At 59.4% G+C, this 114,417-nt stretch carries 98 protein-coding genes and 8 pseudogenes (1 of these 106 only partly in view); 68 read left to right on the forward strand and 38 right to left on the reverse strand.

Annotation, left to right across the window (positions count from 1 at the left end):
• Positions 1–445: 445 nt before the first annotated feature.
• Positions 446–1,336 (forward strand): aromatic amino acid DMT transporter YddG, encoded by an 891-nt coding sequence (gene yddG, locus JFT44_RS10780; RefSeq protein ID WP_057438397.1) that lies wholly within the window; start codon positions 446–448, stop codon positions 1,334–1,336.
• On the opposite strand, the gene JFT44_RS10785 is transcribed toward yddG, so the two are convergent.
• The 3 genes from JFT44_RS10785 to JFT44_RS10795 all read right to left on the reverse strand — a co-directional run bounded on the left by JFT44_RS10785 (position 1,333) and on the right by JFT44_RS10795 (position 3,635).
• Entirely contained in the window at positions 1,333–2,295 is a 963-nt protein-coding gene (locus JFT44_RS10785; protein ID WP_198817402.1) for an arsenic resistance protein, read from the reverse strand. The two genes, yddG and JFT44_RS10785, sit on opposite strands and share 4 nt — an antisense overlap.
• A gap of 161 nt (positions 2,296–2,456) precedes the next feature.
• On the reverse strand, positions 2,457–3,083 hold the full coding sequence (locus JFT44_RS10790; protein ID WP_057438400.1) for a LysE family translocator: 627 nt from the start codon (positions 3,081–3,083) through the stop codon (positions 2,457–2,459).
• Between the two features lie 156 nt (positions 3,084–3,239).
• On the reverse strand, positions 3,240–3,635 hold the full coding sequence (locus JFT44_RS10795) for a hypothetical protein (RefSeq protein ID WP_057959733.1): 396 nt from the start codon (positions 3,633–3,635) through the stop codon (positions 3,240–3,242).
• 392 nt (positions 3,636–4,027) lie between these two features.
• Here JFT44_RS10795 and JFT44_RS10800 point away from each other — a divergent pair, with 392 nt between their 5' ends.
• Positions 4,028–4,417 carry a MerR family transcriptional regulator gene (locus JFT44_RS10800; protein ID WP_120732971.1) on the forward strand — a complete coding sequence of 130 codons (390 nt, stop codon included), beginning with the start codon at positions 4,028–4,030 and terminating at the stop codon, positions 4,415–4,417.
• On the opposite strand, the gene JFT44_RS10805 is transcribed toward JFT44_RS10800, so the two are convergent.
• Positions 4,383–5,363 carry an NAD-dependent epimerase/dehydratase family protein gene (locus tag JFT44_RS10805; RefSeq protein WP_169990097.1) on the reverse strand — a complete coding sequence of 327 codons (981 nt, stop codon included), beginning with the start codon at positions 5,361–5,363 and terminating at the stop codon, positions 4,383–4,385. The two genes, JFT44_RS10800 and JFT44_RS10805, sit on opposite strands and share 35 nt — an antisense overlap.
• A gap of 172 nt (positions 5,364–5,535) precedes the next feature.
• On the opposite strand from JFT44_RS10805, the gene JFT44_RS10810 reads away from it, so the two are divergent.
• The 5 genes and pseudogenes from JFT44_RS10810 (at position 5,536) to JFT44_RS10825 (ending at position 9,270) form a co-directional block, all read left to right on the forward strand.
• Positions 5,536–6,075: an adenylate kinase gene (locus tag JFT44_RS10810; RefSeq protein WP_128593670.1), complete on the forward strand. Its 540-nt coding sequence runs from the start codon at positions 5,536–5,538 to the stop codon at positions 6,073–6,075.
• 648 nt (positions 6,076–6,723) lie between these two features.
• Positions 6,724–7,008: pseudogene (locus tag JFT44_RS29115) on the forward strand (HAMP domain-containing protein); the annotation flags it as partial.
• 132 nt (positions 7,009–7,140) lie between these two features.
• Positions 7,141–7,866, forward strand: coding sequence for a methyl-accepting chemotaxis protein (locus JFT44_RS29120; protein ID WP_374068045.1), 726 nt, complete (start codon positions 7,141–7,143; stop codon positions 7,864–7,866).
• 157 nt (positions 7,867–8,023) lie between these two features.
• Positions 8,024–8,581: a helix-turn-helix transcriptional regulator gene (locus JFT44_RS10820; RefSeq protein WP_057959728.1), complete on the forward strand. Its 558-nt coding sequence runs from the start codon at positions 8,024–8,026 to the stop codon at positions 8,579–8,581.
• Between the two features lie 107 nt (positions 8,582–8,688).
• On the forward strand, positions 8,689–9,270 hold the full coding sequence (locus JFT44_RS10825; protein WP_198799236.1) for an HD family hydrolase: 582 nt from the start codon (positions 8,689–8,691) through the stop codon (positions 9,268–9,270).
• On the opposite strand, the gene JFT44_RS10830 is transcribed toward JFT44_RS10825, so the two are convergent.
• The gene (locus tag JFT44_RS10830) at positions 9,267–9,461 is read right to left on the reverse strand and encodes a helix-turn-helix domain-containing protein (protein ID WP_233098329.1); all 195 of its coding nucleotides are present in this window, start codon (positions 9,459–9,461) and stop codon (positions 9,267–9,269) included. The two genes, JFT44_RS10825 and JFT44_RS10830, sit on opposite strands and share 4 nt — an antisense overlap.
• Positions 9,462–9,673: 212 nt before the next feature.
• Here JFT44_RS10830 and JFT44_RS10835 point away from each other — a divergent pair, with 212 nt between their 5' ends.
• From JFT44_RS10835 to JFT44_RS10845, 3 genes and pseudogenes are all read left to right on the forward strand, one after another.
• Positions 9,674–9,856, forward strand: coding sequence for a hypothetical protein (locus JFT44_RS10835; RefSeq protein ID WP_198830627.1), 183 nt, complete (start codon positions 9,674–9,676; stop codon positions 9,854–9,856).
• 62 nt (positions 9,857–9,918) lie between these two features.
• Positions 9,919–10,773, forward strand: coding sequence for an EamA family transporter (locus JFT44_RS10840; RefSeq protein ID WP_128593695.1), 855 nt, complete (start codon positions 9,919–9,921; stop codon positions 10,771–10,773).
• A 269-nt stretch (positions 10,774–11,042) separates the two neighbouring features.
• A pseudogene (locus JFT44_RS10845) lies at positions 11,043–11,531 on the forward strand (AAA family ATPase); the annotation flags it as partial.
• A 51-nt stretch (positions 11,532–11,582) separates the two neighbouring features.
• On the opposite strand, the gene JFT44_RS10850 reads toward JFT44_RS10845, so the two are convergent.
• On the reverse strand, positions 11,583–12,749 hold the full coding sequence (locus tag JFT44_RS10850; protein WP_198799238.1) for an MFS transporter: 1,167 nt from the start codon (positions 12,747–12,749) through the stop codon (positions 11,583–11,585).
• Positions 12,750–12,843: 94 nt separating this feature from the next.
• On the opposite strand from JFT44_RS10850, the gene JFT44_RS10855 reads away from it, so the two are divergent.
• The 4 genes and pseudogenes from JFT44_RS10855 to JFT44_RS10870 form a co-directional block, all read left to right on the forward strand.
• The gene (locus JFT44_RS10855) at positions 12,844–13,737 is read left to right on the forward strand and encodes a LysR substrate-binding domain-containing protein (protein WP_057959722.1); all 894 of its coding nucleotides are present in this window, start codon (positions 12,844–12,846) and stop codon (positions 13,735–13,737) included.
• A gap of 412 nt (positions 13,738–14,149) precedes the next feature.
• Positions 14,150–14,593, forward strand: a complete 444-nt coding sequence (locus tag JFT44_RS10860; protein ID WP_198830628.1) for a GNAT family N-acetyltransferase — start codon at positions 14,150–14,152, stop codon at positions 14,591–14,593.
• A gap of 124 nt (positions 14,594–14,717) precedes the next feature.
• Positions 14,718–15,128 (forward strand): VOC family protein, encoded by a 411-nt coding sequence (locus JFT44_RS10865; RefSeq protein WP_198830629.1) that lies wholly within the window; start codon positions 14,718–14,720, stop codon positions 15,126–15,128.
• An 87-nt stretch (positions 15,129–15,215) separates the two neighbouring features.
• Positions 15,216–15,448: pseudogene (locus JFT44_RS10870) on the forward strand (transposase); the annotation flags it as partial.
• Between the two features lie 4 nt (positions 15,449–15,452).
• On the opposite strand, the gene JFT44_RS10875 reads toward JFT44_RS10870, so the two are convergent.
• Complete coding sequence (locus JFT44_RS10875; protein WP_198830630.1) at positions 15,453–16,385, reverse strand: LysR family transcriptional regulator; 933 nt, start codon at positions 16,383–16,385, stop codon at positions 15,453–15,455.
• Between the two features lie 109 nt (positions 16,386–16,494).
• Between JFT44_RS10875 and JFT44_RS10880 the strand changes: the two genes are divergently transcribed.
• Genes JFT44_RS10880 through JFT44_RS10890 form a run of 3 tightly spaced genes read left to right on the forward strand, consistent with a single transcriptional unit; the run spans position 16,495 to position 18,838 of the window.
• Positions 16,495–17,580, forward strand: coding sequence for a TauD/TfdA family dioxygenase (locus JFT44_RS10880; RefSeq protein ID WP_198830631.1), 1,086 nt, complete (start codon positions 16,495–16,497; stop codon positions 17,578–17,580).
• A 4-nt stretch (positions 17,581–17,584) separates the two neighbouring features.
• A complete protein-coding gene (locus JFT44_RS10885) occupies positions 17,585–18,343 on the forward strand; it encodes a TSUP family transporter (RefSeq protein WP_032859412.1) in 759 nt (252 codons plus the stop codon).
• Positions 18,344–18,358: 15 nt separating this feature from the next.
• Positions 18,359–18,838 (forward strand): YbaK/prolyl-tRNA synthetase associated domain-containing protein, encoded by a 480-nt coding sequence (locus JFT44_RS10890; protein WP_081044254.1) that lies wholly within the window; start codon positions 18,359–18,361, stop codon positions 18,836–18,838.
• Positions 18,839–18,886: 48 nt separating this feature from the next.
• Here the strand turns inward: JFT44_RS10890 and JFT44_RS28980 are convergent.
• Positions 18,887–19,014, reverse strand: a pseudogene (locus JFT44_RS28980) (integrase); the annotation flags it as partial.
• A 99-nt stretch (positions 19,015–19,113) separates the two neighbouring features.
• Between JFT44_RS28980 and JFT44_RS10895 the strand changes: the two are divergent.
• Positions 19,114–20,327 (forward strand): annotated as a pseudogene (locus JFT44_RS10895) (aldose 1-epimerase family protein).
• Positions 20,328–20,348: 21 nt separating this feature from the next.
• Here the strand turns inward: JFT44_RS10895 and JFT44_RS10900 are convergent.
• A pseudogene (locus JFT44_RS10900) lies at positions 20,349–20,456 on the reverse strand (hypothetical protein); the annotation flags it as partial.
• A gap of 537 nt (positions 20,457–20,993) precedes the next feature.
• Between JFT44_RS10900 and JFT44_RS28640 the strand changes: the two are divergent.
• A complete protein-coding gene (locus JFT44_RS28640; protein ID WP_233098331.1) occupies positions 20,994–21,437 on the forward strand; it encodes a hypothetical protein in 444 nt (147 codons plus the stop codon).
• A 362-nt stretch (positions 21,438–21,799) separates the two neighbouring features.
• Entirely contained in the window at positions 21,800–23,044 is a 1,245-nt protein-coding gene (locus tag JFT44_RS10910) for a M20/M25/M40 family metallo-hydrolase (protein ID WP_198830632.1), read from the forward strand.
• A gap of 87 nt (positions 23,045–23,131) precedes the next feature.
• Here the strand turns inward: JFT44_RS10910 and JFT44_RS10915 are convergent, their stop codons facing one another.
• From JFT44_RS10915 to JFT44_RS10930, 4 genes are all read right to left on the reverse strand, one after another.
• Positions 23,132–24,385: an OprD family porin gene (locus JFT44_RS10915; RefSeq protein ID WP_198830633.1), complete on the reverse strand. Its 1,254-nt coding sequence runs from the start codon at positions 24,383–24,385 to the stop codon at positions 23,132–23,134.
• 86 nt (positions 24,386–24,471) lie between these two features.
• Positions 24,472–25,776 carry a CitMHS family transporter gene (locus tag JFT44_RS10920; protein WP_057959717.1) on the reverse strand — a complete coding sequence of 435 codons (1,305 nt, stop codon included), beginning with the start codon at positions 25,774–25,776 and terminating at the stop codon, positions 24,472–24,474.
• Positions 25,777–25,902: 126 nt separating this feature from the next.
• Entirely contained in the window at positions 25,903–27,210 is a 1,308-nt protein-coding gene (locus JFT44_RS10925; RefSeq protein WP_198830717.1) for a dicarboxylate/amino acid:cation symporter, read from the reverse strand.
• A gap of 43 nt (positions 27,211–27,253) precedes the next feature.
• Positions 27,254–28,336, reverse strand: coding sequence for a 4-oxalomesaconate tautomerase (locus JFT44_RS10930; RefSeq protein WP_128593676.1), 1,083 nt, complete (start codon positions 28,334–28,336; stop codon positions 27,254–27,256).
• A gap of 165 nt (positions 28,337–28,501) precedes the next feature.
• Here JFT44_RS10930 and JFT44_RS10935 point away from each other — a divergent pair, with 165 nt between their 5' ends.
• Positions 28,502–29,392: a LysR family transcriptional regulator gene (locus JFT44_RS10935; RefSeq protein ID WP_057438424.1), complete on the forward strand. Its 891-nt coding sequence runs from the start codon at positions 28,502–28,504 to the stop codon at positions 29,390–29,392.
• A 77-nt stretch (positions 29,393–29,469) separates the two neighbouring features.
• On the opposite strand, the gene JFT44_RS10940 is transcribed toward JFT44_RS10935, so the two are convergent.
• The 3 genes from JFT44_RS10940 to argC all read right to left on the reverse strand — a co-directional run bounded on the left by JFT44_RS10940 (position 29,470) and on the right by argC (position 32,127).
• Positions 29,470–29,925 carry an isoprenylcysteine carboxylmethyltransferase family protein gene (locus tag JFT44_RS10940; protein WP_198830634.1) on the reverse strand — a complete coding sequence of 152 codons (456 nt, stop codon included), beginning with the start codon at positions 29,923–29,925 and terminating at the stop codon, positions 29,470–29,472.
• 217 nt (positions 29,926–30,142) lie between these two features.
• Positions 30,143–30,595, reverse strand: coding sequence for a hypothetical protein (locus JFT44_RS10945; protein ID WP_198830635.1), 453 nt, complete (start codon positions 30,593–30,595; stop codon positions 30,143–30,145).
• Between the two features lie 575 nt (positions 30,596–31,170).
• Positions 31,171–32,127 (reverse strand): N-acetyl-gamma-glutamyl-phosphate reductase, encoded by a 957-nt coding sequence (gene argC, locus JFT44_RS10950; protein WP_198830636.1) that lies wholly within the window; start codon positions 32,125–32,127, stop codon positions 31,171–31,173.
• A 113-nt stretch (positions 32,128–32,240) separates the two neighbouring features.
• Here argC and JFT44_RS10955 point away from each other — a divergent pair, with 113 nt between their 5' ends.
• Together JFT44_RS10955 and JFT44_RS10960 are read left to right on the forward strand one after the other, a co-directional pair.
• Positions 32,241–33,125, forward strand: coding sequence for a LysR family transcriptional regulator (locus JFT44_RS10955; RefSeq protein WP_057438426.1), 885 nt, complete (start codon positions 32,241–32,243; stop codon positions 33,123–33,125).
• Between the two features lie 324 nt (positions 33,126–33,449).
• Entirely contained in the window at positions 33,450–35,105 is a 1,656-nt protein-coding gene (locus JFT44_RS10960; RefSeq protein WP_198830637.1) for a methyl-accepting chemotaxis protein, read from the forward strand.
• A gap of 141 nt (positions 35,106–35,246) precedes the next feature.
• On the opposite strand, the gene JFT44_RS10965 is transcribed toward JFT44_RS10960, so the two are convergent.
• Positions 35,247–37,013, reverse strand: a complete 1,767-nt coding sequence (locus JFT44_RS10965; protein ID WP_198830638.1) for a penicillin-binding protein 2 — start codon at positions 37,011–37,013, stop codon at positions 35,247–35,249.
• Positions 37,014–37,437: 424 nt separating this feature from the next.
• On the opposite strand from JFT44_RS10965, the gene JFT44_RS10970 reads away from it, so the two are divergent.
• From JFT44_RS10970 to JFT44_RS11005, 8 genes and pseudogenes are all read left to right on the forward strand, one after another.
• The gene (locus JFT44_RS10970; protein ID WP_198830639.1) at positions 37,438–38,892 is read left to right on the forward strand and encodes a TrkH family potassium uptake protein; all 1,455 of its coding nucleotides are present in this window, start codon (positions 37,438–37,440) and stop codon (positions 38,890–38,892) included.
• Between the two features lie 294 nt (positions 38,893–39,186).
• Positions 39,187–40,134, forward strand: coding sequence for an AraC family transcriptional regulator (locus JFT44_RS10975; RefSeq protein ID WP_057959707.1), 948 nt, complete (start codon positions 39,187–39,189; stop codon positions 40,132–40,134).
• A gap of 107 nt (positions 40,135–40,241) precedes the next feature.
• Entirely contained in the window at positions 40,242–41,618 is a 1,377-nt protein-coding gene (locus JFT44_RS10980) for a Rieske 2Fe-2S domain-containing protein (protein ID WP_057959706.1), read from the forward strand.
• On the forward strand, positions 41,615–42,103 hold the full coding sequence (gene benB / locus JFT44_RS10985) for a benzoate 1,2-dioxygenase small subunit (protein ID WP_057444779.1): 489 nt from the start codon (positions 41,615–41,617) through the stop codon (positions 42,101–42,103). The genes JFT44_RS10980 and benB overlap by 4 nt, the downstream gene beginning before the upstream one ends.
• Positions 42,104–42,113: 10 nt before the next feature.
• The gene (gene benC / locus JFT44_RS10990; RefSeq protein ID WP_198830640.1) at positions 42,114–43,136 is read left to right on the forward strand and encodes a benzoate 1,2-dioxygenase electron transfer component BenC; all 1,023 of its coding nucleotides are present in this window, start codon (positions 42,114–42,116) and stop codon (positions 43,134–43,136) included.
• Between the two features lie 10 nt (positions 43,137–43,146).
• Positions 43,147–43,908, forward strand: a complete 762-nt coding sequence (locus JFT44_RS10995; protein WP_169990109.1) for a 1,6-dihydroxycyclohexa-2,4-diene-1-carboxylate dehydrogenase — start codon at positions 43,147–43,149, stop codon at positions 43,906–43,908.
• Between the two features lie 58 nt (positions 43,909–43,966).
• Positions 43,967–45,028 (forward strand): annotated as a pseudogene (locus tag JFT44_RS11000) (MFS transporter); the annotation flags it as partial.
• A 39-nt stretch (positions 45,029–45,067) separates the two neighbouring features.
• The gene (locus JFT44_RS11005) at positions 45,068–46,315 is read left to right on the forward strand and encodes an OprD family porin (protein WP_186625720.1); all 1,248 of its coding nucleotides are present in this window, start codon (positions 45,068–45,070) and stop codon (positions 46,313–46,315) included.
• A gap of 66 nt (positions 46,316–46,381) precedes the next feature.
• Here the strand turns inward: JFT44_RS11005 and JFT44_RS11010 are convergent, their stop codons facing one another.
• The 3 genes from JFT44_RS11010 to JFT44_RS11020 all read right to left on the reverse strand — a co-directional run bounded on the left by JFT44_RS11010 (position 46,382) and on the right by JFT44_RS11020 (position 49,125).
• On the reverse strand, positions 46,382–47,449 hold the full coding sequence (locus JFT44_RS11010; protein WP_198830641.1) for a hypothetical protein: 1,068 nt from the start codon (positions 47,447–47,449) through the stop codon (positions 46,382–46,384).
• A 96-nt stretch (positions 47,450–47,545) separates the two neighbouring features.
• Complete coding sequence (locus tag JFT44_RS11015) at positions 47,546–47,926, reverse strand: RidA family protein (RefSeq protein WP_186625724.1); 381 nt, start codon at positions 47,924–47,926, stop codon at positions 47,546–47,548.
• Between the two features lie 26 nt (positions 47,927–47,952).
• Positions 47,953–49,125, reverse strand: a complete 1,173-nt coding sequence (locus JFT44_RS11020; protein WP_233098332.1) for an FAD-dependent oxidoreductase — start codon at positions 49,123–49,125, stop codon at positions 47,953–47,955.
• Positions 49,126–49,282: 157 nt separating this feature from the next.
• On the opposite strand from JFT44_RS11020, the gene JFT44_RS11025 reads away from it, so the two are divergent.
• Positions 49,283–49,897, forward strand: a complete 615-nt coding sequence (locus tag JFT44_RS11025; RefSeq protein WP_057959698.1) for a helix-turn-helix domain-containing protein — start codon at positions 49,283–49,285, stop codon at positions 49,895–49,897.
• Between the two features lie 29 nt (positions 49,898–49,926).
• Here JFT44_RS11025 and JFT44_RS11030 read toward each other — a convergent pair whose 3' ends face one another.
• Complete coding sequence (locus JFT44_RS11030) at positions 49,927–51,417, reverse strand: MFS transporter (protein ID WP_198830642.1); 1,491 nt, start codon at positions 51,415–51,417, stop codon at positions 49,927–49,929.
• Positions 51,418–51,558: 141 nt separating this feature from the next.
• Positions 51,559–51,810, reverse strand: a complete 252-nt coding sequence (locus JFT44_RS11035; protein ID WP_057959696.1) for a hypothetical protein — start codon at positions 51,808–51,810, stop codon at positions 51,559–51,561.
• Between the two features lie 98 nt (positions 51,811–51,908).
• On the opposite strand from JFT44_RS11035, the gene JFT44_RS11040 reads away from it, so the two are divergent.
• Both JFT44_RS11040 and JFT44_RS11045 read left to right on the forward strand, forming a co-directional pair.
• Positions 51,909–52,688, forward strand: coding sequence for a helix-turn-helix domain-containing protein (locus JFT44_RS11040; protein ID WP_169960295.1), 780 nt, complete (start codon positions 51,909–51,911; stop codon positions 52,686–52,688).
• A complete protein-coding gene (locus JFT44_RS11045) occupies positions 52,672–53,241 on the forward strand; it encodes a hypothetical protein (protein ID WP_233098333.1) in 570 nt (189 codons plus the stop codon). The genes JFT44_RS11040 and JFT44_RS11045 overlap by 17 nt, the downstream gene beginning before the upstream one ends.
• 465 nt (positions 53,242–53,706) lie before the next feature.
• Here JFT44_RS11045 and JFT44_RS11050 read toward each other — a convergent pair whose 3' ends face one another.
• The 4 genes from JFT44_RS11050 to JFT44_RS11065 all read right to left on the reverse strand — a co-directional run bounded on the left by JFT44_RS11050 (position 53,707) and on the right by JFT44_RS11065 (position 58,760).
• The gene (locus tag JFT44_RS11050) at positions 53,707–54,648 is read right to left on the reverse strand and encodes an AraC family transcriptional regulator (protein ID WP_057959773.1); all 942 of its coding nucleotides are present in this window, start codon (positions 54,646–54,648) and stop codon (positions 53,707–53,709) included.
• 26 nt (positions 54,649–54,674) lie between these two features.
• Entirely contained in the window at positions 54,675–55,508 is an 834-nt protein-coding gene (locus JFT44_RS11055) for an oxidoreductase (RefSeq protein WP_120733044.1), read from the reverse strand.
• A 933-nt stretch (positions 55,509–56,441) separates the two neighbouring features.
• Positions 56,442–57,707 carry a low temperature requirement protein A gene (locus tag JFT44_RS11060; RefSeq protein WP_198799250.1) on the reverse strand — a complete coding sequence of 422 codons (1,266 nt, stop codon included), beginning with the start codon at positions 57,705–57,707 and terminating at the stop codon, positions 56,442–56,444.
• Between the two features lie 126 nt (positions 57,708–57,833).
• Positions 57,834–58,760, reverse strand: coding sequence for an AraC family transcriptional regulator (locus tag JFT44_RS11065; protein ID WP_057959691.1), 927 nt, complete (start codon positions 58,758–58,760; stop codon positions 57,834–57,836).
• Positions 58,761–59,239: 479 nt separating this feature from the next.
• Between JFT44_RS11065 and JFT44_RS11070 the strand changes: the two genes are divergently transcribed.
• The 8 genes from JFT44_RS11070 to JFT44_RS11105 all read left to right on the forward strand — a co-directional run bounded on the left by JFT44_RS11070 (position 59,240) and on the right by JFT44_RS11105 (position 66,347).
• Positions 59,240–59,857: a hypothetical protein gene (locus tag JFT44_RS11070; protein ID WP_198830643.1), complete on the forward strand. Its 618-nt coding sequence runs from the start codon at positions 59,240–59,242 to the stop codon at positions 59,855–59,857.
• A gap of 144 nt (positions 59,858–60,001) precedes the next feature.
• The gene (locus JFT44_RS11075; protein WP_029290699.1) at positions 60,002–60,460 is read left to right on the forward strand and encodes a (2Fe-2S)-binding protein; all 459 of its coding nucleotides are present in this window, start codon (positions 60,002–60,004) and stop codon (positions 60,458–60,460) included.
• An 11-nt stretch (positions 60,461–60,471) separates the two neighbouring features.
• Positions 60,472–62,658, forward strand: coding sequence for a xanthine dehydrogenase family protein molybdopterin-binding subunit (locus tag JFT44_RS11080; RefSeq protein WP_198817441.1), 2,187 nt, complete (start codon positions 60,472–60,474; stop codon positions 62,656–62,658).
• A gap of 2 nt (positions 62,659–62,660) precedes the next feature.
• On the forward strand, positions 62,661–63,644 hold the full coding sequence (locus JFT44_RS11085; RefSeq protein WP_120733050.1) for an XdhC family protein: 984 nt from the start codon (positions 62,661–62,663) through the stop codon (positions 63,642–63,644).
• The gene (locus tag JFT44_RS11090; RefSeq protein ID WP_198830644.1) at positions 63,634–64,614 is read left to right on the forward strand and encodes a GTP 3',8-cyclase MoaA; all 981 of its coding nucleotides are present in this window, start codon (positions 63,634–63,636) and stop codon (positions 64,612–64,614) included. Before JFT44_RS11085 ends, JFT44_RS11090 begins: the two co-directional genes overlap by 11 nt.
• A 54-nt stretch (positions 64,615–64,668) precedes the next feature.
• Positions 64,669–65,025: an NTP transferase domain-containing protein gene (locus JFT44_RS29125; RefSeq protein WP_057959688.1), complete on the forward strand. Its 357-nt coding sequence runs from the start codon at positions 64,669–64,671 to the stop codon at positions 65,023–65,025.
• 468 nt (positions 65,026–65,493) lie between these two features.
• Entirely contained in the window at positions 65,494–65,664 is a 171-nt protein-coding gene (locus JFT44_RS11100; protein ID WP_120733054.1) for a ribbon-helix-helix protein, CopG family, read from the forward strand.
• Positions 65,665–65,759: 95 nt separating this feature from the next.
• Positions 65,760–66,347, forward strand: a complete 588-nt coding sequence (locus JFT44_RS11105; RefSeq protein WP_198830645.1) for a hypothetical protein — start codon at positions 65,760–65,762, stop codon at positions 66,345–66,347.
• Between the two features lie 41 nt (positions 66,348–66,388).
• Here the strand turns inward: JFT44_RS11105 and JFT44_RS28880 are convergent.
• From JFT44_RS28880 to JFT44_RS11120, 3 genes and pseudogenes are all read right to left on the reverse strand, one after another.
• Positions 66,389–66,571, reverse strand: a pseudogene (locus tag JFT44_RS28880) (transposase); the annotation flags it as partial.
• Between the two features lie 113 nt (positions 66,572–66,684).
• Positions 66,685–67,686: an aldo/keto reductase gene (locus JFT44_RS11115; protein WP_120733058.1), complete on the reverse strand. Its 1,002-nt coding sequence runs from the start codon at positions 67,684–67,686 to the stop codon at positions 66,685–66,687.
• A 94-nt stretch (positions 67,687–67,780) separates the two neighbouring features.
• A complete protein-coding gene (locus JFT44_RS11120; RefSeq protein WP_198830646.1) occupies positions 67,781–68,611 on the reverse strand; it encodes an oxidoreductase in 831 nt (276 codons plus the stop codon).
• A gap of 130 nt (positions 68,612–68,741) precedes the next feature.
• Here JFT44_RS11120 and JFT44_RS11125 point away from each other — a divergent pair, with 130 nt between their 5' ends.
• Complete coding sequence (locus tag JFT44_RS11125) at positions 68,742–69,647, forward strand: LysR family transcriptional regulator (RefSeq protein WP_120733062.1); 906 nt, start codon at positions 68,742–68,744, stop codon at positions 69,645–69,647.
• Between the two features lie 313 nt (positions 69,648–69,960).
• Here the strand turns inward: JFT44_RS11125 and JFT44_RS11130 are convergent, their stop codons facing one another.
• The gene (locus JFT44_RS11130) at positions 69,961–70,875 is read right to left on the reverse strand and encodes a LysR family transcriptional regulator (protein WP_057959684.1); all 915 of its coding nucleotides are present in this window, start codon (positions 70,873–70,875) and stop codon (positions 69,961–69,963) included.
• 247 nt (positions 70,876–71,122) lie between these two features.
• On the opposite strand from JFT44_RS11130, the gene JFT44_RS11135 reads away from it, so the two are divergent.
• From JFT44_RS11135 to pgm, 4 genes are all read left to right on the forward strand, one after another.
• Positions 71,123–72,145 (forward strand): zinc-dependent alcohol dehydrogenase family protein, encoded by a 1,023-nt coding sequence (locus JFT44_RS11135; RefSeq protein ID WP_120733064.1) that lies wholly within the window; start codon positions 71,123–71,125, stop codon positions 72,143–72,145.
• 701 nt (positions 72,146–72,846) lie between these two features.
• Positions 72,847–74,256 carry a hypothetical protein gene (locus JFT44_RS11140; RefSeq protein WP_169990191.1) on the forward strand — a complete coding sequence of 470 codons (1,410 nt, stop codon included), beginning with the start codon at positions 72,847–72,849 and terminating at the stop codon, positions 74,254–74,256.
• 37 nt (positions 74,257–74,293) lie between these two features.
• A complete protein-coding gene (locus tag JFT44_RS11145; RefSeq protein WP_120733068.1) occupies positions 74,294–75,700 on the forward strand; it encodes a PLP-dependent aminotransferase family protein in 1,407 nt (468 codons plus the stop codon).
• A 114-nt stretch (positions 75,701–75,814) separates the two neighbouring features.
• Positions 75,815–77,461 (forward strand): phosphoglucomutase (alpha-D-glucose-1,6-bisphosphate-dependent), encoded by a 1,647-nt coding sequence (gene pgm, locus JFT44_RS11150; RefSeq protein WP_057959681.1) that lies wholly within the window; start codon positions 75,815–75,817, stop codon positions 77,459–77,461.
• Positions 77,462–77,591: 130 nt separating this feature from the next.
• Here pgm and JFT44_RS11155 read toward each other — a convergent pair whose 3' ends face one another.
• A complete protein-coding gene (locus JFT44_RS11155) occupies positions 77,592–78,287 on the reverse strand; it encodes a pirin family protein (protein WP_057959680.1) in 696 nt (231 codons plus the stop codon).
• Positions 78,288–78,514: 227 nt separating this feature from the next.
• Between JFT44_RS11155 and JFT44_RS11160 the strand changes: the two genes are divergently transcribed.
• Positions 78,515–80,980 (forward strand): UvrD-helicase domain-containing protein, encoded by a 2,466-nt coding sequence (locus JFT44_RS11160; protein WP_169990192.1) that lies wholly within the window; start codon positions 78,515–78,517, stop codon positions 80,978–80,980.
• A 47-nt stretch (positions 80,981–81,027) separates the two neighbouring features.
• Here the strand turns inward: JFT44_RS11160 and JFT44_RS11165 are convergent, their stop codons facing one another.
• Positions 81,028–81,300 carry a DUF1652 domain-containing protein gene (locus JFT44_RS11165; RefSeq protein WP_057438448.1) on the reverse strand — a complete coding sequence of 91 codons (273 nt, stop codon included), beginning with the start codon at positions 81,298–81,300 and terminating at the stop codon, positions 81,028–81,030.
• A 257-nt stretch (positions 81,301–81,557) separates the two neighbouring features.
• Between JFT44_RS11165 and JFT44_RS11170 the strand changes: the two genes are divergently transcribed.
• From JFT44_RS11170 to JFT44_RS11185, 4 genes are read left to right on the forward strand one after another with little or no spacing between them, the layout of a single operon-like run.
• The gene (locus JFT44_RS11170; protein WP_186625746.1) at positions 81,558–82,382 is read left to right on the forward strand and encodes an AraC family transcriptional regulator; all 825 of its coding nucleotides are present in this window, start codon (positions 81,558–81,560) and stop codon (positions 82,380–82,382) included.
• A 48-nt stretch (positions 82,383–82,430) separates the two neighbouring features.
• Positions 82,431–83,837: an FAD-binding oxidoreductase gene (locus JFT44_RS11175; protein ID WP_169990194.1), complete on the forward strand. Its 1,407-nt coding sequence runs from the start codon at positions 82,431–82,433 to the stop codon at positions 83,835–83,837.
• 27 nt (positions 83,838–83,864) lie between these two features.
• Positions 83,865–84,206, forward strand: a complete 342-nt coding sequence (locus tag JFT44_RS11180; protein WP_057438450.1) for a cupin domain-containing protein — start codon at positions 83,865–83,867, stop codon at positions 84,204–84,206.
• Between the two features lie 60 nt (positions 84,207–84,266).
• Positions 84,267–85,346: a polyamine ABC transporter substrate-binding protein gene (locus tag JFT44_RS11185; protein ID WP_186625748.1), complete on the forward strand. Its 1,080-nt coding sequence runs from the start codon at positions 84,267–84,269 to the stop codon at positions 85,344–85,346.
• Between the two features lie 200 nt (positions 85,347–85,546).
• Here the strand turns inward: JFT44_RS11185 and JFT44_RS11190 are convergent, their stop codons facing one another.
• Positions 85,547–86,341 carry a helix-turn-helix transcriptional regulator gene (locus tag JFT44_RS11190; protein WP_057438452.1) on the reverse strand — a complete coding sequence of 265 codons (795 nt, stop codon included), beginning with the start codon at positions 86,339–86,341 and terminating at the stop codon, positions 85,547–85,549.
• Between the two features lie 212 nt (positions 86,342–86,553).
• Here JFT44_RS11190 and JFT44_RS11195 point away from each other — a divergent pair, with 212 nt between their 5' ends.
• The 10 genes from JFT44_RS11195 to JFT44_RS11240 all read left to right on the forward strand — a co-directional run bounded on the left by JFT44_RS11195 (position 86,554) and on the right by JFT44_RS11240 (position 104,011).
• Positions 86,554–87,918, forward strand: coding sequence for an APC family permease (locus JFT44_RS11195; RefSeq protein ID WP_198830647.1), 1,365 nt, complete (start codon positions 86,554–86,556; stop codon positions 87,916–87,918).
• A 9-nt stretch (positions 87,919–87,927) separates the two neighbouring features.
• Positions 87,928–89,025 (forward strand): P1 family peptidase, encoded by a 1,098-nt coding sequence (locus tag JFT44_RS11200; protein ID WP_057959674.1) that lies wholly within the window; start codon positions 87,928–87,930, stop codon positions 89,023–89,025.
• 426 nt (positions 89,026–89,451) lie between these two features.
• Complete coding sequence (locus JFT44_RS11205) at positions 89,452–90,900, forward strand: serralysin family metalloprotease (RefSeq protein WP_057438454.1); 1,449 nt, start codon at positions 89,452–89,454, stop codon at positions 90,898–90,900.
• 72 nt (positions 90,901–90,972) lie between these two features.
• Positions 90,973–91,341 (forward strand): AprI/Inh family metalloprotease inhibitor, encoded by a 369-nt coding sequence (locus JFT44_RS11210; protein ID WP_081044256.1) that lies wholly within the window; start codon positions 90,973–90,975, stop codon positions 91,339–91,341.
• A gap of 177 nt (positions 91,342–91,518) precedes the next feature.
• The gene (locus JFT44_RS11215; protein WP_057959672.1) at positions 91,519–93,270 is read left to right on the forward strand and encodes a type I secretion system permease/ATPase; all 1,752 of its coding nucleotides are present in this window, start codon (positions 91,519–91,521) and stop codon (positions 93,268–93,270) included.
• Entirely contained in the window at positions 93,267–94,589 is a 1,323-nt protein-coding gene (locus JFT44_RS11220; RefSeq protein ID WP_057959671.1) for an HlyD family type I secretion periplasmic adaptor subunit, read from the forward strand. Before JFT44_RS11215 ends, JFT44_RS11220 begins: the two co-directional genes overlap by 4 nt.
• A gap of 2 nt (positions 94,590–94,591) precedes the next feature.
• Positions 94,592–95,929 carry a TolC family outer membrane protein gene (locus tag JFT44_RS11225; protein WP_057959670.1) on the forward strand — a complete coding sequence of 446 codons (1,338 nt, stop codon included), beginning with the start codon at positions 94,592–94,594 and terminating at the stop codon, positions 95,927–95,929.
• A 66-nt stretch (positions 95,930–95,995) separates the two neighbouring features.
• On the forward strand, positions 95,996–98,920 hold the full coding sequence (locus tag JFT44_RS11230; protein WP_198830718.1) for an autotransporter serine protease: 2,925 nt from the start codon (positions 95,996–95,998) through the stop codon (positions 98,918–98,920).
• A 31-nt stretch (positions 98,921–98,951) separates the two neighbouring features.
• A complete protein-coding gene (locus tag JFT44_RS11235; protein ID WP_198830648.1) occupies positions 98,952–102,083 on the forward strand; it encodes an autotransporter domain-containing protein in 3,132 nt (1,043 codons plus the stop codon).
• A gap of 80 nt (positions 102,084–102,163) precedes the next feature.
• Entirely contained in the window at positions 102,164–104,011 is a 1,848-nt protein-coding gene (locus JFT44_RS11240) for a polyurethanase (protein WP_198830649.1), read from the forward strand.
• 44 nt (positions 104,012–104,055) lie between these two features.
• Here JFT44_RS11240 and JFT44_RS11245 read toward each other — a convergent pair whose 3' ends face one another.
• On the reverse strand, positions 104,056–104,280 hold the full coding sequence (locus tag JFT44_RS11245) for a YgdI/YgdR family lipoprotein (protein ID WP_057438460.1): 225 nt from the start codon (positions 104,278–104,280) through the stop codon (positions 104,056–104,058).
• A gap of 188 nt (positions 104,281–104,468) precedes the next feature.
• Between JFT44_RS11245 and JFT44_RS11250 the strand changes: the two genes are divergently transcribed.
• The 3 genes from JFT44_RS11250 (at position 104,469) to JFT44_RS11260 (ending at position 109,383) form a co-directional block, all read left to right on the forward strand.
• Positions 104,469–106,118: a VRR-NUC domain-containing protein gene (locus JFT44_RS11250; RefSeq protein WP_120733088.1), complete on the forward strand. Its 1,650-nt coding sequence runs from the start codon at positions 104,469–104,471 to the stop codon at positions 106,116–106,118.
• Positions 106,115–108,367, forward strand: coding sequence for an ATP-dependent DNA helicase (locus tag JFT44_RS11255; RefSeq protein WP_198830650.1), 2,253 nt, complete (start codon positions 106,115–106,117; stop codon positions 108,365–108,367). The genes JFT44_RS11250 and JFT44_RS11255 overlap by 4 nt, the downstream gene beginning before the upstream one ends.
• A gap of 80 nt (positions 108,368–108,447) precedes the next feature.
• Positions 108,448–109,383, forward strand: a complete 936-nt coding sequence (locus JFT44_RS11260) for an alpha/beta fold hydrolase (protein WP_198830651.1) — start codon at positions 108,448–108,450, stop codon at positions 109,381–109,383.
• 3 nt (positions 109,384–109,386) lie between these two features.
• Here the strand turns inward: JFT44_RS11260 and JFT44_RS11265 are convergent, their stop codons facing one another.
• From JFT44_RS11265 to JFT44_RS11275, 3 genes are all read right to left on the reverse strand, one after another.
• A complete protein-coding gene (locus tag JFT44_RS11265; RefSeq protein ID WP_057444786.1) occupies positions 109,387–109,818 on the reverse strand; it encodes a nuclear transport factor 2 family protein in 432 nt (143 codons plus the stop codon).
• 566 nt (positions 109,819–110,384) lie between these two features.
• Entirely contained in the window at positions 110,385–111,335 is a 951-nt protein-coding gene (locus JFT44_RS11270; RefSeq protein ID WP_029299950.1) for an alpha-E domain-containing protein, read from the reverse strand.
• A gap of 2 nt (positions 111,336–111,337) precedes the next feature.
• Positions 111,338–112,747 carry a circularly permuted type 2 ATP-grasp protein gene (locus JFT44_RS11275; RefSeq protein WP_057959664.1) on the reverse strand — a complete coding sequence of 470 codons (1,410 nt, stop codon included), beginning with the start codon at positions 112,745–112,747 and terminating at the stop codon, positions 111,338–111,340.
• 375 nt (positions 112,748–113,122) lie between these two features.
• On the opposite strand from JFT44_RS11275, the gene JFT44_RS11280 reads away from it, so the two are divergent.
• The 3 genes from JFT44_RS11280 (at position 113,123) to JFT44_RS28885 (ending at position 114,117) form a co-directional block, all read left to right on the forward strand.
• A complete protein-coding gene (locus JFT44_RS11280) occupies positions 113,123–113,668 on the forward strand; it encodes a hypothetical protein (protein ID WP_186626223.1) in 546 nt (181 codons plus the stop codon).
• Positions 113,669–113,753: 85 nt separating this feature from the next.
• Complete coding sequence (locus tag JFT44_RS11285; RefSeq protein WP_081044249.1) at positions 113,754–113,981, forward strand: hypothetical protein; 228 nt, start codon at positions 113,754–113,756, stop codon at positions 113,979–113,981.
• A 4-nt stretch (positions 113,982–113,985) separates the two neighbouring features.
• Positions 113,986–114,117 carry a hypothetical protein gene (locus tag JFT44_RS28885; protein ID WP_258571511.1) on the forward strand — a complete coding sequence of 44 codons (132 nt, stop codon included), beginning with the start codon at positions 113,986–113,988 and terminating at the stop codon, positions 114,115–114,117.
• A 71-nt stretch (positions 114,118–114,188) separates the two neighbouring features.
• Here JFT44_RS28885 and JFT44_RS11290 read toward each other — a convergent pair whose 3' ends face one another.
• A protein-coding gene (locus JFT44_RS11290) for an Lrp/AsnC family transcriptional regulator (protein ID WP_057438466.1) crosses the window boundary here: on the reverse strand, positions 114,189–114,417 show its 3' portion. 215 nt of this gene lie beyond the right edge of the window; 229 of the gene's 444 nt are visible here — the last part of the coding sequence; the start codon falls outside the window, past its right edge; the stop codon is at positions 114,189–114,191.

Raw genomic sequence — 114,417 nt, forward strand, 5'->3', positions numbered from 1 at the left:
TTATACGAGGGTTATCTGGCCAGGGGCCTGAAAACGACTCAAGCCCTGGTCATCATTGGCCGCAAGCTGGCGCGCATCGCCTTTTCGCTCATGAAAAACCTGAGCGAATACCAGTCAAAAGCGGTTTTGGGGGCTTCCCCAAAACCATAGAATCTCCCACATTTGAGGTGTGATGTGGCCACAATCTTCTGTTCGCTGAGTTCCCCCTGTGGGAGCGGGCTTGCCCGCGATGGCGGAGGGTCAAGTAAGGATGTGCCGACTGACCCACCGCCATCGCAGGCAAGCCAGCTCCCACATTTGAGGTGTGGTGTGGCCAAAATTTCTGCCCTCAATGAGATTCCTTTGTTGTGGTTCCCACAAGGAGACAAGCAATAGCCCAAGCGTGTACCGTTGCGGCCTTTGTGCCGCAGGCGCTGCGGTTGGGGACATTCACAGAGAGGCATCCATGCAGATCAGGGTTGAACGGGCCGCGACGGTGTGTGGTTTGGTCGCGATCATTTTATGGAGCACCGCCGCCGGGTTGATCCGCAGTGTCAGTGAGCTGTTCGGGCCACTGGGCGGTGCGGCGTTGATCTACACCTTGGGCGCCATCCTGCTGCTGGCCTGGTTGGGGCGGCCGCGCCTGCGTGCCACGTCCTGGCCTTATCTGATCATGGGCAGTGGTTTGTTTGTGGCCTACGAGGTTTGCCTGTCCCTGGCTCTGGGGTTTGCCAGCAACCGCAATCAGGCGATTGAGCTGGGGGTGGTGAACTACCTCTGGCCGTGCCTGACGGTGCTGCTGGCAATCGTCATGAATGGCCAAAGGGCGCGCTGGATCATCGTGCCAGGCTCGGCGCTGGCGCTGTTTGGCATTCTGTGGGTGGTCAGTGGCGATGGCCTGGCGCTCGCAACCATCGTCGCCAATGTGCAATCCAACCCCCTGAGTTACAGCCTGGCCCTGGGCTGCGCGATCACTTTCGCCTTGTATTGCAACGTCACGCGGCGCTATGCCGGCGGGCAAAACCTGGTGGTGCTGTTTTTCATCCTCACCGCCGCCGTGCTGTGGGTGAAATACGCCTTCAGTGCCGAAGTGCTGCCGGCCTTCAGCCTGGGCAACAGCCTGGAGTTGCTGGCCACCGGTGTGGCCATGGCGGGCGGCTATGCACTGTGGAACATCGGCATCCTGCGCGGCAACCTGACGTTACTGGCGACCGCGTCCTATGGCGCGCCGGTACTGTCCTCGGCCTTCGCCGCGCTGTGGCTGGGCGCCCACCTTACCCCGCAGTTCTGGCAAGGGGCGGTGCTGGTGACCGCCGGTTCGCTGGTGTGCTGGCACGCGACACGCGCGCAATCCTAGCGGCTGCGCCAGACCAGGGCCGGGATCACGCGGATATAGATCAGCTCACACACCAGTTCGATCAAGGTCTGGGTGATAACGGCAGCAGCGGCCAGGGCGCGGATATCTGCCGGCAGTGCCAGCGCCAGCGGCAGGACCACCAGTGAGTTGCGGGTTGCACTGCTGAACGTCACCGAACGCGCGGTGCTTGCCGGCAGACGAAAGACCCAGGCCGTGAGCGCCCCGACCATTGGCGCCAGTAGCATAAAGCCTAAGTAGACCGGCACCACCGGCAGCAACTGTTCGAGCTCCTGCGCGACAAACGCGATCTGCGAACCTATCACCACGATCAGCACCGCCGCCATGGCCGGCACCGGCATCCACGCCCAGGCGTCGTTCCAGCGTTCGACCAGGCGCGAGCGCCGGGCCCCGGCGCTGGTCAGTACCGCCAGCAGCAATGGCACCACGATCAGCAGCAAAAACGCCTCGACAAATGGGCCGATGGGGATTGCCACCGCCGCCTCTACGCCCGGCAGCAACGCCAGGTACAGCGGCAGCAGCGCCAACTGCAGCAACAGCAATACGGGGGTGGCGGCCAGCGTCAGCCGCGCATCGCCTTTGCCGATATGGGTAAACACCACTACGTAGTCGATGCACGGCGTGAGCAGCACCAGCAACGCGCCGATCAGCAGCGCCGGGCGCTCGCTCAAGCCACGGGTCAGGCCCCAGACCAGCAGGGGGATCAACACAAAGTTGGCAATCAGCAGTGCCGCCATAAAGCGTTTATTGGCGAGCCCCTGGCGCAACTGCAGAAACGGGATCTGCAGGAACATGGCGTACATCAGCACGGCAATTGTCGGGGTTACCAGGGCGCCAAGAGCCGGTGCGGCCTGTGGGGCGAGCAGACCGCCGAGCGCCGCGCCGATCACGGCGACGAGATAGACGGGGATCTGGTTGTGCTCAAGTTGTTCTCGGGTCACGGGGTGTCCTTGTCACGGGGGGCTGTTTGCGCCGTGCAGGGTAATCGAAACCACAGCCCGGCGCGCGGCCGCCATGTCCGCCCGCCGGATCGCCCCCGTGTAAGCCCAGCGCGCGCTGCAATGTCTGGCGCACAGGCAGGCCATCCAGTCTTTGGTCCGGTCTATTTTTGACTGAGTGCCGCTACCGAAAGCCCGGACGCGACGAAGGTCAGTCCGGCGCCCACATTCAGGCCATTGACCACTTTTGGCTTGCGCTGCAGCCATGTCGACAGGCGCGTCGCAAAAATCCCCATGAGCGCAAAGCCCAGGGCGGTCAATGCGGCGAACCAGGCGCCATAGACCATCATTTGCACGGTGACCGAACCCAATGACGGGTTGACGAATTGCGGAATGAACGCGAGCACAAACAGCCCAGGCTTAGGGTTCAGCGCCGCCGACAGGAAGCCGGTGAGGAAGATGTTTTTGAGCGGTTGCCGCGCCGCCGGTTTGAAGTTGATCAGGCTGCGCGAACGCAAGACCTTGATGCCCAGCCACAACAGGTAGCTGGCGCCGATGACTTTGACCACCCAGAAGGCCACGGCGGATGTCTGCATCAGCAGGGTCAAGCCCAGCGATGCGGTGGCCACGTGAAACAGAATCCCGGTACCCGACGCGATCCCCGAAATGGCGGCAGCCATACGCCCCTGGCTCAGGCCCCTGGCGATGGCCAGCAGATTGTCCGGCCCGGGGGAGAGCACCAGCAACAGGCAGGCGGCGGTATAGGTCAGCCAGATTTCCAGGGGGAACATAACGAGAGTCCTTTCGTCGAGGGGGGAGGGAGGCCATCGTGCTCCTGCGAGGCCTCCAAGATCAAGTCTGCTCCCACAGGTTTTTTGGAATTAGCGCCTTCTCAGGGCGTGGCGTAGTCGCCACGAATATGGTTCAACCCTCTCGACGCCGCGACATCACTGCGGCCCCAGATCTACGATTTTGTTTCGCTGCAGTTCTGCGTCAATCTGCTGATCAAACCGGTTCACTTTCTCCAATTGCACAGGGCTGAACTTTTCGTCGGGCAGGTCTGGCCTGAAATGAATGCTGACGGGCCACACATTTTTCGGTGGGGTTACATAGTCAGCGAAGTGAGGTGCGCCGATTGACACGCTGACGTTTTCAATACCCAGTGAATCGGCCAGTTTATGAAAGCTTTCGGCCGTCGGGAATACGTGTTCATTGGCTACGCTGACGCGCACAGTTTGCCTATTCGGCATACCTGGCTCGGGGGGCATGCGCAGCTCTTCAATCTGTGGTTGAGCATTGGCTGAGAGGGCCGCTGATGGCTGATATGGAGCGCTGTTGATCATGCTGGATTCCTAAGTGTTGTTGAGGGGATCAGGGGGTTGCCTGATCGCTCAACTCAGTGAGTGATTCAGCCATTTGGGTTCCGGTCAGAGAGTCATCAAGCAATACGGGGTGTTTAACGGGGAGGGGGCCTCAAGGGCGGCTTCCCCCAGACTCTTAGCCTGTACGAAATCATCTGATTGACGTCCCGGCCAGGCTTTCGGCGTGAGGGGCTGAAGGAGTGGATGGCGACGACACGAAAAGCCTCCGCGCAATAATTGGGTGCATTTGAACATTCACCGCATCTTGGTGGGGGGTGGTGATGTTCGGCCGTTTCCCCCAAAGCCGGTATTACCCACTGGAAGCCCAACCCAGTAAACTGCGGTCCGACGTCGCATCAGGGAGAAGACGGTATATGTACATTGGTGAACTGGCCAAGCTGACGGGATGCACGCCCAAAGCCATCCGTTTGTATGAACAACTGGGCCTGCTGACGCCGCAGCGCCGTGGCAGTTATCGGTTGTACACCGCCCATCACCTGAGGTTGGTGCAGATGATTCGCCGCGCCCAGGCGGTGGGGTTCAAACTGGCTGAATTGAGTGAGTTGCTGGCTGCCAAGCAACACCAGGCACCGTTCCCCCTGGCACTGGCCAATCAGGGCATCGAGGTCAAGCGCTTGGAGTTGCAGGCGCAGATCCTGGCCTTGCAGGATCGGCAGCAGCAGCTGACGCAGTTGCAACAACAGATCAACCAGCAATTCGCCCCCAGCCTCAGCGTGCCAACAAATGCGCAAATGCCTGGGTGAGGGCGTCATGCGGCGAGCGCGGCTGGTAGCCCAGTTCGTTGACCGCCTTGTCGATGCAGTAAACCTGACGCACGCCATAGAACATTTGCACCTGGCTGAGCAGCAAGTCAGCTGGCCGGCCGGTGTAGCGTGCCTGCTGCTCTTTCAGCCAGGCGATCAGCAATAGCAGGGGTTTGGGGGCGCGGCGCGGCAATGGGTAGCCTGGGCTAAGGGCGTTGAGGGCTTCGATCACCTGCGCCAGTGATGAGGCCTGCCGGTTGGCCAGTAGGTAGCGCTGGCCGGGCCTGCCGTTTTCCGCCGCGCGGATCAGCCCATCGGCCACGTCGCGCACATCGACAAAGTTGAAATGAAAATTCGGGTCCAGTACCAACTTGCGCGCCAGTACGGCTGCCAGAAACCCCATGGTGTCGGTAAGCCGCGTGGTATGCGGGCCGATGATTGCCGAGGGCAACACGCTGACCAGGGGCAGGTCATAGGCCCGGGCGGTTTCCCAGGCCGCGCGTTCAGAGAGGATTTTTGAGCGGTAGTAGGGGTTTTGCTGATCAGCGTTCCAGCTGGTTTCATCCAAAAACTGACCGTTGTGCCCGACGGCTGCCACGGAACTGACATACACCACCCGCCGAACCCCGGCCTCGGCGGCGGCACGCAGGACATTGCGTGAGCCTTGCACATTGACCTCGACGATCTCGGTCTGTGGATCCTTCGCCCAGTGCTTGAACACCGCCGCCACGTGGTACAGCACACCCACCCCTTGCAGGGCCTGGCGCAAGGATTGCGGATCTTGCAGCTCGGCGCGCACTAACTGGCAGTCGAGCCCTGCCAGGGCGGTGCTTCGCTCCGGGTCACGGACCCCGGCGCGCACCTGTTGCCCGCGGGCGAGCAGCGTCCGCACCAGGGTGTTGCCCAGATGCCCATTCGCACCGGTGACCAACGATAGCGTACTCATGGGTTGCCTTATCCGCTGACGGCGGAAACTGAAATAGATAAGGCAGGGTAGGGCTTGTCCCAAGGGACAGAGTCAAGCGCTGCCGTCAGCAAAAACCGCAATTTCGAGTGAACGGGTTCGCCCCTGGATTTCTTGTAGAATCCAACGCCGACTTATATTCATGGAGAGAACAGTGCGCATCTACATTACTGGCGCTTCGTGCGCAGGCGTCACGACGTTGGGGCAAGCCCTGGCTGCGTCGCTGGGCTTGATCCATGTGGATGTGGATGACTTTTACTGGCTGCCCACCCACCCACCGTTCACCACCAAGCGGCCACCCAATGAGCGCGTGTGTTTGATCAAGCAAGCGCTCGGTGACCAAGGCTGGGTGCTGACCGGCTCTTCTGATGGCTGGGGCGAAGCGCTTATGGTGCATGTGGACCTGATCGTGTTCGTGATAACGCCAACACCTGTGCGCCTCCAGCGGTTGGACCTGCGTGAAAAGCGCCTCTTTGGCGAGCGCATTGCCCCCGGGGGCGATATGCACGAGATACATGTCGCCTTTCGCGAATGGGCCTCGCAGTATGACGATCCGCGCTGTTCCGGGCGCAACCGCGCGCGGCATGAGGCGTGGATTTCCAGGCAGACGGTGCCGGTCTTGCGCATTGACGGGGAACACACTGCTGAGCAAATGGTTGCGCACGCCATGCAGGCGACGTTGCTATACCGATAAATCCCGTCTAGCACAGGAGTCGGCGGCGACGTCAGGCGTCACAGAGGACACCTAACCGCCATCACCAAGGCGAAAACCTGCAAGTAGGCTTAAATCAGTGGTAACGAACGCGTCGATGGGTTTTAAACGACAGCTATCAATACCTTGTTTTAGGCCATAACCGCAGAGGGCTTAGGGATGTCGATAAAACTTCGTCTGTTTTTGCTGATCGGCACCAGTGTGCTTACCGTGCTGGTCATCAGCCTGGTGAACTACCTGGGGAATGCGCGGATGGAGGCGGCGATGATTGACAGTGAGGTCAGCATGACCGCCCTGAGCAATCATCTGGAGGCCGACATGATGCACGACGCGCTGCGCGCCGATGTGCTGTCGGCAATGCTGGTGGGGCTGGGCAAAAGTGTCAGCAGTCGGGATGAAGTACTTGAAGCCGTCACCGACCATACCGCGCACTTTCGCGAGGCGCTGGGCAATAACGTGGCGCTGCCCCTCAACCCGACCCTCGAAGCCGCACTGAGTGACATCAAGCCCAGCCTCGACAATTACATCGCCCTGGGGGAGCGGATTGTCGGCGTGGCGATGAACGATCCGGTTGCGGCCCAACAAGAACTGGGCACCTTCAGCGACGCCTTCACCCAGTTGGAAGGCCGGATGGCCAGCCTCAGTGAACTGATCGAAAACAACTCCAAGGCCACTGGCGAGCAGACCCGTCAAACCGTGCGCAGCGCCAATTTTACCCTCGCGGTGGTGCTGGTGCTGTGCCTGCTGTTGCTGGTTGCCCAGGGCTACTGGGTCACCCGCAGCATCATGCGGCCGCTGCAACTGGCGCGGCAGATTGCCGAGAGCATTGCCCATGGCAACCTTAGCGAAGCGATTCCCGAACCCGCCAGCCGCGATGAGGCAAGCATGCTGATTCGCAGCCTTGCCGTTATGCAACATGACCTGCGCGGCATGATCGACGTGGTGCGCAGCAATGCCCAGGGCGTTACGCGCATGAGCCAACAACTGAGCAACGGATGCCATGAAGTGGCTGCCAGCAGTCAGCAGCAGAGTTCTGCAGCGGGGACCATGTCGGCCGCCACCAGCCAAATGACCGCCAGCATCGAAGAAATCACCCGGCATGCCGAGCACGCCCTGGAAATGGCCAACCAGGCGCAAACCCTGGCCAAAAACGGTGGGCAAGTTATTCACCAAGTCGTCAGCGACATGGACGCCATCGCTCGCTCGGCGCAACACTCGGCCCAGGTGATCCGCACCCTGGACAAGGAGTCCGAAGGCATCTACAGCATTATCCAGGTAATCAAGGGCATCGCCGACCAGACCAACCTGCTGGCCCTCAATGCCGCCATTGAAGCCGCCCGCGCCGGCGAGCAGGGGCGCGGCTTTGCCGTGGTGGCTGACGAAGTGCGCAGCCTGGCAGGGCGCACCAGCGCCTCCACCCAGGAAATCGCCAGCATGGTCACGCGTATCCAGCAAAGCACCCGCGAGGCTGTCACCAGCATGGAAGAAGGGGTGGCCCAGGTGGATAAAGGCATGGCCGTCACGGCCGATGTGGAGCGGGCGATCCGTGAGATTCTTGACGCGACGTTGAATACTACGCAGCTGGTTAACGACATTACCCGCACGATTGGTGAGCAGAGCCTGGCAAGTAATGAGATCGCGCATCAGGTCGAGATGATTGCCGGGATGTCGGAAGGCAATACACGGGTGATTGGCCAGACGGCCGGAACTACGGATGAGTTGTCGGCGCTGGCGGGGCAGTTGGCGCAGTCGGTGGGGCGGTTTCGACTTTGATGGGCTGAGACGCTCTGGGTCGGGGATTGGTGTCATGCGCCAGGAGTGGGCTGCAGAGCGGCTGTTTTCGAGGTGAAACGATCACTCTTTAGCCCATTTGCATGCAGGTCTCGCACAGAGCAAACTTGCGAGACCTTCCACTTTTCCGTAATACCAAATGTCTGACATGTTGCTAAGTCCTGTCTTACCCGGCGTTATGCTCAGGCGATGGCGCCTGTTACACCGGGTCAAACAATCCCATGCCGCGGAGCTGTTTAACGTCACTCAATCGACTATCTCTCGCTGGGAGAGTGGCGTACTCGAGTTGGATCCTCTCGCGCACAAAAAGCTTGAGCAATTGCTGGCCGCTCGTCTCACCACCGCGGCGGATAAAGCGCTGGGACGAATGGTGCGGGAAAGCTCGCGTCCTGTTCATCTCATGTGTGATTTGACGCACCGTCTGCTTGCTTGTTCTCCTTCGCGCGCCGCCCAGTTCACGAGTCCGGTCAGTGAACTGCTGGGTCGCTCGCTATGGCGCTTCGCTACGCCCAATATCATCAGCACCGAGCTCGCCCTGGATAAATTGGGCTGGCGGGAAGCCTTTGCACCCCCCGCGCTGGAGTTTCTGACGGGTGACAATAATTCGTCTATCGTTCCGATCAGCCAAAGCCTGTGTCGTTGGACGCGTATGCCCCTATGCGACGGAACAACAGCGCGCTTGGTCGAGTCGCTCTGACGGCATCGCCCTGCATATTTTATGCGTGGACGCTGAACATCTTGAGATTTAGTCTGGCGTGAACAAGGTGAGCGGTATTCGGTTCGCCGACTGAATCAGAGGTTTTCATGGACATCGAAAAAATCAAAGGGCGCCTCGAATTTCTACGCGAGGCGGAAAAGCTCAAAGACGTGCTTAGAAGCGCGCACACCTCTTGCGGGCGCACCGAAAGCACGGCGGAGCATAGCTGGCGCCTTTGCCTGATGGCCATTGTCTTTGGGGACTACCTGACTGATCTCGATCGGCTGAAAATGCTCAAGATGTGTGTTATCCACGACTTGGGGGAGGCCATTAACGGAGATGTTCCCGCCGTCAATCAAGATTCGTTTCCCAACAAGAGCGAGCAAGAGAGAAACGATCTCCTGCTCTTGACCAGTGCCCTGGATGAACCGTTAAAGGCCGAGATACTGGCGCTTTGGGATGACTATGAAAATGCTTCGTCGCCAGAGGCCGTAGCCGTCAAGGCGCTGGATAAGTTGGAGACGATGCTGCAGCACAACCAAGGCAAGAACCCAACGGGCTTCGATTACGAATTCAATCTTGCCTATGGCAAAAAATACACAGATGCCGCGCCGTTGTTTGAGGTGCTGCGCACTATCATCGACCAGGACACCAAAGAACACATACTGGCGAATTCTAAAAATCACTAAGTGGGTGCCGATTCGGGATGTGACTGAGGAGTCCCCTGAGTAGATCTCAAGTACCGATAAAGTGTCTGGCGACTGATTTCAAAGTCGCGCGCTAGTTTAGATTTACTATCTCCAGCGCCGGCGCGGTCAATTAAGCTTATTACCAGATTGTTGGACGGTTTTTTCTTGCGGCCTCTGTAAACCCCATGCATCTTTGCGCCAGCAATTCCTAAATCCCGAAAGCCGACAGGTGACGGTCATCACCATTGGGCGCACACCGCTAACAACGCCAAATATCAAGCATCCCACCAGGTTCAGTGATGCGTTGCAGGTGGCCATGTCACAAAGTGGTTGAAGCGGTGTAGAGAACAACAAAGCCTCGATCTTCGAAGTGGCCTCCGACGGGGCCGAGGCGAGGTATTTGATGAAAGGATTGGTAGAAATGTTTGCATTCGATTTTTTGGGGGGCTACGACGCCTATCGCTACTTACAACCTGAAGGCTATGATCTGTTGCTCAAAAGTAGGGCCAAGGGTCGAGGCGACAATATCTCGATGACCATCGGCATACTCTACAAGGCCATGAGGGCCCAACGCTGGAACACTTAGGAGTCTGAAGGACTCTCGATGTGCAAAGCGAGCATCTATAAGGACAAAACGTGGATGTACTGATGGGGTTGCTGGCTGCCTTGCTCTGGGGCGGTACAGATTTTTTAGTGGGCCTAAACGCTCGCGCAGTCGGCGTCAAACGCGCCGTGTTTTTCGGTCAGACGATGGGTTTTGCCATCATGAGCATGCTGCTGATCGTGTTCCCGACCTTCATTCTTAAATCCATGGCAGCACCATTCGATATTTGGCTCATCGGCATCGCCGCTGCCGTTTTGACTGTGTTCGGCGCCTTGGCCCTGTCCAAAGCGTTCGCACTTGGCAAAGCTTCTATCGTTGCGCCGCTGGTGACGTCCTACGGTGTGGTTACGACATTGCTGTCATGGGCTGGCGGTGAGCAGATCAGTCTAATCCAGTTGCTGTGCATCGCCTTGTGCGTGCTCGGAGTAATTCTCTCCAGCATTCACTCTGACTCGAAAGTGCCACACACCACGCAGGCCAGTAGTTCAATTTCCTTTGCGTTACTGGCGGCTGTGTTCTTCGGCACCAGTTTTTGGTTGCAGGGGCATTTCGTTCTCCCCGTCCTCGGACCAGTGACCATGCTTTGGCTGGCATATCTGGTCGGGCTGATTGTAATGTTCGTTATGGTTTTGAAGATCAAGGAAGGGTTGAAATTTCCGCCTTTAAAAAACTGCATGGCGCTAACGGGCGTGAGCCTGATGAACCTAGGTGGTTTTTCGGCGTTCGCTTATGGAGCGGTGTCGGGATCAGTTTCGGTGGTGACAGTAATCAGCACATTGTCGGGCGGTATCGCGGCAATTTTGGGTTATGTGTTTTTCAAGGAACGACTGGGAAAGGTGCAGGTGCTGGGCGTTGTTCTGGTACTGGGCGGTGCATTTGTGCTGCACCTGAAAACCTGATATCTGCGCTCAAAAAAAGTAAGCGTATATCCAACACACGTTCACATGACCGACGGTGTGTGGTTCAGCCCGTCGACGGCATCCTGTATTTGCCGTACCCGATCTGTAACGGATGGCCAAGAGATAAGCGCAGTGCGTCTTCGCCGCACCGAATACGGCAACCACTCTGGCCGATGCTGGCGACTAGCCGATTCGACCCGAAGTGAGGTATCTGTAGTTGCTTCGACGCTTTTGTATGAGCATCATCAGGGTTCGACAAGGAGACGTCCCCTATGCCCAAACCCGTGCTTCATCTGATCTCAGGCAAGATTGCATCCGGCAAATCAACGCTGGCCAAAAGTTTGGCAGCCGAACAGTCGGCGATTCTGCTGAGTGAGGATCATTGGCTGTCACGGCTTTACCCTAATCAGATCAAGTCAGTAACCGATTACGTGCGCCTGTCGCGCCAGATTAGAGAGGTGGTGGGCCCGCTCGTCGTCGATGTGCTGAATACTGGCGTGACAGTGGTCTTGGATTTTCCCGCCAACACCCCTGAAGATCGACAATGGTTGCGCGGCCTCGCTGACTCAGCCGGGGTTGCCCATTGTGTCCACTACCTTGAGGTGGACGATGAGACCTGTCGAGGCAGGTTGCATATCCGCAACCGCCGCGCCGACCATGAGTTTGCGGCGACAGATGCTGAGTTCGATCTGATCACTAGCTACTTTCGGGCCCCGGACGAGGATGAAGGACTCCAGATTAAAATCCACCGTCTTTGACGGGTAGCGGCGCCTAGGGACGGCATCCTCCGGGGATGGCTCACATCCTCCTCACACCGCCGCTGCCGCCACCGCCCTCGACCGCCAGGCAAACCCCAGCACCATCAACAACCCCAGGCCCGCCATTGCGGCTCCAGCCAGGGAAATCGCCGGATAACCCAACCCGGCGTTGATCACCGCGCCGCCCAGTGCCGCACCAATCGCGTTGCCGAAGTTGAAGGCGCCGATGTTCACCGCCGAGGCCAGGTTGGGGGCGTCCTTGGCGGCTTCCATCACGCGCATCTGCAGCGGCGGTACCAGGGCGAAGCTGGCGATGCCCCATATCAGGATGGCCACGGCAGCTGGCAACGGCCAGCGCATCAGTACGGTGAACGCCAGCAAGACGGCAATCAGCACGCTCAACGATACGATCAGGGTGCGATCTATCGAGCGGTCGGCAGCCTTGCCACCCCACATGTTGCCCAGTGTCAGCCCCACGCCGAACAGCACCAGCATCGCGGTGATGTAGGCGGTGGATGCGTGGGTCTCGCTGCTGAGGATCGGCGCGATGTAGGTGAAGACGGTAAACATGGCACCCGAGCCGACGACGGTGAGGGCCAACGCACCCAGCACCGGGCCACGGCCCAGTACGCGAATTTCGGCCATTACTCCCACGCTTGGCGGCGCCTTCAGGTTGGGCAGGGCGAACCACAACGCGGCCATGGCCACCACGCCGAGGCCGGTAATGCCCCAGAACGCGGTGCGCCAACCGAACAGTTCGCCAAACCAGGCAGCCAGCGGCACACCGCCGATGGTCGCCAGGGTGAGGCCCATAAACATTGCCGCCACCGCGCCGGCGCGTTTCTCTGGGGCGACCACGCTGGCGGCGACGATGGAGCCCACGCCAAAAAACGCGCCGTGGTTCAGTGAGGTCACCACCCTGGCGACCATAAGGCTGTAGTAATCGGTCGCCAGGGCTGACATCAGATTGCCCAGGGTGAAAATCGCCATAAGCCCTATCAGCAGGTAGCGCCGGGGAATCCTGCCGGTGGTCAGGGTCATCAGTGGCGCGCCGAGCAGTACGCCCAGGGCGTAAGCGCTCACCAACAGGCCCGCAGCAGGAATCGAAACGCCGAGGTCCGCCGCAATGCTCGGCAACATGCCCATGGGGGCGAACTCGGTAACGCCGATGCCAAAGGCACCCATGGCGAGTGCAACGAGGGGTGGATTGATACGCATGAAAGGCTCCTTATCTATGCCGCCAATGCTACGATCCAGCCTTCTGAGGCGGTAGATAGCATTTTTGGCAATCACCTTTGCGCAAGAGGCACAAATGGACTTCAACGGCAGATCCGGTGAAATGCTTGTGTTCGCCAGCGTGGCGCAGGAGGGCAGCCTCTCGGCGGCCGCCCGTGCATTGGGGCTGACACCCTCGGCGGTCAGCCGGATCATCGCGCGTACCGAACTACGCCTTGGCACCCGGCTGCTGTTGCGCACCACTCGCGCGATCATCTTCACCGCCGAGGGCGAGGCGTTCCTGCGCGGTGCCCGACGTATCCTGGCGGACATGAACGAGATGGAAGAGGCCATCGCCGACCAGGGCGTGCCCAGGGGCCGATTACGGGTCAGCGCCGCCCTTGGCCATGGGCGGCAGACCATCGTTCCCTTGGTGGCGGCATTCAGCGCGCAGTACCCGAACATCGTCGTCGACCTCAACCTTGGCGACGAAGTGGTCGACATTCTTGGCGGCCAAGCTGACGTAGCAATACGCTTTGGCCATCTGCCCGACAGCCCGCTGACCGCACGCAGGCTCGGCGACACCGGTGAGGTCGTGGTGGCATCGCCCGAGTATCTACAGCGCCACGGCACCCCCCAGGAACCGGAAGACCTGCTCCGGCACAACTGCCTGGGTTTCAACTTCCGGCGTGCCGAGCCCAACTGGCCGTTCATCCGCGACGGGAAAGAATTTTCCCTGAAGGTCAGCGGCAACATCGAATGCAGCAGCGGTGAAGCGCTGGCACAACTTGCGCGAGTCGGTGCCGGCATTGCGCGTATCGGCGAGTTCACCGTAAACGAGGATCTGCAGCGCGGCGACCTGATACCACTGCTGCAAGCCTGGAACCCCGGCGACCGGGAACCGATTCATGCGGTGTTCGTAGGCGGCTCGGCAATGCCTGCGCGGGTGCGGTTGTTTGTGGACTTTTTGCTGGAACATCATCGGATCTAGGCGGTGGTGGCAGATCAGCTTTCCGGGGGAGGGGGCGCGGAGGGCAAGTCGTGACAAACGCGGTAGTGTGGTCTGCCTGATGGGAGAGGGGCTGCTTGCGGCCGATTCTGTTGAAAAAATCGGTTTTCCTAAGACACTCGAATATTGATGGATGAAAACACGTCTGTTGCACGCCGCTACGTGAAATCCAAGTCCTGAGCCTTCTGCCAGAAATTCAGTTTCAATCTCAGGCGCGTACTTTTTTGCAGTGGAATTCGAAGCCGACTGTCTCAACAGAACCGGCCGATTGCGGCCTCTCATGATGGACTGCAACCGGCCGAAGCGGCCGATCACACCCAGACCGTTGACCGGGGTTGACCTCCTCGTCATATCATAGGGTGCATGTCCCAATTCATTCCCATGAGGTCCCAGGATGGCGCTCATATTAAGGCAAGCCTGCGTTGCCGATATTCCTTCGATATACAGGGGCGAGCAGGACTACATACGGCGTTGGGAACCTGATCACGAAGATGCATGGCGGCTACAGTTGGAGCGACACCTTACCCGTTGGGTAGAGAACTTTGATCGATTGACGGTAGCAATAAAAGATAACCAGTTCGCTGGGTACTCGTTATGGGTCCCAGAGCAGGATTGCGCGGAGCTTTGCACAATCAACGTCAGTCAGATCTGCAGGCGAAACGGTATTGGACGAACACTGCTGGACGCCTATGCAGCCACAGCAAAGCAAAGGGGTTTCACCCGTCTGAGCTTAAGCGTGCATCCTGATAACCCAGCTGGGCTCATGTATGAGCGAGCAGGTTTCATCTGTATGGGGACAGGTTCACATGGCTACCTTCGATACGAGCGGCCTAGCTGAATCATCGCAGACTTTCTGCTTCAATTCTAAAGCGGTTGAACGACTGCTTCTGGCTGATTGTGTTGAAAAAAGTCGACGTTGGTATGCTTAACCCCTCTCATCGACTTGTTCTGGATAGGGGCTCATGTTGACTGGCTTGAATCGCCTTACGTTGGCGACTGCGAACCTTCCTCACAGTATCGAATTTTATGTGGGGCTACTCGGCTTTAGGCTGGCTGCTCGCTGGGAAACGGGGGCCTATCTTACCCTTGGCGATCTCTGGCTTTGTTTGTCTTTCGATGAGAACTGTGCCTCAGAAAAGCATCCTGATTACACTCACTATGCGTTTTCGGTGGGGCAGGACGATTTTGAAAATTTAACTATTTGCTTGCGGTTACGGAACGTTATCGAGTGGAAAACCAATTCGAGCGAGGGTGACTCGTTTTATTTCTCAGACCCCGACGGGCACCGACTGGAAGTGCATGTCGGAAGTCTGGCTTCGCGGCTTGAGCAATGTCGGCGCTATCCATACGCAGGTATGCAGTTCTTTGACTGACAGTTTTCGATCGATTTATTGAACAAGTAGCTCTCCTACCGGGCTCGCAGCAAAACATTCGCATCGGCCAGCGGGAGAGTAAGCAGCATGATGGGACAGTTATTGAGTGGGCAGGATCGACTGTCTTACTCGTTCAACCTTGAAGATCACATCCCAGCAAATCATCTTCTGCGCAGCATTGATCGGTGTCTCGATCTGGGCGGCCAGCGCCATTATCTCACCGAGTTCTATAGCCCATTGGGCGCCCTTCAATTGATCCTGAACTGATGATCCGCATGCTGATCGTGGGTTACTGCTATGGCATTAGTGAATCGCCCCGTAACCTCATATTAGTGCTGAGCCGCGTTTACATTCGAGGCTTTCACCTAAGCCACGGATCATCTCCATCAAGGCCTTCACCCTCATTGGCAAATTTCCGGCCGGGTATACCGCGTGCATCTGTGGGCTCTCACCGCTGCTGGAGGTGAGCTTGTACTCAGGACAAACCCGAAACAGGCGTCCCGCATCCACTTCGGGCTCCGCCATCCAATCTGCCAAGCGGGCGATCCCGACGCCCGCCAGGGCTGCCTGGAATACCGCCAGGCCGGAGCTGAAACGAAATTTTGGATGCACCCGAAAGCTGATGGCCTGCTCTTCACTGCGAAAATTCCACTCCTTGAGAATCCGTGGCGCCGTATGCAGGATCAGCGAATGCGACTCCAGTGCCTCGATGGAGTCGGGCATGCCGTTGCGCTCCAGGTAGTCGGGGCTGGCATACAGATAACGTGAGTAACTCCAGAGCGCAAAGCCGATCAAGTCGCTGGATTGTGGGAAGGCACCGCGAATCGAGAAGTCCAGCTTGCTCTTGGCCGGGTCGATGATCTCATCGGTGAAAATCACATCGATGTTAACGTCCGGATAACGCTCGCAGTACTGTGCGATCAACCGGGGCAATACCCCGTGTCCGAGAACCTCGGGGGCGGAAAAACGGATCCAGCCAGAGGCCAGGCCGCTGAGACCGGCCAGGTCTTCATCCACCTCACGTTGCAGATCGAGCATTTTGTGCGCGTGGGGCAATAAGCATTCACCCGCTTCGGTCAAGGTCACGGCATTGGACGAGCGATGGAACAACTTGAGCCCCACACTTTCCTCCAGGGCTTGAACGGCACGGGTCAGTGCGCTGGGGGAGCGCCCCAGAGTCCGTGCCGCGGCGACGAAGCTGCGCTTGCGAGCCACGGTCGCGAAGGCTTCAAGTTCCCCCAACATATTCAACGCCACTCTCCACCTCATTGCATTTTTCACAACGCGACATTGCAACACAAAAAAGGTCCTTCCGTTAACCTTCCCGTTCAACCCACAAGGATGGGGCAAACAGGAGTGCAAGGACGTGTCGAAGCTGGAAGAAGTAATCGGGAAAGCCGCAGCGGGTGTTGATGAAGTAATTCATGAATGGCAGGAACAAAATTCAGTGACGTCGACCCGACGGGAGATACCGCAAATTCATCTGTCGCTCGAAGAACAACGCACACTTCAGGCCGGTCTGGCATCGCTGGACGTGACCGATAGCGCCTCGGGTATCCGCCACATGCCGGTCCTGGGGTTGTTGCTGGAAAGTGTCCTGTGCACCGAGAAAATCCAGCAGTTGCGCAATTTTCCACAGGCCCCTGAAGTGGCGATGATCATCAGGGGGCTGCCGCTGGACCCGCAACTGCCCGCCACGCCCTATGACCTGGAGCCGGGTATCGAGAACGTGCCGACGCTGGTCGGGGCTATTTTGTCCGTGCTGCAAACTCTGCAAACCCATCCGCTGGCGTACGACGGTGAGAGCAACGACACAGTGTTCCGTCACGTATCGCCCAAGCATAAGCGAGAGACCGAAAAGAGCTCCTATGGCTCGCGCGCGGATCTGGACATGCATGTCGACAACCCTCACTTGCCTTTGACCTGCGAGCCCGTCTCGCAGTTGTCGGCCTGTCCGGAGTACCTGTCCCTGACCGGCCTGCGCTGCGAGCTCGACGTGCCGACGCGCATCGTCGCAATTGACGAGGTGCTGGCCATTCTGCCGGCCTGCGTCGAAGAAGAATTGTCACGACCGAACTTCACCGTTCGCCGACCGGCCTCCTTCGGCAAGCAGGGGAATGTGCTGGAAAACGTCCCCTTGCTGTACAGAAGCGCAAACGATGGCCTGTATTGCCGCTACAACAAAGCGAGTGTCGAAACGACCTGCGCCAATGCGCAGTTTGCCCTCCAGCTGTTCGCCGCCGCCGCCAATCATCCCGATGTCGTGCACCACATACTGCTGCAACCAGGGGACATGCTGGTCTTCAAGAACCAGCAAACCCTGCATGCCCGGGATGGTTTTACACCCCGTTACGACGGCCGTGATCGCTGGATGTTGCGTGTCTTCGGGGTCAATGATCCGGCACGCGTGGTGCCGCTGGACCCTCATCAACCCTACATAGTCAGAGCCTGATTTCATGGTCGATATTGTCATTCTTTGCGTGTTCGCCTTCGCCGCCGGCCTGATCGACGCGGCGGTGGGCGGCGGCGGACTGATCCAGATTCCCGCGCTGTTCAACGTGCTACCCAGCGCTCAACCGGCGGCGTTGCTGGGTACCAATAAGGTTGCGGCCGCCTGCGGCACGGCATTCGCGGCTCGGTCCTTCGTGCGCAAGGTGGTGATTGACTGGGGGCTTGTGATCCCCGCGGCCTGCGCGGCTTTTGTCATGGCCTTCTTTGGAGCCGCCACGGTGTCGTTCGTACCCCAGTCGATGATCCGGCCGGCGGTGCTGGTGTTGATTGTACTGATGGCGATCTACACCTTCTGGAAAAAAGATTTCGGCGCCCTGCACAAACCCATGCGTATCGGTACCAAGGAAAAACTGCTGGCGATCGTCATCGGCGGTGCCATCGGTTTCTACGATGGTCTGTTCGGCCCCGGCACTGGCAGCTTCCTGATCTTCCTGTTTATCCGCTGCTTCGCCTTCGACTTTCTTCATGCCTCGGCATCGGCCAAGCTAGTGAACATCGCGACCAACGTAGCGGCACTGATGTTCTTCATTCCGACGGGTAACGTGCTCTACCTGATCGCAATCCCCATGGCGGCATTCAACATTCTGGGCGCGCTCACTGGCACCTGGCTGGCGGTTCATAAAGGCGTGCCCTTTGTCCGGGCTCTATTCCTGGTGTTGCTGGTGATTCTGATCAGCAAACTGTCCTACGACCTGCTCCTGTAAACCAGAGGAAACTCCATGCATCCCATGTTCGATCGCCTCGTGGCACTACTCGATGCCCGCTCAGCCTCCTACCGGGTGCTGATGCACGATGCCGAGGGCCAGTCGGCACGCGTCGCCGAAATCCGTGGCACCGAGCCCGGCCAGGGCGCGAAGGCCATGCTTTGCTCCCTCAAGGGGCAGGCCGGACCCTATGCACTGGTGATACTGCCGGGCGACCAGAAGCTGGACATGAAGAAAGTCGGAGCGGCCCTGGGTGGGAAAAAAGCCGAGCTGGTGAAGGCCGAAACCGCCATGGACCTGACCGGGTGCCGGATCGGCGCCATCCCTCCTTTTGTTTTCGATGAGCGGATTCAATTGATCGTCGATCCGGCCTTGACCACAGGCTACGCTGAAATAGCCTTCAACGCGGGGCGGCTGGATGCGTCGATGGTGCTCGATACGCAGGATTATCTGGCGATTGCCATGCCTCGATTGCTGGATATCAGCCAGGCCTGAGCAGACGTTTTCACAACGCCGCAAAAAAGAAAAAGGGGACGGATCTATATCAAGGCCTATGGCTTTCACCCAGCCTTTGCCGATACGAGTGTATTGAAGAGTGGATAGAGGGGCTGAGGTATGCAGGCCACGAGAGCTAACCGTGTTTGCTCAGTGATCTCAAACTGCACTGGCCGCTGCATTGCCAACTTCGTCGGCGTTGGGTCGATTTTTAGCTTGCTGAAGCGTTTCATCAAGTTTATAAAAATGGCACAACTCCAAGAAAGGCTGCCGCCATGACCCCGCTCAAACTCTTTGTTGCCCTCAGCGCACTGTCCGCTGCCTCCCACGCCATGGCTTGGGATTACGTTCTGCTCGACACCGACAAAGCTGCCCAGAACTGGCAGATCACCAGTCAGCAACTCGGACTAAAAACCGACAAACCCTTCAGCGTTACCCTGCGCACCTTGCACGGCGGTCGGCAGGAGGGCGTCAGCATCGTCGACATCGATAACGGCACGATGAAACTCTCGGTAGTGCCGACTCGCGGAATGAACGTCTTGCAGGCCTCGGTCGGCAATGTGCGCATGGGCTGGGATTCGCCGGTCAAGGAAGTGGTCAATCCGTCCTTCATCGAGCTCAATGGCCGCGGTGGTCTGGGCTGGTTGGAAGGTTTCAATGAGCTGGTCACCCGCTGCGGATACGAATGGGTCGGCCACCCAGGCATCGACAACGGCGAACTGCTGACCCTGCACGGTCGGGCCGCCAACATTCCTGCGAACAAAGTCACCCTGCATATCGATGAAAAACCACCGTACGCCATCACCCTACGTGGCGAACTGAAAGAGCAGGCGTTCAAGAAGGTCGATTTCTCGGTCGCGACCGAACTGGTCACCGAACCCGGCAGCGTCGTGTTCACCCTCAACGACACCCTGACTAACAACGGCGACTATCCGAAGGAATACCAGGCGCTGTATCACAGCAACTTCAGCACCCCGTTCCTGGAGCAGGGCGCTCGTTTTGCCGCGCCGGTGAAACAGGTGTCGCCGTTCAACGACAAGGCCAAGGGCGATCTGCCCGACTGGCAAACCTACCGCGCACCGACCAGGGACTACGACGAAACGGTTTACAACGTGGTGCCGTATGCCGATGCCAAGGGTGACACGTTGACCGTGTTGCACAACAAGGCCGGCAGCCTGGGCGTTTCGGTCGGCTTCAACACCCAGACACTGCCCGTGTTTCCCTGTGGAAAAACACCGATACCCAAGGCCAGGGCTATGTCACGGGGCTGGAGCCGGGGACAAGTTTTTCCTACAACCGCCGTTATCAGCGGCCACTGAACCTGGTACCGACAATTGGGCCCAAGGAACACAAGCAGTTCCGCATCAGCTACAGCTTGTTGGCGGATAAGGCGGCGGTGGATAAGGCCTTGAAGCAGGTGAGGGCGATTCAGGATGGGCGGGAGACTGAGGTGCGGCAGACGCCGTTGGTTGATCTGAGCAAGGGGTGAGACCGGCTGGAGCATTGTCGGCCGATATTGCAGCCCCTCGGCCAAGTGTTTGCGTCTGATCCCGTCGATTTGTTCAAGGTCCGTAAGCGAGCGCGCGACCTTGAGCAGTCGATGGGCTGCTCGTAACGATTTGGTCACTGTCGGCTCTTGGCCGAATGCTGCCCCTCATGACCGGCAGCGATCGGCCAAAAGCAGGCAGTCATAGACGACCGCTTTCGACCCAGAGTGTGTAAAAACGCTTCGCCAAAATTGAAGTGTGCGCGTCTACGTTAAATCTGAAATTTATCGGCACGTCTGCAGATGTGGATTTCGCGTAGAAACGCGATTTCCAGTCCGGTTTTGAGCACCTGGCGCGCTCAAAAACGTTTTTACACAGCCTCGGCCCAAAGCGGACGCTCGAAGCAATTCGACCACAGGGTAGGATTTGTATGCGGGCGCGGAACTCAGTAGCCAAACCCGCTAAACAGAACAATCAGCGTTTCCATGGCATGTCGTAATCGAGTGATTGTGAAGTTAGGACGACGTTCTGCTGATCTGCAGAAACCCTCAATCCGCTTCCGGAACTTTTTCTTCAAATAATGTCAATTTGATGGCGCACTCTGGTGTTTATTGAAACAGGATCACCCAGCGCCAGGCTGTTTCCTGGCAAGCCAAAGGAAGTGATAAATGAAACTGATTCTCGCGATGTTGTTGATGTTCAGCGGTTACGCGTTTGCCGGTTGCAACAGCATCAATGATATGGACAAGCGGGCCTATTGCAGTGCCAAACAGAGTGGTCGCGGCAGCGATTGCAATAGCATCAATAATATGGACTTGCGTGCGCAATGCAGCGGAGAGGTGGGAGGTGGTTCTTGCAATGGCATCAATGATATGGACCAGCGAGCTTATTGCGCTGCCAGGCAGAGCGGCCGCGGTAGCGATTGCAATAGCATCAATAATATGGACTTGCGTGCGCAGTGCAGCGGAGAGGTGGGAGGTGGTTCTTGCAATGGCATCAATGATATGGACCAGCGAGCCTATTGCAGTGCTAAGCAGAGCGGCCGCAGCAGCGATTGCAATGGAATCAATGATCTTGGTTTGCGCGCCCAGTGTCAGTCCGAAGGGCGCTGATTGGGTGTTTCGGTGACTGTCCCCTATTGGCCGATAGTTACCCATTACGAAGGACCGCAATCGTCCGATTTTGTTGAAAAAGTCGACCTCGTATTGGCACCGAAGTCGAATTGACCCAGTTCCCGAGATATTGCTGACCCGGTCTGACGCCTCGAAAACCATTGCCCTTAATGGATTTGTACCGATAAGGAGGTGGGTTAGTCATGCGTCAGCACATGGGTCAATTCTGTGTTGGCATTCATAGAGAAACTATTGCTGGTAACCAGCATTGTCTGCGTGAACGCCCGCAGCGATAGGTGGCGTTGACGAAATTTATGGGGTAAAGATGGGGCTTCAATTAGCAATGATCTGAAGGAGACAGCATGCTTATCCGACGTTCATCCATCGCCGCCGCGCTCGCGTGTTCATTCTTATCCTGTACCGCGTTTGCTACGGATTTGGCCCCCCAGTTGCTGAAAAAAGCCGAGGCCGAACAAAAATCCTATCTTGCCACCGTCAAAGAGCTGGTGGACATTGATACCGGAACCGGCCATGGGCTCGGCCTGAAAACTGTCAGCGCGATGTTAGTTGAGCGGCTCAAGGGGTTGGGTGCTGAAGTCACCACGACACCTGCGACCCCCTCCGCGGGCGATAACATCGTGGGCACGCTCAAAGGCACTGGCAGCAAGAACTTTCTGCTGATGGTCCACTACGACACGGTGTTCGGGCCAGGTACAGCGGCGAAACGCCCGTTCAAGCTCGACGGCGAGCGCGCCTATGGTCCCGGTGTTGCTGACGCCAAAGGTGGCGTCGCGATGATTCTGCATTCATTGCAGATACTGCAGGATCAGAAGTTCAAGGATTTCGGTACCCTAACAGTGCTGTTCAATCCCGATGAAGAAACCGGCTCTGCGGGTTCGAAAAAAATCATCGCCGAGCTCGCTCGCAAGCAGGACTATGTGTTCTCGTACGAGCCACCGGACAGGGACGCGGTAACCGTCGCTACCAACGGCATAAACGGCGTGTTTCTCGACGTGAAGGGCAAGTCTTCGCATGCTGGTTCTGCCCCTGAAGCCGGGCACAATGCGGCCATGGAGCTCGCGCACCAGATGTTGCAACTCAAGGACCTTGGCGATCCGGCCAAAGGCACCACGGTCAACTGGACGTTGATAAAAGGCGGAGAGAAACGCAACATCATTCCTTCCAGCGCCTCGGCCGAGGCAGATATGCGTTACGCCGATCTGAGTGAAACTGACCGCGTACTCGCCGACGCCCAACGCATCGCTGCGAATAAACTCATCGATGGCACTGAAGTGACATTGCGCCTGGAAAAGGGTCGCCCACCGCTGGCCAAGAATCCGGGCTCCGAACAACTGGCGAAAGCCGCACAAGCGCTTTACAAAAAAATAGGCCGCAACATTGAGCCTATCGCCATGCGCTTTGGCACCGATGCGGGCTACGCATATATGCCAGGGAGCGCGAAACCGGCTGTGCTGGAGACGATGGGTGTCGTCGGTGCCGGATTGCACGCCGATGACGAATACATCGAGCTGTCGAGCATTGCTCCGAGGCTTTACCTTACGGTGGCACTGATCACCCAGCTGTCCGGCACTGACGTAGCACCGTAACTACGACGGTTTCCGCAGCCACAGGCGACAAAATGCTTGTGGCCGGTCGGGAAGCTCCGTTTTTGGCAAAGACGAATGCCCAACGACCTACCAGAGTGCGATGTCGTAGGTGAGGTAGAGGCGGTTGCTGTCACGGCCCCGGGAGAACTCGGAGCGGTAGACGTAGTTGCGCATGCGCATGCCCAGGCCCTTGAACGTGCCGGTTTGCACAACATAGGCCAGCTCGGCGTCACGCTCCCATTCCTTGACCGTGCTCGTGGACTTGCCGTCATTGCCACTCAGGTAGCGCGTGGAGAAGGTCAGGCCCGGCACGCCAGCGGCGGCGAAGTTGTAGCCGTAGTTGAGCATCCAGGTGTTCTCATCTTCCTCGATGAACTTGCCGATACCGGCGTTGCTGAACGAGTACACGGTGGCGCCGCTGATGTAGGGCAAACCGGCATCGCCGCGCAGGGTCTGGTAGCCGCCGCCGAACGTATGGCCTGCGATCGCGTAGGACAATTGGCCGCTGAGCATGTCATTGTCGATTTTGCCGGCGTAGGCCGAGCCGCCATCAACGCTGTTGAAGTAACGCAGGTCGCCGGTCAGCACGCCTCCGGCCAACGGCAGGTCGTGCTGGATGCCGGCGAAATTCTGTCGGTAAAAGTTTTCCAGTTCACCGTAGAAATAGCTCAGCCGGGTGTTCTTGCCCCATTTGTATTCAGCACCGGCGTAGTTGAAATCCCCTGATTTTTCGCCGCTGTAGCCATCCGGCACAATCGGTACGCTGTCGCTGGAGTCGCGTAATTTGAAACGGTCCAGGAGCCCACCGGTGACGGTCAGGTTCTCGATGTCGTTGCTGCTGACCTGGGTGCCCTGGTAGGTCTGGGGCAGCAAGCGTGCGTCGTTGTAAATCAGCACCGGCGTCTTGGGCAGCAAGGTGCCGTACTTGACGATGGTTTTGGCGAACCTGGCTTTTGCGGTGGCACCGGCACTGGCAAATTCACCGGCTGCGCGGCCGTCATCGTGAACCGGCAGAAGCCCCGTGCCGCTGCGCCCGCGGCCTGAGTCGAGTTTCACGCCATAGAGCCCCAGGGCATCCATGCCCAGGCCGAAGGTGCCGGCGGTGAACCCGGACTGATAGTCCAGCAGGAATCCCTGGGCCCACTCGGTGCGCTCGCTTTTGGCCGTTCTCGCGGCGCGTGCGCTCATGCCGTGCTCATCGCGAAAGTTCTCGTTGAAATACACATTGCGCAGTTGCAGCTTGAGTTTGCTGTCGTCAATAAAGCCTTCGGCATTGGCACCGGCGAGGGGGACCAGGCCGAACGCGCAAAAAAGGGCCCGACGGGAATACATAGGGTTCATGGCAAACGTCTCGTTGTTGTTATTCGGGGTGCAGGGCAACACGCGCCCCGTGAGCGAGGCGCGTTGAACGGCAGCAGGAAGATGATTCAGGTAAACAGGCTGATGGCCCCAGTCAGCAAGGCCAGGGCGGTAACGACCAGGGAGGTCAGCACCGCCCATTTGACGGTGGCTTTCTGGAAGTCGCCGATGTCACGGTCGACCATGCCCACCAGCAACAGGGTCGAGGCGACCAGTGGGCTCATCAGGTGCACCGGTTGCCCGAGGATCGAGGCCCGCGCGATTTCCACCGGGTCGATGCCGTATGCCGCGGCGGCATTGGCCAGGATCGGTACCACGCCAAAGTAGTAGGCGTCGTTGGACAGCACGAAGGTCAGCGGCATGCTGGTGATCGCAACCACCAGCGGGAACAGGTGGCCCCAGGAGGGTGGGATCCAGTCGACCAGGGTCTGCGCCAGGGCGTCGACCATCTTGGTGCCGGAAAAAATCCCGGCAAAGATCCCTGCGGCAAATACCAGCAGCACCACCGTCATGGCATTGCCCGAGTGCGCCAGGATGCGTTCTTTCTGAATGTCCAATTGCGGATAGTTGATCATCAGCGCGAGCACAAAGCCGATCAGGAACAGGATCGCCGAATGCATCAGGCCCAGCACCAGGGCGACCATCACCGCAATCACCAGCACCAGGTTGACGTAGGCCAGCTTCGGACGCTTGTGAGGGGTGTCCTCAAGAATCGCGTTGATGTAGCAATCGCCGCCGCCGCTTTGCAGTTGCACGTTGCCGATACGCTTGCGCTCGGCTCGCCCCAGTAGGAAGGCGGTGAAGACCACCCACATGGCGCCGCCGATCATGGTCGGCAGCAACGGCACGAAGTATTCCCCGGCATCCAGGCCCAGCGCGGCGATGGCCCGTGTCGCGGGGCCGCCCCAAGGGGTCATGCCGCTCATGATGCTCAACGACAGCATGGCGATGGTCGCCAGGATCATCGGGTTCATGCCGATGCGTTTATACAGCGGCAACATCGCCGCGCAGGTAATCATGTAGGTGGTGGTGCCGTCGCCGTCGAGCGCGACCAGCAAGGACAGCAGGGCCGTGCCCACCGCGATTTTCATCGGGTCGCCATTGACGCGCTTGAGGATCTTGCGGATCAGCGGGTCGAACAACCCCGCGTCGATCATCAGGCCAAAGAACAGGATGGCAAACAGCAGCAACGCGGCAGACGGTGCAACCATTTTCAGGCCGTCGAGCATCATTTTGCCGGTGGTGCCGCCGAAACCGCCAATCACGGCGAAGACGATAGGCACCACGGTGAGCGCGACGATTGGCGACAAGCGCTTGGTCATGATGAGGAAGGTGAATACGACCACCATGGCCAAGCCAAGGAAAGCGAGCATAGGACGATTCTCTTGTTGTTATCGTAAGAATGGCTGACGCCGAGGCGCACGAGCCCTGACCCGCCGGGCGGCACAATGGCGCCTGGCGGGGAGGGGGGCAGTCAAGTCAGGTGTTTGCGGTTTGCGCTAGACGCGTTTGGCGACCTTCAGGTCTTCCCAGGCTGTTGCCTCATCGGGTTTTGCGTCGAGCATCCGCGTCAGCGTTTCGCGGTGGCAGGCATTTTCAGACATCGAAATCACCACGGTCGCGACCGCGTTACTGGCCAGGCTGGTCAGGGCCCGCGCTTCAGACATGAAGCGGTCAACGCCGATCAGCAACGCCAGGCCGGCCAACGGGATGTCGTGAATGACCGTCAGGGTCGAAGCCAGTGCCACGAACCCGCTGCCGGTCACGCCGGCCGCGCCTTTGGAGGACAGCAGCATGATCGCCAGCATGGTGATGATTTGCGTAAAGCTCAGGTCAATGTTGCAGGCCTGGGCAATGAAAATCGCCGCCAATGACAGGTAGATGGCCGTGCCGTCCAAGTTGAACGAGTAGCCTGTGGGCAGTACCAGGCCCACGACGCCTTTTTTGCAACCCAGTGCTTCGAGTTTCTCCAACATGCGCGGCATGACGGGTTCCGTGGAAGAGGTGCCGAGTACCACCAGAAACTCTTCGCGCAAGTAGCGCAGCAGTTTCCACAGGCTGAAACCGTTGGCCCGGCAAATACTGCCCAATACGACGAACACGAAGAAGCCGCAGGCGATGTACAAGGTCATGATCAGTTTCGCCAGCGAACCCAGCGAAGTGATGCCGTACTGGCCGACGGTGAACGCCAAGGCGCCAAAGGCGCCGATCGGAGCAAAACGCATCAGGTAAGCGAAGATCTTGAACACCATCTGCGAAGCCGATTCGAGCACGTCGAGTACTGGCTTGCCACGCTCGCCCAGGGATGACAGGGCGAAGCCGGACAACACCGCGATAAACAGCACCGGCAGCACTTCCCCTTTACTGAAGGCACCGATAAAAGTGTCCGGGATGATGTGCATGAAAAACTCCACAACCCCAAGCTTCGCAGCCGACTCCGTGTACTGGGCCAGGCCCTTGGTGCTCAGTTGGCTGGGATCGATGTTCATGCCGGCACCCGGCTGGAACACGTACACCGCCACCAGGCCGATCACCAGGCTGATCACCGTGAGGCCGAAAAACAGCAGCATGGTTTTGCTGAGCAGGCGGCCGAGCGAGCGTTTGTCGCTCATCCCGGCGATGCCGGTGACGATGGTGCAGAACACCACGGGAGCAATCATCATTTTGATGAGCTTGATGAACGCATCACCCAGTGGTTTGAGCGCGATGGCCTGCTGAGCCCAGAAATACCCAACCATGATGCCCAGCACCACGGCGCAGAGAATCTGGAAGTAGAGCGATTTAACAACTTTCATGGCATCACCCATTTTTAGAATTGTGCGGATGCAAAAGCGCCAACGACCACCGGAATTACCCGGCCAGGCGTTGAGCGTTTGTGGCGTAGACATAACCAGAGAAAAGCCTGCGCGCAGTGCGTACGACGGACGCTTGAATTGTCTCATCGTTGACGCCGGTGTAGGACAATACGACATCAATCCCGCCGCTCGGATGTTCGATACGCACCGCTTCAAGGCGCGGCGTACTGATCCCGCCGAGCATCTGCGCGACGATGCTGCCCTCTATCACGCATGCGGTGGCCAACCCAATCGAGCCGGTAATGGCCAGGGCGCGGTGGCAGTTATGTGGCATGAAATAGCGAACCTGGATCGTACCGCCGGCTTTGGCGGGCGAAACCAGCACCGGCTTAGGAATCACTTTGTCGCTGACATCACCCAGGCCCATGGCCAGGCCTGCCTTAAGCCGCAATGACTCAAGGCGCCGCAGGAAGTCTTTATCGGCGTCCAGTGCTGCCGGGCTTTCATCGCCACGCTTGCCCAGTTGACTGGCCTCGATCAGCACCATGGGCATGGCCATATCGATGCAGGTCACTGCAATGCCGTCGATCACGTCTTGCCTATTGCCGGTAGGGAAAAGCTTGCCGGTCTTGCTGCCAGCCGCATCGAGGAACGTCAGTTGCACCGGCGCTGCCGTACCCGGCACACCATCGATGGCGGTGTCGCCCTCGTAACTGACCTTGGCATCCGGTGTGTACACGTCGGCGTTGATAAAAGTCCCTGTGTTTACGTTGCGAATGCGCACACGGGTGCGACCCGGTGTGCCTTTGACCAGGCCCTGTTCGATGGCGAACGGGCCGACGGCGCACAGCATGTTGCCGCAGTTGGGCGCGCTGTCGACCCGGCGTTGCGAAACCATCACTTGAACGAACAGGTAGTCAACGTCTGCGTCCGGGTGCAGCGAAGGGCTGACAATCGCTACCTTGCTGGTTTGCGGGCTGCCACCGCCGATTCCGTCGATCTCCAGCTCGTGGCCGGAGCCCATCAGGTTGAGCAGCAGTTCGTCACGGGCCTCAATGGCTGCCGGTAAGTCCCAGTCGAGAAAAACCGGGCCTTTAGAGGTGCCACCGCGCATAAGCACACAGGGAATTCTTTGCATGATACGGACTCTTGTTAATCAATCGACGCAATTGATGTTCTTGGGGCAAGAGTCTCAAGCTTTAAAAAATCTATCAAATGCAAAGATTGAAGAGATTATTGCGTTTTGCGAATGATAAATTTACGCTGGGTTTTCTTCTGGTGCCTTCTGCTGATGAGATAAGACATGGACTATGAGCTGAACGACATTCGATCTTTCGTTAAAATTGCCGAACTTGGCAGTTTTCACGAAGCAGCTGATGCCTTGCATCTGTCTCAACCTGCACTCAGTCGGCGGATAAAAAAACTGGAGGAGGGGTTGGGCACCTCTTTACTGGATCGCACCACACGCAAGGTCAGCCTCACGAGCGTCGGCCGCGACTTTCTTCCAAAGGCGCGTCGGTTGCTGGATGACTTCGATGAGTCGATTCTCAATATCCGTGAACTGGCCGAGCGCCAGATTGGCCGGGTAACCCTGGCGTGTATCCCAACTGCCGCATTCTATTTCTTGCCTTCAGTCATTCGGCTGTACAACGAGCGCTACCCAAAAATCCGCATCCGTCTGCTGGATTTGAGTGCCAATGAGGGGCTTGAAGCGGTACTGCGGGGGGAAGCCGACTTCGGTATCAACATGATGAGTGGGCAGCATCCGGACATTGAGTTCGTGCCATTGGTCAGCGAACCTTTTGTACTGGCGTGCCGGCGCGATCATGAATTGGCTGGGCGCAGTGCGGTCACCTGGTCTGAATTGAGCGATTACCGTCTTATTGGGGTAGGGCGCCTGAGCGGGAACCGCATGCTGCTCGATCACGCCCTTTCTGGGTTGAGTTGGCGGCCGCAATGGTTCTACGAAGTGCAGCATCTCTCCACTTCTCTGGGCCTGGTGGAGGCCGGTCTGGGGGTTTCGGCGATGCCGAGCCTGTCCATGCCGGCGGAAGATCATCCCACCTTGGTCAGCGTCCCGTTGATCGAACCGGTTGTGAACCGCTCTTTGGGCTTGGTCTACCGCCGCGGATCATCACTTTCGCCAGCGGCGGAAAAATTCGTCTCGATATTGCTTGAGCAATGGCCGCAATAGGCAGTGAACGGCTGAGTTTGGCCGATTGCTGCCCCTCATCACGGGCAGCAATCGGCCAAAAGCGGTCGCTTCCCTCGCTAGAGCCAACGTCTGACCTGGCTGCAGTATCGCGTGAATTCTTTCCCGAAAAGGCTGGTAAGGGCCCGCTCCTCCGGCCCGATCTGGAAGATGTTCATATACATCACGAAGCCCAGTACGCCTAGGAGTGCCGGTGGCCAGGCGAGCAAGATTGACCAGGCTATCAGGACTGTGGCGAAGCCTAAGTACATGGGGTTGCGTGTATATCTGTAGACGCCCGAGCTGACCAGAGCCGAAGCCGTTTCCGGCTTCAGAGGGTTGACCGTGGTACGGGCCCTGCGGAAGGACAGCACGCCGGCTAGACAAATAGCTAAGCCTGCTAGCAACACCACCAGCGCCAGGCTAGTGCGCCACTCGATCGTCAGCTGCATGGCGCCCGGTAAGTATCGAGCAGCGCACCACATCAATAAGCCGAACAGGGTAGCAACCAGCGGCGGAGGGATGCGGTTGTCCATCATGAATTCCTATTAGATACGGGCGTGCTACTAGAGTGAGGATTGTAGCCACTATAGGGTCAAGCACCAGGAGCACGATGGAGACTGCGGGGCAGGTAGCCCGTATCACCGAGATCAAGGCCGTGATCATCCGCTACTACAATCAGTGAATCGCTGCGGATAGTGAGCGACCGCCTCTGGCCGACAGACGTCTATCATGACAGGCAGAAACCGCTAGTTAGGAGCCATTTGGTGTGGCGTGTAAGAATTTACCGCCTTTAGCTTCAACTGCCGAGCGAACTGCCGCGGCATCTGATGTCGAGCCGATAAATGCAAGTTGCAACTTAGGGAGCATGCTTGATGTGTTACTTAAGGCTGCAATAGCTGAGTTGGCTGCAAAAGAACTATTGGTTCCTGAGATGGCGACACGAACATCAGCTTTGCTTGCAGGGGCAATTATTTGGTGGATGCTTGAAACAATTGGAGATTCTAAACCTGCACTTCCGATAAGCGCGGATGCCATAGCTCCGGAAATGCCGTTATCCGCTGCGGGAACCCAAACTAAATTGAATTTTTGTTGCTCAAATAAAATTGCCGCAGATTGTGCAGCTTGCTGTGGCGATTGGCTCCCAGTTGTAGCGCATCCTACTAGTGCAAATAACAAAATTGTGAATGCTGCGAAAAGTTTCATAATTGCTCCTGGATATTTATTAGGCGACGGTTCTGTCGAGAATCACTGAGTGTATGTTGTATAACTTTCCATCGCCATACATAACCTCTTGATCATCATAAAAGGTGATTTTGTAAGCGCGACAGTGATGGGTATATCATTGCTGATGCATTAGCAGACTGCCCACCGTCTGCTTTGGGCCCAGCCCACACGTCGCGCCAAGCCTTAGCTGTCGCCTTACTCCTGAGTTATGCGACGACTCATTCAGGCCTGATGGCAAAGGCATTTCGATGTCGCGTTAGTGCGGATTCGCTGGGCCGTTTGCTTTCCGTCGTGAGAGGCAGGAATCGGCCGATTCTGTTGAAAAAGTCGGCTATGGTTTCCACGGCAGAAAAGTACGCGCTTGAGATTGAAATCTTTACTTTGAGTAGAGGGATCTCGGGCTCGGATTTCGCGTAGCAGCGCGCAAGAAAGGCGTTTTCAGCGGTCAATATTACGGCAGGCTGGAAGAACCGACTTTTTCAACAGAATCTGACGATTAGTGCCGTTCGCGATTGACAGCTTTTGGCTGATTGCTGCCTGCCGTGGACGACCGTTTAACCCCAAGCCCGACTGGATTGCAAACGGCTTCCTGCAACCATCAAGTCCAGATTCTGCACCGCCGCTCCAGCGGCTCCCTTCCCAAGATTGTCAAACACCGCAGCCAACAAAACCTGACCCGTCTCATCATTTTCACACACCACCAAGCGCAAACTGTCCGTCCCGTTAAGCGCTTGAGGATCAAGGTGCGTCAACTCTTTAGACTCTTGCATCGACATCACCTGTACATGCTCCGCACCGATGTAGTGCTGCATAAGGCACGCATGCAACCGCAGCGCATCCACGCCCGGCGCCAACAACCGAAGTTGCAACGGTATGGTCAGCACGATCCCCTGACGAAAAGCCCCATAGGCCGGCACAAACATCGGCCGTTCCGTCAGACCGCTTTGCTGCTGAATTTCCGGAATATGTTTGTGTGCCAGCCCCAGGCCATAAACCTGAAACGACGGCGCCTGTGATGCGCCTTCTCCCTCATGCTCTTGCACGCCGACGCGGCCTTTTCCGGAATAGCCCGACACCGCATGAATGTTCGTCGGGAAGTCCCTGGGCAGCAACCCGGCCTCCAGCAATGGGCGCAGCAACCCTATCGCTCCCGTGGGATAGCAACCGGGGTTGCTGACCCGCCGCGCTAGGGCGATGTGCTGGGCCTGCTGTGAGTTCATCTCCGCAAAACCATAGGTCCAGTCTGGATGAGTGCGGTGCGCCGAACTCGCATCGATCACCCGAACGGCGGGGTTTTCGATGCTCGCTACGGCGTCGCGTGCGGCTTGGTCGGGCAAGCAGAGAATCGCGATGTCGCAGGCGTTGATGATTTCGGCGCGACGTTGCGGGTCCTTGCGGTGTTCGGGGCTGAGCGTGATGAGCCGCAGATCGGTCCGGTCGCGTAGACGTTGATGGATTTGCAACCCGGTGGTGCCTTGGTCGCCGTCGATGAATACAAGGGGGCTTGCCATGGAATGCTCTCGGACATAGGAAATCAGGAGTTCCAATCTTCAGCGCGGGGTTAAGATAGGAAAAGTTGAATTTCCAAACGACGAAATTCAGTTTTTCTGAAGGATGAGTGATCATGCGCGAAATCAGCCTGGACCGTCTGCGCACGTTGGTGGCCATTGCCGACCTGGGTTCGTTTGCCGAGGCGGCCCGTGCGTTACACCTGGCGCCCCCCACGGTGAGTTTGCATATCGCCGACCTGGAGTCGCGGGTTGGCGGCAAGCTGTTGTCGCGCACGCGTGGGCGCGTGCAGCCTACGGCGATAGGAGGAACCCTGGTGGACCGCGCGCGGCGGCTGTTGGCGGATGCCGAGCAGGCGCTTGAGGACGTGGAGCGTCAGGTGCAGGGCCTGGCCGGGCGTGTGCGGCTGGGTGCCTCCACAGGGGCTATCGCGCAATTGTTGCCGCAAGCGTTGGAGACCTTGAGCCAACGCCATCCCGCTATTGATGTGCAGGTCGCGGTCCTCACGTCGCAGGAAACCTTGAAGAAGCTTGCCGAGGGCTCTTTGGAGATCGGTCTGGTCGCGCTGCCACAGACCCCGGTGAAGGCATTGCGGATCGAACCATGGCGGCGGGACCCGGTCATGGCTTTCTTGCCGGCACGCTGGGAATGCCCGGATGTTGTGAGCCCCGGTTGGCTGGCCGCTCAGCCATTGATTCTGAATGACAACACTACTCGGCTTTCGCGCTTGACCTCGGAGTGGTTCGCCAGTGATGGACGCCAGCCCACGCCGCGTATTCAACTGAACTACAACGATGCGATCAAAAGCCTGGTGGCGGCCGGTTACGGTGCGACGTTGCTGCCCCATGAAGCCTCCACGCCATTGCCCGATACCCGGATCGTCATGCGGCCATTACAGCCTTTACTGTGGCGTCAACTGGGTATTGCCCACCGTGGTGGGGACGTCGAGCGGCCGACGCAGCATGTGCTGGATGTGTTGTGGGGGTTGAGTGCGGGCTAGGGCGATGTTGTCAGAGAAAGGAGCGCTTTCGAGCTATCGCTGACGTTGGCGACAGTCAGCCCGGCCTCTATTTCTCGCGCCTGTCAGAAACCGGAGGTGACTAACCGTTCATCGGGATTGGGTGATGTCATGACGACATCATCCAAATATATCTGTACAAGAGTTGTACAGGAATAAATTCTTGTACAAGTATCGCTGGCCAGGAAACAACGCCGCTACTCGTTGCCGATGAACAAAAGAATACCTGCGCAGGATGCGGACCAGGGGCGAATACATACCCTTGCAGGTGTCCCTTAATTGCTCCTCTCATTACGCAGGTACATCATGCCATCGCACACTCTCCGGTTCTCTACACGCACCAGTCTCTATGCCGGCTATGCCAGCCTGGTCGCGTTTATGTTGCTGATCGCCGCGATCTCGCTGTACGCCCTGGCTAACAGCAATAAGGATTTTTTTCTCTACGTTAATGGCGTTGATGCACGTACCCGCCTGGCCAACACACTGAACGACGCCGCCGCCCAGCGCGCGATTGCCCTGCGTAACATCGCCTTGAACAGCAATCTCACCGCGAGAGGACAGCAGCGGGGCGCGATTGCCCTTAACGAACAAACGGTGGCCAGCAGCCTCGCCGCGCTACGCCAGGCAATTGATAGCCATGATGATGTGTCGCCCAGATCACGTGAGCTGTTCTCAACCATCGAGCAGGTCGAGAGCCGCTACAAACCGGTAGCGCACACCATTGCCGAACACCTGTTCAAGGGTGAAAACGATGAGGCCATGCGCATGGTCAGCGAGCAGTGCACACCATTGCTGGCCGAGCTGACCCGGGCAATTGGCGAATACCTGCGCTACACCAACCAGAAGGCAGACCTGCAGGTCAGCGAAAATGACGCAAACTATCTGTCACAACGCAACCTGCTGCTCGCCATTACGGCGCTGGCCGTCTTGCTAGCTGCGGTACTGGGCTACGTCATCAGCCGCAACCTGCTGCGCGCGCTGGGTGCCGAACCGAGTGAACTCAACCAGCTCGCCCAACGGGTTGCCCAGGGCGATTTGCGCGCTAGCGAGCGCACGATTGAGCCACCACAAGCCAGCATCATGGCCGCCTTGCTGAGCATGCAGGAGAACCTGCGGGACATGACCAAGGGCATAAACCTGTCCTCACAGACCGTGGCCGAATCCAGCCAGGAGCTTAGCCAGTCGAGCCTGAGAAACGCCGAAAGCGTGGCCGTGGCACAGTGCGAGGTCGAGCAGATCGTCACCGCCGTTCACCAAATGGCCGCCACCGTGCAGGATGTCGCGCGCAATGCCGAATCCGCCGCCAGTGCCGCCAGCCAGGCCGATAGCGCGGCCCTGTACAGCCAGCAGAAGGCCAAAGATGCCGTGAACATGATCGGCGAACTGGCCGAGACAATCGAACAGTCCAATATGGCCATGGGTCGGCTGAAGAATGAAACCGGCAATATCGGCGGCGTGCTTGAAGTGATCAAGTCGGTGGCCGACCAGACCAACCTGCTGGCGCTCAACGCTGCCATCGAGGCTGCCCGTGCTGGCGAGGCCGGACGCGGCTTCGCGGTAGTCGCCGACGAGGTGCGCAGCCTGGCACAGCGTACCCAGAAGGCCACCTCAGAGATTGAGGGGCTGATCGCCAGTCTGCAGAAAATTGCCGATGAGACCTCGCAGCATATGCAACGCTGCAAGCACTCCAGTGCGCAGTCGGTGTCCGGCGTTTCCGAGGCCGGTGACGCGGTAAGCACGATCGTCACCATGATCGAGCGGATCAACGGCATGAACCACCAAATCGCCGCTGCCGCCGAGCAGCAGAGTACCGTTGCCGAGCAGATCAGCCGGGGCATCGTGACCGTCAGCCAAAGCGCCGAGCAATCCGCTGCAGCCTTCCGCAGCGCTCAGCAGGAGAGCGAAGGATTGGCACGCACCAGCGTGACATTGCGAGAGAACATCTCGCGCTTTCAGCTCTAGGGGCTGTTGCCGTTTCATCGCGAGCCGCGTTGCTGCGAGAAATGGCTCCCTAGCAATGATCATTGAGTTGCACTCTGAAAGCTGGCCCACATCCAACTCATCATTGGGAACCCAGCTTACTGCCCAGTTCAGACTGAGCGTTCAACCCGTTGCGGATATATGGGCTCGCAACGGTGGCTGCGAGTGCATAGGCGTCGTAAACATCGCGGGCGATGGGGCCCCCGCACGCCCAGGCGTGGCGCGAGTGGAACGACGCTCATCACTCGGAATATTTCTGATCCGAAGAGCGTCTTCAAGGACCTCCTTAAAAATCGGTGCTGCAATAGCTCCCCCGAAATAGCCTCCGGCAGTGGGTTCATCTACGATTACGGCCATTATGAATTCCGGCGCGTTGGCCGGAGCGATACCTACGAACATGGCTCTATATTTATTGTTTTGATATCCGCCGCTGGATGCCTTGCGTGACGTGCCGCTTTTGCCTGCAACTGTGTAACCGTCGATGGCTGCGCGCTTTCCACCTGCTCCAGGGCCATCCACGGCCTGCACCATCATGCTCAGAACACTGTTGGCGACCTCCGGACTTATGACGTTGCGTGCCGGCTTTGCCTCGCCTTTGATTATTGATAGTGGAACTAGATTCCCGTCATTCGCAAAGACGGTATAGGCCTGAGCCAGTTGTGCCAAGTTGACAGACAAGCTGTATCCGTATGAGAGACTCGCTGTAGCAATGTCGGACCACACCCGGTTGACTGGAACCGTCCCGACGCTTTCCCCGGGGAAGTAGATAGCTGTGTTGATTCCGAATCCCAACTCAGTAAGCAATTGCGAGATGACTGCGCCACCTGTCGGAATCGCGACCTTGCTCATGCCTACATTTGAAGAGCGGCGGATAATTCCCGCCAAATCCAACTGGCTGTCTCTGCCTACATCCCTGATGGTATATCCATTTATCTTTACGAATCCTGGTGCTATTTGAATAATGGCGTCTTTGTCAATTATTTTGGCCGTTAGAACGGCTGCCATACTGAATGGTTTTATCACTGAGCCGGGCTCATACACATCAGTGAAAACGCGATTTCGAATAAGCTCCGCGTTGAAGCTTTTGCGTGCATTGGGATTGAAGGAGGGCATTGTAGAGAGTGCCAATATCTCACCTGTTTTAGCGTGTATAAGGATCGCACTTGCAGACTTGGCTGCATTTTTTATGAGGGCTTTCAGTAGTGCTTTTTCAACGTAATGTTGAAGTGTGGAGTCAATCGTCAAATGCAGATTGTCTCCCGGAGTAAAGGGTTTGTGCACAACGATTTCACGAGTGGCTCGCTTGTGTAGGTTTAACGTGTGCTCTTCTATGCCAGGCAGGCCGGAAAGTTTATGGTTATACATTAACTCGATACCTTCAATACCTTTCTGGTCAATATTGGTGAAGCCTATTGACTGAGCAAGCATCGAGGATTGAGGGTAGTATCTCTTGTATTCCTGGCGTTCATAAACGCCAGGAATAGATAGTTCCATTATCGTGTTCGCCAGCTGGGGATCAATCCTTCTGGCCAAATAGGCAAAGGATTTGTTTTGAGTGTTTAGTGTTAGGTTTTTTGTTAGTGATTCATTGATGTCAAGATGTTCTTTGAGTAAGGCTGCTTGCTGATTTGTTGGGTCAAACTGTTTAGGGTTTACCCACAAGGTGCTCACCGGTGTGGAAACTGCCAGCGGCTGACTGAATCTGTCGAATATAGTCCCGCGAACGGGGATCGTTTCAATCATTCGCGTTGTTCGTTTGCGGCCTTCGCTGGCCAGGAATTCATGGGAGAAAATCATCAGGTAAGTTACTTTGGCCGCAAGAACCATTGATAGTGTATAAAAAACAGCTAAGACAATGGCGAATCTTGGGTTTGTCGCTAGGGGCTTCACACGGCACATCCTGTTGTATACGTTCAAAACAAGGCCAGCCTAACTAAATTATTCGTGCTTCGCTCTGTAATATTAAGAAATGTCTTTCCTCGATCTATTCGCCTCTAGCGAATTGGATGGTCGATTCTAGTTTTGAATGTTGGCAATACAGATAATTTTTTATCTTTACAACGAGCTTTCTCGTTATTAAATGGGGAAATAATAATGGCGACTGAAATGCAGACGCTTTAAGCGAATCGGGGACCCGGCTACGTGACGAGGTCATACCGGTTTGGCAGCATGCTGCTGGTTGAATTGCTCTGGGCCAAAAGCTGCCTTTGACGCACGCAGTCTGACGGCTTGCTCGTGAAAATTTTACGCAAAATTTACGGAGCTTCCAGGTTCGGCATCGAATACTGCGCGGTGATAATTTGGAACGCTCCTCATGTCCCTCGCAGCAATTCGGCTTATTGGATTTATCTTAGGCATTTTTCTGGTCACGCTGGCCATAAGCATGGTTATCCCCATGATCACGCTGGTGGTCTACGAGCGTAACGACGATCTGGCGGCATTTCTCTGGTCAAGTCTGATTACCCTCATCTGTGGCCTCCTGTTGGTTGTCCGGGGGCGTCCGGATGCTGGTCAGCTTCGCCCGAGAGATATGTACCTGCTGACGACGGGCAGTTGGGTGGTGGTGTGCACCTTCGCAGCGTTGCCAATGCTGTTCATCACTCACATCAGTTACACCGACGCGTTTTTTGAAACGATGTCTGGCATCACAACCACCGGCTCGACGGTACTCAGCGGCCTGGACACCTCATCTCCCGGCTTGTTGATCTGGCGCTCCATGCTGCATTGGTTGGGAGGCATAGGATTTATTGGCATGGCCGTGGCGATCCTTCCACTGTTACGAGTGGGTGGCATGCGGCTGTTCCAGACAGAGTCCTCAGACTGGTCAGAGAAAATAACGCCGCGTTCCCATGTGGGCGCCAAGTACATCCTGCTGCTCTATTGCGGGCTTACTGGCATCGGAGCCCTGGCGCTCTGGTTCGCTGGAATGACGCCATTTGACGCGATCAACCACGCAATGTCGTTGATCTCTACCGGGGGGTTCTCAACCTCCGATGCCTCACTTGGGCACTGGACACAACCAACGATTCACTGGGTGGCAGTGGCCATCATGATTCTGGGCAGTATGCCGTTCACCTTGTACGTCGCCACATTGCGGGGTAATCGGCGTGCGCTGATCAAGGATCACCAGGTACGCGGATTTATTGGATTCTTGCTTGTCACATCGCTGGCTGTGAGCACCTGGCTGCATTTTCACAGCGATTACGAGTGGTGGGATGCGTTTCGTATCGTGGCAGTCAACGTGACCTCAATCGTCACGACCACGGGTGTTGCTGTTGGCGACTACACCTTGTGGGGCAGCTTCGCGGTCTTGCTGTTTTTCTATTTGACGTTCGTGGGTGGTTGTTCCGGCTCCACTGCCGGCGGGCTTAAAATCTTCCGTTTTCAGGTGGCTGCCGCTCTACTGGTCAGTAGCTTGAAGCAGTTGATTCACCCCCGAGCCGTGATTCAGAAAAAATACAACGGCCATCCCATCGACGAAGAGATCGTGCGCTCGCTATTGACCTTCTCGTTTTTCTTCACCATCACCATTGCCGTCATCGCCTTGGGCCTGGCGCTCATCGGGCTTGATTGGACAACCGCGTTGAGCGGTGCCGCTACTGCGGTGTGTAACGTCGGGCCGGGGCTTGGCACAATCATTGGCCCGGCCGGTAACTTCTCATCATTACCGGATGCCGCAAAATGGCTACTGACCGTTGGCATGCTTCTGGGAAGGTTGGAAATCCTGACGGTGTTAGTACTCGTAACTCCGGTTTTCTGGAGATATTGACCCCGATTGTCGAGGGCCGAGACTAGCCCACCTCGAAGTCCGCAACCCGCGCCCGTTTATAAAAAGTGGCAGCACATCCCATGAGCGCACTTCTGATCTAAGGCGCTACGGAACACGTATCAAGACGTGTCGCCCCCCAAGCAGTCGTGCGCCGCATGATGCCCGGCCTAGTGCGGATTATCGCCCCACGCAAAGCCGACCATACCTCCAAGGTATCCCGTCAGACCTTATCCATATTGGACGGTTGCGGCATCACGCCTCAGCCTGAGGCCAATAACGATAAAGAGGCGCACCATGACCGTGCTATTGAGTGAGCGCAGCCAGATTTTCCAGGGCGCCGATGCCTATGCCGTGTCGGACTATGTCAACCAGCATGTGGGCAGCCACTGTATCCGCCTGCCGCCCAAGGGCCGGCCCATGGCGAGTATCAGTCACCGGACCTTTTCCAGCCTGGACTTGTGCCGTATCAGCTATGGCGCGCCGGTCAGGGTCACGTCGGTGGCGCTGGAAACCATTTATCACTTGCAGATCCTGCTGACAGGCCACTGCCGCTCCAACTCCCGGGGCGGGGAGCAGGTCTTCGGGCCAGGAGAGATCTTGCTGATCAACCCGGATGACCCGGTGGACCTGACCTATTCCGCCGACTGCGAGAAATTCATCATCAAGTTACCGGTGCGTCTGTTGGAAAACGCTTGCCTGGCGCAGCACTGGACGCTGCCGCAACCGGGTATTCGCTTTGCGGATGCACGCCGGGCGCTGAGTGAGATGGACGGTTTTCTGCAGTTACTGGGGCTGATCTGCCATGAGGCGGAAAACGCCGCCGAACCTGAGGTACAGGGCCTGTATGAGCGGATTGTGGCCAATAAGCTGCTGGCGCTGCTGGCCAGCAATGTGCTGCGGGTGGTTCCCCAGGCGGCGCAAGGCGGCGGTTTTGAGGCCGTGCGCGAGTTTATCGAGGGACATCTGGGCGAGGATATCAGCATCGAGCAACTGATGGCGGTGGCCAAGGTCAGTGAGCGTTCGCTGTATAGCCTGTTCGAACGCCAGGTGGGTCTGTCGCCCCGTGATTATGTGCGCCAGCGCAAGCTGGAGCGGGTGCATGCGCGTTTACAACTGACTACCGCGCGCAGTGTGACGGAGGTGGCACTGGACCATGGCTTTATGCACCTGGGGCGCTTCTCCGAGGCCTATCGCAAACGCTTCGGTGAGCTGCCTTCGCAGACCTGGAAGCGCCATCGCTAAGCGGCTTGCGCCAGCCGGATACTGATTTGCAGGAAGCGGATATTGAGGAACAGGACGAACACGTACGGTGAGGGCGCCTGATACAAGAACAACGGAGGGCCTGCCCCATGACCAGTACACTCGAGCGCCTCGCTGCACAACTGCGCGAGTCCGTTCAGGAAGATCCCGCTACCGGGGTGTTCCGCTGCCGCCGCGACATCTTTACCGACCCCGAGCTGTTTGCCCTGGAGATCAAGCACATCTTCGAAGGCGGGTGGCTGTACCTGGCCCATGAAAGCCAGGTGCCGGAAATCAATGACTACTACACCACCTGGATTGGCCGCCAGCCGGTGGTGATCACCCGCGACAAACAGGGCACCCTGCATGGCCTGGTCAACGCCTGTGCCCATCGCGGCGCCATGTTGTGCCGGCGCAAGCAGGGCAACAAGGGCTCATTCACCTGCCCATTCCACGGCTGGACCTTCAGCAACGCCGGCAAGCTGCTCAAGGTCAAGGATGGCAAGACCGGGGCCTACCCGGACAGCTTCGACTGTGACGGCTCCCATGACCTCAAGCGCCTGGCGCGCTTTGAAAACTACCGCGGTTTTCTGTTCGGCAGCCTCAGCGACGCGGTGCCGGAACTGAGTGATTACCTGGGCGAGACCCGCGTCATCATCGACCAGATGGTCGACCAGGCTCCCCAGGGCCTGGAGGTGCTGCGCGGCAGTTCATCCTATGTCTACGACGGCAACTGGAAGCTGCAGATCGAGAACGGTGCCGACGGTTACCACGTCAGTTCCGTGCACTGGAACTACTCGGCGACCATGGGCCGGCGCAATTACGAGGCCGAAGGCACGCGCACGGTCGATGCCAATGGCTGGTCGAAAAGCCTGGGCGGGGTCTACGCCTTCGATCACGGGCATATCCTGCTGTGGACGCGCCTGCTCAACCCTGAGGTGCGTCCGGTGCATGCCCATCGCGAAGCATTGGCCGAGCGCCTGGGCCAGGCGCGTGCGGACTTTATCGTCGACCAGACCCGCAACCTGTGCCTGTACCCCAATGTGTACCTGATGGACCAGTTCTCCACGCAGATCCGTGTGGTGCGGCCCCTCGCGGTGGACAAGACCGAAGTGACCATCTATTGCATGGCGCCGATCGGCGAAAGCGCCCAGGAGCGGGCGACGCGGATTCGCCAGTACGAAGACTTCTTTAACGTCAGCGGCATGGGTACCCCGGATGACCTGGAGGAGTTCCGCGCCTGCCAGACCGGCTATCAGGGGGCGACCACCCTGTGGAATGACCTGAGCCGTGGCGCCAAACAGTGGGTGGAGGGGGCCGACGACAACGCCAGGGCCATGGGCATGCACCCGCAACTGAGCGGGGTGAAGACCGAAGACGAAGGCTTGTTCGTGCGCCAGCATGCGCATTGGGCCGCCAGCCTGCAGCGCGCAATCGAGCGCGAACAGCAGGGCCTGATCGCCAGCGACCGGGAGGTGCAGCCATGAGCCTGTCCCGTGACCGCCTGCTGGATTTTCTCTACCGCGAAGCGCGTCTGCTGGATGACCGCCAGTGGGATGAATGGCTGGCGTGTTACTCGCCCAAAGTGGAGTTCTGGATGCCCGCCTGGGACGACTACGACACCCTCACCGAAGACCCGCACAGCGAAATTTCACTGATCTACTACCCCAGCCGCGATGGCCTGGAAGACCGGATCTTCCGGATCAAGACCGAGCGATCCAGCGCCAGCACGCCCGAGCCGCGCACGGTGCACCTGCTCGGCAACCTCGAAGTGCTGGCCGACGATGGCGCGCACGTAGAGCTGCGTTTCAACTGGCACACCCTCAGCCACCGCTACAAGACCACGGACAGCTATTTCGGGACGTCCTTCTATGGCCTGGATATCAGTGGCGAGCAGCCGCTGATCACGCGCAAGAAGGTGGTGCTGAAAAACGATTACATCCACCAGGTCATCGACATCTACCACATCTGAGGACACCGCCATGAGCTATGCCATTGCCCTGAACTTCGAAGATGGGGTGACCCGCTTCATCGACTGCAAGGTGGGGGAGAAGGTCCTCGACGCCGCCTTTCGCCAACGCATCAACCTGCCCATGGACTGCTCCGACGGGGTGTGCGGTACCTGCAAATGCCATTGTGAAACCGGCGCCTACGACTTGGGTGACGACTATATCGACGACGCACTGAGCGCCGACGAAGCCCGGGAACGCCAGGTGCTGACCTGCCAGATGGTGCCGCAATCCGATTGCGTGATTGCCGTGCCGCTGCCGTCCAGTGCGTGCAAGACCGGCACCACGCAGTTTGCCGCGACGCTGGCGAGCATTACCCGCCACGCCGATGCCGCGCTGGAGGTGAGCTTTGCATTGGACCAGGCGCCGGTATTTTTACCCGGCCAGTACGTGAATATCGGTGTGCCCGACAGTGGGCAGACGCGCTCCTATTCATTCAGCAGCCGCCCTGGCGATACGCACGCGAGTTTCCTGATCAAACATGTGCCGGGCGGCTTGATGAGCGGCTGGCTGGAGCGCGCCCGGCCGGGCGATCGCGTGCCGATGACCGGACCACTGGGCAGTTTTTACCTGCGCGAGGTGGTGCGGCCCCTGTTGTTACTGGCCGGCGGCACCGGTCTGGCGCCGTTTCTGTCGATGCTTGAGGTGTTGGCACAGCGCGGGGAAGCCCGGCCGATCACACTGATCTACGGGGTAACGCGGGATCAGGACCTGGTGCTGGTTGAGGCTCTGGAGGCCTTCGCCGCGCGCTTGCCCCAGCTCACGATTGTCACGTGCGTGGCCGACCCGCAGACCGCGCACCCGCGCCAGGGGTATGTCACCCAGCATATGGCCCGCGAGGCGCTCCACGACGGCGATGTCGATGTCTACCTGTGCGGGCCGCCGCCGATGGTCGATGCGGTGCGCCAACACTTCAAGCACCAAGGCGTGAGCCCGGCCAGCTTCCATTACGAGAAATTCACCGCCAATGCCGTCGCAAGTTCTGACGCCGCGTGAGGAGATCAGCATGAATCCACGTTTTGACACCAAGGTAGCGCTGGTTACCGGCGCCGCCCAGGGCATCGGCCGGCGCGTGGCCGAGCGGTTGCTGGCGGAGGGCGCCTGGGTGGTCGCGGTCGATCGCTCGGAGCTGGTGCATGAGTTGCAGCATGCACGGCTGCTGACCCTGACCGCTGACCTTGAGCAACATGCCGCGTGTGCCGAGGTCATGGCCGCCGCCAAGGTGCGGTTTGGGCGCATCGACATTCTGATCAACAACGTCGGCGGGACTATCTGGGCCAAGCCCTTTGAGTTCTACGCGGTAGCGCAAATCGAAGCCGAAGTGCGCCGCTCGCTGTTCCCCACGTTGTGGTGTTGCCATTGCGTGCTGCCCTACATGCTGGAGCAGGGCAGTGGGGCCATCGTCAATGTGTCTTCGGTCGCCACACGCGGGGTCAATCGGGTGCCCTATGGCGCGGCCAAGGGCGGGGTCAATGCCCTGACCGCGTGCCTGGCCCTGGAGACCGCCGGCAGCGGCATCCGTGTCAATGCCACCGCACCGGGCGGCACCGAGGCCCCACCGCGGCGCATCCCGCGCAACAGCCAGCCGCAAAGCGAGCAGGAGCGCGTGTGGTACCAGCAGATCGTCGACCAGACCCTCGACAGCAGCCCGATGAAACGCTACGGCAGCATCGACGAGCAAGCGGGCGCGATTCTATTCCTGGCCTCTGACGAGGCCTCCTATATCACTGGCGTGACCTTGCCGGTAGGAGGTGGCGACCTCGGCTGATTCACCGTTACCTGCAGACATTGACTCACAACAACAATAAAGAGAGCACTGCCATTTTTGCTTTGCGTTGTTCAGCATTGCCACGGTGATCAACGGCTTTGCCAGCAGCCCCACGGAGTTCGGCATCTGCCGGTTTATCGCCGGGCTTGGCTGTGGTGGGCTGATGCCCAACGCGGCGGCGCTGATCAACGAATATGCGCCGAAAAAAGTGCGCAGCACCTTGATGGCCTTCATGTTCAGCGGCTATTCCCTGGGTGGCATGCTCGCCGCCAGTGTGGGGATTTTCATGTTGCCGGCCTATGGCTGGTCGTCGATGTTTTTTGTCGCCGTCATCCCGCTGCTGCTGTTGCCGGTGATTGTGCTGTGGTTGCCCGAATCCATTGGCTTTCTGATCCGCCAGGGCCGTGTAGAGCAGGCCCGAGTGCTGCTTAATCGCCTGTCGCCAGACACCCCGATCAACGCCGGGGATGAACTGCTCATCGCGGACGTCAAGAGCAAGGGCGCGTCGGTGGTGGAGCTGTTCCGGCATGGCCTGGCCATGCGTACGGCGATGATCTGGACTGCGTTTTTCTGCTGCCTGTTGATGGTCTATGCCTTGAGTTCGTGGCTGCCCAAGCTGATGGCCGGGGCTGGCTACAGCCTCGGGTCGAGCTTGTCGTTCCTGATTGCCCTGAACCTGGGCGGTATGGCCGGGGCGTTGATTGGCGGGCGGTTGGGGGATCGGCTGAACCTGGTGAAAGTGGTGATCTGCTTCTTTGTTGCCGCCGTGGTCTCCATCAGCCTGCTGGGCATCAACAGCCCGATGCCGGTCTTGTACCTGCTGATCTTTATTGCAGGCGCCACCACCATCGGCACGCAAATCCTTCTGTATGCGGGGGCGGCGCAACTCTATGGCTTGTCGATTCGCGCCACTGGCCTGGGCTGGGCCTCCGGCATCGGGCGCAATGGCGCCATCGTCGGCCCACTGTTAGGCGGCGCGCTGATGGCGATCGAGCTGCCGCTGCAACTGAACTTCATGGCCTTTGCCGTGCCCGGTGCCATTGCGGCCCTGGCCATGACGATGTTCGCCTTGAATGAGCGGCGCACCGCTATCCGGTTGCCCGCCGTCCAGGCGCTGTAACTGTCCGACCTGTCGATAATAAAAACAAAGAGCAACGACATGCACACACAACGTATCTGGCTTTCCCTGCTAGGGCTGCCCCTTGCGGCAACGGCGGGCGAGGGTGGTTTTTTCGCGGGTTCCACGGCTACCTTGCAGGCCCGCAACTATTACTTCAGCCGCGACTTCTCCGATATTGTCGGCGCCAACCAACAGTCCCAGGCCCAGGAGTGGGGTCAGGGGTTTATCCTGACTTACAAATCCGGGTATACCCCCGGTCCCATTGGCTTTGGCCTGGATGCGCTGGGCACCCTGGGCCTCAAGCTCGACAGCAGCCCGGACCGGGTCAATAGCGGCTTGTTGCCGGTCAAGGACGACGGCCGCGCTGCCGACGACTACAGCCGCCTGGGCTTGACCTTCAAGGCGCGGTTGTCCAGTAGCGAACTGAAGGTTGGGGAGTTGCAGCCGAACCTGCCGGTGCTGGCCTTCAGTGACATACGCTTGCTGCCGCCGAGTTATCAGGGGCTCAGTCTCAGCTCCAATGAAATCACGGGGCTGACCCTGCAGGCGGGGCACCTGAGCACCACCAGCCTGCGCAACGAGGCCGGTGACGGCAAGATGATCGCCATGCTTGGCCATGTACCGCAGCGCGGGGCTCAGAGCGACGCCTTCAATTATGTCGGCGGCGACTACGCCTTTAATCGCGAACGCACCAGTGTCAGCCTCTGGCATGGCCAGTTGCAGGACATCTACGCCCAGGACTTTATCGGCCTCAAGCATAGCCAGCCGTTCGGGACGTGGGTGCTGGGCGCCAACCTGGGTTACTACACAGCGCGCGAGGAGGGCGAGCAGTTACTCGGCAAGATCGACAACCAGGCGTTTTTCTCGCTGCTGTCGGCCAGGCGCGGTGGCCATACCTTTTACGTGGGGTACCAGGCGATGTACGGCGACAGCGCCTTCCCCCGGGTATTTGCCAATGTCACGCCATTGGGCAACGAAGTCCCCACCTACGAGTTTGCGTATACCGACGAGCGCTCCTGGCAGGTGCGCTATGACTACAACTTCGCGGCATTCGGGGTGCCGGGGCTGACTACCACGGTGCGCTATATCACCGGCGACAACGTCAACACCGGCGGCGGCTACGAGGGCCGGGACCGCGAGCGTGACCTGGATATCGGGTATGCCGTGCAAAGCGGCGTGCTCAGTGGCCTGGGGATTCGGGTACGCAATGTGATGGCGCGCTCAAACTACCGCAGCGATATCAATGAGAACCGGTTGATCCTCAGTTACACCTGGACGCTGCTTTAGACCCTGACCGAGCAGGGCCCCAGGCCTTGCTCGGTTAGCTTTTGTGTGCGGCGCAGGTGTACCGAATCATCTACCGTTACTGGCCAGCCACAATCCCCCTACGCGCAGCCAACCCACGACCACTGCACCAATCAGCAAAAAGCCCAGGTAACCGAACAGTGGATAGACCTGGCCCACCAGGCTGACAAATCCCACCAGGCTGCCAGCGAATGCCAATGCACCGAAGGCTGCCGAGCCAATGCGGAATGTACGTGTGCCTGCCGGCAGCAATCGGGCCGAAAAGGAATACAAGGTACCCACGGCCGTATTGACGATCATCAGGAAAATGATCAACGCCATCAGCAGGCCGAGGGCCGGCGAAACCTCAGTGGCGATGGACAGCATGGGCATGGGCAGGTCCGCCACGCTGTCCAGGCGTGACAGCAGACCCAGGCTCATTACCAACATCAACAGCCCCAGTAATGCTCCGCCGAAAATACCACCCCAGATTGCCTGTTTCTCGGACTTTGCGGCACCGCCCATGATCGCCAGAAACGGCACCCCGGCCACGATGTTGTAGGACACATACAACAACGCGCCCAGCAGCCAATGGCTCGCGCCAGGGTCTTGCTGGCTGGCCAGTTGGTTGAGGTCGCCGAAACTCAGGCCCCGGGTGGCGACGCCATACAGGGCCACGCCTGCCGCTGTCAGGACCAGCAGCGGTGTGACGGCGCCGATCATGCCAATGACCTTCTTCACATCCAGGCACACGATGGCGACCACGATCAGCGTCACCCCAGCGCTGCCGAACAGGGCGGGAATGCCGAACTGCTGTTCCAGCAGGGCGCCACCCCCGGCCAGCATGACCACCGTTACCGCAAACATGAAAAAGGTGATCATCAGGTCGACAAAGGTCCCCAGGTAGCGTCCGCACAACGCATGCACTACGTCCTTGTGGGACTTTGCCCGCAGCCGGCTGCCCATGCCCGCCAACGCCATGCCGAGAAAGATGAAGAGCGCGGCGCTGACCACCGAACCCAGCAGCCCCCAGACGCCGAAATCCACGAACATCAGTAGCAGCTCCCGACCGGAGGCGAACCCTGCACCGACAATGACGCCGACAAATGCGCCGGCTATTTTCAGACTTTCTTTCATGACGACTTCCCTCAAATTATTGTTGTTATCGCTCAGGGGGGAAGGCCACTGCTCATGGCCTACCGGGGCATCGCTCTGGCAAACGGCAGGGGTGGATCAACGGGCGCCGACCCATGCCTGGACTTCGATCTCGACATCGACGCCCAAGGCCAATTGGGCGCCGCCGACCGTGGAGCGCACCGGGAAGCCACCGTCGAAGTGGCGCTTATACACGTCGTTGAAACCCGCGAAATGCTGCATGTCCGACAGCCACACGGTGGCCTTGATCACCTGCTCGAAACTTGCTCCGCATTCGGCCAGGGTTTCGCCGATGCGGGCCATGGCCGCCTCGGTCTGCTCGCGGATATCACCGAGCACCACTTCGCCCAGAGGGGTCATGGGGACTTGCCCGGAGAGGTACAGGAAATCACCGACCCGAATGGCCTTGGAGAACGGGTAGGGCAGGTGGCTGGGGTAACGCTGGAAAGTGTCAGACATGCTATGCACCTCGTTGGGGGGATGAATTAACGCAAGCGGCCAGGGGCTAGGCGTTGTGGCTCGACGCCCTGGTGGCGCAGGGTCTCGGGAAGGGGAAGATCGAGTAATTGGCTGCAGGCCAGTTGCGATACACCGGCTGCGGACTGAATGCCGTAACCGCCCTGTGCCGCCAGCCAGAAGAAGCCTTCGCAATGATTGTCCCAGCCGACCACCAGGTCACCGTCGCCGACGAATGAGCGCAGGCCGGCCCAGCTATGGCGTGGGCGGCGAATGGTCAAGGAGGTGGCGGCCTCGATGTGATAGATGCCGGTGGCGATATCCAGCTCTTCGGGCATTACATCCTGTGGCGGGACAGGATCGGCATTGGCCGGTGAGCCCAGCAATTGGCCAGCGTCGGGTTTGAAGTAGAAGCTTTCGTCGATACCGATCACCGCCGGCCAGCGGGAGAAGTCCGTGTTTTCGGGGCCGTCGAAGGTAAAGGCGGAGCGTCGGCACGGTTGCAACCCCACGGGCGGCACGCCGCACTGCTGTGCGACCTGATCGGCCCAGGCGCCTGCGGCATTGACCAGGTGGCGCGCGCGCAGTTGGCGGCCGTCGGCCAGTACCAGGTGCCATTGAAGGCCTTCGCGGGTGGCGCCATTCAGTTGGGCATCGCAGTGCAGCACCCCGCCGGCCCGCCGCATGGCCCGCAAAAAGCCCTGGTGCAGCGCATGCACGTCGAGGTCGCGGGCATCGGTCTCGAGCATCGCCCCGGCAACCGCCTCGGGGCGCAGGCACGGCACCAATGCCAGGGCCTGCTCGGTATCAATCAATGACACGTTGCCGGCCTGCGCCCGGCTGGTGGCGAAGGCTTGTTGCAGCAGGGATTGCTGCTCTTGGCCGGCGATGTACAGGCAGCCGCGCGGCTCTAGGAGTGCATGTTCGGTGAACGCGGCGGGCGGCTGCTCATAGAAGCCTCGGCTGGCGCGGGTCAGGGCCTGGATCTGTGGCGTGCCATAGCTCTCCATGAACATTGCGGCAGAGCGCCCGGTGGCGTGGTAACCCGGCTGGCTTTCACGTTCGAGCACCACGACACTGGCCTGGCCGGCCAGGCGATAAGCCAGGGAGGCCCCCGCAATACCACCGCCGATGATGGCGAAATCGAAACATTCGCTGTTGGGCACTGCGAGTACCTCCTGTCTCTGGGGAAGGAACGACATGCCCTTTCCTGTGTTTTTATAATTCTCAGATAAGAGAAATGTAAGATATGAGAATTTTCCAGTCAACCCACAACCATGAGGTATTATTCCTGCCCATGCCCATGCCCATGCCCTGGCTCAGCTCCAGGCACCGTTTTTTGTACGACAGAGAGCCTGCATGAGTTCCGATTGCGCCTCGGGTTCCACAACCCATCCCTTGATAGATCGCGCCCAGGTTGGCGCCCGCCTGCGTGTGATCCGCAAGCACCAGAAGTTGACGCTCAAACAACTGTCCGAGCGCTCAGGCGTGGCTTTGTCGACCTTGTCGAAGATGGAACTGGCGCAGGTGTCGGTCAGTTATGAAAAACTGGCGGCTGCGGCGCGGGCCCTGAATATAGATATTGCCCAGCTGTTCAGCCCGACCAGACAAGGTGTCAGCGCCCAACAGCCTACGGTGGTCAGCACCGCCATCGACGGTGCGGCCGGCTACAGCACGGGCAATTATGACTATCACCCGATGGCCGGGGATTTCCCCGGGCGCAGCATGACGCCCATGTATGCGCGGATCTATGCGCGGGAACTGGGTCAATTCGAAGACTACATCCGGCACCCGGGGCAAGAGTTCGCGGTCGTCCTGTCAGGCCGCGTGCGCATTCAATTTGAAACCGGTGAATCCCTTAGCATCGGCTGTCGTGAGACGGCCTATTTCAATAGTGCAATCGGCCATATTTACCTGGCGGAAGGCGAGGATGGCACCGCCGCCGAAGTGATGGTGGTGATGTCGGAGTCCTGAGGCGCCAAGGCGTTTTTGGGCAGTGACCTCTACCGGTGCCCTGCAGTGATTGCCTGGTCTTTGGAGTAACACCGGATCACCCGCAGGGCGGTAAAAATGGCAACGCCGGGCGCGACCGCAAACACACCGAACAGCCAGCCGGCAGCATTGGCCGTGCCGGCGATGCCTGCGGGATGCGTAAGGCCGGCAAGGTTTGCCACCATGCCGGCGAGGGCCGCACCGAGGGCGGTGGCGAACAGTTGCACAGTAGTAATCGACGCGCCTGCCAAGTCCTGCTCGCTGGCAGGCGTCACCTGAAATACCCGGGTCAGCAAATGCGGCCACGCCAGCCCGACGCCAAACCCGACGGCGACGAGCGCCAGGCAGATCGGCGTGACCGTCAGCCAGCCACCGCTACTTTCGACGCGAATCAAAACGGCCAGTGCAGCCATGCCCGTCAAGCCAAGGATTGGGCCGGCAAGGATCGCGCGCCTGATGCCTTTGCCATGTGCCCCGGAACTTGCGATTGAGCCTAGCGTCCATCCGCCCGCCATAAGCGCCGCGAGGTAGCCGGCGGCGAGCGGCGATTGATGGTGCAGGACCTGGAGGAAAAGTGGCACGAAGATCTCGCCACTGGTAACGGCCACCGCCAGCAAGGACAGGGTTGCATACAGCACTCCCAGCGCGGAGGTGATCCTGAAGGCGCCCGTTGGCAGCAGTCGATGGCGGGCGCGGCTTTCTGTGACTATCAGCAGGCCAGTCAGGAGCGCGGCGGCACCCAGACCGGCGATGTTCCAGGCGAGTGTTGACGAGACGCTGGCGGCTGAAACCGCGAGCACGGCCGACGTCAGGAACACCAACTGGGCCAGAGGGAGCGGCAAGCGTTGTGATCTGATGGCGTTGCGTTTGGGCAACACCACGGTAGCCAACAGGGCGAACAACGCGGCGACAGGGATGAGCGACCAAAAAGCCGCGCGCCATACGCCGAGTTCAGCGAAGACGCCACCGACCGCCGGGCCGATCAGTGTGGCCACTCCCCACATGCCCGACACCAACGCCATCGCTCGCGGCCACAAGGTTTCATGGAACACCAGGCGGATCATCGCGTAAGAGAGCGCGAACAGAAAACCGCCACCCAACCCCTGGATCAGACGGCCGGCCAGCATCACGGGCATGGATGGGGCAAACGCACAGATCAGCGCACCGGCTGCAAACACCAGCGTGGCGAGGGTGTAGGCGCCGCGTGCCCCCAAGCCGACCAGGAGCCTGGCTGACAATGCTGAGCCAAGGATCGAGGCGGTGACGAACAGTGTGGTGTTCCACGCGTAGTAGTCGATACCGCCGATGTCCCGGACAACTGAGGGCAGGATCGTAGTCGCAATGTAGACGTTGATCGCGTGGAGCACGACGCCCCCTGCCAACGCCAGGGAGCGCACGCCATTGGCGCCAGAGAGGAGGGTGGCCCAACCTGCATTTGGAGGATCATCGACCTCTGGTACCGGTTGCGAACGTTGATCTGGTGAGGTGTGGTGGGTATTCATAGGGAGGCCACGTTGCGATTCAGGCACTCCTTATAAAACCTCAAGTAAGGTTAAGGTCAAGACCCAGGTCAGTCTCCATCTCCAAGTACAACTGGCCCTTCAAAAGACCTTGCAAGGGATAGCTCTCTGGGCAAAAGCCCATCAATGTGCATCCACCAGACGCTGCAAGGCGCCATCACGGATCGCAAGCACTTCAAATAGTCCCAGGGCACGCAGGGCCGGCAGGCTGTCGATAAGGTCCTGCTCGGCAGCGCTGCGCGCCGCGGGCGTGGAGGTAGGGGCGGTCCACACTCTGGCGTTGATCAGGAAGGCGCCAACGCTGCCTTTACGAATCATGACGCCGTTGCGTTGTACCTGGTTTTTGTCATCGGGCAGCAGATCTTCTGCACGCATGGTGTTTCCTCGCGAGGTCTTGAAGACCTTGACTATAAGGGCGTAGTGTTGGCTGATTTACGTTATTGAAGACAATCAATAACCCAATAAGGCCACTCATGCCAGCTGCCTTGATTTCCCCCGCCGAGGCCTCCTCGGCCGAGGATCCGTTGATTGTTGCAGTGATCCGCAAGGAGCTTGAACCACGGGTTACCGAGCGCCACGGCCATGCGCGGGGCCAGTTGCTTGGCGCAACGTCGGGCCTGCTTTCGGTGGATGCCGGTACCAGTCAGTGGGTGGTGCCTGCGACACATGCCGTGTGGATCCCGCCCAATATCCCCCACGGCGTGCGTTCCCATGGGCCGTTTGCCGGGTGGAGCGTTTACGTGCGCGAACTGGCGTGCATTGATTTACCTGAAACGCCATGCATCCTTGCAGTGTCCGGGCTTCTGCGAGAAGTAGTTGCCCGTGCTGCGGGGTGGGGAGCCAAGCCTCTGGACCAGGCGCAGTCGCGCTTGGCCGGTGTAGTGCTTGATGAAATACAGACTCTGCCCCGGGTGGCCCTGGGTTTGCCGATACCTCAGGACGCCCGGTTGCGCAAGATTGCCCAGGCGCTGTCGGATCACCCCGATGACGAGCGCGGCCTGCAGGCCTGGGCGACCTGGGTGGGGATGGCACCGCGCACGCTGACACGGCGCTTTGTGGTGGAGACCGGTTTCAGCTTTACCGAATGGCGTCAGCGGGTGCGCCTGCTAAGGGCCCTGGAAATGCTTGCGGCGGACATGTCGGTCACCCGTGTGGCCCTGGAATTGGGCTACGAAAACGTCAGCGCTTTTATTGCACTGTTTCGTCGCACGTTCGGTGTTACACCGGGTCGCTACTTTGCAAACTGCCTTTGAGGCCGGGCGCGCCCTAGCCGGGATCCGATCCAATACGAGCGACCTGTCAGATTCCGTCACGGCCTACGCGGCATGGGGGCCGCGCGATGGGAGTGACAACGCGCTGATCAACTCCAGCACCCTGATCAACAATGTGGGTGACATCAGTTCTTCGGCGATTCGCTCGACCCGCAGCGGCACCCAGCAATCCGGTGAAGTAGGCCTGAAGGGCAAATTCCAGACCGGGCCTGTGGGCCACGCCTGGACCCTCGCTACCACCCGTTTCACCTCCGACAACAGCTTCAAGGACGCCAGGGTCGGTATTCCCGGCACCACCCATTTCGACAACCTGGACTTTGGCGACACACCGACCTTTCCGGGTTATGGCGTGACCACCTCGCAGACCCGCGCGACCCTGGGCAGTTATGCACTGGCCGATACCCTGTCTTTCGCCGATGACCGCGTGCAATGGACCGTGGGCGCCCGCCGCCAGCGCGTGGAAAACACCACCGAGAACTTCGGTGACCGGGCGTCGAATGCGTGCGACGCTGCTGGCTATTTCGGGATGAGCTGAAGCGCCGACGTCATGAACCCACCCGGGCTCAAGGGCAATGGTTCACTCGGGTGGTAAGTGGTTACTTCAATTACCACGCGGTGCCAGGAAACTTGAAGCTATTGAGTGGCTTCAGGAAGGCCATATGCCGATATTGGCGTCAGGCTCTCGGGCGACGCAGCCAGCGAAATCGGCTGCAATGGTCTCGCTTCGGGTTGCTCACAGATCACTACATACCGAGCCCAAAGAATGCACACCCGTATCCTGAGGATCGCTTCGCGTCACGCACCCAAGGCAGGAGCCGTATGCGGTAGTTCCGCACGTACGGATCTGTGCGGGGGGTGGCAGGCAACTGCCATCCCTGCCGCGACCTGTTCATCTATGCGGCCGCAGATGTGAAACTTCACTCGTCCGCTGTGTCGGCAGTCACGCCATCCGCACGTTCCCAAGCCTACTGGCGACGGGCAAGACAGGATTGTTTGGAACTCAGTGTGATGACACGAAGGGCGACGGGATTGTCGGTGCCGGCAACGCATAAGCCTGCTTCATCCACGCCACCTCCGCTATCGGCGTGCGTCCGAAGAGGCGCTTGAAATCGCGGCTAAATTGCGAAGCACTTTCATACCCCACCAGAAATGCCGACTTGGCCGCTGTCAGGTCGTTACGCAGCATCAGTAATCGCGCTTGATGCAACCGCGTCGACTTGAGGTACTGCATAGGCGAGGAATCGGTCACCTTGCGAAAATGTAGATGAAAGTTAGGCACGCTCATCTGCGCTTCCTGGGCGAGTATTTCTACATCCAGATGCTCGTGGTAACAGCGGTGGATTTTGTGAATGGCGCGCGTCACCTTGCCGAACTGACCCTGCTGGGCGATAGCCGCGCGTAGGGTGCCGCCTTGTTCGCCAGTGAGGATGCGGTAGTAGAGTTCGCGCAACATCGCTGGCCCGAGGATTTGCGCGTCGGTGCAGTCGCCCATGACTTCCAGAAAACGCAGGGTCGACTGGCGCAGCGGTTCGTCCATGGGCGAGGCGTACATACCCATAGGTTGAGCCACGCGGATGTTCCATACCTCATCTACCTGCTGAATCAGCTCGCCGGCCAGATTGAAATCCAGACGTATGTACACCGCCAGCATTGGCTCCGCCTCGCTAGCGTCGGTCTCCATTGTAAAAGGTACTGGCACTGAGACCACCAGATAATGCTGGGCGTCATAGATGTAAACCTCATCACCCAGATAGCCGCGCTTCTGCCCCTGACAGAGGATGACGATGCCCGGTTCATATAGAACCGGCGTGCGCTTCAGCGGCCGGTTGGAACGCAGAAAACGCACATCATCCAGCGGACTCAGGTTGTAACCCTCCAGCGGTGCAAGCTGGCCCATCAACTGCACCATACGCGCAGTGCTCGGGTTCTTGGGTTTCGGCATCGATTGCACGTTCTCCACTTTTATGCTCAGCCGTCCGTGGAACAGCTCAGCGCTTCCCATTGCTCAATACTCTCCGCCGTCCGGTGCAACTTGTCACGCACCAGAGCCAGGGCGTCGCTGCCCAGCAGCAGTTGAGCCGGCGGGTTAGGGCTGGTGATAATAGTCATCATGGCGCGTGCGGCTTTCTGCGGGTCGCCCAGTTGAAGGCCGCTTTTTTCCTCACGTGCTTTTCGCACCGGGTCGAAAGTCGCATCGTAGTCACTGATGCTGCGCGGCGTACGCTGCATCGAACGACCTGCCCAGTCCGTTCGGAAAGACCCCGGCGCCACGGCCGTTACAAAAATATTGAAGGGTGCAAGCTCCTTGTTCAACGTATCAGAGATGCCCTCCAGGGCAAATTTGCTGCCGCAGTAGTAAGCAATACCTGGCATGGTGATATAGCCACCCATGGACGTGATATTGAGGATATGCCCCGCCCGTCGCTGGCGAAAAAAGGGCACAAACGCCTTGGTCATCGCCACCGCGCCGAATACATTGACGTCGAACTGACGGCGCATTTCCTCCAACGACGACTCCTCGAAAACCCCTTCGTGCCCATAACCCGCGTTGTTAACCAGCACGTCCACCGGGCCATACTGATCCTCAACAGCGGCGACGACGGCGTCGATGGCATTAAAGTGGGTAACGTCCAGCACCACGCCATGAGCTCTCTCAGGCAAGAGTGCCTGGAACGTTGCCAGAGATGATTCGCTGCGAACAGTGCCGATCACTCGATGGCCCTGAGCGAGAGCTTCCTTAGCCAGGGCCTGGCCAAAGCCGCTACTAACGCCCGTGATAAAAATGGTTTTGTCTGCACGCATGGGGCGCACTCCTGAATATATAAGGTCAGGCTATGCTAGGGCGGGGAGTGGTTGGGAACTATGCCTGATTCGATTTTAGTATTGCCTGATTCTATCGGAGTGATCGGCGAGCAACCTGAAATCTGGTGGCAAAAAACGAGGCCAAAGGAAGAAAAACGACGGGCTTATTTACCTGCTCTAATCTCTGCTTCGTGTCGCGAGTGGTTTTTCGGTAACGCTGATGTGCATGCGGTCTGGCCGAAGGTGCCCATGAATGTGAGAGTGACAATGCATTTGGAGTGCTGTCAGCCATCAGCCTGGATCATTGGCCTATCCGCCGAGAGAGCCGTAAGAAGGTCATCGTGATCGAGGCCAGAGGGTTGAGAGATTGGCAATGTATGACAAGCGGAATCTCCCTCGCCTTGAGGTCAATCAGTACGAACAGGCCGATCCCAAACGATTCCCTTGGGTAGTGCGCATGCCTGTAGCGGGGGTGCTCCAGCCGGAAATCGTGCACCGATGATTTCGCTAAAGTTCTCTTGGCGCTTAGCGACACACTGATGCTTAGGCAAGATTGCGGGCAGTGGGGGCATCCTTTTCAAACCATCCAAAGCATGCCCTCAGATTTGCACCCCAATGTAGCAATCCACTGGAAGTGAATGAAGCTCCATGGTCTGTGAAAAGGCAAAAATGATCAGAAGAACTGCCTGTCCTACGAGGCTTAAAGACTCTCAGGATCCCCCAAAAACATTTTGACTTGGCTCTAGGACGGTGTTTCCAGGTCGAACGAGTTTGTTTCTGCCCCCACTCGCACCGAATACGCGAATGAATGCGAAGGGCGGCTTCCGACGAACTCCAGTGTGGCAGTGGCTGGTACTCAGTGTTTTTCTCCCGCGGGGATCGTTGCCTCCAGGCCCAAGCTGTTGAGGTAAGGAGTCGAAAGATAACGCCGACTTACGCGGTCTCCGCTAATCGTTCACTGAGCATTTCTCCCTGGTGACGATGCCCTAGAACCTCGTAACCGACTACTGTGATGATAGGCGCAAACATGAGCACGACCAGGCACACTACGATGCTCATGCCCAACATAGCTGCGCCGATCGCAACCGCGATGACCACAACGGTCGCCAGCAAGAGCCATACGTGCAGTAGGTCAAAGTGGCGCACTAGAAAATAATGAAGCGCGTAAATCAGCCCAAGAAAGATCGCAAGCGGAATAGCTGTGGCGAGCAGAGCCGGTAGCACTCCAATGTGGGCTTTGTTCTCGATAAAGTTCGCCGCGACGTCCAGTCCCGCACCCGTTGCGACAATCGAGGCAATAATCAGTATTTGCCCATAGCTCCATACGAAAGCGCGCGAGCGATAAGCGTGCAGCACGTTAGCCGATGGCAGAATTGAATAGACCCACCACATTCCAAAGGTGATTCCGACACCTGCAACGCAGGCCAGTGCCGTTTCAGCCGTCCATCCCACATGCTCCATTTCCGCAGACAGGGCTGCGACCGTCCCCACCAACCCTTCGCCCAGGGCAATAATTGCGAACAAGCTGTAGCGCTCTGCAATGTGCTCCGCGTGCCACGGCGTGCCGCCGTCCCTGCGTTCCGCCAATATCGGACCTGCAAACTCGACCAGAAACCACAAAAAAAACAGTGTGATGGTGACGTCTATCGAAAGAGGAAAAATGAAAAGTGCTATCCAGCCGAGTTGCGCCACCGCGATCGCGACAGCGTAAGTGATGCAGGCGCGGCGCCTTGAAGGGTCTTGTTTCGCTGCTCGCAACCACTGAAATATCATCGCAATGCGCATGATCACGTAGCCCAGTACCATAACTGAAGCATCCAGCTGGTGACCCTCCTCTATTGAGGAGAACAGCCGTGGCAATCCGATCGCCAGCACGAGGACACCAGCCATCTGCACCATTGTGGTAATGCGAAAAATCCAATCGTCAGTATCGTAGGCTGATGCGAACCACGAGAAATTGGTCCAAGCCCAACAAATGCAAAAGCTCGCGAATCCGAACCCAATCAATGCAGTGGAGTAGTGGCCTGCTGCCAATGCATGTGCGAGTTGGGTAGCAGCAAACGCGAAGCAGGTCGCGAAGGTCAGGTCGAACAATAGTTCGAGAGACGAGGCAACGCGGTGTGTTTCGTGCGGATCGCGCCCGGACATCCGCCGTAGGTGATGGTGAAGAGCTTTAGTAACAGACGCCGATGTGCTCATGCGTGATCCCTCGTTGGCAAGCGCCATGTATCAAAGGTGGTTTGAAAAGTTATGTTCAACGTGACTCGCATAGGTCATTTCGCTTCCCGCGCGTGACGCCACAAAGAGGTTGGCTCAAGGAGTCGGCTATTCAGACACGTCCGCGTCAAGACGCATGCGCCGAATATCACGCGAAGGGGGCGAGCCAAACAGTCGCTTATATTCCCGGCTGAATTGCGAGGCGCTTTCGTAGCCGACAAGGTTGCTGGCTTCGCCTGCGTCGAAAGCCTGGTTCAACATCAATTGCCGAGCCTCTTGCAGGCGCATTTGCTTTTGGAACTGCAGAGGACTCATACCGGTGATATCGCGAAAGTGCTGACGGAACGTTGATGGAGTCATGTGCGCGTGAGCGGCCAGGTCATCCAGATTCAAAGCTTGTTTGAAATTCTTCCTAAGCCAGGAAAGGGTTTGGGCCATTCGCTGACGCGGCGTGCCATCGGCAATGATGTGGCGAAGTTGGGACCCTTGGGGACCAGCTAACAAACGAACGACGATTTCTTGCTGAAGCAGTGGCGCAAGTGGGCTTACCAATTGCGGCTCGTCCAGTAGCCGTACCAGTCGCAAAAACGCATCGAATAAAGCAGGCTCCAGCTTGTGGACAGAGATTGGCTCATAGGCGGTCTCGGGCGAAGACGGCAACTCCATCTCATAGGCCACTTGCGCAATCTGGCGAATGTCCAGCTTCAGCATCATACCCAGCAGTGGTTCGCTGCGAGATGCCCGCGTGACGTGGGCAGTCACTGGCATGTCGAAAGTCGACAGCATCAATTGGCCAGGCCCGTAATTGTGCACCTTGTCGCCGACCATGATTTGCTTATAGCCCTGGGTAATGACGCCTATGCCCAGGTTATAGATGCAAGGCATCGGCTCGCTAACGCCATGACGGCGATGCATTGTCAGCGCGGGAAGCGCTGTAGTGAAATCACCGTCAGTGCTGGCAAAGCGCTGAATCGCGGCGGACAACTCTGCTGCCTGAGGGACATTTGCGGTTTTAGATCCCTGATCGCCGTGCATTTGGTAATTTCCTTAGCTAACTAAACGGAAAATGGTAGCAGCAGGCGCCGCTGGAAGTTGTAGCCCCCCTGAAATTTCCGTCTTTTAGGTAAAAAAATCTAAGAATCAGGCAATTTGGTATTGGTTGTAATGCAGTCCACTAGATGCAAGCCATGCCCGACCGTTGTTGTCTGGCCGTCCAGCATCGCAAGATCATTCGCCTCCCGCGTCGCTAATTGCCGAATCCGATTAATCAGGCAAGTAATCATAACTTTTGTGCAAGCAGTCGAGATGTTGCTCACCTACTCTTAAGCATCTGCGTGGACAACAAAGTGGTGACTGCATCATCAGAAATCGCGCCGTGGGTTATCCATTGGCTGTCACCGGATCAATCAAGAGCGGCGCAAAAAGATGCCGCCTGAATAACCTGGCATGTTCTGGAGAAAGTATCCACCAAGCCGTCTGTCCAACACCGTGAGTTCGCCTGAAGGACCTTTATAATGAAAATAGGACTGATCGCATTATTACTGGCATTGCCTATTTCGGGCACGGCACTGGCTGACAGCGCAGGCAGCTCCATGCTTCCGGCAGGTAGTGTCAGTAAAGCCGAGGGGTTAAAGGCTTGGCAGCGGATTGAAGCCGTGGTGACTCACCCGCGCTGCGCCAACTGTCACGTCGGCCCCAACAATATTCCAATGTGGACCATCTCCGGTGAGAACAAGACCCGCCCGCACGGCATGAATATCCACGCGGGTGACTCGCGAATAGGCGCTGAAACAGTGTCTTGCGTTGCTTGTCACGCAAGTTCGGATACACCAAACGTTGCCCCCAACATGCCGCCGCATGTGGGCCTTCCCTGGCAGCTCGCCCCAGTGGCGTTCGAGTGGTTCGCAAAGACCGGCGCGGAGATTTGTACCCAGTTGCGCGACCCCAAGCGTAATGGGGGCCGTGATGCCGCTGGCCTGGTTGAGCACCTTCATCATGACGCAAAGATAAAGGGCTTTATTCCCTGGGCCTGGGTTCCCGGACCTGGGCGCTCTACACCGCCAGGCAGTTTCGAGACGCACGTGCAGGACATGACCGTGTGGGGTGCTGCAGGTCAGCCTTGTCCCGAATGATGAACATATTGATGTGCTGCCAAACAGTTTTTGGCGAGCGATCTGCGAGTGTCTGGCACTCGCCCTTTAAACAGCCTTCGGGCAAACGCTTCGCAAGGCTGGCCTGGCGCCAGCCATTTAAACACCTACGGGTCGGAGGATTTCATGATCACGCTTAATATCAATAACAAGGACCTGCGTGTCGACGTTGCCCCCGATACGCCCCTGCTGTGGGTGCTGCGCGATAGTTTGCAGCTTACCGGTACCAAGTTCGGCTGCGGTATGTCCCTGTGCGGGGCGTGCACTGTTCACCTTAATGGTCAGCCCGTCCGCTCTTGCGTTACACCTGTCTCGGCAGCAGTCGAGGCGAAGATCGTCACGATTGAAGGTGTCGGCGAGACCCCGACCGGTAAGGTAGTTCAGGAGGCCTGGCAACGGCTCGACGTGGTGCAGTGTGGTTACTGCCAGTCAGGTCAGATCATGAGCGCTGTGGCTTTGCTGCAAACCAATCGCTCACCTTCAGATACCGACATCGATCGAACAATGGGTGGCAATGTCTGCCGCTGCGCAACCTATGTACGCATTCGCGCGGCCATCCATGATGCTGCCAAGTCGCTGGCTTGAGCAACGAGGTAATGAATATGATCCGGTCTATCGAGAACGAAAGTCGTCGCCGCTTCCTCAAAGGTACAGCAGGCCTCACTTTGGCCGTTTATATGCCTTGGTCGCTGGCTGACAGCACCGCGCGCGTGGGAAAGAAGGAGGGAGAGTTTGAACCCAACGCTTTCTTGCGCATAGGCGAAGATAATGTCGTCACCGTCATCTCCAAACATTTGGAGATGGGACAAGGCGCTTACACTGGTCTGGCCACTTTGGTTGCTGAGGAGTTGGATGCAGACTGGGCGCAAGTCCGTGTTGAAAGCGCCCCGGCAGAGTCGCGTTACAAAAATTCGCTATTGGGTATTCAAGGTACCGGTGGCAGCAGCTCCATCGCCAACTCTTGGGAACAACTGCGCATGACCGGAGCTACCGCTCGCGCCATGCTGGTATCGGCCGCGGCTTGGCTGTGGAAAGTGCCGGCGCAAGAAATCGAAGTGGTAGATGGGGTACTGCGGCATGCTGCGTCGGGTAAGCAGGCAACATTCGGCCAACTTGCCAAGCTCGCCGCCGATCAGCCGGTCCCGGCCCAGGTCAAGCTCAAAGATCCCAGTGCATTCAAACTGATCGGTCGGCAGCAGTTGGCGCGTAAAGACTCGGCTGACAAGGTCAATGGCAAGGCGATCTATACCCAGGACATTCACTTGCCCGGCATGCTAACGGCTGTGGTTGCTCATCCGCCGCGCATTGGCGCCAAGGTGAAATCCTTTGATGCCAAGGCGGCGCTTGCCATCCCTGGAGTGGTACATGTGGTGCAGATCCCCAGCGGCGTCGCTGTTGTGGCGAAAGACACCTGGAGCGCAAAGAAGGGGCGTGACGCAGTAGCGATCCAGTGGGACGAGAGTGGTGCGTTCAAGCAAAGCTCCGAGCAGTTGTTCAAGCGCTACCGTGAGTTAGCCAAAACGGAGGGTACGGTTGTCCGCAACGATGGTGATGTTAATACCGGTCTTGCGGGCGCAACGCGTACGTTGGAAGCGGAGTACGACTTTCCCTTTCTTGCCCACTCGGCCATGGAGCCGATGAACTGCGTGGTCGCCCTGACTAAGTACGGTTGTGAAACTTGGCATGGTGCGCAAATGCAGTCACATGTGCAGACGGTGTTGGCCGATCTGTTCGGCCTGGAACCGGAGCAGGTTCGGGTCCACACGCTTTACGCCGGTGGCAGTTTCGGCCGGCGGGCTAGTAAAGATGCTGATTACGTTTTGGAAAATGCCCATATCGTCAAAGCTATCGGTGGGAAGGCGCCGGTAAAACTGGTGTGGTTACGCGAAGACGACATGCAGGCCGGCCACTACAGACCGATGTACCATCATCGCCTGACTGCCGGGCTAGATGAGCAAGGCAAACTGGTGGCCTGGCAGCACCGCTTGGTCGGTCAATCCGTGTTCGCAGGATCACCTTTCGCTGCGTTTATTAAGGATGGCATCGACTCCACATCGGTAGAGGGAGGGTCGACGCTTCCTTATCGAATCCCCAATCTGCGTGTTGATCTGCATACCCCAAGCGATATTCCAGTACCCATACAGTGGTGGCGGGTAGTGGGACATTCCCATAACGCTTTCTCCACTGAGTGTTTTTTTGACGAGCTCGCTCAGATGGCGGGACAGGATCCAGTGGCCTGGCGCCTGGCAATGCTCGAAGGGCATTCACGTCACATCGAAACGCTCAAGTTGGTGGCGCAAAAGGCTGCCTGGGACACGCCGTTGGCAGCTGGCAAGCAGGGTGAACGTCGTGGCCGGGGAGTGGCTCTGCACGAAGCCTTTGGCTCTGTGGTGGCGCAAGTGGTCGAGGTTACGGTGCAAAGCGACGGCAAATTCAAAGTGGACCGTGTGGTTTGCTCGGTGGAATGCGGCATTGCGGTCAACCCGGATGTAATCCGTGCTCAGGTCGAGGGCTCCGTTGGCTTCGCTCTTTCAGCGGCCATGCACGAAGCGATTACCTTGACCGACGGTAAGATTGATCAATCCAACTTCCATAACAACGAACCGCTGCGCATCTATGACATGCCTAAGGTCGAGGTACATATAGTGCCGTCGGCAAGCCCGCCAAGCGGTATCGGTGAGCCGCCCGTTGCGCCTCTCGCGCCGGCGCTGGTGAACGCCTTGGCTGCGGCGACCGGCAAGCGTATTCGGCGCTTGCCTATCAGTGACCAGTTGTCGGCTTGACCATGCAGCATTTGGACTTGCAGGTTATTGAGCAAGCGTTGACCTGGACCCGCAGTGGCGAGGATGTTTGGCTGTGCACAGTGCTCGCCACTTTCGGGTCCTCTCCGCGAGGGCCAGGTTCCTGGCTCGTGGCCCGCAGCGATGGGCGCTACGTTGGCTCACTGTCGGGTGGCTGTGTCGAGGAGGATTTCCTTGAACGCTTGCAGGAGGGTGAGTTCGGGGATCGTATTCAGGTCGTGCGTTACGGGGATGCCCACGGTGGACCACGGGATTCGCGAATCACTCTGCCTTGCGGTGGAATATTGAAAGTGCTGATCGAGCGTCTGCCGGCCGACCCGGCGACACTGGACCAGTTGGAGATCATGCGTTCGACACTGCGCGGGCAGCGCCATCTGCTGCGTTGTGTCAACTTAAGCAGCGGCGATGCCCGTTTCGAGGTCGACGACGGCCTTGGCCCGCGGGTAGTTGAACAGGTCGAAAGTGAAATCGTGCATTTGCGGATCGGTCCGGCTGCGCGCCTGATCATCGCAGGTATGTCGCCGGTATCGGTGGCGTGCGCCGAGTTCGCCCGCACGCTTGGTTTCGAAGTCATCCTTTGTGACCCACGGGAGGAAGCTCTAGTAGGTGTCGAGCTACCCGGCATAGAGGTTAAAACTATCTTGCCGTCGATGTTCATCAGTGCCGGCGGATGCCATGCTGCCACTGCCGTAGTGGCGCTGACCCATGATCCGCGCATCGACGACTTGGCGATGATGGAGGCTGTAGGCACGTCGGCCTTCTACATCGGCGTCATGGGTTCGCTACAAACCTCTAAGCTGCGCGCGGAGCGACTGCGCCGTATCGGGAGGTTAAGCGACAAGCAAATTGCTCGACTGCACATGCCGATAGGGTTGTCCTTGGGCAGCAAGACGCCTGCCGAGATCGCACTGGCGGTGATGGCGGATATCATCCGAGTCCAGCGTGGAAGGTCACGCGATGCACTCTGAACCGATCGTCGATGGGCAAGGGCGGCGTTTGGGAAACCTGCGTCTGAGCCTGACCAGCGCATGTAATTACGCGTGCATCTACTGCGTGGCTGATGGCAAACGTCTTCAGGCTCGCAACGATAGCTTGTCGCTGGACAAGTTGTTGCTGGCGGTGGAATACCTGAAAACCGTAAACCCACTGGGGCGCCTGAGGATCACCGGCGGCGAGCCGCTGATCAGCCCTTTGTTCGATGGCTTTCTCGGGGCAGTAGGGCGGCTGGGCTTCGAAGATGTATCGCTGACCAGCAATGGTCAATTACTGTCGCGTAAGCTTCCTCTGTTATTGGAGGCTGGCGTCAAGCGTATCAACATTTCGCTCGACACACTGGATGCAGAGGCTTTCCAGCGCATCGCCCGGGGTGGGGATCTGGCCACAGTACTCGATGGCATTGACCAGGCCCTGGAGGCTGGTTTGCAGGTAAAAATCAACATGGTGCCGCTTCTTGGGCACAACCATGATCAGATCTTACCTCTACTTGAGTACTGTCTGGCCCGGGGGGTGGAATTGCGCTTCATCGAGTTGATGCGCATGGGGCATCTGGCGCGCGATGATGAAACTTTTCGTCGGCAGTTCTATGGCATGGCCGAGATTCTTGAGGTTATCGGTCAGCACCATCCGTTCAGCGCAGTACCGAGTGCGCCCAGCGCCACGGCATTGCGCTTCAATATACCGGGGCGAGGTCACTTCGGCGTGATCGCCAACGCCAGCGCGCCTTTTTGCTGCAGTTGTAACCGAGTGCGCCTAAGTTCGAGCGGGTGGCTGCATGGGTGCCTTTCCTCCAGCCAAAGCCATTACTTGGGCGATGCCCTTGAACTTCCACGCGATCTTGCCTTGTCACGTATTCGCGAATTGTCAAGGCACGCCTTACTGGACAAACAACCGACTCATTTCACGGGCGACCTCATGATCATGAAAGTCATTGGTGGGTAATAAGCAATGATCCCTGAAACTGAATCGCCACCTCGGGTATGGGTAATACGCAGCATGGTTTCTGCCCGGGCTAGGAGCCAGGGCCTGCTAAGTGGTATACGGGCGATCGAGCACGCGGATGCATTGTCAGCGGCGAGCTTTCTTAGTGACATGCCCTGGATCACTGGCGACACTCTGCATCATCTCGTGTCAGTAGTCTCGCCTGAACGCATAGTTATTCCGACATTTAGGAGGGTACAAGGGGCTAATTTCTTGTTAAAGCGGCAGTTCTGGCAAACGTTAAAGTTGCTTGCTGAGGACTTCGATGAAAAAGACCAATTGCAGGTGGCTCCGCACCCTGTATGGCCCCCAGAACTAAGCGATATCGATTCCCGGCGGCGTGTCGAAATCGAAGAGTTCATCGAATGGTGATCACGCCTTTAGAATTTTCATCGTTCGCTTAGCTGTACAAGTACGACGTTCTACCTTTTTTAAGCTGGTTAAATGCGAATAAAAACATCCAAGTCTACAAGCTACACATCGAGCAATATTCATCTCTGAAGCTTTTCTGTAGAGCTCCTTTGGAAAGAGATGAATCTTTAGCGCCCCTCGGGGCGCTCTTTTTACCTAGTCGTTGGAAAATATATCTACTCATGGTGCCTGCAGTTTTACATATCCCTTCTAAGCGCAAGTCCTCGCCTGGAAAAACGAATCGCAGATACCCACCCGCGTCGCCATGGTGCTTCCCGAACTGCTCCAACTGCCTGACAAAGAGCGGAAGAGCTGGCAGCGGTATATGGCCGAGCCAGAATAGCTGGACTGGCTTGCGAGGCAGCATGCACTACAATCAAAAAGCCTAGGCGGAGTGACGAAATATAGGCGCCGGAGGAGTGGACACAAATGCAAAAGAATACTGAAAGGCTGACAATCTTGATTGCCCCATCGACTAAACAGCGTCTGGAGCAGGTCGCGGAAGAGGAAGACAAAACAACGTCGCAAATCATTCGGAGGCTGATAAAGCTATACCTCATAGAAGCCGAAACTCGGAGGTTGACCGGTGAGCCGGAGTAATTTTCTTTCGGGCAAGATCGCGTTGGAGTTACATATAGGAATACTCGGCCGCTTGGCCCCAAAAACTGTACTGCTCATCAAGGATGGAACTATCTATGGAAGTGGCCTCAACTCATCCAGAGTATTTTTCGCATGTGCGCACGATTATCGGCATGGTCTTGGGCCTAAGCCTTGCGCGACTGGTAAACGGCCTGACACGCTTCGTACAGCACCCAGGAATAATTAAAGTTTATCCTGTCCACCTTGGGTGGGTGATATTCCTCTTCATCACGATCGTGCACTTTTGGTGGTACGAATTCCATTTGTCGCGGATCCCTGTCTGGACATTCCCACTCTATAGGTTCCTGCTTTTCTACGCGATGGTGTTTGCAGCGCTCACGGCATTATTGTTTCCCGACCAAATGTATGAGTACAAGGGATTCGAGGACTACTTCGAGCAGCGCAAGCGCTGGTTTTTCGGACTACTTGCCTTTGCGTTTTTGCTAGATGTTGGAGATACATTAATAAAAGGCGAGAATTACCTGTACTCACTCGGGGTCGAGTACTTGATCCGACAGATTGCGTTCGTCCTCCTTTGCATAATTGCAGTAGCAATCACTTCAAAGAAACTCCAGATGGTTTTGGTGCTCGCGGCCATTACTTATCAGGTGAGTTGGATCTTGAGGCTTTATGTCATCCCTTGACAAGGCACGCACCCGCGTGTCTCCCACGGGCGCCGCAAGCTTCGATCTGCACGCGGCGGCCCGGTAAACCACCGGTTTGAGAGCCCAAGTACCCGTGGCCTGATATGGTTCTCCACCGGGTTGTAGTCGATGGGGACGGCCTCGTCTTCCGGGTAGCGCGTCAGCGCTACCCAGCGTTTAAGTCTGTAACCCAGGGTGTTGGCCGTTGCTGATCCATTGGGCATCTGATCGAGGCTAGGCGAGAAAGTCATGCCGCAGGTTGTGCCAGAGTAGGAGTCGATCAGCGGCGATAAGCTGATACCGGCATAAGTTTGCCGGTATCTCTTTTACTGCCGCATCAGGAGAATCCAGTCACCGCATGGGGTACATATGGGGCCTCAAGGCGTTTGACTTCCTCTTCGCTCAGTACCAACTCCAGCGCAGCGATTGCGTCGTCAAGTTGGGTTGCTTTAGAGGCGCCAACGATAGGTGCTGAGACGCCACGCTTGGCTAACACCCATGCCAACGCAATTTGCGCCATAGGCACGCCTCGTTCCCCAGCAATCTGCTCAACAATGTCAATCACCCGACCGTCTTCGACTTCAGTAGCCTGGTAAAACGACTGCCCTGAGAGATCGGTTTTGGTGCGCTCGGTCTGCTGGCCGTATGGTCTGGTCAGCCTGCCGCGTGCCATCGGACTCCATGGCATCAACCCCACGCCCTGATCGAGGCAGAGTGGGATCATTTCCCGCTCTTCTTCTCGATACACCAGGTTCAGATAGTTCTGCATGGACACAAACTTGCTCCATCCGTTTGCCATGGCGACCTGCTGTGCTTTAGCGAACTGCCATGCATACATGGATGAGGCGCCGATGTACCTGGCTTTGCCTGCTTTGACGATGTCATGCAGGGCCTCCATCGTTTCTTCGATAGGCGTGTCGTAGTCCCAACGATGAATCTGGTACAGGTCGATGTAGTCGGTGCCCAAGCGAATCAGGCTCGCATCAACGCCGGCCATGATGGCTTTACGAGAAAGACCTTTCTCGTTTGGCTTTGCGGAGCCTTCCCATTCCCTCATGTTTGCCGGGAAAAATACCTTCGTGGCGATTACGGTCTCTTCTCGACGTGTGAACTCCTTCAGCAGCTTGCCAACGATAATTTCCGACGTTCCAGCGGAGTAGCTGTTTGCTGTGTCAAAAAAGTTGATCCCTTGCTCCACTGCGTGCTTGATGATCGGTCGGCTTGCTTCCTCACCCAATGTCCAGGGATGCATGCCAGCATCAGGATCACCGAAGGTCATGCATCCAAGGCACAGTCTGGAAACATCAAGGCCCGTGCTACCAAGTTTCACGTACTTCATAAATCCTCCATCAAAACTTCGATTGGGTGGGTAGTTGCATTCGCAGCCCTCAACGCAAAAACCGAGTAAGTTCGGTTTCTATGTCATTGCGTGTTTAGTCTTTGAAATCGGTCGAGATAGACAGCTCTTTCCATTCGAGCAACTCAGCTTCAACCAAACGATTCTTCTCGCCAACGATGGCTACCGTGTCACTACCCATCGCCAAACGCTGTGGAGGGTTAGGTGCATTGACCAGCGTCAACATGGCTTCTGCAAACTTCAATGGATCACCGGGCTGCGCGTGGTTAGCGCCCTCAGCAAACTGCCGCATTTTACCGACCGTCTCATCGTAGTCAGACAGCTCCAGCGCGGTCTTGATCAACGACTGCTCATCAAGAAAGTCGGTGCGGAAGAAACCGGGCTCAACGACCGTCACTCGAATTCCCAGAGGTGCCAATTCCTGATGCAGTCCCTCGGTAATGCCTTCCACAGCAAACTTGGTGGAGCAGTACACACCCCAACCGATAAACGACTGATATCCGCCTACAGAGGAAATATTGATGATGTGCCCGCTACGTTGCCGACGCAGGTGCGGCAGAACAGCGCGCGTCACGTTGAGCACACCGAAGACGTTTGTGGCGAACAGGCGTTCCGTCTCTTCAGCACTGGTTTCTTCAACGGCGCCCAACACGCCAAAGCCGGCGTTGTTGACGACCACGTCGATCTGGCCAAATCGCTTGATACCTTCGGCAACAGCCTGATGTGCTTCTTCTTCACTGGTTACGTCCAGGCGTACAGCCAACAGATTCGGGTGATCTCCCAAGCGACTGGTAATGTCTTGAGGCTTGCGAGCGGTAGCGATGACTGCATCACCAGCACGCAGAGCTTGTTCTGCGATGAGTGTGCCAAAACCACGAGAAGCGCCTGTAATGAACCAAGTACGCATATCAACTCCTCCTGCCAGTAGCCCGTGCGGCATTGCCGTGCCTTACTGATAAGTTGACGCAACTTTAAATGTGCATTACTGATGTGTTAATACCATGAAGGTTACTTGACTCTGTGAAAGCGGCTCACAAATGAAATCTCCATCTCCCGCCGATTTATCGATCTTTTTGAGCATCGCTCAGCATCTAAACCTGAGTAGAGCGGCGATAGATCTTGGCCTTACCCCCTCAGCATTGAGCCATTCGCTGCGAGTACTGGAGAGTCGTCTCGGCGTGCGCTTATTCAATCGGACGACTCGTAGCGTCGCCCTTACGGAGGCGGGGGAGCGGCTGTACATTCGTTTGCGGCCTGCGTTTCGAGATATCGATGATGCCCTTGAAGATCTCAATAGCTTTCGTGACAAGCCTTCTGGCAGTTTGCGCATCACCGCAGGACGCCAAGCTTGCGAATTGGTGCTGCTCCCAATTGTTAGCCCGTTTCTCCAGCAGTACCCGGATATCAGAGTAGAGATTGTCGAAAGTGATGCGTTTGTAGACGTAGTAGCTGGAGGGTTTGATGCTGGGGTGCGCTTCGGTAATCGTCTAGAAGCAGACATGGTTTCTCTGGCTATTGGGCCCAACATGCGGTCAATTGTTGTGGGGGCACCTTCGCTTTTCGAACGCCATGCTGCGCCGCAAAAACCCGAGGATTTGCATCGGCTCCCCTGTATTCGCCATCGATTTCCCAGTGGCTCGATTTATCGCTGGGAATTCGAGCGGGGGGGAATCGCCCAAGAAATCGAAGTTAACGGTCCACTCACTCTGGGTGACGTCAGCCTTATGCTCGGACCAGCCATAGATGGGCTGGGGTTGGCTTATGTCTTTGAAGGCATGGTGACTGAGTATTTAGCAGATGGGAGACTGAAACAGGTCTTAGCCGATTGGTGCCCATACTATCCAGGGTTGCACTTGTACTACCCTGGCCGGCGACATACTCCCGCTCCGCTAAAGGCATTTATTGAATTCACTCGCTCTACCCGCCAGATCAAAAATTTATAGCGTTATTATTTTTTCCAACGACCTCTGTAGTTGGCGTTCCTGGACGGAATTGTCAGGATTTCAGAGGCGCCAGAAGATCGCTTCAAGTCTACAAATTGAGGTGATCGGATAGCGCTCGACGGCGGTTTGGGAGCGGCAGCGTATGACTTTTCCGAGAAGTGGCTGTTGGACTTCAGCCTGGGGCATCCTTTTCAAACCATCCAAAGCATGCCCTCAGATTTGCCCCCAATGTAGCAATCCACTGGAAGTGAATGGATCTCCATGGCCTATGAAAAGCCAGAAATGATCAGCTAAACAGCCTGCCCGACAACGCCTAAAGACTCTCAGGATCGCCAAAAAACATCTGTATCCGCGACCGCAACCAGCGCTCCCCCGGATCATTGTCCTGCGAACCACGCCACGCCATATGCAATTCAAAACTGCGCACAGGCAACGGCGGGTCTTCAGCACGCAGGCCGCCTGCGGCGGTCAGGGCTTCGGCGGTGTAGTCGGGCACGGTTGCGAGGATGTCGGTGCCCGCCAGCAGGGTGCCCAGGCCGTTGAATTGCGGGACGGCCAGCACCACATGGCGCTTGCGATCGAGTTTTTCCAACTCTTCATCAATAAACCCGCTGAGGTCGCCGGCAAACGAGACCAGGGCGTGGGGGCGGGCGCAGAAGTCGTCCAGGCTCAGGGAGCCGGGCACGCTGTCGGCGCGCAGCAGTTTGGGCAGGCTGCGGCGCAGCAGCTTGCGTTTGGCGTTGGCCGGCAGGTCGGCGGTGTAGCTGACGCCGATGGAGATTTCCCCGGAAGCCAGCAGGCCTGGCATCAGGATGTAATTGACGCGGCGGATCACCAGCACAATGCCCGGCGCTTCGGCGCGCAGGCGCTTGAGCAGGGGGGGCAGCAAGGCGAACTCGACATCGTCCGACAGGCCGATGCGAAACACTGCGGTGCTGGTGGCCGGATCGAATTCGGCGGCGCGGCTGACGGCGGTGGAAATCGAATCCAGGGCCGGCGAGAGCAGGGCGAAAATCTCCACCGCCCGGGCCGAGGGTTCCATGCTGCGCCCGGTGCGCACGAACAGCGGATCATCGAACAACCCGCGCAGGCGCGACAAGGCGGCGCTGATGGCCGGCTGGCCGAGGAACAACTTCTCGGCAGCGCGGGTCACACTGCGCTCATGCATCAAGGTTTCGAATACGATCAACAGGTTCAGGTCGACACGACGCAGGTCGTTACGGTTCATCTTGTGTCCTGGCAGATTCAGCGAACTTGACGTGAGCGGCCACATGATAACAATGGCCGGCATGAATCTTACGGGGAAAGGCTGGTACTCTGCACCGGCTAATTCAGATTTCCTACGCTGCCTGGGGTATTTTCCGAGGTGGCGGAATCAATGACAGACATGACGACTATTAATGGCGACTGGTGGCCTTGCCCCGAAAGCCCAGATAAAGTTCATGGCATTAGAGGTTACTTTGGCGAGGTTTGCGATGTCCCGCACGATCCGTTTTCACAAGTTTGGTCCGGCCGAGGTGCTCAAGTGCGAAGAGCATGAAGCCACGTTGCCCGCACCGGGCGAAGTGCAGGTGCGTGTCGAAGCGATTGGCATCAGCTGGTACGACATTCTCTGGCGGCAGAACCTGGCGTCTTCCCATGCGCGCTTGCCGTCGGGCCTTGGCCATGAAATGGCCGGTGTGGTGGTGGCGGTGGGCGAGGGCGTTGAAGACCTGGCCATTGGCGACAAGGTTGCCAGTTTTCCGGCCGAAAGCCCGAATGACTATCCAGTGTATGGCGAACTGATTGTCCTGCCCCGTTCAGCCCTGACCCGTTACCCGGATGTCTTGAGCCCGGTGCAGGCCAGCGTGCATTACACACCGTTGTTGATTGCCTACTTTGCCTATGTCGACCTGGCGCGGGTCAAGCCCGGGCAATTCGCCCTGGTCACGGATGCCAGCCATTGTGCCGGGCCTTCGTTCGTACAATTGGGCAAGGCCCTGGGGGCGCGGGTGATTGCCGCCACCAAGTCGCCGGACGAGCGTGAATACCTGCTGTCCCTGGGCGCGGAAAAGGTCATCGTCACTGAAGAGCAGGACTTGCTGATGCAAATCAACAAGTTCACCGAGGGACGCGGCGTGGATGTGGTGTTTGACGGCCTCGGTGGCCCCCAGATGTCGCTGTTGGGCGATGTGCTCGCACCCCGTGGCAGCCTGGTGTTGTATGGCTTGCAAGGTGGTAACCAGACCCCGTTCCCGGCCTGTGCCGCGTTCCAGAAAAACATCCAGTTCTTTGTGCACTGCATCGGCAACTTCACTGGCAAGCCGGAGTTGGGCATTGCCCAGGACCAGGCCGCATTGCAACGGGCCCTGCGCGAGATCAACCAGTTGACCGCCGACGGCATGCTGGTGCCGCTCAAGACCCGAGTGTTTGCGTTCAGCCAGTTCGTCGAAGCCCATCGCTATATGGACGAATGCCCATGTCGCGAGCGGGTGGCGTTGCAGGTTGAAGCCGTTTGATCTGTGGGAATGTTCGTAAACGGACATTTCGCCGGTGTTTGCCATGGGGCAAATACGCCATTTAGAAGGACAGGATCTCCGCGCCTGCTGAATCTGCCGCCGGGATTCTTCCCCTGCAAAACCTGCCTTTAATGCCGCCGCTGCCCTGAATCCCAGAGCAGCGGCGTTTTACATGGGCACTGCGGTAAACACCGGCTCGCCAAACTGCACTGGTTTTCGCGCCGAGTCTGTATCTTTTAATCATCAAACAAGCGCTGATAATTGCCCAGTCACTTTCATCTCAAGGACTGAGCAATGATTGCAGAAATCAAATCCAAACAGCGGTTCGCTGTAACTAACAAGTCGTCTTGTATACCGGCTCAAGGACGTTGGCCTGTAGAGAGAGGCTTAAAGTGCGCGCGAACTGAATCCCGACCTTGCCCTGCACTGCATATGTCAGATCATTCTTTAATGTTTGAGTTAAAGACTAGTAGGAAGTTGTAAGACCGTTCCTAAGGCGGTCATTGGGCCGCTGTAGGGGCTTTCTTCAGCAGGTGGTCGCATCTTCGTCGGGATGTTCCAACTGGCGTTTTGTTGTGCGGTGCTAACATTTAGCTATCAGCTTTAATCGCAACAGACGTCAACTCTAAGCAAACAGCAGGTCGGACAGGCACGCGCAACTGCTTGCTCGGAACTGACAGTTAACCTCAGGTAGTAAAGCTATGAGCGCTATTCACGAACAAGCCATGAATTATGTTTACCAGCAGGTATTGCAACGGTTGCAGGGCTACTTCTCGCGAGCGGAGCGCACCGCACTTCAGTTATTGATTCAGCGGTTGATTGTAGCGGCAGGTGGCATCGAGCAGATCGGCGACTACAAAGTACTGGTCACCCACGGGGGCGGCAAAGGCAGCAGTTACGCACTGGCCTTCTTGCGCGCCGCCCAATTGACCATCGCCGGCCGGGCGCCGAGGAGTTTTCAATTGCGAGTCGCCACCCTGCGCCATACCGGGATGACGCAAGCGGCGCTGGACAGCATTCATCGGGGCTACAGTGCGTTGTTTTTCCACGACGACCCCAGGGTCGAGCTGCTGATGGTGGAAAACCAGGAAGTTCTGCCCTTCAACCACCTGCGCCCCGCTTCAGCAGCGGGCCAGGATATCGGCCGGCGCAACATGTTGATGATCGGGCATAAGCGTTCAGGGGATATCCGCGCCAGCGTGTGCAACGACAGATACTTGTCCCTGGGGGATTTCTATCGCCGTATCACGGCATGGGACGGTGGGGTGCACGCCCTGGTCAGCAGTGATTCGCCGCGCCAGCAGAACCAATACCTGGCGTGGCTGTTCAGGACCACCCGCGCTGCAGGCATGAAAGGCCACGCCGGCCAGCCACTGGCGCTCAATGCCCTGTTTTGCCGGATGGATGATTGCAGCGCCGGCTATTACCGCGATGTCTATGGCGAACATTACGCGTCGGAGGATAACGCTTCCAAAGAGGTGCATCGTCACCTGACCTATATCGGCGTCGCCGATCTGTTACGCGCGGCCGGGCAGGATTTCACGGCACTGCTTAACGATTTTATGGGTTACAAACAGGATGAATTCGCCTTTCAGTTCAGCACCCCGGCTTACGCCAACCCCTTGCTGATGGCGCATATGCATGGCCTGCAGGCCGAAGTGCTGCTGGGCCTTGATTATCGAGAGGGCGTCACGCGCTTTATCGAACACGCCAGCGGCTTTATGCGCCGTAAAAAAATCCCCGAATTGCTGATTGCCCAAGCCGGCACCAAGGATGGGCGCATGCTGGCGGCGACCTACGCCCGCGAGTTCTTTGGCCTGGAGGAGAGCCAACTGGTGTGCCTGTTGTTTTCACCGTTTATCCAGCAAGGACAGCGGCTGGAAGCCTTCTTGCGTCGCTGTCACCCGGGCATGCTGGTGGTGCTGCCCGAACTGCACAAAGCCCTTGAGGGCAAGGCGTCGGCAGAGCTGATCCAGCATTGGATGGTCGATACCAGCGGTTTGCCCCTGGCGCTTTTGCAGCATTTGTACGGCACCCATGTCGCGGCCAATGCGGCCTGTATCAATGTCGAGGAGCCGGCCACAGGACCGTGCGGCGTAACAGGGTACTGAGGGTGGTTGCGCGACGGCAGCCGTTGCTCGGGCAGGAATCCTCATGAGGGACGATAAACAGGCAGACTTCGCCTATCAGGCGGTGTATCGCTACATGATCAACCTGATCAATGAAGTGGGCACCGAGGGCCGGGTCAAGCTGCCGTCCTTGCGACACCTGGCAGAGCGGTTGAATGTGTCGATTTCCACCATTCAGTACGCCTACTCGCTCCTGGAAAAGGAGGGCAGGGTGTACTCGGTAGCCAAGTCCGGCTACTACGCCTTGCCCATTGCCGGTAGCACTGCGTGCTGTACCACGGGGGATTTGCTGGAACGCTTGTATGTAGGGGCACGCAGGCCGGGGATGTTGGTACTCAGTGCCGATGAGCCGGCACAGCTGTTGTCCCTGGACGCGCCGCTGCTGCAACTGGAGCGTGAACTGGTGCGCCAGTATCCGCGCCAGTTGCAACCCTATTCCCAGCCGTGTGGTATCTGGGAACTGCGTGCGGCACTGGCGGCGCGCTATACCCGTTCGCCCACACGTTGCTGGCAGGCGGATGACGTGTACATCGGCGCGGACCTGCGAGGTGTCCTGGCCATTCTGATCGAAGTGCTGGCGCTCAAAGGGGCGGCGGTGTTGGTGGAGTCGCCATGTGACTGGCTTATCCTGCGCCTGTTGCAAGATGCCGGAGTGCGTGTGATCGAGTGGCCATGCAACGAGCAGGGCAGGCTCGATCCTGCGTATCTGGAGCAGCAACTGCGGACCGAGGGGGTGCAACTGGCGCTGCTGTCCTCGACTCCAGGCCTTGCCACGGGCAACGCCTTGAGTGTGGCGGATCAGGCGCAGGTGGCCAGGTTACTGGAGCAATATGACTGCTGGCTGCTGGAAAACGACACCCATGGCGGGCTGGCGTTTGAGGCGTGCACCCGCTACCTGCGGGACCTGGTGAACCCCGAGCGGCTGATGGTGTTTTCCAGTTTCGAGAAAGCCATGGGCCCGGAGGCGCCCTATGGTTATCTACTCTCGCGGCACCTGAGCACGCCCTTGCAGCGTCAGTTCCTGTTGCGTGCGTTTCGTTTATCGTCCATTCGCCAGCGTGCGATTGCCCGGCTTTACCACAGTGGCCGCTTTGACCAGCACTTGGATGATTTGCGCATGGTGCTCAAGGAGCACGCTGCAGCGATGCAGGCACGCCTGGCCCAGCATCTGGGCGAGCGCGTGACGTACCGGACGCCGCAGGCTGGCGCCACCTTCTGGTTGCGTTCGACCGAGGCCGTGGATATGCGCCGGGTGTTCCAGAACATGCTGGCGCGCCAGGTGGTGATCGCCCCGGGCGAGTTGTTCAGCGTGACTGGCCTGTACCAGCAGCACTTTCGCTTGAGCCATGTGGTCAGCACTCATCACAGCCTGGACCTGGTGCTGGAGGAGTTGGCCCAGGCCCTCAGGCAGGGGCAGCACGGATGAATTGGTTTTGTGGGAAATATCACTGATTGTTGTGGGATAGATACCGTCGCGTGGCGGTCGAACACCCAGTAAACTGCATTCCTTTTCCGAATCCTTCTTTTCAGAGGTTTTTGCATGACTCTCAGTCCTTTTGCGGGCAAACCGGCGCCAGCTCAATTGCTGGTGGACATCCCGCGACTGGTGACGGCCTATTACACCGGCCAGCCCGATGCAGCGATCTCCACTCAGCGCGTGGCTTTCGGTACGTCCGGGCACCGTGGCAGTTCTTTTGACTTGAGCTTCAACGAATGGCACGTACTGGCCATCAGCCAGGCCATTTGCCTGTACCGCGAGGCGCAAGGCATCAATGGCCCGCTGTTTGTCGGCCTCGACACCCACGCGCTGTCCACGCCGGCCGGCGCCAGCGCCCTGGAAGTGCTGGCCGCCAACGGTGTGCATGTGATGCTTGCCGAAGGCGATGAATACACGCCGACCCCGGCGATTTCCCACGCCATCCTCTGCTACAACCGTGGCCGCACCAGCGGGCTGGCCGACGGCATTGTCATCACGCCCTCCCATAACCCGCCCCAGAGCGGCGGCTACAAGTACAACCCGCCCAACGGCGGCCCGGCCGATACCCACGTCACCAAATGGATCGAGGCCAAGGCCAACGAACTGCTGGCGGCCAAGCTGGCCGGGGTCAAGCGCATCACCCACGCGCAGGCGCTGAAAGCCGACACCACCCATCGCCATGACTACCTCAACACCTATGTGGCCGATCTGGTGAATGTCATCGACATGGACGCCATCCGCAGCGCCGATCTGCGCCTGGGCGTGGACCCGCTGGGTGGAGCAGGGGTGCGCTACTGGTCGGCCATCGCCGAGCATTACCGTCTGAACCTGGACGTGGTGAATACCGAAGTCGACCCGACCTTCCGTTTCATGAGCGTGGATTGGGATGGCCAGATCCGCATGGACCCGTCCTCCAGCTACGCGATGCAAGGCCTGATCGGCCTTAAAGAACGCTTCGATGTAGCGTTTGCCTGCGACCCCGACCACGACCGCCACGGCATCGTCACTCCGTCGGGCGGGCTGTTGGCGCCGAACAACTACCTGGCGGTGTCGATCGACTACCTGTTCCAGAACCGTCCCCAATGGCGGGCGGATGCTGCCGTGGGTAAAACCGTGGTCAGCAGCGGTTTGATCGACCGCGTGGCCGCACGCATCGGCCGCCGCCTGTACGAAGTGCCGGTAGGCTTCAAATGGTTTGCTGACGGCCTGTTCGACGGTTCCCTGGGCTTTGGCGGCGAAGAAAGCGCTGGGGCCTCGTTCCTGCGCAAGGACGGCAGCGTGTGGAGTACTGACAAGGACGGTCTGATCCCGGCCTTGCTGGCCGCAGAAATGACCTCGCGCAAAGGCCAGGACCCCAGCCAGATCTACCGTGGCCTGACCGACGCCCTGGGCGAGCCGTTCGCCATTCGGGTGGATGCCAAGGCCACGCCGGCGCAGAAGGCGCTGCTGGGCAAACTGGCACCGGAGCAGGTCACGTCCACGCAATTGGCCGGGGAGAGCATCCAGCAGATCCTCAGCCATGCGCCGGGGAATGACCAGGCGATTGGCGGGCTGAAAGTCATGACCGAAAACGGCTGGTTTGCCGCACGGCCGTCGGGCACAGAGGATATCTACAAGATCTACGCCGAGAGCTTTGTTGGCGAAGATCACCTCAAGCGCCTGGTGGAAGAGGCTCAGGTGTTGGTGGATGGCGCCATCACCCCGAACTGACACACAGTTGTAAAAAATGTGGGAGCGGGCGTGCTCGCGATGGCGGTGGATCAGTCAATACATGTGTGACTGACCCATCGTCATCGCGGGCAAGCCCGCTCCCACATTGGTTTTTGAGTCTGGCTCGAGATCAGGCCAGGTCCACCAGCACCACTTCGCTGTCTTCGACCGCCGTCACCCGCAACACCCGCTCATCCTGCACCGCAATGCCGTCACGCGCCTGCGCTCGCAGACCATTAACCTCGATCACCCCGGTCGCCGGCACCAGGTACGCCCGGCGGCCTGCATCCAGGTGATACTCGGCACTTTCCCCAGCCTTCAGATTGGCCGCCACCAGGCGTGCGTCGGCACGGATCCGCAGGCTTTCATGGTCACCGTGCTTGCCGCTGGCCAAGGTCACGAACCCTTCGCGCTCACCCTTGGGAAAAGGTTTGGCGCCCCAGGAAGGGGGCAAGCCCGCTTCATTGGGAATGATCCAGATCTGGAAAATCTTGGTCGCCGTGGCTTCAAGGTTGTATTCGCTATGGGCGATCCCGGTACCGGCGCTCATCACCTGCACGTCGCCCGCCTCGGTGCGGCCCTTGTTGCCCAGGTTGTCGGCGTGGCTGATGGCACCTTCACGCACATAGGTGATGATTTCCATGTCCCGGTGCGGATGCTGCGGGAAGCCGGTGCCCGGCGCGATGATGTCGTCGTTCCACACCCGCAGGTTGCCCCAATGCATACGTTGCGGGTCATGGTACTCGGCGAACGAGAAGTGGTGATGAGCATCCAGCCAACCGTGATTGGCGCCGCCCAGGGAGGTAAAAGGTCGAAGTTCAAGCATGATCGTCTCCTGTTGATGGGCCTATCATCCGCCAGGGCATCATCGACAAAAAGCGTAAAAAATGCCTGATTCTTATCAGATTATTCGATTGTTTGTTCAGTCCCAAAACTAGACCCCAGCTTCAGTTAATCGCCTAACTGCATGAAGCCAAAGCAATTGGCTGGAACTGTCGGGGGATTCCGGCGACCATAGGGGCTCTGTTCGCTCAAGCCCCCGCAGGAGTCCGCGTGCCGCAACACACCCCCGATCTGCCTCCCGAACTGCGCCCCCTGGCGCAAATGCCGCTGTTCAAACGCCTGGCTGCGCGGCTGTTTGGCCACGGGTTGACGCGCCTGCGGGCCCAGCATCGTTTTTCGTGGTTGCACGGCCAGGCCGATGGCTTTCGCAGCGGGCATGAGGCCGGCGTGGAGTACGGCTATCAGGAAGGCCGGCGCGATGGCATCGAAGAGGGGCGTCAGGTTCTGTTGATTCGCGACTTCCGTAGCGATGAGCACCGCGCCCCGGGCGTGGACGACAGCCTGTTCGACGATTGGCGCCTGCCACTGACCGCCGAATTGAAAAAACGCATCAAAGCCGATGTGGCGCGCCTGCTGCCGGCCCATGCGCAGCCCAGCACGGCGCAGTGGAAGATGATCTTCAGTGATACCCCTTCAACTTCGGTGATTGCCGGGGCCGGGGCTGGCAAATCTACCTCGCTGGTCCTGCGGATCCTGCTGTTGACCCATTACCTGGGCTTTGAGCTGAGCGCCATGACCGTGGTGACCTTCACCCGCGAGTCGCGCCAGGACTTTATCCGCAAGCTCATGGAGATTCTCCACCTGTGGGGCCAACCCCTTGCTTTGAAAGAAGCCCAGGCGGTAGTGCGGACCTTTCACTCGCGCATCCTGCCCATGGTTCGCAGCCTTCCGGGCTTTGAGCGGTTGCAGGCCTTCGAAAACCTGCGCAGCGGCCTCTACGATGACGAGGCCGACAGCAACCCCTTCGACCTGCGCATCAACGATGCCCAGCGCCAGCAGCTCAATGCCTGCTACCACGGCCTCTACGGCCGGCATGCACGTTTTCGCGAGTTGATTGCACCGATGGCCCGCCATGCCTTGCAGCTCAAGGAGCTGGAGCGCGACCACCCGGATGTGCAAAAACGCGTGGCCGTCACCGAGTTGGCGGCCAAGCGCGATGAAGAATTGTGCGATGTGATCGAGGATCTGTGGTTCCGGGCCGGCGCATGGCCGATCAAGGGCATCGAGCCGAACCGCCAGCGTGTTGAAATCAATGGTGCGTCGTTCCATTGCCATGGCTACAGCGCCGAGCTGGATGCCTGGGTAGTGCTGGGTTTCGACGCCAGGGAAAACCCACAGATCGCCCGCTCTGGGGCTAAGCTGTCGGTGCGGGCTGAATGGGCGGTCAAGCGCACCCTGTTTCAAGCATTCTGCCGCAAGCCATTGATTTGGCTGGATAATTACGAATCATCCAGGCGCCTGTTGAGCAGCCTGGCGGGGGATGCCAGCTCCGGCCCCGGGTTTGATTACAAGGTCAAGGGTGAGTTGGCTTCAGCGCCATTGCTGGACTGTTTCGTGAGCGCCGCCGGCTTTATCGAGAACCTCGGCCTGGACGTGCCCACGGCGGTGGGCCAGATGAGCTTTGCCAAGGATGACCCGGACCGCGGCTTCTTCGAGGCCCTGAGTATTTTCTGGAAGGCCCTGGAAGATCATCTGCTGGACCAGTCGCCGCCGATCATGACCTACAACCGCATGTTTTCGCTGTTTGGCGAGAACACGCCAGAAAACCTCAAGCTGCTCAGCGACGGGCTGTTGCGCCCGCTGTCGCACTTGATGATCGACGAATTCCAGGATGTCTCGCCACAGATCGTGTCGTGGATCCGCGCCAGCCTGCGCGAGATCCGCAGCCGTGGGCCGGCGCTGCATGTGGGGCGCGCGGCCCAGCATTCTTCGCTGCTCTGTGTCGGTGATGACTGGCAGTCGATCTATGGCTGGCGCGGCAGTTCGCCCAAGTACTTCATGGAGTTCAACAAGGAGTTCCCGTCGCCGACCACCACGCGGGTGATGCTCGGGGAGAACTTCCGCAGTCATCAGCACATCATTGATGCGGCCGAACATATCGTTAAAGCCGCACCGGCAATCAGCGGCAAGAAGGCCAAGGCCAGCGGCGCAGCCAGGGCGCTGGTGCCGGTACAGGTGCTGGATCGTGACGAGGCGGGCCTGGCGCAGCAGTTGCTGGCGCACTATCAACGGGGCGAATCGGTATTGATGCTGTATCGAAAAAGCAGCGATAAGCTATTGATTCAGGAGCATATTCGGTCTGTAGTTAACCTTGATTCTAGCTTGCCGCCGGGCATGCGCCGCTTTAAGCAACTGACCTACCACAGCGCCAAGGGGCTGCAGGCGGATGCCGTGTTTTTGCTTGGCGACTGCCAGCACCTGACCCGTTCGCCTTACAAGAACCAGGTGTACCGCATGGCCGGCCTTGGCAAGGACGGGGATGCCGAGCCTTACGACAATGCGCAAAAAGACGAAGTGCTGCGCCTGGCCTATGTCGGGATTACCCGGGCGGTGAGCCATTGCTATTGGTATGTCGAAGGGCAGGATGGCCAGGTGGGGCATGCGCCCAGGGCGTCGGATCGGGTGGCGGGGGGCAAGGCGTTCTTTGATGATCGCCGCGCCATTAAAGCGCAATAAATCAAATGTGGGAGCTGTCTCGCCGGGCGGGACAGCTCCCACACCCTTCAGGCCTGCAGCAACTTTGGCCGCACAAACGATTCCAGCTCAGCCTCGATCGCTTCGATAATCCGCTCCACATCCGTGGCATTCATCACCGTGGCGCAGGGAATGCCAGCGATGGCAATCAGGGTTTCACCACTCTCTCGGTCAAACAGGCGCGCAATCAGGCTGCCGGGTGCGTCCATGCTGCCTTCAAAACCGACCGGATGAAAATGCCAGCGCATCAACTGACATGCGTTGGGGAACGTCACTTTGTTCATGTGGCCCACCTTGTTCATTGAGCACTTCCTTTAGCTCGCGGCAAGGGTGTCAGAACCATCAATGGTGCTGACTGTGAAGCTTAAAAAATAGCACTCACTTGCAGTGAGCAGCGGAGTTTTTTCTATCCGTTCGGCAGTTGCTTGCAAGAAGTTTGACGTGGGTCATGTCTTACAAATACTTAGGCAAAAGGCCACCACTTAAAACTGTCACGTTGCCATTGAAGCCCTTGGTAAAGTTGTGCAAGCTCCAGGCTTTAGCCGTTTTCGAGCGTTGTATGCCACAGACCGTCCCGGCCGATAGCCCGCAACAGACGCAAGCGACTGCCGAGGTGGTGTTGCGCCATCATCTTTGCTGGAAACACCGGGACCTGGACGGGGTGATGGCGCACTATCACCCGGATATCCAGTACCACGACTTCTTCCAGAACCGCGTGGTGTGCTTCGACCAGTTGCGTGAGTACCTGCAAGCCAGCATGCCCCGCGACCCCGACGAAGGCATTGAACACACCGACCGCATTCGCACCGACGGCGATACCGCCTTTATCCAGTATCGCGTGACCTTGCGTGGCGGCCAGGGCCTGGTGTCGTTTCGCACCAGTGAGGCGATCACCGTGCGTGACGGGCTGATCTGGTGCGTCAACGAATACGCGTCCCTGGTGCACGAGCCCGCCACCAGCCGCTCCCAGTCCCAGGCTACGCGGCCGACCGTCAGCCGCCTGGGCCTGTCGCCCCAGCAACTGAGTTACCTGGCCAACGATCTGCAGCAGTACTTCCAGCGCCAGCAACCCTATCTCGACCCGGAACTGGACCTGCAGCGGGTGGCCAAGGAATGTGGTTACAGCCGCAACCAGATTTCCTATCTGCTCAACCAGGTGCTGGGGCAGAGCTTCTACCGCTACGTCAACCAGGCCCGCCTGCAGCATTTACTGGCGGCGCTGGACGGCGCCACGCCGCCGATCCGTATCGACGAGCTGGCGTTTGCCGCCGGTTTCAATTCCTTGTCGGCGTTTTACAGCTGTTTCCGCCAGCACACTGGCTTGTCGCCCAAGGCCTACGTCAAACAAATTTCCCTGCGTGCACGCGCGCAAGACGACGACTGAAGCCAGGCACTAGGATCACGCCATCGACGTTTGGTGGTGGAGTTCGGCATGCCGGCATGGCGCAAGATCAGTTTATGGATGGACCAGCTGCAAGAGCCGCTGGAGGCGCGTGCGTCCCTCGGGCAGGACCTGGATGTCGATGTGGCCATTATTGGCGCCGGCTACACCGGGTTGTGGACCGCCTATTACCTCAAGCGCCACGCGCCGCAGCTCAAGGTGGTGATCATCGAGGCGCAGACCGCCGGTTTTGGCGCTTCCGGGCGCAACGGTGGCTGGCTGATGGGCAATCTGCTGGGCGAAGATCGCTTGCTGGCAGGGCTGCCCGCCGAGCAGCGCCGGGCCTCGTTTGACCTGCTGCACGGCATCCCCGATGAAGTCGGGCAGGTGTTGCAGCGCGAAGGTATCGACTGCGACTACCGCAAAGGCGGGGCGTTGCACTGCGCCGCCCGTTACCCCGAGCAGGAAGCCAGCCTGCGCGAATACCTGGCCAAGCTGCATGGCCAGGGCCTGACCGACGACGACTATCGCTGGCTCAGCCCCGAACAATTGGCCGGGCAGATCCGCATCGCCTCGGCCTATGGTGCGGTCTACACCCCCCACGTCGCGACGATCCACCCGGCCAAGCTGGTGCGCGGGTTGGCGCGGGTGGTCGAGGCCATGGGCGTGGCGATCTACGAGAACAGCCCGGTCACCCACTGGCAGTCCGGCAGCCTGCGCACCGAGCAGGCCCAGGTCCGCGCCTCGTGGGTGGTGCCGGCGGTGGAGGGCTATGCGCCGACGCTCAAGCCCCTGGGCCGCTATCAACTGCCGGTGCAGAGCCTGATCGTCGCCACCGAACCCCTGCCGGCCAGTACCTGGGAGGAAATCGGCCTGAATCAAGGCCAGGCCTTCGGTGAAAGCAGCCGCCAGGTCACCTACGGCCAGCGCACCGCCGATAACCGCCTGGTGTTCGGGGCGCGCGGTGGCTATCAGTTTGCCGGCAAGCTGCGCCACAACTTCGACCTCACCGACAGCGAAGTGGAACTGCGTCGCTACCTGTTCTGCGAGCTGTTCCCGCAACTCAAGCATGTGCGGGTCACCCACTCCTGGGGCGGCAACCTCGGCATGTCGCGGCGTTTCCGGCCGCACATGCTGTGCGACCAACAGCGCGGCATCGCCTTGTCCGGCGGGTATGGCGGGGAGGGCGTGGGCGCCAGCAACCTGGGTGGCCGGACCCTGGCCGACCTGATCCTGGGGCGCGACACGCCGCTGGTCCAGCAGCCATGGGTGTTGCGCGACGGCGGCCTGAGTGCCCTCCGGGGCTGGGAGCCGGAGCCGTGCCGCTGGTTGGGCTACAACGCCATCATTCGCAGTTTTGTCCATGAGGACCAGACCCTGGCCGACCCGAACACCGCGCCCTGGCGGCGCAAGCTGGCCAGTGGGATTGCCGGTTTCATGGAAGGTTTCATGCACTAAGTCGCTTCAATCACCACAGGTATGACCATGAGCATTACCCAATTCAAAGACACCCTTAACCGCCACTTGCCGGACTCAAACCCGGTCGCCGTGCCCCTGGGCACTCCGGTTGCCGTGGCCTCCACCCTCAGCGTAGAGCGCAACGACGGCGTCGAAACCGGTATCTGGGAATGCACCCCCGGCCGCTGGCGGCGCCAGATCGTGGCCCAGGAGTTCTGCCACTTTATCCAGGGCCGCTGCACCTTCACCCCCGATGACGGCGAAACCCTGCATATCGAAGCCGGCGATGCACTGATGTTGCCGGCCAACAGCACGGGCATCTGGGATATCCAGGAGACCGTGCGCAAGACCTATGTGTTGATCCTCTAATCTTTTGATCCTTGATCGCCTGCCATAAAAACAGCCCTATAACCGCCAGGAAATCGAACCATGAGACCCATTGCCCTGTTGCCCTTGATGTTGGTGGCGTCCCTGACCCAGGCCGCCGAGACGGTGAAAATCTACAACTGGTCGAGCTACATCGCGCCGGACACCACCAAGAACTTCCAGAAGGAAACCGGGATCGGTTTCAGCTACGACGTGTACGACAGCAACGAGACCCTGGACGGCAAGTTGATGACCGGTAACTCGGGCTACGACGTGGTGTTCCCGTCCAACCACTTCATGGCCCGGCAGATCCAGGGCGGGGCCCTGAAAAAGCTCGACAAGAGCCAGTTGCCGAACTGGAAAAACCTCAACCCGGTGCTGCTCAAGGCCCTGCAAACCAACGACCCGGGCAATGAACACGGCTTCCCGTACCTGTGGGGCAGCACCGGCATCGGCTACAACATCGACAAGGTCAAGGCAGTGCTGGGCGACGACGCGCCGGTCAACTCCTGGGACTTGATCTTCAAGCCCGAATACATGGAAAAACTCAGTAAATGCGGGGTGGCGATCCTCGACAACGGCCCGGAACTGCTGCCCATTGCCCTGAATTACCTGGGCTTGCCGCACCACAGCAAGAACCCCGAAGACTATAAAAAGGCCGAGGCGCTGTTGATCAAAGTGCGGCCGTACATTGCCTACTTCCACTCCTCGAAATACACCGGCGACCTGGCCAATGGCGACATCTGCGTGGCAGTGGGTTTTTCGGGTGACGTGCTGCAGGCCGAAAGCCGCGCCAAGGAAGCCAAGAATGGCGTGAAGATCGGCTACAACATCCCCAAGGAAGGCGCCGCGATCTGGTTCGACATGGTCGCCATGCCCGCCGATGCCCCGGATGAGAAGGCCGGCTATGCCTTTATGAACTACCTGCTGCGCCCGGACGTGATGGCCGACATCACCAACTTCGTGCACTACGCCAACGGCAACAGCGCCGCCGACAGCCTGGTAGACCCGTTGATCAAGAGCGACACCAAGGTGTACCCGAGCGAGGAAATGATGGGCAAGCTCTTCGCCCTCGAAGCCATGCCGATGAAGATCGACCGTGTTCGCACGCGGATATGGAACACTATCCGTACCGGGCGCTAAGGCAGCACGCTTAGCCTGGAGGGGGCTGGAGTGTCAGGTTAGATAAATGTGACTGACACACCGCCCGCTCCCACAGGGGGAACTCGGCGAGCAGAGAATTGTGTCCACACCACAAGTCAAATGTGGGAGCTGGCTGGCCTGCGATAGCGGTAGGCCAGTCGACACATCCTTATTTGATCCGCAACTCCCACTTGCCTGCCCTATGGGTTATCCAGGTCATGCCCCAACGACTGGATAAACAACGAAAACAACTCCGGCTGCGACGAGATATCCAGCTTGGCGTACAGGTGCCGGCGATGCACCTTGACCGTGTCCGGCGAGATGCTCAGGCGTTCGGCCATGGCCTTGGATGAGAACCCGCGCAATACCAGGCGGGCGATTTCCAGTTCGCGCTCGGACAACACCCCACTGCCAAAATGGCTCAACGCATCGCGAATCTGGCTGGCCATGGCCTCGCCAGCCGGTGCGCGCCGGGTGCTCTGCTGCCAGTGCTGCTGCATCAATGGCAGCACCCACGCCGCCAGCAGGGTCAGCAGCCCGGTTTCAGGCGCGGTAAATACCCGCTGCATCCCCAGGGACAACGACAAGGTGCCCACCCCCGGCAGTTGCAGGATGAACTGCACCTCATCCTCCAGCACATTGTCGTGAAAGTAATTGAGGAAGTACTCGCTCTGGCGGAAATGGTCCGGCGCCACCTCTTCCAGGCGATACACGCCGCTGGCATAGCCTTCACGGCAGGCCTGAAAGAACGGGTCGAGCAAGTACAAACCATTGAGGTACACCAGCATCGACGCCGGTTTGCTGGTGGGCTGCGCGTCGTACTCCTCCAGCGCCTGGGGCGGGCCATCCAGCGGGTAGAAGATTGCCAGGGCGTTATCGAACGCCAGGTTCTGGTGCAGCAGCAACACCAGTTGCTTCCAGAAACGCTCGGTGCCAATTTGCGACACCGTCCGACCCAGCCCCGCATGCATGCCGATTTCCCTGAACAGGCTCATGTGATGGGTTCCGATGGCTGAAAGATCGGCCAAGGGTTCGGCTTTTGCACGAGCCCGTCAAGGGGAGTACTCCAATAGGGGAATTGGCGGGTGCCGGCGCAGCGCCTAGATTCCCTGGCATTCAGCGGGAAACATATCCCGCACACGCATTCCCTTTTCGTTCCTGCCTCAACCAGCTTTCCAATAAAAAGAATAACCACGAGGATAACGACATGAGCGCAACCCCCGCACCCGATGGCGTGCTGAAACCTACCTTGAGTGTGTTCGATGTGGTGGCCATTACCGTTTCGGCGGTAACTCCGGCCAGTTCCGTATTTGTTATTGCACCGTTCGCGATCCAGCAAGCGGGCAGCGGGGTGTTCCTGGCATTTGTGATGGCTGGGCTACTGGCGCTGATGTTTGCCTTTTGCTACGCGGAACTGGGGCGTGCCCATAACAGTGCCGGTGGCGAATACGTGTACGCCAAGCGCGTGTTTGGCGGCATGGCCGGATACGCGACGTTCCTCACGGTACTGGTGATGCTGCTGTTTATCCCGCCGGTCCTGGCCACCGGCGCCGCGACCTACCTCAATAACGCCCTGGGCACGAAGTTCGATTCACAAACCGTGGCCCTGGTGATTGTGGTGTGCAGTTACGCCCTGGGCATTCTCAATATCAAGCTCAACGCCTGGATCACCGGTACTTGCCTGCTGTTGGAAGTGGCGGCGTTGCTGGTGATTGTGTTTATCGGCTTTGGCAACCCGGTGCAGCCGGCCAGTGTGCTGTTCCAACCGCAGATCGTCGAAAACGGCGTGCTGCACCTGGCGCCCTGGGCCCTGGTGATCGGCGCGGTGGGCATCGGCCTGTTCTCGTTCAACGGCTACGGCCCGGCGGTGCTGCTGGCCGAAGACATGAAGTGCGGCGGCAAGGGCGTGCACAAGGCGGTGCTGTGGTCCCTGGGCCTGGTGGTGGTGATCGAGTTGGTGCCAATCACCGCGCTGTTGATCGGCGCGCCCTCCCTGAGCGAGATGATCAGCAGCCCGGACCCCATCGGCTACCTGCTGACCAGCCATGGTAATAAAACCCTGTCACGCCTGGTCAGCGCCGGGATCTTCCTCTCGGTGTTCAACGCCATCGTTGCCATCGTGATCCAGATCGGCCGGGTGGTGTTCAGCAGCGGCCGCGATGCGCTGTGGACGCCGACCATCAATAAACTCTTCACCCGCATCCACCCGCGCTGGGATTCGCCATGGCTGGCCACGCTGTTCCTGGCGATCCCATCGGCACTGCTCAGCTTCAGCTCCAACCTGGCAGACCTGACGTCCTTCAGCGTGTTGTTGATCATGCTGGTGTACCTGATCGTCGCCCTGAGCGCGCTGATGAGCCGCGTGCTGTTGCGCGACCGCGAGCACCCGTACCGCATGCCCCTGTGGCCGGTGCCGGCACTGCTGGCCGTGGCGGGCGCGGGTTATCTGTTATTTACCTTGTTTAGCGCGGCGTCCATGCGCGACATCATGATTATCATCGGCCTGCTGGCCTTGTCGGTGATCCTGTACTGCATCAGCGGCCGGTCGAGTCCGGCGTTTCAGAAACTGTAAGGAGTGGTTATGCGCGCACGTCAATTGGGCATCACGTTGGGGCTGGGTACGCCCGGCGAATTGAATGCGATTACCGACGTCCCCGGGATTCGGGTCGGCCACAGCACGCTCAAGGAGCAGATCGACGGCAAACAGGTGCGCACCGGGGTCACACTGATCCAGCCGCGGGCTGGTGCAGCCCGGCTGCAGCCGTGTTTTGCCGGGTACCACGTGCTCAACGGCAACGGCGACGCCACCGGCCTTGAGTGGATCGGCGAAGCGGGGCTGCTGACCACGCCCCTGGCGATCACCAACACCCACAGTATCGGCATTGTGCGCGACACCCTGATTGCCCTGGAGCGCGACAGCCTGGCGGACCCGGCGGTGTACTGGTGCATGCCGGTGGTGATGGAAACCTACGACGGCCTGCTCAACGATATCTGGGGCCAGCATATCGGCCCCGAGCATGTGCTGCAGGCCATGGCCAACGCGGAAACCGGCCCGGTACAGGAGGGTGCCGTGGGCGGTGGCACCGGGATGATCTGCCATGAATTCAAGGGCGGCATCGGCAGCGCCTCGCGCAAGCTGGCGGCGGAGCAGGGCGGCTGGACTGTCGGCGTGCTGGTGCAGGCCAACCACGGCAAGCGTCAGGAGCTGCGGGTGGATGGCTACCCGGTGGGGCGGCACCTGATGGAAATCGCCTCGCCATTTGCCGAGCGTGGTACGCCGGGCATGGGCTCCATCGTGGTGATTATCGCCACCGATGCGCCGCTGCTGCCGCACCAGTGCCAGCGCCTGGCGCAACGCGCCTCTATCGGCATTGCCCGCACCGGCGGTGGCACCGAGGACTCCAGTGGTGATCTGTTCCTCGCGTTTGCCACCGGCAACCACGACCTGCCGCCGGCGGATTACGGGCGCAAGGACCTGCCCCTGAGCACAACGCTGAGCATGGTCAATAACGATCATATTTCGCCCTTGTTCAGCGCCGCGGCCGAGGCGGTGGAAGAGGCGATCATCAACGCGATCCTCGCCGGGGAGGACATGACCACCGCCGATGGCGTGCTGGTACCGGGGCTGGAGGGGCAGACGCTGCTGGAGGCCCTGCGCCAAACGGGGTGGCGTGGCTAGTCTTGACCTCGCTATCGCCGGCTTGCCGGTGATAGCGGCCGCAAGCTGTCGATATTTAAACAGTGGCTATTTAATATTTACCAATGACACGGTGGCACTTTAAAAGTGCACCCCACTCAATATATTGGATCCACTTATCACTAAAGTGTGACGTGTCTGGCATTTAACTATTTAGCACTATTTAATATTTAAATAGCCCGCTTGCCGCCATTCCGCCCAAAACAAAGAATATAAACACTTAATTCCCAATGTTTGCAGTCGTTATTCCGTCCACGCACTTTTCCAACAAAAAAAATACTGGACGTGTGATTTCGAATTGTGTCAGTTTCCTTTCGCCTTCATAAGAGGCGAGTGATAGGACGATCTCGCCCGAGAACGTCGCTATCGGACAAAAACTGTTCCACTTGCAAACAAGGAAGTACGTTTATGTCGAAAGTAAAAGACAAAGCTATTGTCTCGGCAGCTCAAGCAAGTAGTGCCTATTCACAAGTCGATAGCTTTAGCCATTTGTATGACCGTGGCGGCAATCTCACGGTTAATGGCAAACCCTCGTTCTCTGTCGACCAGGCAGCCGACCATTTGCTGCGCGAAAACGCGGCATACCGGGACGTTGACGGTAACGGCAGGATCGACTTGACCTACACCTTCCTGACCTCGGCTTCCTCGGCGACCATGAACAAGCATGGTATCTCCGGGTTCAGCCAGTTCAGCAACCTGCAAAAAGGCCAAGCCGTACTGGCCATGCAATCCTGGGCCGATGTGGCCAATGTCACCTTCACCGAGAAAGCCTCGGGCGGCGACTTCCACATGACCTTCGGCAACTACAGCGCAGGCCAGGACGGCGCCGCAGCGTTTGCCTACCTGCCTGGCACCAATGAGAAGTACCACACGAGTGGCACGGATGGCACCTCGTGGTACCTGATCAACAACAGCTACACCGCCAACATCAACCCTGGCCTGAACAACTACGGGCGTCAGACCCTGACCCACGAGATCGGCCATACCCTGGGCCTGGATCACCCTGGCGACTACAACGCCGGGACCGGCAACCCGTCTTACAAAGACGCGGACTACGGCCAGGACACCCGTGGCTACAGCGTCATGAGCTACTGGGGCGAAAACAACACCAACCAGAACTTCACCAAAGGCGGGGTCGAGGCCTATGCGTCCGGCCCGCTGATCGACGATATTGCGGCGATCCAGAAGCTCTACGGTGCCAACTACAACACCCGTGCCGGTGACACCACCTACGGTTTCAACTCCAACACCGGGCGCGATCACCTCAGCGCCACGTCCAACGCCGACAAGCTGGTGTTCTCGGTATGGGACGGTGGCGGCAACGACACCCTGGACTTCTCCGGCTTTACCCAGAACCAGAAAATCAACCTCAACGCGACTTCGTTCTCCGATGTGGGTGGCCTGGTGGGTAACGTGTCGATCGCCCAGGGCGTGACCGTGGAAAACGCCTTTGGTGGCTCGGGCAACGACCTGCTGATCGGCAACGCCGTGGCCAACACCCTCAAGGGTGGCGCCGGCAATGACCTGATCTACGGCGGTGGCGGTGCCGACAAACTGTGGGGCGGCGCGGGTTCGGACACCTTTGTGTTCGGTGCCAGCTCTGACTCCAAGCCGGGTGCGGCGGATCAGATTCTTGATTTCACCTCGGGTTCGGACAAGATCGACCTGACCGGCATCACCAACGGCAGCGGCCTGCATTTCGTCAACGCCTTTACCGGCGCTATCGGTGATGCCGTGCTGACTTATGCCTCGGGTACCAACCTGGGCACCTTGGCGGTGGACTTCTCCGGGCACGGCGTGGCGGATTTCCTCGTCACCACCGTAGGCCAGGCGATGTATAGCGACATCGTGGCTTGATCAAGGCGTAACGAAGGGTGGCGCCCCGGCGCTGCTCTTCCCTTGCAACAGCCCCGTAAACGGGTAATGGTGATGACTAATTTTCGCAACGCAATCGCCTGGTTGATCCTGGCATTGCTCGTGTCGGCAGGAGCCAACGCAATGGCAAGCAGTCTTGTTTTACCCAGCACCACGCAATTGGCGGGGCACTGGCAACTGCGCCAGCAGGAGCAGGTGTGCGAGCTGGATCTGATCGCCGAACCCAACAGCCTGGCCGGTGATATTGAGTGCGCGCAACAGTGGCTGGGGCAAAAACCCCTGACCTGGCTGCCCACCCCGGATGGCATTTGGCTGATGAATACCGAGGGCACCGGTATTACCCATTTGAATCGACAGAAAGAAGGCGAATACACCGCGCGTTCTGCTTCTGGAGTAGAGCTGTTACTGCGACGCACACACTAATTAAGTATTGCGGTTATATGCTTATAACTGCCGGGTATAGAGACATTTGTTGGTCGTGACCTTTATCGACCTGTCACTTCCAACGCATTAAACACTATTGAAATAGTTGCCCGCCCCATTGTTTGGGGTGCTCGGCAGACTATTGCGCGTATTTCAGTCCAGGGAAGATCAGGCAACATGGCGAAGACCACTCCCACTGCACCACTGTTTAAAGCCCTCGGCGATTATAAAAGTATCCTGATCAGCGTCGGTTGCTTTACCGCGCTGATCAATCTGCTGATGCTGGTGCCGTCCATTTACATGCTGCAAGTGTATGACCGGGTACTGTCCTCGCAGAATGAAACCACCCTGGTGATGTTGACCCTGATGGTGGTGGGCTTCTTTGCTTTTATCGGCACCCTGGAAATCGTCCGCAGCTTTATCGTGATCCGTATCGGCAGCCAGTTGGAGCGGCGGTTCAACCTGCAGGTGTACAAGGCCGCCTTCGAACGCAACCTGCAACGGGGTGAGGGGCACGCCGGGCAATCGCTCGGGGATTTGACCCATATCCGCCAGTTCCTCACGGGGCCGGCGTTGTTTGCGTTCTTCGATGCGCCGTGGTTCCCGATCTACTTGCTGGTGATCTTCCTGTTCAACGTGTGGCTGGGCGTGCTGGCCACGGCGGGTGCGGTGCTGTTGATCGGCCTGGCGTGCCTTAACGAATACCTGACCAAAAAGCCGTTGCGCGAAGCCAGCGGCTACTCCCAGCAGTCCACCCAACTGGCCACCAGCCACTTGCACAACGCCGAGACCATCCAGGCCATGGGCATGCTGGGGGCGCTGCGCAGTCGCTGGTTCCAGGTGCATTCACAATTCCTCGGCCTGCAAAACCGGGCCAGCGACACCGGTTCGGTGATCAGTTCCTTGAGCAAATCCCTGCGCCTGCTCCTGCAATCCCTTGTGCTGGGCTTGGGCGCCTTGCTGGTGATCAAGGGTCAGATGACGGCCGGGATGATGATTGCCGGCACCATTCTGATGGGCCGGGTGCTGAGCCCGATTGACCAGTTGATCGCCGTGTGGAAGCAATGGAGTTCGGCCAAGCTGGCCTATCAACGCCTCGATGAGCTGTTGCAGGAGTTCCCGCCTGGGGCGCAGGCCATGGCGTTGCCGGCGCCCCAGGGCCAGGTGAGTTTCGAGCAGGTCAGCGCCGGGCCGCCGGGGCGGCGGGCGGCGACCTTGCATCAGGTCAGCTTCAAGCTGGCGGCCGGTGAAGTGCTGGGGGTGTTGGGCGCCTCCGGCTCCGGCAAGTCGACCCTGGCGCGGGTACTGGTGGGGGTGTGGCCAACCCTGGCCGGCACGGTGCGCCTGGACGGCGCCGATATCCATCGCTGGGACCGCGACGACCTCGGCCCCCATATCGGCTACTTGCCCCAGGACATCGAACTGTTCAGCGGCAGCATCGCCGACAACATTGCACGTTTTCGCCAGGCTGACCCCGAACGGGTGGTGCAGGCCGCCCAGCAAGCCGGGGTGCATGACCTGATCCTGCGCTTGCCCCAGGGCTACGACACGGTGTTGGGCGACGACGGCAGCGGCTTGTCCGGCGGGCAGAAACAGCGGGTGGCCCTGGCCCGCGCGCTGTATGGCGGGCCGCGCCTGATCGTGCTCGACGAACCCAACTCCAACCTCGACACCGTAGGCGAAGCCGCCCTGGCCAGCGCCATCATGCAGATGAAAGCCCAGGGCAGCAGCGTGATCCTGGTGACCCATCGCTCCTCGGCCCTGGCCCAGGCCGACAAATTGCTGGTGCTCAATGAAGGCCGCCTGCAAGCCTTTGGCCCCAGCCAGGAGGTGCTGCGGGCACTGTCCGGCCACACGGAGCCCCCCCGTGAAAAGGCCGGCGTCAGCTTGAACCGTCAATATCCTGCGGCAAGGAATCCAGGCCAATGAGTACCGATAACAGCCTGCCACTCGAGCAGACCTTTCCCGAGCGCGATGCGCGCTTTTTCTCCCGCCTGGGCTGGCTGATGACGGTGGTTGGCGCCGGGGGATTCTTCCTCTGGGCCAGCCTTGCGCCGCTGGACCAGGGGATCCCGGTGCAGGGTACGGTGGTGGTGTCCGGCAAGCGCAAGGCCGTGCAAACCCTGAGCCCCGGCGTGGTCAGCCGGATCCTGGTGCGCGAAGGCGAGGCGGTCAAACAGGGCCAGCCGTTGTTTCGCCTCGACCAGACCCAAAGCCAGGCCGATGTGCATTCCCTGCAAGCCCAGTACCGCATGGCCTGGGCCAGCGTCGCCCGCTGGCAGAGCGAGCGCGACAGCTTGCCTGCCGTGACCTTTCCCGCTGAACTGGGTGCCAACCCCGATCCTGCGCTGGCCCTGGTACTTGAAGGCCAGCGCCAACTGTTCAGCAGCCGGCGCGATGCCTTTGCCCGCGAGCAGTCCGGGATCCGCGCCAGTATCGAAGGCGCCAGCGCCCAACTCAACGGCATGCGCCGCGCCCGCACCGACCTGAGCGCCCAGGCGCAATCCCTGCGTGATCAACTGGCCAACCTGCAACCTTTGGCAGACAACGGCTATATCCCGCGCAACCGCCTGCTGGAGTACCAGCGCCAACTGTCCCAGGTGCAACAGGACCTGGCGCAGAACAGCGGCGAAAGCGGGCGCCTGGAGCAGGGCATCCTCGAATCGCGCCTCAAGTTGCAACAGCACAGCGAGGAGTACCAGAAGGAAGTCCGCAGCCAGTTGGCCGACGCGCAACTGCGCAGCCTGACCCTGGAGCAGCAACTGACCTCCGCCGGCTTTGACCTGCAACACAGTGAAATCAACGCGCCGGCCGATGGCATTGCGGTCAACCTCGGGGTGCACACCATCGGTGCGGTGGTGCGGGCCGGGGAAACCCTGCTGGAAATCGTGCCCCAGGGCACGCGCCTGGAAGTCGAAGGGCGCCTGCCGGTGAACCTGGTGGACAAGGTCGGCACCGATCTGCCGGTGGATATCCTGTTCACCGCCTTCAACCAGAGCCGCACGCCCCGGGTGCCGGGGGAGGTGAGCCTGATCTCCGCCGACCAGTTGCTCGACGAAAAAACCGGTGTGCCGTATTACGTGCTGCGCACCACGGTCAGCGATGACGCCCTGGAAAAACTCCAGGGCCTGGTGATCAAGCCGGGCATGCCCGCCGAGATGTTCGTGCGCACCGGCGAGCGCTCGCTGCTCAACTACCTGTTCAAGCCGCTGCTCGACCGTGCCGGCTCTGCGTTGACCGAGGAATGAGCATGAAGCCTGTGTTCATCGCCTTGTTTCTCGCCTGCACCGGCGCCCAGGCAGCCATGGGCCCGTTCGATGTGTATGAACAGGCCCTGCGTAACGATCCAGCCTTCCTCGGCGCAATCAAGGAGCGTGACGCCGGCCTGGAAAACCGCACCATCGGCCGCGCCGGCCTGTTGCCCCGGCTGTCGTACAACTACAACAAGGGCCGCAACAACTCCCAGGCCAACCTGCCCGATGGCCGTGGCGGCCACTATCACGACGACCGCAACTACAACAGTTTCGGTTCGACCTTCACCCTGCAACAGCCGCTGTTCGACTACGAAGCCTATGCCAATTACCGCAAGGGCGTGGCCCAGGCGCTGTTTGCCGATGAGAGCTTTCGCGACAAGAGCCAGGCGCTGTTGGTGCGGGTGCTGACCTATTACACCCAGGCCCTGTTCGCCCAGGACCAGATCGACATCGCCCGGGCCAAAAAGAAGGCCTACGAGCAACAGTTCCAGCAGAACCAGCACCTGTTCCAGCAAGGCGAGGGCACCCGCACCGACATTCTGGAGGCCGAGTCCCGTTATGAACTGGCGACGGCCGAAGAGATCCAGGCGCTCGACGAGCAGGACGCGTCACTGCGCGAACTGGGGGCTTTGCTTGGCGTACAGAGTGTCGACATTGCCGACCTGGCGCCACTGAACCAGGACTTCGCCGCCTTGACCCTGGCCCCTGCCAACTACGACAGCTGGCACGAACTGGCATTGACCAACAACCCGACCCTGGCCTCCCAGCGCCAGGCCGTGGAAGTGGCGCGCTATGAGGTGGAACGCAACCGCGCCGGGCACCTGCCACGCATCACCGCGTATGCCAGTTCGCGCCAGCAGGAGTCCGACAGTGGCAACACCTACAACCAGCGCTACGACACCAACACCATCGGCATTGAAGTCAGCGTGCCGTTGTATGCCGGGGGCGGCGTCTCGGCGTCCACCCGCCAGGCCAGTCGCTCCATGGAGCAGGCCGAGTACGAACTGGAGGGCAAGACCCGCGAAACCCTGATCGAGCTACGGCGCCAGTTCAGCGCCTGCCTGTCGGGGGTCAGCAAGCTGCGCGCCTATCAAAAGGCCCTGGCCTCGGCTGAAGCGCTGGTGGTGTCGACCAAGCAAAGCATCCTTGGCGGCGAGCGCGTCAACCTCGATGCCCTCAACGCCGAGCAGCAGCTGTACAGCACCCGTCGCGACCTGGCCCAGGCCCGTTACGACTACCTGATGGCCTGGACCAAATTGCATTACTACGCGGGCAACCTGCGCGACACCGACCTGGCCAAGGTCGACGAAGCCTTTGGCCCAGGCCCGCGCTGAATAAAAAACACAATAAAAGTGAGGACGGTCACCGTGAACGCGAAACAACGAGGCTATCACTGCGTCATGCTGTGTGGGCTGGCCAGCCTGGGCACTGCCCAGGCCGCGCCCTATGTAGAGGCCGGCAAGCTGGGCGACCCCGCCAGTTGGCGCTCGGCGGAATATCAAAGGGACTGGGGCCTGGGCCGCATGCAGGCTGATCAAGCCTATGCCGCCGGGATCAGCGGTGCCGGGGTGAAGATCGGCGCGCTGGACTCGGGTTTTGATGCCAGCCACCCGGAAGCCTCCCCGCAGCGTTTTCACCCGGTGACCGCCAGCGGCACTTACGTGGATGGCAGCCCGTTTTCCACCACCGGCGCGCTGAACCCCAACAACGACTCCCATGGCACCCACGTCACCGGCACCATGGCGGCTGCGCGGGACGGCAACGGTATGCATGGCGTGGCCTACAACGCGCAGATCTATGTGGGCAATACCAACGCCAACGACAGCTTCCTGTTTGGCCCGACGCCCGACCCCAAGTACTTCAAGGCGGTGTACAACTCCATGGTCGATTCCGGGGTACGCGTGATCAATAACAGCTGGGGCAGCCAGCCCAAGGATGTCAGCTACCAGACCCTGGGTGATCTGCACGCCGCCTACGCGCAACACTTCAACCAGGGCACCTGGCTGGACGCCGCCGCCGATGTGGCGCGCGCCGGGGTGATCAATGTGTTCAGCGCTGGCAACAGCGGTTATGCCAATGCCAGCGTGCGCTCGGCCTTGCCGTACTTTGAGCCGGCACTGGAAGGCCACTGGCTGGCGGTGTCGGGCCTGGACCAGGCCAATAACCAGAAGTACAACCAGTGCGGCATCGCCAAGTACTGGTGCATCTCCACCCCCGGCGCGAAGATCGACAGCACCATCCCGGGCGGCGGTTATGCGGTCAAGTCCGGCACCTCGATGTCGGCGCCCCATGCCACAGGCGCCTTGGCGCTGGTGATGGAGCGCTACCCGTACTTGAACAACGAACAGGCCTTGCAGGTGTTGCTGACGACGGCCACGCAACTGGACGGTTCGGTGACCGACGCGCCGAACGCCACGGTCGGCTGGGGCGTGCCGGACCTTGGCCGGGCGATGCATGGACCGGGGCAGTTACTGGGCGCCATGGACGTCAATCTGGCGGCCGGGCAGGGCGATGTGTGGAGCAATGGCATTTCCGACAAGGCGCTGCTGCAGCGCCAGGCGGAAGACAGCGCCGAACACCTGGCATGGCAACAGACCGTGCAGGACAAGGGCTGGGAAAATGGTCCTGGCGCCGGCGCCAGCCAGCAGGAGCAGACCGACTACGCGGTGGGCATGGCCCGGGATGCGGCGGCGGCCCAGCGCATTTACCAAGGCAGCCTGATCAAGTCCGGCGCCGGTAGCCTGCTGCTCAGTGGCGACAGCACCTATCGCGGCCCGACCACGGTCAATGGCGGTGTTTTGAAGGTCGATGGTTCGTTGACCTCGGCGGTCACGGTCAACCCTGGCGCGACCCTGGGCGGTTCCGGGCGCATCGGCGCATTGCAGGCCAACAGCGGCAGTGTGATTGCGCCGGGCAATTCCATCGGCACTTTGAACGTGGCCGGGGATGTGCGCTTCGAGGCCGGTTCCACCTATGCGGTGGAGCTGTCGGACGCCAGCAGCGATCGTATCGTCGCGGGCGGCAAGGCTACCCTCAACGGCGGCACCGTGACCCTGGCCCTGGAAAACAGCCCGACCCTGCTCAGCCAGCCCCAGGCGCAAAGCCTGATCGGCCGCCAGTACAACATCTTGCAGGCGGCGGGCGGAGTGACCGGCAGTTTTGCTGCGGTATTGCCCAACTATCTGTTTCTGGGCGGCAACCTCGATTACGGCACTAACGGCGTGCAACTGGCTATCGCGCGCAATGACGCAAGCTTTGCCAGCGTCGCGGCGACCCGCAACCAGCTTGCCGTGGCTTCCGCTGCCGAGCAGTTGGGGGCCGGCAACCCGGTGTATGAAAGCGTGCTGAGTGCCGACTCCGCAGTGGTCGCGCGCCAGGCCTTCCAGCAGTTGTCTGGCGAAATCTACCCGGCGGTGGGCGCGATGCTGATCAACGACAGCCGCCATGTGCGCGAGGCCGTCGGTGAGCGCCTGCGCCATGTGCCGGCGACCGGCGAAAGCAACCTCTGGATCAAGGCCCTCGGCGCCTGGGGCAAGGCCGACAGCAGCAGCGAATACGCGGGGTACACCCGCTCTATCGGCGGAATGCTGCTGGGGGTCGATGGCCAGTGGGACGAACAGACCCGCGTCGGCGTGATGGCGGGCTACAGCGACAGCTCGCTGAACATGGGCGATGGCACGCACTCGTCGGCCGATGTCGACAGCTACCACCTGGGCACCTATGCCGGGCGTGAGCTGGGCAACTGGCGCGTGAGTGTGGGCGGCGCCTACAGCTGGCATCGCGGCGATGTGCAGCGCGACCTGCAATACAGCGACGTCAGCGCCAAGCAAAAGGCCAAGCTGGATGCACGCAGCCTGCAGGTGTTCACCGAGGCGGCCTACCGCTTGAACCTGCAAGCGCTGGCCCTGGAACCGTTTGCCAACCTGGCCTATGTGCACCTGGACAGCGAAAGCTTCCATGAAAAAGGCGATGCCGCCGCCCTGCAGCGCGGCAGTGATCGCCGCGACGCGACCCTGAGCACCCTGGGCCTGCGCGCCCTTAAAACAGTGCCGCTGAATGACCGCCAGCAACTGGAACTCTCCGGCTCGCTCGGCTGGCAGCACAGCCTGACACCGGTTGAATCCGAGGAGCACCTGGCCTTTGTTGCCGGAGGCCCATCGTTTGCCGTGCAAAGCGCGGCGTTGCAGCGCAACGCCGCGCTGGTGGGCTTGAAGGCCAGCCTGGCATTGAGCGAGACCACGCGGGTCAACCTCGATTACAGCGGCCAATTGGGTGCGAAGGAGAACAACCAGGGCGTGGGCCTGAGCCTCGACTGGCAGTTCTGAAGCGGCGCCAACAAAAAGAACAACAAACGCAATGAAACTAAGGAAGGTCACCGTGAACGTAAAACAACGAGGGTTTCACTCCGCCATCCCAACAGGCCCGGGCTACCCGCTCAAGGCCCTGAGTCGCGTGCCATACGGCGCGTTGCTGTGTTGCCTGGCCAGCCTGGGTACCGCCCAGGCCGCACCCTACGTCGAAACCGGCAAGCTGGGGGATGTCGCCAGTTGGCGCAGCAATGAGTTCAAGGCCGACTGGGGCCTGGGGGCGGTGAATGCCGATGTGGCGTATGCCGCCGGTTACAGCGGCAAGGGCGTGAAGCTGGGGATTTTCGACCAGCCTGTGTACGCCTTGCACCCTGAGTTCTCCAGCCCGGGCAAGGTGCAGACCCTGGTCACTGAAGGGATCCGCCAGTACACCGACCCGTACATCCCGGTAAAGGCCGGTGACCCGTTCCGCTATGACGGCACACCGTCCCAGGGCTCCAATGGCAAGCTGGGCGACCACGGCACCCATGTCGGTGGCATTGCCGCCGGCGACCGTAACGGTGGGCCGATGCACGGCGTGGCCTACAACGCACAGATCCTCAGCGCCGAGAACGGCGACCCCGGCCCCGAAGACGGGATCATCCTGGGCAACGACGGCGCGGTGTACCAGGCCGGCTGGGACAGCCTGGTGGCCAATGGTGCGCGCATCATCAACAACAGCTGGGGCATCGGCATTGGCGATCAGTTTGCCCAGGGCGGCAAGGACCCGGCGTCCCCCCATTTCGGCCTCAGCGAGGCGCAGGCGCAGTTCGACCAGATCAAACCCTTGCTGGGCACCGCTGCTGGGGGCGCTTATTCGGGCGCGATCAATGCGGCGCGTAGCGGCGTGCTGACAATCTTTGCCGCCGGCAACGACTACAACCTGAACAACCCCGATGCGATTTCCGGCCTGGCGTATTTCGTCCCCGAGATCGCGCCCAATTGGCTGTCGGTGGCGGCGTTGCAGCGCAACCCGGACGTCAACAGCCCTAACCCCTATGTGATCAGCACCTTCTCCTCGCGTTGCGGGTATGCCGCGAGCATCTGCGTATCGGCACCGGGCACGGCGATCTACAGCTCGGTGATGGTCGGCACCACCGTCGATAACATGAACCTGGGCTGGAACAATAAAAGCGGTACCTCCATGGCCGCGCCCCATGTGGCGGGCGCGGCCGCGGTGTTGATGGAGCGTTTCCCGTATATGAGCGGCGAGCAGATTTCCACGCTGCTCAAGACTACCGCCACCGACCTTGGTGCACCGGGCATCGACTCCCTGTACGGTTGGGGCATGATCAACCTGGGCAAGGCGGTCAACGGCCCGGGGATGTTTATCACCGCCGAGGATATTCCGGCCGAGTTTCGCATCGACGGTGGCTATGGCAGCGGCCAGTTTGTCGCGGACTTGCCCGGGGTTGGGGCGGTGGTCGATGCCGGCAAGCCCACCGAGCGCCTGTGCACCGATGTGCACTGCGGGCGGGACGTGTGGAGCAACAACATTTCCGGTCACGGCGGCCTGACCAAGCAGGGCATCGGCACACTGGTGCTGACCGGCAGCAACACCTACAGCGGGCCGACCCTGGTCAATCAAGGCTTGCTGGCGGTCAATGGCTCGCTTACATCACAGGTCACTGTCAGCAACAGCGGGGTCTTGGGCGGGGCCGGTAGCATCGGCGCGCTAAACGCGAAAAGCGGCGGTACGGTCGCGCCGGGCAACTCCATCGGCACCTTGAATGTGGCTGGGGATGTCAATTTCGATGCGGGCTCCACCTATGCGGTAGAGCTGTCCACGACCAGCAGCGACCGCATCGTCGCCGGTGGCAAAGCGACCCTCAACGGCGGCACTGTGACCCTGGCCCTGGAGAACAGCCCGACCTTGCTTAGCCAGCCCGAAGCGCAAAGCCTGATTGGTCGCCAGTACAACATTCTGCAGGCGGCCGGGGGGATTACCGGTAGTTTTGCCTCGGTACTGCCCAATTACCTGTTTGTAGGCGGCAACCTGAATTATGGCGCCAACGGCGTGCAACTGGATGTCGCGCGCACGGCCAACAGCTTCGCCAGCGTCGCGGCGACCGATAACCAACGTGCGGTGGCGGCGGCTGCCGAGCAACTGGGTGCAGGTAACGGGGTGTATGAAAGCCTGTTGCTGGCGCCGAGTGCGGCCTCGGCGCAAGGGGCGTTCCAACAGTTGTCGGGGGAAATCTACCCCGCCCTGGAAACCGCGCTGGTCAACGACAACCGCTACCTGCGTGAAGCCGTAGGCGAGCGCCTGCAGCAGGGGGAAATGGGCACTTCAGCGCAAACCCTCGACTCGCGTGGCAACGTCTGGATCAAGGCCCTCGGCGCCTGGGGTAAAACCGACAGCGCCAGCGATACGGCGGGCTACACCACCTCCATCGGCGGCCTGCTGGCGGGTGTGGACGGTGCGCTGGATGACGACACGCGCCTGGGCCTGGTCGCCGGCTACAGCGATACCTCGCTGAACATGGGCGATGGCACCCATTCGCGGGCATCGGTGGACAGTTACCACTTTGGCGCCTATGCCGGTCACGACATCGGCGCCTGGCGCCTGAGCGGCGGGGCAACCTACAGCTGGCACCGTGCTGATGTGACGCGTGAGCTGCAATACGGCGAAGTCGCCGGCAAGCAGAAAGCCAAGGTCGATGCCCGCAGCACCCAGGTCTTTACCGAAGCGGCTTACCGCCTGAACCTGCAACCGCTGGCGCTGGAGCCATTCGCCAACCTGGCCTATGTGTATCTGGACAGCGATGGCTTCAGCGAGAAAGGCGATGCAGCGGCGCTCAAGGGCGGCGATGACACCCGCGACCTGGTGCTCAGCACCCTGGGCGTACGGGCCTTGAAGACCTTCAACGTCACCGACCATCAGGCCCTCGACGTTTCCGGCACCCTGGGCTGGCAGCACAACCTCAGCGCCACTGATTCCGAGCGCCACCTGGCGTTTGCTTCGGGTAGCACTGCGTTTGCCGTGGAAAGCTCGCCGATGGTGCGCGATGCGGCGTTGGTCGGTGCGCGGGCCAGCCTGGCGCTGACCAAGGATGCGCGGCTGAACTTTGACTACAACGGCCTGCTGGCCAGCAAGGAGAAAATCCACGGTGTGGGCTTGAGCCTGGACTGGGCCTTCTAAACAGCAGGTTTGCTCCCACAGTTACAGCATTCCAACTGTTTTGGCTTTCTCGACAATTCCAACAAAAGAGAGGCAATACCATGGGTGTCTACGACTACAAAAACCTTACTACCGAGGACTCCAAAGCACTGTTCGCCGATGCCATGGCGATCACGTTGTACTCCTACCACAACCTGGATAACGGCTTTGCCGTGGGCTACCAGCAGCATGGCCTGGGGCTTGGCTTGCCGGCGACCCTGGTGCAGGCGTTGTTGGGCAGCACCGACTCCCAGGGCGTGATCCCCGGTATCCCATGGAACCCCGACTCGGAAAAGGCCGCCCTCGACGCGGTGCAAAAGGCCGTTTGGACCCCCATCAGCGCCAGCACCCTCGACTACGGCGGCAAGGTCGATGCCCGGGGCACCTTCTTTGGTGAGAAAACCGGCTATACCAGTGCCCAGGTAGAAGTCCTGGGCAAATACGATGACGCCGGCAAACTGCTGGAAATCGGCATTGCCTTCCGTGGCACCTCGGGGCCCAGGGAGAACCTGATTGTTGATTCCATCGGCGATGTGATCAGCGACTTGCTGGCAGCCTTCGGCCCTGCGGACTATGCGAAAAACTACGCGGGCCAGGCTTTTGGCGACTTGCTCGGCAAAGTCGCCGCGTATGCCGGCGCGCAGGGGCTCAGTGGCCAGGATGTACTGGTCAGCGGCCATAGCCTCGGTGGCCTGGCGGTCAACAGCATGGCCGACTTGAGCAACACCACCTGGGCGGGTTTCTATAAGGACGCCAACTACGTGGCCTATGCCTCGCCGACCCAGAGCAGCGGCGACAAGGTGTTGAACATCGGTTATGAAAACGACCCGGTCTATCGCGCCCTCGACGGTTCGTCGTTCAACCTGTCGTCCCTCGGGGTGCATGACCAACCGCATGCCTCCAGCGCCGATAACATCGTCAGCTTCAACGACCACTACGCCTCGACGCTCTGGAATATCCTGCCGTTTTCCATTCTCAACCTGCCGACGTGGATTTCCCATTTACCCACGGGTTATGGCGATGGCATGAGCCGCATCCTCGAATCCAAGTTCTATGACCTGACCAGCCGTGATTCGACGATCATCGTCGCCAATCTGTCGGACCCGGCGCGCGCCAACACCTGGGTGCAGGACCTCAACCGCAACGCCGAAGCCCACCAGGGCAGTACGTTCATTATCGGCAGCGACGGCAATGACCTGATCCAGGGTGGCCGGGGCAACGACTACCTGGAAGGTCGCGCCGGCAACGATACCTTCCGTGATGGCGGCGGCTACAACATCCTGCTGGGCGGCAAGGGGTTCAACACCCTGGACTTGCAGCAGTCGCTGAAAAACGTCGAAGTGGCCAACGATGGCGCAGGCACCCTGTACATCCGCGACGGCCAAGGCGGTATCAGCATGACCCGCGATATGGGCGCGATAGTGAGCAAGGAAAGCTATCTGTTGCTGTTCAGCAAAGAGGTGACCCACAGCGTGACCGACAAGGGGTTGCTGGCGGGCAAGGACCTGACCGCCTATGCGGCGTCGCTCAAGGGCGATGCCGGCGCCAATGTTCTCAAGGCCGGCGATAGCGGGCAGTGGTTGTTTGGCCTGGACGGCAATGACCACCTGATCGGCGGTAAAGGCAACGATGTTCTGGTGGGCGGGGCCGGCAATGACCTGCTGGAAGCGGGTGGCGGGCGCAATACCTTCCTGTTCGACGGCGACTTCGGCCAGGACCGGATCCTGGGCTACCAGTCGACGGACAAATTGGTATTTATGGGCGTGGCGGGGGTGGGCGGGCAGTACAACTACCTCGACCATGCCAAGGCAGTGGGCAGCGATACGCTGCTGACCTTCGGCGATAACTCGGTGACGCTGGTGGGGGTAGGGCTGGGCAGCCTGTCGGCGGAGGCGTTTGTGATTACCTGAAACAAACCGTAGGCGCCGGTTCGCCGGCTCCTACGGTGATTCGGTCAGTCTTCCTTGCGCACGGTCGCGACATCCGCCGCCTTGACCCGTACGCGCTTGCCGGCGATATCGGTAAATTCGTAGAAACCATCGGGAGTCTTGGCATTCGGCGTGTCTGTGGTCAGGTACTGCGTACCGTTTTGCAAGGTCACGACGGTCGGCGTCGAGCAACCGGCCAATGCCAGAAACGTCAGTGCAGCCAGCGGCAGGCCCCAGTTCTTCATGTTCATAACCCTTACTCTCATCCTTCGAAAACCCCGTGCTCAACGGCTGCGGGCAACAAATGTTACGCGGATCCACCCCCATCTGATCACTTTTATGCAAAAAGTTGCGTGCGCCACTGATCTATTAGCGATTGCAACGCAGGCCTGGCAGCGGCAATCTGTATGCATAACCAGTGTTTGCCCAAGTGCCCGTCATGTCCAATCCCCTCGAAGACCCGTTTTACTACCTGCATAATTTCCAGCAAGTGCTCGACTGGCTGGAGCAGCGCTATGCGGATGTGCTGGACGATGAAGAGCAGCGCTTCGTTACGCAGTTCGCCCAGCTGCCGCAACCGGCCCAGGCGTTGCTGGTGCGCATGGTGATGCGCAAGGGCCTGCATTTTCGGGCGAGCAAGCTCAATTACCTCGAGATCGGCCCGGTCGACGTGGCCGTGCAGCCACTGTTGGCTCACGGTTGGGTGAATGAGCAGGGCCTGCTGGCGCTTGATGAGGTGTGGGGGCAACTGCAAAAAGGCGAGGTGCTGCAAGCGTTCAAGCCGTGGATCGAGCAGCCCAGGGGCAAGAAGTCCGATTGGCTGCCCGGTTTATCCAGCCAATTTACCGAGCCGCGGACGTTTGCGCAGTGGTGTCCGCAGTTGGACGACCGGCTGTACAGCCTTACGGTGATGGACCTGTGTGACCGCCTGCGGCTGATGTTTTTCGGCAACCTGTACCAGGACTGGTCGGAGTTTGTACTGGCGGACCTGGGGATCTACACCTACGAAAAGGTTGAGTTCTGTGCCGAATCCCGTGGCCTGCGCCATCGCGACGATGTGTCTGGCCTGCTGTTCCTGCACCAATGCCAGCAGGCCTTCGAGGCCGGTGAACCGTTGGCGGAGGTGCTGGCGCAGATCGCCACGCTGACCACTGATAACCCCTGGCTGGAAAAGCGCCGGGCCAAGCTGCTGTTCCAGGTCGGCCAGCATTGCGAACGGGTCGCCGAACTGGCCCTGGCCGAGGCGATCTACCGCGATTGTGCCTACCCCGGCGCGCGTGCACGGCTGATCCGTGTGCTGGAGCGTCAAGAGGCGTTCGCCCAGGCCATGGACCTGGCCCTGGAGGCCCAGGCAGCGCCCCACAGTGCGGCCGAGCAGCAGCACCTGTTGCGGGTGCTGCCGCGGTTGCGGCGCAAGCTGGGTGAACCGGCGCTGCCCAAGGCCAAACCCCCGGTGATCCAGCGCCTGGACCTGGAACTGCCATTCCCGCAACCGCTGGCCGCCGTGGAGTTCTGCGTGCAGGCGCACTTGGGAGATGACGCGGGGCCGGTGCACTACGTCGAAAACACCCTGATCAACTCGCTGTTCGGCCTGTTGTGCTGGCCGGCGATCTTTGCGCCGTTGCCCGGCTCGTTTTTTCACCCGTTCCAGCGCGGGCCGGTGGACTTGCACAGTGAGGACTTCCAGCAGCGCCGCGCCGAACTGTTTGCCGCCTGCCTGGATCAACTGCACGACCAGCGCTACAAAACCACGATCCGCCAGCGCTACGCCGAAAAATGGGGGATCCAGTCACCTTTTGTGTTCTGGAATGTATTGAGCGAAGAGTTGCTTGAGCAGGCCCTCGATTGCCTGCCCGCCGAGCACCTGCGGCACTGGTTCGACCGCCTGTTGCTGGATATCCGCGCCAACCGCGCCGGGATGCCGGACCTGATCCAGTTCTGGCCGGCGCAAAAAACCTATCGCATGATCGAAGTCAAAGGCCCGGGCGACCGCCTGCAGGACAACCAATTGCGCTGGCTGGAGTTCTGTGGCGAGCACCAGATGCCGGTCACCGTCTGTTATGTCCGCTGGGCGGAGCAGGGCGCTTGAGTTATACGGTCGCCGTGCGGGCATTGTGCGAGTTCACGGCCAAGGTCGGTGACCTCGACCTGCGGTTTACCCCTTCGCCCAGTGCCCAGGAAGGCATGCTCGGCCACCGCACGGTGGCGTCCCGCCGTAGCGCGCATTACCAGAGTGAGGTGGCCCTGGAAGGGTGCTACCAACAGCTGAGCGTGCGCGGCCGAGCCGATGGTTATGATCCGGATCGCAACGTGCTGGAAGAGGTCAAGACCTACCGTAGCGACCTGGATGCCCAGCCGGCCAACCACCGGCAACTGCACTGGGCCCAGGCCAAGGTCTATGGCTGGCTGATGTGCAGCAAGCTGGGGTTGCCTGAGATCGAGCTGGCGCTGGTGTATTTCGATATCGTCAGCGAGCGCGAAACCGTGATCAACCAGCTGTGCCCTGCGGATGAACTGGAGAAGTTCTTCAATCAGCAGTGCGCGTTGTTTCTCGGTTGGGCCGAGCAGCAGGCGCAGCAGCGCCAGGCCCGTGACACCGCAACCAGGGCCCTGGCCTTTCCCCACGCGGACTTTCGCCTGGGCCAGCGCACCCTCGCCGAGTCGGTGTACAAGGCCGTCAGTACCGGGCGCTGCCTGATGGCGCAGGCACCCACGGGGATCGGCAAAACCATTGGCACGGTGTTTCCGATGCTCAAGGCCCTGGCGCCACAACAGTTGGACAAGCTGTTCTTTCTCACGGCCAAGACCCCCGGCCGCAAACTGGCGCTGGACGCGGTGCGAGTGCTGCACGCCAGCGCCGACCTGCCATTGCGGGTGCTGGAGCTGGTGGCGCGGGACAAGGCCTGCGAACACCTGGACAAAGCCTGTCACGGTGATTCCTGCCCACTGGCCAAAGGCTTTTATGATCGCCTGCCCGCCGCGCGCGAGGCCGCAGCCAAGGTGCGCCTGCTGGATCAACCAACGCTGCGCAAAGTGGCACTGGCCCATGAGGTGTGCCCGTATTACCTGAGCCAGGAAATGGCGCGCTGGTGCGACATGGTGGTCGCCGACTACAACTATTACTTCGATTTTGGCGCGATGCTGTTTGGCCTCGCCCAACTCAACCAATGGCGGGTCGCGGTGCTGGTGGACGAGGCCCATAACCTGGTGGAGCGGGGCCGGGCGATGTACAGCGCCGACCTTGATCAATTTGCCCTGAAGAGCGTGCGCGATAGCGCCCCCGAGCCTTTGCACAAGCCATTGCAGCGGCTCAACCGTGAATGGAATGCGCTGCACAAGGAACAGGTCACGGTGTACCAGGCCTATGCCAGCAAACCGGACAAGCTGTTGCAGGCCCTGGCCCTGTGCACCAGCGCCATGGGCGAGTATTTCAACGACCACCCGCAGGCGCTCACGGGCGAACTGCAAAGCTTTTACTTCGAGGCCTTGCAGTTCGCCAAGGTGGCGGAGCTGTTCAACGAGCAGTTTATTTTTGATATCAGCCAGCGCGACCCGCTGGCCAAGCGCCGCTTCTCGCGCTTGAGCCTGCGCAACGTGGTGCCGGCCGAATTTATCCGCCCACGTTTGACCGCAGCCCGCAGCAGCGTGCTGTTTTCCGCGACCCTGAGCCCCCGGCATTACTACGCCGACCTGCTGGGGCTACCGGCGGATACCGCGTGGATTGACGTCGAATCACCGTTCGAGGCCGCGCAGTTGCAGGTGCGCATCATCGATCGCATCTCCACGCGGTTTGTGCATCGCCAGGCGTCTCTGGAGCCCATCGTGGCGTTGATCGCCGAGCAATTTGCGCGTACCCCGGGCAACTACCTGGCGTTTTTCAGCAGCTTCGATTACCAGCAGCAAGTGGCGCAATTACTGGCCGAGCGGCATCCGGCGATCCCGACCTGGCATCAATCACGGGGCATGGCCGAGGCCGAGCGCCAGGCCTTCCTTGAGCAGTTCACCCAGCATAGCCAGGGCGTGGGGTTTGCCGTGCTGGGCGGGGCGTTCGGCGAGGGTATCGACCTGCCGGGGGCGCGTCTGATCGGGGCCTTTATCGCCACCCTGGGCCTGGCGCAGCTTAATCCGGTCAACGAGCAGATGAAGCTGCGCATGGGCGCGATCTTCGGTTCGGGGTATGACTACACCTACCTGTATCCCGGGATCCAGAAGGTGGTGCAGGCGGCCGGCCGGGTGATTCGCACCCAGCAGGACCAGGGGGTAGTGATGCTGATTGATGACCGTTTTGCCGAGCCCAAGGTGCGGCCACTGCTGCCGCGCTGGTGGTCGGTGACCTGAGGTATTTGCCCGATCAATGATGCTGGCGCAGGCCGTGCTGCTGGGGCAGTCTGCAGCAGTCCCTCTGATGGAGCCGCGTGATGAGTGCTATCGAGCAACAGACGATCCAGGTCAACGGTATTCAATTGAGCCTGCATATCGCCGGCCCCGAGAACGGCCCGCCGGTGTGGTTGCTCCATGGCTTTCCCGAGTGTTGGCACTCCTGGCGACTGCAGATACCGGCGCTGGCGGCAGCCGGCTATCGGGTGTTCGCCCCGCAGATGCGCGGCTACGGGCCAAGCAGTGCCCCTGCAGACATTGCTGACTACGACCTGCTGACCCTGTGCGCAGATATCCAGGGCGCCATGGACCTGTTCGGGCATCGTCGGGTGGCGATGGTCGGCCATGACTGGGGCGCCGTGGTGGCCTGGCACCTGGCCTTGCTGGAACCGCAGCGCATCCGCGCCCTGGTCACAATGTCGGTGCCCTTTGCCGGTCGCTCCCGCAGGCCGGTGATCGAGATCATGCGCGAGCTGTACGCCGAGCGGTTCAACTACATCCTGTACTTCCAGGAGCCCGGCGTGGCCGAACAGGAGCTGGAAGCGGACATCGAACGCACCTTGCGCCTGTTTATGCAGGACCAGGATGTATTCCTGCAGCAAAAGCCGGCCACGGCGACCTTGCTCGAGGGTGTCGCGCTGCCGGGCGCCTTGCCGGCCTGGTGCAGCCAGCACGACCTGGAGATCTATGTGCAAACCTTCGCCCAGGGTTTTCGCGGGCCGTTGAACTGGTACCGCAACTTCGAGCGCAACTGGCAGCGCACCGAGTTCCTGGCCGGGCGGCAAGTGTTACAACCGACGCTGTTCCTGATCGGCGACCGCGATCCGGTGGGGGTATTCGAGGCACATACGCTCAAGCGCATGCCCGAGGTGGTACCGCAGTTGGAACAGCAGGTACTGGCCAACTGCGGGCACTGGATCCAGGTGGAGCAAGGGGCGCAGGTCAACGCCCGGTTGCTGGAGTTCCTCGGGCGTTGAGTATCAACCCTTGGCCTTGGCCAGGAACGGCGCCAGGCGCCGGCCCATTTCTTCACCGAGAGCCTGTAGCCCGCTCAAGGGGCGGACCATCACCTCAAACTCGATGATCTGCCCCTGTTCGTTGAAGCGGATCAGGTCGATACCCTTGAGCTGCTTGTCGCCCACCCGCGCGCTGAACTCCAGCACCACACTGTGCCCGTCGGCGCTGGCCAGTTCGCGGTGGTACTGGAAGTCTTCAAACACGGTAAACACGGTGTTGAGGATCATCGACACCACGGGCGCGCCGGGGTAGGGCGTATGCGCCATGGGCGAGCGAAACACCGCCTCCGGCGCCAGCAGTTCGGGCAGGGCTTTGAGATCGGCAGTGGCCAGCATGGTGTGCCAGCGTTTCAGGGTATGGGCGGCCGGGGTGGCTAATTGCAGAGCGTCGGACATGGTCTGTACCTGTTCTTATGAGTGTCGAACAACCATAAGAGCAGCCGCGAGGTGGGATCAATGATCCAAACTGACAGTTATATGTCTGGAGCAAACACCACACCTGTGGGAGCAGGCAAGCCAGCTCCCACAGGGGAATGCAGCTTCGCACCCCGGCTTTGCTGTTGCTGTTGCTCTGCTTTTGATCTGGCTTTTGATCTTGATCTCAGGCGCCCCGTTAAACCACGCTGGCCGCAGGCAGGTATTGCGCAGTGGGCACCCCGGCATGGATGCCGGGGTAGCCGCGACACGGCCAGGGATGGCCGATCGCGGCGGGCCCACGGAGCAATGCCTGACTGCGGGCATGCCGAGCCTAGGCGAGGCACCGAGTGGTGGGGCAAGAGCCCTTTTGGTTACTTTTGGCTGGGCCGGCACTCCGGGCTCTTTTCCAAAAGTGACCCGCTGTAAGAGCGGAACCAATAGCCGCCGTAACCGCAGCAACGGATATGTACACAAACCCAAGAAACACTAAAAAAATAGATACCTATGGCTATAACGGGCCCACCTCTACAGCGGGATATGGGGGGTCAAACCACCTCCAGGTAGGAACTGTGGATCGCCCGCGCCAGTTCGCGCACGGTGTCGATAAATTCGGTCAGCCGGCTGTGCAAGCCTTCTTCGAGAATCTCATCAATACCGGTGTAACGCAGCCGCGCCTCAAACTCGGCCGCCAAGCGCTGGGCCGTACGGCCGTAACTGCCCGGCAGGTCGGCGAGGATATGGCTCAACTCCTCGATACATGCATGCAACGAGCGCGGTACGTCGCTGCGCAACAGCAGCAGTTCCGACACCGAACGCGCATTCAGCGCATTGGGGTACAGCTCGGTGTAGGCCTCGAACGACGACAAGGCACGCAGCAGAGCGCTCCACTGGTAGTAGCCGCGGGCGGACAGGTCGCTGACTTCTTCGGACTCTTCGCCAAACATCTCGTAGCGTGCATCCAGCAGTCGCAGGGTGTTGTCGGCGCGCTCGACAAAGGTACCCAGGCGGATAAACCGATAGGCATCGTTGCGCATGATGGTGCCGGACGTGGCCCCTCGGAACAGGTGCGAGCGCTGCTTGACCCAGTCACAGAAGTGGCTGATGCCATGGCGCGCCAGGCCGCCGGCGGCGATGCTGCGCATTTCCAGCCAGGTGGCGTTGAGGTTTTCCCACATGTCGGCGGTGATCCGCCCACGTACCGCATGGGCATTGCCCCGGGCGGCGCGCAGGCAGTTGTAGATACTGGCCGGGTTTTCTTCGTCGAGGGCGAAGAAGTGCAGCATGCGCTCGGCGTCCAGTTGTTGATGGCGCTCCAGGTAGCTGTCGAGGGTGCCACTGCTGAGCAGCGACATCGCCAGTTCGTCCAGGCCATCACTGCGCCCGGCCTGGGGCATCAGCGACAGCGAGTAGCTGACCTCCAGCATGCGCGCCAGGTTTTCCGCGCGTTCCAGGTAGCGCGACATCCAATACAGATCTGCGGCGGTTCTACTCAGCATACTCAGCCCTCCACCACCCAGGTGTCCTTGGTTCCGCCGCCTTGCGACGAGTTGACGATCAATGAGCCTTCACGCAATGCCACCCGGGTCAGGCCGCCTGGTACCAGGCGGGTTTCCTTGCCCGACAGCACAAACGGACGCAGGTCGATATGCCGTGGCGCGATGCCGTTTTCGACAAAGGTCGGGCAGGTCGACAGGCTCAAGGTTGGCTGGGCGATATAGGCATGGGGCCGGGCCTTGATGCGTTGGCGGAAGTCCTCGATCTCGGCCGCCGAGGCGGCCGGGCCCACCAGCATGCCGTAGCCGCCGGAGCCCTGGGTTTCCTTGACCACCAGCTCGGGCAAGTGCGCCAGTACATGGGACAGTTCTTCAGGCTTGCGGCACTGGAACGTCGGCACGTTTTGCAACACCGGTTCTTCATCCAGATAGAAGCGAATCATCTCCGGCACATAGGGGTAGATGGATTTGTCGTCGGCCACCCCGGTACCGATGGCATTGGCCAGCACCACATTGCCGGCGCAGTAGGCGGCCACCAGGCCTGGCACGCCGAGCATGGATTCGGGGTTGAACGCCTGGGGGTCGAGGAAGGCATCGTCGATGCGCCGGTAGATCACATCCACGGCTTTCGGGCCGTCGGTGGTGCGCATGAACACCTTGAGGTCGTGCACGAACAGGTCGGCACCTTCGACCAGCTCCACCCCCATTTCCCGGGCCAGGAACGCATGTTCGAAGAACGCGCTGTTAAAGCGCCCCGGGGTCAGCACCACGACATTGGGGTTGTCCAGGCGGCTGGCGCTTTTCAGGGTCTTGAGCAGCAGGTTGGGGTAGTGATCCACCGGCGCGATGCGCTGCTTGGCAAACACTTCCGGGAACAGGCGCATCATCATCTTGCGGTCTTCGAGCATGTAGCTCACGCCGCTGGGGGTGCGCAGGTTGTCTTCGAGGACGTAGTAGGTGCCATCGCCATCGCGCACCAGGTCGACACCGGAGATATGGGAGTAGATATTGCGGTGCAGGTCCAGGCCGACCATGGCCTTCTGATAGCCTTCATTGCCCAGCACCTGGTCGGCGGGAATGATCCCGGCCTTGATAATGCGCTGGTCGTGGTAGATATCGGCGAGGAACATGTTCAACGCATTGACCCGCTGGATACAGCCGCGTTCGATCACGCTCCATTCACTGGCGGGGATGCTGCGCGGGATGATATCGAAGGGGATCAGGCGCTCGGTGTCCTGCTCGTCACCGTACAGGGTGAAGGTGATGCCGGCGCGGTGGAACAGCAGGTCGGCCTCACGGCGGCGCTGGGCCAGCAGTTCCGGCGGGGTGTTGGCCAGCCAGCGGGAAAAATCCTGGTAGTGCGCACGGCATACGCCGTTTGCGTCATTCATCTCATCAAAGAAAGATCGAGCCATTCCAATTACCTTGTCAGTGCCGGGTGAAAGGCTGCAGGCACTGCCGCTTTAGAAAACGCATTGTTATGAGCCCGTGGCTTTTGGCGCCAACGGACCGGGTCCTTACTTTCTTTTGGAGTCGGCTCTGAGTCGGGGGGTAACAGTTGCTCCTGTGTTCACCTGGGCAGGCAGGGGATTACAGGAGTAAAGCAATGGCTGTGCCGGAACCGCGTTTATTGGGATTACACGGTGTATCAGCCCGTTACTGGAGCAGACTGCGCAAGTGCAGTGCGTGATATGCGCAGCCTGCGCCCTATAACGGTGCGGGCGATTGACCTGAACTTCGGCCATGGGCGGTTCTTCTAAGGAGATTAAGCACTTTGAGGATCAACGATTGTGCCCAGAATCATCTCCCCGCACAGCCCGGAATCGGCGCTGACTGACCACACCGAACACAACGCCAAGATTTTCGGTTCGCCCAAGGACCGGCTGGACTTCTATCGCCGGGAAATCCAGTACGAAACCACCATCCTCGCCAACCGCACCGATGCCTACCTGACGGCGCAGTCGTTTTTGGTGATTGCCTTTGTGTCGTGCATGGGCAACCTCAACCCGGAGTGGGGCAAGCTGTTTACCCTGGTGGTTCCGCTGCTGTTGTCGATGCTCGGGGTGTTCAGCTCGCTCAATGCCTGGCCGGGCATCCGCGCAGCCTACGACATCATTGATCACTGGCACTTCAAGCAAAGCGAGTTGTTGCGCAGCGAGCCGGTGATGGGCCTGGCCTACGATGAGTCACCGCTGTTCTGCGAGACCGAGTCGTCGCACAAGGGTTATCGCAAGTCCTTGCTGTTTTCGGTGCGCACGCCGTGGCTGTTCATGGTGTTCTGGATACTGCTGGCGGCGTTTGCGTTCTATATCCAGGTGGACAATCCGGGGGCGTGACCATTGATCAGTACAGGTCATCCGGACTGAACTTCGTCCACCAGTGCGGCACCTTAACCTTACACCATCGGATAAAGAGGTTCCCATGAGCACCCGTCACAGCCCAGACCCACACGTCAGCGGCAGGAACGATCCGGCCATCGATGACGAGACTCGCCAAGTGCCCGCTCCCGGCACCGCAGCCGCCGCCCCCAAGGACCCGCAACCCGCTACCGACAAGGTGGCCAGGGACAATGAGTACAGCCCGGACTTCAAGCCAGAGCGCGAGCCCAAGCCGCAGACCGACGCTGACATTGATACCCCGGGCGGCTAAGGCCATGCATATTCCAGCCGAAGAGGAACCGATCAATGATCCGGGCAATGAAGACCCCGGATCGTTGATGGATGATGCGCAAGTGCCGCTGATCGAGGAGGAAGAGGTGGCTGACGAAGGCAGTGCTGATGCCTAGCGTCAGCGCCGCATCAGTTAGCCAGCTTGTTATGTGATCCAAAGCGAGAGGAGCGTGCATCAACTCTGGTATCACCCACCTGCCAACGGCGGCAGCCGGCGCTTGACCGGGGTTTTCTTGACGATGGCGGTGTTGGTTTCGGCATAGCCGTTGAGGCGGTCAAGCAAGGTGTCCAACTGATCCATGGTGCGCACGTGCAGCCGCGCGATAAAGCAGTCGTCGCCGGTCACCTTGTCACACTCGGTAAATTCCGGGATCGCCTGGATCTGTCGTTCAACCTCCTGCAATTGGCCGGGCAGG

Origin of the sequence: Pseudomonas sp. MF5691 (assembly GCF_016405645.1) — a bacterium.
GTDB lineage: Bacteria > Pseudomonadota > Gammaproteobacteria > Pseudomonadales > Pseudomonadaceae > Aquipseudomonas > Aquipseudomonas shahriarae.

Bases quoted from the DNA above. Each gene is read 5' to 3' on its own strand.
- JFT44_RS10840 (WP_128593695.1), top strand. From the start codon at position 9,919: ATGGGGTTGCTGGCTGCCTTGCTCTGGGGCGGTACAGATTTTTTAGTG.
- JFT44_RS11200 (WP_057959674.1), top strand. From the start codon at position 87,928: ATGCGCGCACGTCAATTGGGCATCACGTTGGGGCTGGGTACGCCCGGC.
- JFT44_RS11075 (WP_029290699.1), top strand. From the start codon at position 60,002: ATGATCACGCTTAATATCAATAACAAGGACCTGCGTGTCGACGTTGCC.
- JFT44_RS10795 (WP_057959733.1), bottom strand. From the start codon at position 3,635: ATGATCAACAGCGCTCCATATCAGCCATCAGCGGCCCTCTCAGCCAAT.
- JFT44_RS29120 (WP_374068045.1), top strand. From the start codon at position 7,141: ATGTCGGCCGCCACCAGCCAAATGACCGCCAGCATCGAAGAAATCACC.
- pgm (WP_057959681.1), top strand. From the start codon at position 75,815: ATGACTCTCAGTCCTTTTGCGGGCAAACCGGCGCCAGCTCAATTGCTG.
- JFT44_RS10860 (WP_198830628.1), top strand. From the start codon at position 14,150: ATGGCGCTCATATTAAGGCAAGCCTGCGTTGCCGATATTCCTTCGATA.
- JFT44_RS11230 (WP_198830718.1), top strand. From the start codon at position 95,996: ATGCTGTGTGGGCTGGCCAGCCTGGGCACTGCCCAGGCCGCGCCCTAT.
- JFT44_RS10885 (WP_032859412.1), top strand. From the start codon at position 17,585: ATGGTCGATATTGTCATTCTTTGCGTGTTCGCCTTCGCCGCCGGCCTG.
- JFT44_RS11190 (WP_057438452.1), bottom strand. From the start codon at position 86,341: ATGAGCCTGTTCAGGGAAATCGGCATGCATGCGGGGCTGGGTCGGACG.
- JFT44_RS11165 (WP_057438448.1), bottom strand. From the start codon at position 81,300: ATGAACAAGGTGGGCCACATGAACAAAGTGACGTTCCCCAACGCATGT.
- JFT44_RS10930 (WP_128593676.1), bottom strand. From the start codon at position 28,336: ATGCAAAGAATTCCCTGTGTGCTTATGCGCGGTGGCACCTCTAAAGGC.
- JFT44_RS11025 (WP_057959698.1), top strand. From the start codon at position 49,283: ATGAGTTCCGATTGCGCCTCGGGTTCCACAACCCATCCCTTGATAGAT.
- JFT44_RS11020 (WP_233098332.1), bottom strand. From the start codon at position 49,125: ATGTCGTTCCTTCCCCAGAGACAGGAGGTACTCGCAGTGCCCAACAGC.
- JFT44_RS11260 (WP_198830651.1), top strand. From the start codon at position 108,448: ATGAGTGCTATCGAGCAACAGACGATCCAGGTCAACGGTATTCAATTG.
- JFT44_RS10980 (WP_057959706.1), top strand. From the start codon at position 40,242: ATGACCAGTACACTCGAGCGCCTCGCTGCACAACTGCGCGAGTCCGTT.
- JFT44_RS11270 (WP_029299950.1), bottom strand. From the start codon at position 111,335: ATGCTGAGTAGAACCGCCGCAGATCTGTATTGGATGTCGCGCTACCTG.
- JFT44_RS11240 (WP_198830649.1), top strand. From the start codon at position 102,164: ATGGGTGTCTACGACTACAAAAACCTTACTACCGAGGACTCCAAAGCA.
- JFT44_RS11135 (WP_120733064.1), top strand. From the start codon at position 71,123: ATGTCCCGCACGATCCGTTTTCACAAGTTTGGTCCGGCCGAGGTGCTC.
- JFT44_RS11065 (WP_057959691.1), bottom strand. From the start codon at position 58,760: ATGCACGGCGATCAGGGATCTAAAACCGCAAATGTCCCTCAGGCAGCA.
- JFT44_RS11130 (WP_057959684.1), bottom strand. From the start codon at position 70,875: ATGAACCGTAACGACCTGCGTCGTGTCGACCTGAACCTGTTGATCGTA.
- JFT44_RS10940 (WP_198830634.1), bottom strand. From the start codon at position 29,925: ATGGACAACCGCATCCCTCCGCCGCTGGTTGCTACCCTGTTCGGCTTA.
- JFT44_RS11250 (WP_120733088.1), top strand. From the start codon at position 104,469: ATGTCCAATCCCCTCGAAGACCCGTTTTACTACCTGCATAATTTCCAG.
- JFT44_RS11005 (WP_186625720.1), top strand. From the start codon at position 45,068: ATGCACACACAACGTATCTGGCTTTCCCTGCTAGGGCTGCCCCTTGCG.
- JFT44_RS11265 (WP_057444786.1), bottom strand. From the start codon at position 109,818: ATGTCCGACGCTCTGCAATTAGCCACCCCGGCCGCCCATACCCTGAAA.
- JFT44_RS10955 (WP_057438426.1), top strand. From the start codon at position 32,241: ATGCGCGAAATCAGCCTGGACCGTCTGCGCACGTTGGTGGCCATTGCC.
- JFT44_RS11090 (WP_198830644.1), top strand. From the start codon at position 63,634: ATGCACTCTGAACCGATCGTCGATGGGCAAGGGCGGCGTTTGGGAAAC.
- JFT44_RS28640 (WP_233098331.1), top strand. From the start codon at position 20,994: ATGAAACTGATTCTCGCGATGTTGTTGATGTTCAGCGGTTACGCGTTT.
- JFT44_RS11015 (WP_186625724.1), bottom strand. From the start codon at position 47,926: ATGTCTGACACTTTCCAGCGTTACCCCAGCCACCTGCCCTACCCGTTC.
- JFT44_RS10790 (WP_057438400.1), bottom strand. From the start codon at position 3,083: ATGTTCCCCCTGGAAATCTGGCTGACCTATACCGCCGCCTGCCTGTTG.
- JFT44_RS10920 (WP_057959717.1), bottom strand. From the start codon at position 25,776: ATGCTCGCTTTCCTTGGCTTGGCCATGGTGGTCGTATTCACCTTCCTC.
- JFT44_RS11210 (WP_081044256.1), top strand. From the start codon at position 90,973: ATGACTAATTTTCGCAACGCAATCGCCTGGTTGATCCTGGCATTGCTC.
- JFT44_RS11120 (WP_198830646.1), bottom strand. From the start codon at position 68,611: ATGCGTACTTGGTTCATTACAGGCGCTTCTCGTGGTTTTGGCACACTC.
- JFT44_RS11050 (WP_057959773.1), bottom strand. From the start codon at position 54,648: ATGCCGAAACCCAAGAACCCGAGCACTGCGCGTATGGTGCAGTTGATG.
- JFT44_RS11245 (WP_057438460.1), bottom strand. From the start codon at position 104,280: ATGAACATGAAGAACTGGGGCCTGCCGCTGGCTGCACTGACGTTTCTG.
- JFT44_RS10890 (WP_081044254.1), top strand. From the start codon at position 18,359: ATGCATCCCATGTTCGATCGCCTCGTGGCACTACTCGATGCCCGCTCA.
- JFT44_RS11080 (WP_198817441.1), top strand. From the start codon at position 60,472: ATGAATATGATCCGGTCTATCGAGAACGAAAGTCGTCGCCGCTTCCTC.
- JFT44_RS11060 (WP_198799250.1), bottom strand. From the start codon at position 57,707: ATGAGCACATCGGCGTCTGTTACTAAAGCTCTTCACCATCACCTACGG.
- JFT44_RS10855 (WP_057959722.1), top strand. From the start codon at position 12,844: ATGGACTTCAACGGCAGATCCGGTGAAATGCTTGTGTTCGCCAGCGTG.
- JFT44_RS11155 (WP_057959680.1), bottom strand. From the start codon at position 78,287: ATGCTTGAACTTCGACCTTTTACCTCCCTGGGCGGCGCCAATCACGGT.
- JFT44_RS11205 (WP_057438454.1), top strand. From the start codon at position 89,452: ATGTCGAAAGTAAAAGACAAAGCTATTGTCTCGGCAGCTCAAGCAAGT.
- JFT44_RS11140 (WP_169990191.1), top strand. From the start codon at position 72,847: ATGAGCGCTATTCACGAACAAGCCATGAATTATGTTTACCAGCAGGTA.
- JFT44_RS11220 (WP_057959671.1), top strand. From the start codon at position 93,267: ATGAGTACCGATAACAGCCTGCCACTCGAGCAGACCTTTCCCGAGCGC.
- JFT44_RS11105 (WP_198830645.1), top strand. From the start codon at position 65,760: ATGGAAGTGGCCTCAACTCATCCAGAGTATTTTTCGCATGTGCGCACG.
- JFT44_RS11125 (WP_120733062.1), top strand. From the start codon at position 68,742: ATGAAATCTCCATCTCCCGCCGATTTATCGATCTTTTTGAGCATCGCT.
- JFT44_RS11195 (WP_198830647.1), top strand. From the start codon at position 86,554: ATGAGCGCAACCCCCGCACCCGATGGCGTGCTGAAACCTACCTTGAGT.
- JFT44_RS10835 (WP_198830627.1), top strand. From the start codon at position 9,674: ATGAAAGGATTGGTAGAAATGTTTGCATTCGATTTTTTGGGGGGCTAC.
- JFT44_RS11010 (WP_198830641.1), bottom strand. From the start codon at position 47,449: ATGAAAGAAAGTCTGAAAATAGCCGGCGCATTTGTCGGCGTCATTGTC.
- JFT44_RS11055 (WP_120733044.1), bottom strand. From the start codon at position 55,508: ATGCGTGCAGACAAAACCATTTTTATCACGGGCGTTAGTAGCGGCTTT.
- JFT44_RS11285 (WP_081044249.1), top strand. From the start codon at position 113,754: ATGAGCACCCGTCACAGCCCAGACCCACACGTCAGCGGCAGGAACGAT.
- JFT44_RS10970 (WP_198830639.1), top strand. From the start codon at position 37,438: ATGTCCCTCGCAGCAATTCGGCTTATTGGATTTATCTTAGGCATTTTT.
- JFT44_RS10935 (WP_057438424.1), top strand. From the start codon at position 28,502: ATGGACTATGAGCTGAACGACATTCGATCTTTCGTTAAAATTGCCGAA.
- JFT44_RS10805 (WP_169990097.1), bottom strand. From the start codon at position 5,363: ATGAGTACGCTATCGTTGGTCACCGGTGCGAATGGGCATCTGGGCAAC.
- argC (WP_198830636.1), bottom strand. From the start codon at position 32,127: ATGGCAAGCCCCCTTGTATTCATCGACGGCGACCAAGGCACCACCGGG.
- JFT44_RS10945 (WP_198830635.1), bottom strand. From the start codon at position 30,595: ATGAAACTTTTCGCAGCATTCACAATTTTGTTATTTGCACTAGTAGGA.
- JFT44_RS11275 (WP_057959664.1), bottom strand. From the start codon at position 112,747: ATGGCTCGATCTTTCTTTGATGAGATGAATGACGCAAACGGCGTATGC.
- JFT44_RS10820 (WP_057959728.1), top strand. From the start codon at position 8,024: ATGTCTGACATGTTGCTAAGTCCTGTCTTACCCGGCGTTATGCTCAGG.
- JFT44_RS10850 (WP_198799238.1), bottom strand. From the start codon at position 12,749: ATGCGTATCAATCCACCCCTCGTTGCACTCGCCATGGGTGCCTTTGGC.
- JFT44_RS10830 (WP_233098329.1), bottom strand. From the start codon at position 9,461: ATGCATGGGGTTTACAGAGGCCGCAAGAAAAAACCGTCCAACAATCTG.
- benC (WP_198830640.1), top strand. From the start codon at position 42,114: ATGAGCTATGCCATTGCCCTGAACTTCGAAGATGGGGTGACCCGCTTC.
- JFT44_RS11180 (WP_057438450.1), top strand. From the start codon at position 83,865: ATGAGCATTACCCAATTCAAAGACACCCTTAACCGCCACTTGCCGGAC.
- JFT44_RS28885 (WP_258571511.1), top strand. From the start codon at position 113,986: ATGCATATTCCAGCCGAAGAGGAACCGATCAATGATCCGGGCAATGAA.
- JFT44_RS11170 (WP_186625746.1), top strand. From the start codon at position 81,558: ATGCCACAGACCGTCCCGGCCGATAGCCCGCAACAGACGCAAGCGACT.
- JFT44_RS10995 (WP_169990109.1), top strand. From the start codon at position 43,147: ATGAATCCACGTTTTGACACCAAGGTAGCGCTGGTTACCGGCGCCGCC.
- JFT44_RS10915 (WP_198830633.1), bottom strand. From the start codon at position 24,385: ATGAACCCTATGTATTCCCGTCGGGCCCTTTTTTGCGCGTTCGGCCTG.
- JFT44_RS10975 (WP_057959707.1), top strand. From the start codon at position 39,187: ATGACCGTGCTATTGAGTGAGCGCAGCCAGATTTTCCAGGGCGCCGAT.
- JFT44_RS11115 (WP_120733058.1), bottom strand. From the start codon at position 67,686: ATGAAGTACGTGAAACTTGGTAGCACGGGCCTTGATGTTTCCAGACTG.
- yddG (WP_057438397.1), top strand. From the start codon at position 446: ATGCAGATCAGGGTTGAACGGGCCGCGACGGTGTGTGGTTTGGTCGCG.
- JFT44_RS10925 (WP_198830717.1), bottom strand. From the start codon at position 27,210: ATGGGTGATGCCATGAAAGTTGTTAAATCGCTCTACTTCCAGATTCTC.
- JFT44_RS10865 (WP_198830629.1), top strand. From the start codon at position 14,718: ATGTTGACTGGCTTGAATCGCCTTACGTTGGCGACTGCGAACCTTCCT.
- JFT44_RS10910 (WP_198830632.1), top strand. From the start codon at position 21,800: ATGCTTATCCGACGTTCATCCATCGCCGCCGCGCTCGCGTGTTCATTC.
- JFT44_RS11235 (WP_198830648.1), top strand. From the start codon at position 98,952: ATGAAACTAAGGAAGGTCACCGTGAACGTAAAACAACGAGGGTTTCAC.
- JFT44_RS11100 (WP_120733054.1), top strand. From the start codon at position 65,494: ATGCAAAAGAATACTGAAAGGCTGACAATCTTGATTGCCCCATCGACT.
- JFT44_RS11085 (WP_120733050.1), top strand. From the start codon at position 62,661: ATGCAGCATTTGGACTTGCAGGTTATTGAGCAAGCGTTGACCTGGACC.
- JFT44_RS11070 (WP_198830643.1), top strand. From the start codon at position 59,240: ATGAAAATAGGACTGATCGCATTATTACTGGCATTGCCTATTTCGGGC.
- JFT44_RS10960 (WP_198830637.1), top strand. From the start codon at position 33,450: ATGCCATCGCACACTCTCCGGTTCTCTACACGCACCAGTCTCTATGCC.
- JFT44_RS11030 (WP_198830642.1), bottom strand. From the start codon at position 51,417: ATGAATACCCACCACACCTCACCAGATCAACGTTCGCAACCGGTACCA.
- JFT44_RS11215 (WP_057959672.1), top strand. From the start codon at position 91,519: ATGGCGAAGACCACTCCCACTGCACCACTGTTTAAAGCCCTCGGCGAT.
- benB (WP_057444779.1), top strand. From the start codon at position 41,615: ATGAGCCTGTCCCGTGACCGCCTGCTGGATTTTCTCTACCGCGAAGCG.
- JFT44_RS11185 (WP_186625748.1), top strand. From the start codon at position 84,267: ATGAGACCCATTGCCCTGTTGCCCTTGATGTTGGTGGCGTCCCTGACC.
- JFT44_RS11040 (WP_169960295.1), top strand. From the start codon at position 51,909: ATGCCAGCTGCCTTGATTTCCCCCGCCGAGGCCTCCTCGGCCGAGGAT.
- JFT44_RS10825 (WP_198799236.1), top strand. From the start codon at position 8,689: ATGGACATCGAAAAAATCAAAGGGCGCCTCGAATTTCTACGCGAGGCG.
- JFT44_RS29125 (WP_057959688.1), top strand. From the start codon at position 64,669: ATGGTTTCTGCCCGGGCTAGGAGCCAGGGCCTGCTAAGTGGTATACGG.
- JFT44_RS11035 (WP_057959696.1), bottom strand. From the start codon at position 51,810: ATGCGTGCAGAAGATCTGCTGCCCGATGACAAAAACCAGGTACAACGC.
- JFT44_RS11175 (WP_169990194.1), top strand. From the start codon at position 82,431: ATGCCGGCATGGCGCAAGATCAGTTTATGGATGGACCAGCTGCAAGAG.
- JFT44_RS10800 (WP_120732971.1), top strand. From the start codon at position 4,028: ATGTACATTGGTGAACTGGCCAAGCTGACGGGATGCACGCCCAAAGCC.
- JFT44_RS11225 (WP_057959670.1), top strand. From the start codon at position 94,592: ATGAAGCCTGTGTTCATCGCCTTGTTTCTCGCCTGCACCGGCGCCCAG.